A 109,433-nucleotide genomic window follows, 5' to 3' on the forward strand; every position below is an offset into this window, starting at 1 on the left:
TAAGGTTTAACCCTTGTTTTCTTCCACCAGCTTCAGGAAGACCTCTTCTAGGCTTGGAACGCGAACCATCAGCTGGAGTATCTTGGCTCCCTGGCTCCACACTATTTCATTTATCTCCGGCCTTATGTCGCCGGGGGCCTTTATTTTGTACTTCGTCTCGCTGACTTTCTCGATCTCCCAGTCAACGTTGTCAAAGCTTACCGGCTTGTCGGTCTCAAGGAGAATGAGGTAGCCGGCCTTCTTAAGGAAGCTCATCTTTATGTTGTCTATACTATCCTCGACGCGGAGTTTTCCTTTAACAATAACCCCAACGGTGTCGCAGACCTCTTCAACGTGGGCCAGTATGTGGCTGGAGAAGAACACCGTCTTTCCTTCCTTTTTCTGCCTCCGTATTATGTCCTTGAACTCCGCTATACCAGTTGGGTCGAGGCCCGTCATTGGTTCGTCGAGGATGAGAAGGTCTGGGTCGTTTATGAGCGCCTGTGCCAGGAGGAGTCTCTGCCTCATCCCCTTGGAGAACTTTCCGACCTTCTTGTCCCTCACTTCCCAGAGGTTGACGAGCTCCAGCAGCTCTCTGGCGCGCTTCATCCTTTCTTCCTTTGAGAGCCCGAAGGACTCCCCCACTATGTCCAGCGTCTGCATTGGCGTGAGGAATTCCCAGAGGGTGGCGTGCTCGGGCATATATCCTATCCTCTTCTTGACCTCGACGAGTTGTTTCTCGTTGTATTTCCCGTCCCTGAACACCTCTTCCCCGAAGAGCTTTATCCTTCCCTTCTGCGGATAGATAAGGCCGAGGGTGCTGAGTATGGTAGTACTTTTTCCGGCCCCGTTGGGCCCCAGAAAGCCATAAATCTGCCCCTTCTTCACTGTGAGATTGAGACCATCGAGAGCTTTGATGTCACCATACTTCTTCACGAGGTTCTCAATTTCGATCATTTCCATCACCTCAGGTCCATGCGGAGGAAGCGGTAGAAGCCTATGCCAAGGTAAAGGAGGAGGACCGCTATCATGACCCCAAGTCTGTCGAGGTTTTTCTTGATCGAGTAGCCAACTCCCTGGTAGCTCTCAATGGTATAGCAACGTTTCGTGTACTCAACTTTAACGTGCGTCCCGTTTACGAACTCCGATCTACTGCCACCTTCAAAGTCTGCCCCCTGGCAGGGCCCTTCACCGGTAACGTTGGTTACCTCACTCTTGATTGGATGATCATAGTCGGCGACAATGGCTAGCCCCTCCTTTTTCATGGGGTAATAGGTCTCGTTGATTACAATCATGTGGGTCTTTTTGGTTAAGTTGCCCAGGAGGAAGTTGAGCTGAGTTATTGGATCGAAGAGTAAGTATTTCCTCTTGTATTCCCTGACCAGTCTGTCGTACTGCATGTTCATGTATTCATATGGTGATTCCCCGTTTCCGTAGCTGGAAAAGCTTTCTCTCTCCCAGTCAGGACCAAACTTTTCCTTGGTCAGTTCTTCGGCCTTGGAATGGGCAAAGTATTCGACCAGTATTGGACTCATGAGAGATACCAGGAAGAGCAGGGTTATTGCAACGCCTATTGCGGTCGATGTCGACCTAACGAAAAGGGACACTATGTAGCCCAACGCCAGGAACTCCATCATGGCCAGTAGGATGGCTAGATTCAGAAGAACGACGTCCGAAATAAGAGCAGAGGTTATGTCAATCCCCATCAGAGCTATTCCAGCCAAAGTAACTACTATTGCAGCCAGGATGGCTATGAAAAGCGCCACAACGTGTCCCATAAATTTTCCCACTATGTACCCCAGCCTGCTGATCGGTTTGCTCATGGCTATTCTAAGCGTCCCCTCGGTTATCTCAGCGTTGATGGCAGTTGCGCCGAGCATTATGGCCAGTATGGTTATGAAGAACTTCACCAGCGATAGAGTTACTGATATCAACCCCGCTATTATCTCAGACGCTTCAAGTTCCCTCCCATAAGGCTGCACGGTCTTTATTGCATACAGAACTGGTATGTAGAGCAGGAGCATTATAAGCAGAATCGCCCAGAACTTCTTTGTCCTGAGGCTCTTTTTAAACTCCAGTTTGAAACCCCACATCAAATTTGACACCCCCCGCTATTCCATCCCGAACTATCATCTGTAGTATAAAAATCTTTGCCTTCTCAGGTGGCTGTTTGAAATCAGCACCGTGAGTTAAAAGAGACGAAGCGCTTGGCTTCAGAAAACGTGAAGGTTGCAAGAATAAGGCAGAGATCTGAGGATCGTAGGATTGTGCAATGTTGATATGGTGTTCAGGGGATTGATGTTTCCAGTAGAATTGGGTTTGAGGCCGCAGAGAAGCCAGAGAGGACACAGGTCTAATCACTGGGGTCGAGATAAACTATTTGGAATATCTTCACTCCAGAGGGGTCGAATTCCAAAAGGTGCAGAGAGAGCTTGAGGGTGTATAGATGGGTTCAACTTGTTTGATCCGGTGCCTGGTCTGCGGTGTGCAGATTGCTTGCGTTCTCCTTTACGCTTTGAACGTACTTGAGGTAGCGGTCGAGACTTCTAATCGTGAGCAGAGCCGTGATGGCGGTTAGGAGCAGGATTATTGTGGGGACTGCTAAGACCAGGATTCCCCGGTAGAAGTAGATTCTGTGGACCCAGCTGAACGATACCTCTGTACTGTTCAGGCAGAGCCTCCCTGCCTGCGTCTCTATGCAGCTCCCCAAAGGTATTGCCGGGAGTATGTCACCGACCGTAACCCTCACCAAAGCTATTAGGAGGGTGAAGGACAACACCGCCGCTGCCGATGCCAGAACAAGGGTCTCGACGTGTCTGAGGTAGTCGTAGACTGGATTCCCGTGGAATGCACCCTTCACTTCCCTTGGCCTTGCTCTCAGAAACCCGATTGCGGCTCTAATACTGAGGATTACTGAGGCGAGGGAGAGGGCTATGAGGGGTACCGAAACCATCCGTAAGCTCTCCAACGGCCTGAGGATTGCTGGAGCACTGTAGACTTTGAGGCTGCTCCGGACAAGCGAGACGGTGCCGTCAGCTACATACCCCCTGTACACGGCAATCGGGGTGAAGACCGCCGCCACTACGAGTAGTGAGAGTGCGGCAGACACCAGAGATGCAACTATGAAAAGGGCTTTAAGCTTCCTGCTCACCGGGCGTATAGGTTTGAGCTCAGCCGATCCTGACATCCGTTCCCCACCCCCTCCTAGCACCAAGGAAGTCGTAGTACACCCTCAACCTGTAGACACCGGCCTTGGGCGCGAGCTGGGATAGGTCTACCACCTGCACCGTCGCTGGGGGCGCCTCCACAGTTCTGGAGATGATCCCTGTGCCTGGGGAGTAAAGCTCGACCAGGAGGCTGAGGGGCAGAGGGTTACTGTTGTTCACCACGAGCTTCGACCCGTTTACTTCGAAGGAGGGGTCGGCCCACGTGAATGAAGCCACGTGGCTACCGATGAGCTGACCTCTGTCGTACTGCAGAGTGCATTTGACCACGAAGTGCTCTTCGATTCTGGCCGGGAACGACGTGAAGAGCGCGCGGCCATAGGATCTGTTCCAGAGGGTCTCGAAGAGGCCCCGGGGCAACTTAGCCTCGACAGCAATCCTGGAGCTGCTCAAGGATACAACGGACGTTTCAAGGGTGAAGCCTTCGGATACGCAGCTGGCGTTCAGGGGCCGGAATCCAGGTGTCTCGACTACAAATGCGTACACGCCCCTCTCCAGGTCTAGACGCGATTCGGATAGGGCCGCCCGGGGCGTTGCATAAAACGGCCTTGTGTTGTCGATGTACATGGCCCCCGTGGCCAGGAAGTTCACGACGAGGAGCATGGCGAAGACGGCGTACAGGCGTTGATTAGCTTTCATCCCGTTCTTAGAGCTGTTTATATTGTTCACTCTGTTATTGTTATTATTGTTATCCCCATTTCGGTTGCGGAGAGAGAAATAAGCCAGAACACCCAGAGCAACAATAAACACCGGGATCCAGATGCGGGGGCTCACGGCGGCAACGGCTACATATGATACCTTAGAACCATCGAGAGGGGTTGTTGGGACCGGATTGGAGTCGCCTTTCAGAGTTACGAAGTTTTGCACCACGGTCTGGACTCTCCCGAGGATGCAGGCACTTCTCAGAGGATCCCAGCACCACAGAACAACGTCCCCCGCTCCAAAACTCTTGACGTAGGTTGCGACGCCGAGCACTATGCTCCCGGTCTCGGCCCAGGGCTCCATGGAGCCGCTCGAAGCCACGAAGAGCGCCACTGGGAGCCTCAATGTCTTTCCGAGAAAGAGCACCACAATAAGAACCAGCACCGCTAAAGAGATGCGACGCATCTTCGAATTTCCACTCTTACTCATTATTGTTACCCCCTGAATAAAAGCTTGGCCTTTAGGGACCCGTAGGTAGCCCAGCCGCTGAAGCTGTACCTCAGTTCCACATCTACTTCGCAGACATAGCCCGAAGGTACCAATGCGCGCCCGTAGACGTATCCAGCAACTCCGTCGCTTCCAGGGGTCATCACCACAACACTCGTCTCACCGCTGTAGATCTGGCCTTTGGTTATATTTATCGGTGTGGAGTAGTGGTTCGACGCATTGACGAGGTAGAGGTAAAGCCACCAAGGAACCGACGAGCAGTTCGTATTAACCAGCACGAGCCTGGCCTCGAAGCTGTCTCCAGCAAGGGTTGAGTCTACGCGCAGCAGGTTGCCGCTGAAGCCTATGCGGTACACGTCGCCCCCGACAACTTCGTTGAAGGTTTTGCTCCGCACGAGGTTGCCCAGCTCGTCGTAAACCTCGATCGTCGCGTTTGGGAATATGAAGCCGTCCCTGAAGTTCGGGTTCCCTGTATTCAGGTCAACATCCACATAGGGTGGCGGGTAAGCGTCGAGAACCGCCACACCACTGGAGTCGGCCACAGCCCGGGAGACCTCTCCGCCAGTACTGTTCTTCAAAACAACTTCCCAGCCAGCCGGAAGCCCGGTCACATATATCTCCCATGGAGGCGCGTCAACGGTTACGACGAGGTTATCGAAGTAGACGTTGCCTTTCCAATCGCCCTTACTTATCCAGTAGCCTATGCCAACTCTATCTATATAAATTCTATAGGTAGGCGGTATCGTTACCGAGGTTTGGATGCTCCCGTTGAACCAGTGGATGGCCCTCCAAGAAGAGAAATTGACCTCCGAAGCTACGTAAGTCAGGTAGTTTTCCTCGGTGACATAACTTGTCCCGAGAGAGGTGGTATTCAGCTGTGTGGATGCGGAGTACTGTATAATCGAGTTTACGGTTTCACCGTTTCTACCAGATTGTAGGGTGCCTTCCCACCCAATGTTATAATATGTTCTTCGAGTAGTGTTAAAATATACGGAGTCAAATCTGTTGGTCTGGCTTCCCGGACCATTAAGGGTGCCCCTCCACACAAGGAACGCCACATACACGGTTCTCCCTTCTTTAGCGTACTGGGATACGTCTATGTTTGCGTAGGCTATGCATTCAGCCTTAATTCCATTTACTTTGATACTGACCGCTCCAGCGTTGGTGTCATAGCCCCACTTATCACGACATTCTTTCGGCTCCCTGGGAACGATTAGCCTTGTACCTATGGGACTCGTGTCGAAGGTGTCGAAGAATATTGCACTCCTCTTCTCGAGAACCAGGTCTATGGTGGCGTTTGCGTAGACGTCTCCAGCTGTTCCGTAGTTGTAGAGGCTAACGGTTACATTAGGGCTCCCCGGATCAGCGAGTCTGACCACCGGCGGTGAGACAGTTGCTGTTGAATCCATCCACCTGTATGTGAATACCGAGCCCAAGACTACCTGGAGTAACATAGGTAAGACGAGCAGAAGAACAAGCACGGCGTACAATAGCGTTTCCCTTGCCATCGCTTTATTCATTCCACAGACCTCCGCTGAGCTGGCAACAATCAATGCGCTTTTTCATAATAATAAAAATAAAAGATGGGTTCAAAACTCGTTCAGATCGGCTCACTCTGACTGGGGTCACCTCGGTGGCTCGCTGGACTGCTGGTTGGCGTAGAATCCGACCTGGAATGGGTATGTACCAGTGGTGTTAGTGTCGAAGAGCAGGTCTATCTGCAGTGCTTCGCCCGGGTTGAGGGTTACCGATGTATTTGATGAAGTCGTCAGATCCAATTTACCAACCTGGGTGCCATCCGTAGCATTGTATAGTATGAGAGTCGCGTTCTGCACTCCGCTCACGGGCGTCTCAACCTTTATCCACACGGTGACTGGACCGCCGCTAGTAGCATTGGAGTATCCAAAGCCATAGAAGTCCTTGATGTACCAGCTGCCAACCGTCAAGTTGAATTCCGCGGATATGCTCTCGTAGAGATTGTACGTGTTGACTCCGTCAGTCCACTGGCACACCGAGTCACCGGTTGTAACGCTGATGTTATTGTTTCCATACGTATTTGCATCGAAGTTGGTGCCCGCCTCTGGCAGATATGTTGGACTTATACCGTCCTGGGCCTTTGAGCTGTAGAAGCCCACGCACGCAGCTCCAGCCGCCTGATCAGCTGGGGCTACGGTAACCGTGCCCTGCATCCACCTGTAGGCGAATGCAGCGGCGTTCACCATGGCTGCTAGAGCCACCAACACCAGTACTGAGGCTATCACTGCGTTCCTCTTCTCCATCTCTTACCACCTCCTGTCTGCACCCGTTTGGGCATCTTATACTAACAATTTCACCTTAAAACTTTTTTGCCGAAACAGGCTACTCTTGGGGGGGGCCATTTAGGGGTTCTTAGTTCACTGATAGTCTTTCGAGGACGCCTAGTAGCTTCAATGTGGGTAGAGTGGTGACGTGAAGCCCCTTGTTTCATTGGCCTGTTCTTGAGCGACCCCCTCGAGATCTTATTATGTCTTAACAGTTTAAAGGTGTTTCGACGACTTAGGGGCTGTTGGGTGGTTTAATAACTTATATGGTTTGAATCTAGGAACACCATTAGCGAGAGAGGGATCACCTTTCTCCTGATGCCCTTCCCGAATCGCTGTGGAACAGGACCACCTCTCAGAGCTCCCTCAGCTTTAGTACTTTCCCGGCCTTTTCTCCGCAGTGCTTTTTCAGTCTCTCAACAACTTCCCTCTTCCCGCCGAGAACGGGCCACAGGATCGAGTCTATGTGGAGGGGAGGAATTCCGGTTTTCTCCGCTATCTTCTTCCAAAAGCTTACTGGAGGCTCGTTTGTAAACCGCTCTGTATAGGCCTTTATTCGGACGTCCTCAGGGATCTCTATCTCCATTGGATAGGGAATGAACTCGCCGAACGCTATTCTTCCGGCGTAGCCAAACATCTTGATGGCAAAGACTATCGTTTTAGCGTCCCTCTTTGCGTTCATGGCCTTAGCCAGATCATCTCTGAGCCCTTTCATGTCCCTGAAGTAGTACCGGAGGTCTTCCAGGGTTAGCCGATCCAAGAAGGGCTCAAGCTTTTGGAGCCTCTTCACCTTCCCGGCGGTGAGCCTTCTGTTGGTCTGAGAGTTGGGAAGAAAGAGGGCATAAGCTTTGGCTATTTCTTCTCCCGGCGGGTTCTCTGAGAAGTACCTAGAGAACTCCCACCACCAGTCTTCGCCCTTTCCGCTCAGCTGGTAGCTCACTATGGAGTTTGCCACAACGAGCTTCAAAAAGAGCTCGTCGTCTCCAAGGTTCTCGTGGAGGTTTTTCAGGGCGTCGAACTGGAGGTCAACTTTCTCTTCCACGGTTCTTGCACACCCAACTCCGAGCTTCCTTAGGGTACCCTCAAGCTTCTTAATTTTCTCCCTGTCTTCGCGATAGCTTACCTTCAGAAACCTGTCCAAGGTCATTTCCCGGCCTCCTTTATGATCCGCTCTATGAACGAGCTCTCCTGGATGATCTCTGCTCCCCTGTTCCTCGGGACTCCGATCTCAACTGTGCCCTCAATTCCGTGCTCCTTCAGGTAGTCCCTGGCCCTGGAAGCGAGCTCCTCACCATCTTCCCTGTGGATCAACCCGTAGACGGTCGGTCCCCAGCTGCTCTGGCCATAACCGTAGGTTTCCCTGGAGAGGAAGTCCAGTATCAGCTTTACATCCTCCCGGAATTCCCCACCCTGGTGTTCGCTGAAGTGCCTGCCAACGAGCCTCTGTATTGCCGTCAGATGCTTTCCAAACTCCGCTATGTTCCTTTCCACCAGTGCGGGCAACAGGCCCATGATCAGCGTTCTGCTTATTTCCATTGCGGCTTTGGGATCGCCTTTCGTTGATTCCATTATCGGCTCTTCCTCCCTCTCATCAAAGCCGGGCCGGAGATGGGGTGTTATCAGGAGAAGGGCCCACTCCTCCGGGAACTCATGCCTCACTATAAGCGGCGGAAGCCCGTTCTTCACGCCGCCGTCAACAACGAAGCCGCCCACCTTGAAGGCGTAAATGCCAACCCCGCTGTTCTTTCCCCTGCCCAATGCTTCCGCTATTTCTTCAACGCTCAGCTTTAGTCCCGTCAGCCTTGAGATGGCCACTCCCACGGCCAGGGACAATTGAGTCGTTGAGCCAAGGCCGCGGTGTCGTGGAATTGATCTGAGAACCTCTATACGGTAAGACGTCCCCGTTTCAAATTTGGAGTTCATCTTTTTGATAGCCCATTCTATTGTCTCCCGATCCTCATTACCGGCCTCTATTCTGAGAGAACTCGACGGAGTCACCCTTATCCTGTAGCCGCCTTCAACGGCTACGCCCATTCCTCCAAACTTTCTTCCCAGTTCCCCCGTTGGGTCGATTATACCCATGTGGATTCTCTTGGGGGTCTCAATCAGCATCCGATGACACACCCCTGGTGGAGTTGTCTTTTTCAACCATGCTCCTCCACTCCTCCAAAAGGGTCACTAAAAGTCCCAGGGAGACTGGCCCGAGAATAACCCCGACTAGGCCGAACGCCCAGAGACCGCCGAAGATACCGACTAGGGAGATCAAAGCGTTGAGACCCCTCCTTCTCATGGTTATCTTTGGCGCAAGAACCATGTCCGGAACGGGGGAGATGAAGAGTGCCCCATAGATCGCGAAGATAATTCCAAGCCCCAGGGATTCTCTGCCTACGTAGATCGCCCCCGGGAGCCAGACCATCCATCCTCCCAGGAAGGGTAAGAGCTCCAGGAGAACGACGAGGATTCCCAGGGCAATGGCGCCGCTCACTGGAGCTATTCCAAACCCCCAGAAGCCCAGGGCTGTGAGGGAACCTTTGATAACGCTGAGGGTAAGCCAGCTTTTAAGGAGTGTGTCCAGGGTGCTTTTTGTCGCATCTATGAGGCGCATTATGAACTCTTCGTTCTCAGAGGGGATAAGCGAGTATATTCCCTCCGCTATAGCGTGGGCGTTTATTAGACTGCCGTAGTAGACGAATACAAGGACGAACACCTCGAGAGAAAGCTTTGGGATTGAGTAGGTGTAGCTGGCAATGTAGGTCTCCAGTCTGGCTTCAATCCCCTTTGTTATTTCAGTCAGAGCTTCGTTCACCGTTTGGGATGATACGGTAACGGACTGAAGCCAGTTGAAAAACATCCCCAGGTAGTTTACGAGCTGCTGTTTAACGTCCGACACCCACAGAACAAAGCCAAGAATGAAGAGAAAGGACAGCACAGTTAAAAATCCCGTCAGGATCATGGCGGATTTTTTCTCTCCGATTTTTTTGGACATCTTGCTGTGGAGGGGATAGGTAACGTAAACTAGGGCGAGGGCTATTATTATCGGCGAAACGAGGGGCTGGACTACTTTCCAAACAAGGTAGAGGATCACTATCGAAATACCTGCCCAAACAGCCGTTTCAGTCCTCATCGAGCATCCCCAGGTATTTTAGTATCAGCCCTCTGGCCGAAGGCTTGTTAAAGACGAACAGGACTTTTCTGCCCTCGTCAAGCACAAAATTCTTCCCAAGTGCAAGCAGGCCCCTTTTGAGCCTGTGAACTTCGGCCTCTTTAATGTTGGCCTCCACCGGCGCCCCGATGTCATTCACAGCTTTTTCCAGCCTGTCCATTATGCTCTGCGTTATGAACTTGACAGGATTCGGTTTAAACTCCTCCTCCGTGATCTCCTCGGGTTCGAGCGGGATTCCCCAGAACTCCTTGGCGCACTCGAATGGATAGACGTATTCCGATCCGTAGTCTGGAAGGTAGAGCTCCCTGATTATTGCCAGGAGAATCTTTCTTGCGTCCCTCCCATAAAACTCCACCCTGAGGTTGGACTTTCCGTCATCGAAACCGTTTTCGAACACCTCAAGTTTTTCCTCGCACAGCATGCCCATCACCCGAGCAGGGGCTTTAGGTAGCGGGGATCAAGGTAGAGGGCGGTACTCCCAATTGGGCCGATGGAATAGCTTCCTGTGGGCGAGTCGTACACTCTTATTTCTGCCTCTCTAACGCCCATAAGCTTTTCGAGTTCTTCAACTGCCGTCTGAAAGTTTCCGGTTGAATCGACGAGGCTTCCTGTGACGTTGACGGCAAACCACGTTCTTCCGCTGGCGAATTTTTTAACTTCTTCCTCTGTCATGTTCCTCCCGAAGCTTACCGCGTCCAGAAAGCTTCTAAAGTAGGACTGAATTTGGTTCCATATCATCTCCTTTTCCTCGGGTGTTAGGCCTCTCCACTCCCCGCCCATATCTTTGTGGGGGCCGGTTTTGAAAACTTCAACGTCAATTCCGTTTTGGGCATAGTTCTTCTCCAGATTGTAGTGGACGTATATGACCCCTATGCTGCCCACTTCTGCCAGGGGGTCTGCTACGATCTCATCGCTGGCCACGGCTATATAGTACCCTCCAGACGCCGCTATTCCGCCGGTGTAAGCCACAACGGGTTTTCTTGCCTTGAGGATGAGAACTTCGTTGTATATCTCCCTTACCGCCCCCACGTCTCCACCAGGGCTCTCTATCCACAGGAGAATTCCGCCTATTGAGTCGTCTTTGGCCAGCTTTTCAAGCGTTGGAACGACTTCTAGGGCAGTTTCCTCGGTAATGATGCCGAATATAGGAACAACCGCTATGCTGACGTTCTCGCCTGTAACATTTCTCTTGAGCTCGATTGCTTTCAGCTGCGCCTCAAGTTCCGCTATCCTGGCCTTGTACCATTCCTCGTGTGTCTGATTCATAATGGTGACCGTGCGGTTACATTGAGGTGGTGTGTAACTTCCGATGCTCTGGTTTTGGAGGTAAAGAAGGGCAGTGGAAGTTACGAAAACACCGAGGATCAAGACGAGCATTAGGCTGATGTACTTCCACACTTCACTCTTCATCTCTCAACCCCGGTTCAAGTTGACCTTTGGGCTTTTAATCCTTCGGGCAGCCAACCGGGAAGTTTAAATTGAGTTCCACCCAATATTTCTGGGGATCAACATGCAGGTCTGGTACCGCTCTCGCGCCCTTTATGATGCCGTGATGAAGCTGATCTCTTCTGGAAAGTACGAGGACGCAATAAAAATGGCCGATGAAATACCCAACGATAAAGTGAGGACGATGGCCTATGCCAGAATAGCCCTTAAACTTGCCGAAAACAATGGGAACTATCGGGAAGTTCTTGAAAAGGCTATTAACTCGGCAACTGATCTGCCGGGGGATGACTCCACCAAGGTTCTGATGGGGATGGCCTTTGACTTCCTCAACATCGGGAAAGTTGAAGACGCCCTCAGGATAGCCGAGTACATAACGGATCTGGCAAGCAGGTCAAAGATACAGGCCGAGGTGGCGCTTAAGTTGGCCAGAGAAGGGAGGATAAGCGAGGCAATGGAGATAATCAACGACATCCTGGACGAGGACGTTAAAACATGGGCAATGTCCAGAATTGCTGGCGTGCTCCAGTGACTTGGGCTCGATAGGGATAGAGTTAAAAAGACCCCAGGATGAACTTAACTTAGGTGAGAACATGGGAAGTTTTGACGAAGTAAAGGGTGGGGAAGTTAATTACGATGACTACGTCACCTTCCTGAAGAGGAGGATTAGACAGCTTGAGCTCCAAGTGAGAACCCTCGAGGCAGATAAGGAGAGACTTGAAAGAGAACTCTCAAGGCTCAGGATGGAGATGTCGAGGCTCAGACAGCCACCGGCTTTTGCGGGCAACGTGATAGAGGTCCTTGACGACGAGAGGGCAATAGTCCAGAACTACAACGGACCGCGCTTTGTGGTGAGAATAGCCCCCTGGATAGAGAGGGACAAGCTCAAACCCGGCTCAAGGGTTGCCCTGGACCAGAGGACCATGGCAATAGTTGAGCTCCTACCGAGCGAGAAGGACCCGAGCGTTCTCGGCTTCGAGGTAATAGAGAGACCCAAGGTTACCTACAATGACATAGGCGGCCTGGAAAAGCAGCTCCAAGAACTCAGAGAGGCCATTGAACTTCCCCTCAAGCACCCAGAGCTCTTTGAGAAGGTCGGAATAGAGCCGCCGAAAGGAGTCCTCCTCTACGGCCCGCCAGGCTGTGGAAAGACCCTGATGGCAAAGGCAGTGGCAAACCACGTCAACGCCACCTTCATCCGCGTCGTCGGCAGCGAGCTCGTCAGGAAGTTCATAGGCGAGGGTGCCCGCTTGGTTCACGAGCTCTTTGAGCTGGCGAAGGAGAAGGCACCGACGATAATCTTCATAGACGAGATTGACGCGATAGGCGCGAAGAGGATGGACGAAACCACCGGCGGCGAGAGGGAAGTAAACAGGACGCTAATGCAACTCTTAGCGGAGATGGACGGCTTTGACCCGCGCGGAAACGTCAAGGTCATAGCGGCAACCAACAGGCCGGACATACTTGACCCTGCTCTGCTGAGGCCGGGAAGGTTTGACAGACTGATAGAGGTTCCACTCCCAGACTTCCGCGGAAGGCTTGAGATACTCAAGGTCCACACGAGGAAGATGAACCTCAAGGACGTAGACCTGCACATTATAGCGGAGCTTACTGAGGGGGCGAGCGGTGCCGACCTGAAGGCAATAGCGACGGAGGCGGGAATGTTCGCAATCAGGGACAGGAGGACGTACGTAACCCAGGACGACTTCCTTAAGGCCGTGGAAAAGGTTCTCGGCTCTGAGAAGAGGCTCGCGCAGGCAATAGCGATGCACGAGGTCATGTACGGCTGATGCCTTCCTTCTCTTTCCTCCCTTCTGCTAAGTCTTCCAGCTTTATGAGAATCCACGCGAGCAGATACATCGCTGGAACAGCTAGAAACGCCCTCTCATAGCCGAATCTGTCGATAAGCAGGCCGAGGAGGTACGGCCCCACCGTCGCTCCAAAGAAGCCCACCATATTGACGAAGCCCATCACGGAGCCAAGGTTCTCCGGGGTGGCCTTCTCCGAGGTGTAAGCGGTCACTATGGCGCCGACGGAGTAGAACGTCAGGCCCAGGGGAATAACAACCCATGGAGATGCAGTTATTGCAAGAATGAACGTGAGAACGGCGTTGAGGCCAAAGACCGCCGGGATGCTCCCTTTCCCTATCCTGTCGTAGAGGCCACCGCCGACCAGAGAGCCAGCTACGCCTATCGCTGAAAGCAGGGAGAAGAGGGCGGAAGCACTCTCGATCGAGACTCCGGAATCCACGAGGAATGACACCAGAAACGTCAGCAGGCCGAAAAAAGCGGCGAGAACAACGAAATTAGCCGCGCTGAGAAGGAAAACATTCCCGGGTATTGAGAAGGAAGCCCTCTGCGGCTTTGAGACTTCACCGCGCACGGTGAAGATGAGGGCGAGGCCGACGAGAAGACTCATAGCTGAGAGAACTGCGAAGGCGTAACGCCACTGAAGGGATAGGGCTATTGGGACGACGATGAGGGGCGCTATCCCGGTTCCGACCGGTGGGCCAATCATAAAGACTCCGAGAGCGGGGCCCTTCCTCTCGCGGTAGACCTCGATTATTAAGGCTGTTGCAGGGGCGTAGTAGAAGCCGGAGAAGAGCCCATAGAGGGCTCTGACGGCGAGGAACTCCCAGTACTGCCTTGCAAATACGATGAGGGCCGAAGAAAGTGAGTAGCCTATGATACTCATCACGAGGAGGCGCTTCCTTCCAAGCCTGTCTCCGAGGTAGCCAGCCGGAACCTGGACAAGGGCATAGGGCAAGAGGAGTGCAGTCATCAGCAGGCCGGCTTCTGCGTTGTTTATTCCGAGCTCTGCCCTTATCATGGGTATCAGCGGTGGAATGGCCATCCTGTGAGCGTAGTTGAATATCCAGCCCAGGCTGAGCAGTGCAAGGAGCCTTTTTCGCATGGTTTCGATTGATAACTGAGCGTTTAAAAATCTGTTGCAAGTAACTACTTTTATAAATCCTGGTGAGTAGGACACTCCGGGAGAGAGATGGTCAGCAAACTGTTGGCTCTTGACGCTTACCCAAACCTCCGCGACCTCGACTTCAGGATACTGAGGGGAGTAGAGCTCAACATGCGCCACCACCGCTGGGTGCCCCTGGAGGATATAGCGCGCTTCGCTAGGGTTGACGTTGAGACGGCATCTTTCCGCCTTGGAAAGCTCGACAACTGGGGCCTCGTTGTAAGGAGGAGCGACATAGGTTACATAGGCTACCAGCTGACGATACACGGCTACGACGCCCTGGCAATAAGAGCCTTGGCAAAGAAAGGGGTCATAGAGGCCATAAGCACAACCCAAATCGGAGTCGGTAAGGATGCGGACGTCTACGTCGGTATAACCCCATCCGGGGAGAAGGTCGCGGTAAAGTTCAACAGGATTGGGGGCAGGACGGCTTCCAGAAAGGCAGCGTACCACAGGCACATCTTCTACGATAAACATCACACGAGCTGGCTCTACGTTTCAAGGCTCATAGCAAAAAAGGAGCACGAGGCATTGGTTCTGCTGAGCCCGATAGCCAAGGTCCCGAGGCCAATAGCATGGAACCGGCATGTGGTTGTTATGGAGTTCGTTGAGGGAAAGGAACTCGCCGAGCTGAGGGATACAGACTTGACAAAGGAAGAGGCGGCGGAAATACTCGATAAAGTGCTTGATGAGTACTTGAAGATAGTCCGCTTTGGGATAGTCCACTCCGACATGAGCGAGTTCAACATAGTCCTGACAAAGGAAGGAGATATACTCATAATTGACTGGGCCCAGTACATCAGCACCGCCTATCCGGAGAGCTACGAGCTGTTGAAAAGAGACGTAAGCGTTCTGCTGAATGCGTTTGGGAGAAGATGGGGTGTTAGAAGGGAATTCAGTGAGGTGTGGCCCGAGTTCGAATCAGCCTGGAGGGAAAGCAGGGGGGAGGAGAATGGTAATTAAGTACGAACCCCTCAACAGGAGGGAGAGAATAGCAAAGCTATTCCGTGAGGCCATAGAGGCTGAGAACAGGAACGACCTGGAAACGGCCAAGAAGAAGCTTGATGAGATCCTCCACGAGAGCATGGAGGAAGAACCAGAGCTCTACTTTGAGGCCTGCTTTAGGCTGGCTGAAATATTCCTTCAGGAAGACAACTACCGCGGAGCGGTTAAGTGTGCCTTTAGGGCCATATATTACGCTTCCAACAACGACCTCTTCCGCCTCGGCTTTAAGCGACTCGGAAACATTCTCTTCATAACAAAGGAAGCCGGGAGAAAAGAAGACCTGGCAGAGAACATGGAGAGCGTAAGGGCCCTAGTTAAGGACGACGAACTCTTGAGCTCCTTCCTGGAGGCCATGGTTAGGGTCGCCAGGGGAGAGCCCGTTGAGACCAGTTTTCCAGTCAAAGAAATGAACGAAGCTCTGGATCTGTTCAAAGACTGAGCTTTAGGGCTTCTTTGAATCTTTCTCCCTCTGGGGGGAAGGGGTAGTTGTAGGGTTCTTTCCCCGGTCTCTCGTTGTAGTAGGGCCTATTGCATCCGGGACAGCCACGGGTCATAAAGACCGCTGGGGGAATCTTTTTTAGGTCTTCTCTGGAAAGGTCGAAGCCTTTGATCCATTCACCGTCAAACACTATGGCGTCTTCCATACCTTTTTCGACAAGATATTGGGCCAGCTGTATTCTTCTGTACCTTGTCAGACTTGGAGGGCTGAGGTTTTCGAGTTTGGTTCCCTTTATCGGCGTAAACGCAAAAAGAGAAACGTTCCCCCCGATTTCTTTCACGCGCAAAAAAGTTTCAACTAACTCTTTATCGGTTTCGCCGAGGCCCACTATAACGTGAACAAATGCCCGTCCACGGCCGAGGACTTCCACAACTCTCTCAGCGAAGTCCCATACCTCTCTCCATGAAAGGCCGGGTTTTACCGCTTTAAAAACCCTCTCGCTTGCCGCATCAAGCCCAACACCAACGTAATCAACTCCCATCGATTTGAACTCCTCAAGGGTTTCGTGATCCACAGGGGTTATTGATATCGAGATCGGCATGCTGAGGACAGAAAACCTCCCAAGGATTTCCTTTACATCCCCTATCATCCCTGGATAATCTACGGTTTGGAGGCAGATCCTTGCGAATTTTTCTCTTTGAAGGCCTTCGACGACATCATCAAGCTTAAAAACAGGCCAAAGGACTCGAGAAAGCTTTTCCAGGGGGGCTTTACTTGATCGGGCCTGGGCACAGAAAGAGCAGTCGTTGATGCACCTTCCAGGCCAGTACGTCATGAGGTAAGCCGTAGTCGGTCTGGCGAGCGTCTTTCCCCTTCTTAGACCCATCGCGACTGCCGTTCCGTATGAAACCCTGATCATCTCAACCATTTTTATCCCCCTCGAAGTACGTCACGGCCAGTATTAAAAGGGCTACCCCCGTCAAAGCGGGTAGGAACCTAAGGATTCCATCATAGCCGAGACTTTCCGCGGCATAGCCGAGGGCGAACTGACCACCCATGGTTCCAAGGTCAAAGAACATCGTGTAGACGCTCGAACCCATCGTTCTTATCCTTTGGGGCAGGTTTCCGAGGGCCATGAGCTGCATCGCCGGAACTGCCAGGCCGAAGCCAGCACCTATGAGAACCGCGCTCGCGTAGGAAGCCGGGGGAGTTGTGAACCTGATGAGGAGCATGTAGCCGGTTATAACCGTGAGGAGGCCCGCCGCGGAGACGGGTATCGGCCCCATCCTGTCGGCGCTCCTGCCCCCAATCAACCTGGTGACAAAGCTCGCTACCCCGATGACCATCATGTACGTCCCGAAGACCCTCTGGGGGTAGGAGAGCTCCTTGTAGAGGGCGGGGAGAAAGGTGGTCACGCCAGAATAGGAGGCCGCAAAGAAGAGAAGGGCCACCGACGCCGCCACAAAGTATGGCCTGAGAAGTTCGGAGTAGTTGGCTTCCTCGCTCTTCTCCACAGGTACGAGAGTTCTCCCAACGTCTTTTCTCACTGGAACCACAAAGAGCGCCCCAACCGCCGAGAAAATGACCACAAGGAAGAACGCACCGGCGAAGCCGAGGTAGTCGGAGGCATAGCCGCCGAGGGCGGGGCCGATGATGTTGCCAAGGGAGAACATCATGCCGCGCCACCCGAGGGTCTCACCGACCCTTCCGACCGGGGCGAGGTCAACTGCCGTCGAGAGGCTTGAAGGAAAAAATATTCCCATCGAGAAGCCGTGGAGTGCACGGCTGAATGCAAAGAGCCAGATGCTGCCCGTTAAAGCTGAAACAACGTAGAGGACACCGGAAACAAGGCTGAGGAGGTTTCCAAGGATCATGGCCTCAAGACGATAACCTCTGTCCCCAACTAGACCTCCAACCGGCTTTGAGATCAGGGAGACCACCGAGGTTACGCCCGCAAGCGTTCCGACAAGGAAGGGGCTTGCGCCGAGAGTCATCGAGAATGGAGATACTATGGGATTGACTGAGCTTATGCCCAGGAAGAAAAAGAAGGTCGACAGGTTGAGGAGCCAGATGTTTCTAAAGCTGTTATCCACTAAACCCCAGCCTCCGGCTCGTTCATACCGTCTTTCATGAATGCGTAGCTCATGTGCTTCGTGTTCTTGGCGAAGCCGACGTTGCCCTTTGAATCAACCATGATGATGCCCATCGTGTCCGGGCCAAAGTATCTGGTGGCGAGGCTTATCGCCGCTTCGCTCGCGGCCTGGGCGTCCATCCCGAGCCTGACAAAGTCGGTTGCGCTCTTTGCCAAGGCGAGCTTTATTGCCACTTCACCGAGACCTGTGCAGGAGGCTCCGGCCACTTCGTTGGCGTAGGTTCCGCCGCCGATTATTGGCGTGTCTCCGACCCTGCCGAACATCTTGAGGAAGACGCCGCCCGTTGAGGTTCCGGCAACCACTTCTTCACCGTCGAAGGCCACCGCACCGACAGTGCTCCTCAGAACCTCTGGGTACTCCTTTATCAGCTCGTTGAGCTTCTTCCAGTGCTTGGTTTCTCCCTTCTCAAGGAGCTTTTTCCTGAGCTCTTCCCACTGCTTTAGTCTCTCTTCTGTTACTGGGTCGTACTCCTCAAAGCCGAGAAGACGGGCGAACTTTACGGCACCTTCACCGATTAAGAGCACATGGTCGGTCTTCTCCATGACCTTTCTGGCGACGCTTATCGGGTTTTTAACACCCCAGATTCCGGCAACGGCGCCGGCTTCCAGCGTTTTCCCGCGCATTATGGCAGCGTCCATCTCCACCTTTCCGTCGAGGGTTAGAACGCTCCCGGTTCCGGCGTTGAAGAGGGGGTTGTCTTCGAGGGCTTTCACCGCTTCCTCGACGGCATCTAAGGCAGAACCGCGCTTCAGCTCGCGCCAGCCGGCAAGAACGGCCTCTCTAACACCCTCAATGACTTTCGGAATCCTCTCCTCTTTTCTTATTGTGCCGGCACCGCCGTGGACTATGATAGCGACCATGATGACCACCGCTTGAAAGAGCGCTCGAAAGGTTAAAAGAGTTATGGAAATGGATCAGCCCATCGAAACCAGGAGGATTCCAACGATTGCCAGTGCAAGCCCTTCGAATATTCTCCTGTTTGGCGTTTCCTTCAGGAAGATCACTGCCATGAGGGACGTTAGAAGGGGGTTTATTGCCGAAACCGGGGCCGAGACCTGGGAGCCAACACTCTGAGTTGAATAGACGAAGAGAAACTGACCGAGGAAGAGGCCGCTGAAGGCTGCTCCCGCAAGTACCGCAAGTTCTCTCAGGTTTGTGTTGAGAATCTCATCTTTGTAGGCAGGGAGAAAGACCGAAACACCTATGGCCCCGGAAAACATCCTGAGGCCGGCCAGCGTCAGGGAGTTGAAGTGTCCGGTAAGCCAGTCCATCATAGTTATGGCTATGCTCCAGGAAACAGGGGCGAGTAAAGCGTAAATAAAACCTCTGGGATCCGCATGTTCTTCTTCCTCGGCCTTCCGAACTATGATAATAGCCAGGACTATCAGTAGAGCTCCCAGATAGACCTCAAGGCCTATCCTCCTCCCCAGGAAAATCGATGCCCACAGGACTGTCCACAGGGGGTAAGTGGAGGTAATGGGAACAGTCCTTGAAACGCCCATCCTGTGAAGGGCATTGAAGTAAAAGTAATCGCCTATAACAAAGCCGAACTGAGCCGAGATAAAAGCAACGGCAAGATAGAGGAGGCTTGAATTGATTATTTCCATTACTCTTCCCGTCGGAATGAGAACGGTCAGATACATCAGGGAAACTAGGTAGAGACGGATTACGTTGACAGCTACAGGGCTTTTGGATCTCATCCCGACCTTTACCAATATTGTAGCCGTTGCCCAGCAGAACGCAGATGCAAGAGCGGCAACCACTCCAAGCACTGTCCCGTTCATGGACGAAAAAGGAGAGGGTTAGTTTAAAAGTTTAACGTTTCGATGAGTCTCAAAAGAGAGAATTTAAGCCTTCGCCACGAGTTGAGATTGGTATGATGAGCTCGGCGATGCTGACGAAAGGATGATGACGATCTTGAGTGCTGAATCAAAATGAAAAAAGAATCTAACTGTGGAACACGGTATGAGGTGGATAAACGAATACCGATATTTTTATGTCCTTGGGGGCCGTCACCAGGTAGGGTGGGAAGGTTACGGGCATACCGAGGAGCCAAGTGTTTATCACATAAAACTCGGCGCTTGCGTCGTAGTTAAAGATGCCGAAGTAGCAGGCGTTGTTGGTGGGGGATTTGACCTTCATTGTTACGGCGCTCTCAAAGAAGAAAGGCATACCAAACGCTGGGGGATCTGGCAGCCAGGGCACGTCCTTCTTAAAATCGTATGCATGAAAGTCCACGTAGTTGTTTGGATCCAGTGTATGTGTATCCATCCTAAAGTAGTATCCATCGTTTGTATTCACTGAGTAGCCTGCACTTGCACTTATCTGGGCGGTCTTCTCTGAATCCAGTTCCACCGTTATGGCCTCGGAATAGCTGGTCATTGGACCCATATGCCCATCAGGGAGAAAATCTTCGAGTGCCTCGTATGTTCCCCCTGTGCTCACGCGTAAACGTAGATCCTTGAGGGCAACATCTGAGGATGAAACATCCCCACGAACCCTTGTTTTGGCGTAGTACTCGATTGTATTAGAATCTATAGGGTAGTAATAATAAAAACCCTTGAGCTCGAGGACACCTTTTTGACCGAATAAAGATGATGTTGAAGTCACCCAGTCTATTGAGCCAGCATAGTTCCAGTTTACATTGGGTTCAATAGCTGAGGCAATCTTAATATTTGAAACCTGGGTCCTAAAATGAGTCTCTGCAAATTCTTCAAACTTTCTCTGAAGACGAGGATAGTCATTGGGCTCAGCCCCCTGGACTACATAGTAGGCAGGAGCGTACGCCCCATTGCCTATTGGCCTCAAGGCTATTCCAATAAAAGTTGCATCTTTTATGGCGCTGAAGTTTATAGCGAGAGTAACTTCTTTTCCCTTAACGAAAGAATGGGCATGGAGTGATGCATCGGGGCCTGTGAAGACTTTTGTCAATGCCCCCTGGGGTGGGGCAGGATAAATAGGTTTTTGAACCGGGATATAAGAACTCCCAGTGGCCATCCCACCCACAAGCAGTCCTAACAGGACTGCCAACAATAGCCTCCACTTCACGAGGTTCACCTCCGGAACAGTTGTGTAATACTGGTTGTGCGATTTTTCCTTATAAGTTTTTCCTTCTCTGTATTAGTAATATACTTCCCTTTTCTTCAGGTGTTGATTTATTTTTAATCACAAGTTTTTCAAATGAGAACAAGCCAAAAGAAAGAAGAGTAATTGAATAATCCAGTAAATAAATCTAAACAAAAAGCGAAAGATCATCCTTTTAAAAACGCCTCAACGAGGTTCCTCGTCTCGACGAAGGCCTCAAGCGGAACCCCCTTTGGAAGTCCGCCGATTTCTCCCTTAACGTCCTTTAAAACTCCCTCTCCGGCGCCGAGGAACATGCCCTCGCTGACTATCCCCCTGAAGTTTGCCGGCGGTAGCAGGGCCACTGCCACACGGTTTCCTTCCTTAACCGTTAGGTCGTTGGTGACAACTGTTATGGCCCTATCGCCGATGTTTACGTTTGTGACAAGCAAGCGGTCTGCATTTGGATGTTTGGCGACGCTCATGACCTCACCAACTTTTATGTCGACCGCTATGACGGGATCGTTTATCTTACCGAGGGCAAGGCGTTTATCCAGGTTGAGAATAGTGTTGAGGAAGAACTTTATCTTGGCCACCTGCTCCTCTACCTTCTCCCTTTCTTCCTTGGAGGCGTTGCTGAGGAACTTGTGGTGCCAGTCCTCTCCGCCTAAGGCTTCGATTATTGCCATGGCCTTCTCCTTCAGAGCCTTCATCTGAGGCGTCTCGATGAGATCTTTCGGCTCGACGTAGCTGTACCTCATGGCCTGTATCTCGGGAATCATCTCCCTGGCAAGCTTTATAGCCTTCTTTTTGTCCCACTTGCCCTTAAACTTCGCCCCTTCAATCGTCTTTAGAAACAGTTCAACGCTTTTCTCCGCCACTAACAACCGGTAGTCCTTGCTCGTATCCCACATGAGCTTCACCGCCAATCAGCTGGAGGGTCTTCCTCTTAATGCTTTCGTCGGGTATATTGTGGGCTATGGCCCTGGCCAGGAACTCGTCACCTGACCGATAATGGGCCACGGCTACCCTGCTGAGAACCTCCGAGAGAAAGTCTTCCCTATCTATGAGACCAGCCAATTTAGAGGCCAGCTCAGGTTTTCCTAGCTTTACGAAGTCGATTGCTATGCTGGATATCCCCAGTTCATTTATGGTGCCCTTCTCGCTCTTTATCCTGCGGAGTGTCTCGTAGGCCTCATCAAAGAGGGGTTTAGCGAGTTCTGGATGATCCGTTGAGTATAGCCAGAATGCTACCTCGAGAAGGCCAAGAGGCCGGTATTCCAGGGGGAGATACCTTGTTAGAAGTATCGCATCATCGATCCTGTCCTCGGCAAGGAGCCTTCTGAGATAAACAAGATCCCCGTCAATCGCACGCTCAATTATCCTCTCCTTTGCCCGGATCAATGTCGCGGGGAACCTTAAACCTATAAAATCGTATATCTCAGCCGCAAGTCTGAAGAAGAGAATCGCCCAATGACCATCGTCGACAAAATCAACGGCTCCCACGATAGATCTCGCTATCCTTGAGGCGAGGGGTATTGCTTCCTTGGTTCCGCTCTCTCTTGCAATGATAAGCGCCTCAAAGGCCTTGGTAAACAGGTCGTATGCATCCTCATAAAAGCCAGCCTTCGCCAGATTAATCCCCACCCCTGTTAGGGCCTCGGCTCGCCACAGGGGGATTGGGACCCTTTGGGCTGTTTTTATTGCCTCTTTTAGAAACTTTACTCCTTCTGTTTCTTCACCTGTCGAAATTAAGGTCTCGCCTATTATGGACAGAAGTATGGCCCTCTCTTTTCTATCGTTTGCATAGTCTACGGTTTTAATCAACTCTCTTTTTACAACGAGATAATCTTCAATTCTCTCGACAGATTTTAGCATCTCCGATAGAAGCTCGGCCTTTATGATTGGGTCTTCTTCCTCTCGCAGGTATTTCAGGGCTACGTCAACCCTCCCTCGTCTCGCATACTCTACTAGGCTCTCCACTATCATGCTCGTTCCTCCTAGACATCATTCTTACTCAGGCTTACCATCAATTTATAAGCTTTATCTCCAAGCTTATTAAAGGGCTCTTTAAAAGAAAACCTTTAATGAGATTGGGATTCAGTCCGCGAGATTTTCTTTTGATATTACCCTCTCAATTTCACTAATGACTTTGTCCTTAATAAGTATATCGCCTATTCTTCTGGCCAGCTCCATCGCTCTTTCAACATCTCCCCGTCTCGCGTGATAAAGAGCTATCTCCCCTATCAGTTCTGAAAACCGCCTGCTGTCGGATATTAAGCCCGCCAGTGTAAGGGCTTCCTTTGTTTTTCCAAGCCTCAGGAACTTGTAAGCCAGGGCCTCTACCTCCTTTTCGTTGATGGGGAACTTTCCAACCAGGAGTGTTTCGACAGCATCTTCAAAAACAACCTTTGCCAGATCGTTCATATCATGGACGAAGAGCCAGTAGGAAACGTTCAGCATGGCCAATGCCCTTTGTCCGGGAGGGAGAAAACGGGCCATCTGGAGAGCCTTATCGGCTTCACCTTTCTCGAGAAGTTCCATGACCTCTGCTGAGCCCCTTCTGAACACTTCCTTCGCGATTTTCATTTTTTCTTTGATCTCTTTTGATTGAAGCTTAAAGCCCAGAGAATCATATATGGTTACGGCGAATAAATAGAAGTCCAAAGCCATCTCGTTGGGTATTTCCTCGGCGCTCTCTTCTACGGCTTTAGCCAGGAAAATTAAGTTGGAGACTATCTCTGAATACAGGGCTCGTGATGACTGAAAGCGGTCGTACGCGTCCATGAATGCTCTGAGACCATCGCTGTATCTCCCAGAGAGAACTAGATTCTTTCCGATCTCTATCAAAGCTTCACCCTGGCTCACGGGAGAGGAAATCCTGCGTAGATATTCGAAGGCTTTTTCAAAGCTTTTTTCACCCTCCTTCTCAAGTTCAAGGGAGTAGAATGCTTTCCCGACGTAAGATTCTGCAATGGCCCTCTCTTTCGGTGAGGTTATTGCCGACAGGGAATCCAGAAGAGCCGGAAGAAACTCCTCTCTGTAAGAGCGTGATATGATCTCCGATATCATCTTCACTCTCTTCAGAGGATCCTTCTCCTTTATCGCCTCGGCAAAGGCACCTCTGTAGTTCCCGAGGCGGAGATGCTCACGAAATCTGTTCACAGCTACCCACCGTTTAATATCCACCCTCCACCCTAAAAAGGCTTTCGAAACCCGGAAAAATTATAAAAACGGCTTATGGGAGGTAGTACCTCTCGGCGTTGACTATCACTTCGTTTACAACAGTCCAGGCCATGAGGGATCCATCGTACAGGCTTATTCTCTTACCAAAGTCAACCTTCCTGAAGTCCCCGTGTGGAAAGCCGCCTACTATTACAGCTGGATCTCTGAACTCGGCCAAGGTTTTTCCAAACTCCCAAGGTTTAATCTTTTCTCCCTTTTCGTGCATGACAAAGATTGCGTCGGGGTTTATCTCCTTTATCAGTTGGTCTATTGTCTTTTTCTTCATCCTGAGCAGGCCGAGGTCTTTAGGAACTATCTTCTCCTTGAAGAGGCTCTCCATGAGGCCAAGAAACCTGTTGTAGTTCCTTGGAAGCCGGGTCTCGGGTTTTACGTAAATTACATCGTCGTTTCGGGTGTGGACGTAGACCCTAAGTTTCCCTTCCTTATTGAGAATGCTCTCAAGGGCATTAAGAAGGCACAGGTGGACTATATCCGGCCTTCCCCTTCTCTCGCCGTCCTCAAGCTTCCTGAGAGCGGCGTGATGATAGGTGCTGTCGAGTATTATCTCGTTTGGCTTCTTTCCCCGTCTCTTCGCGTAGTTGACTATAGCCGGGTGATCCAGAATCGACTCGGGAGGAAGTTCGAGTTCTGACTCAGCTATTATCAGGTGAAGCATTTTCGATCCCTCCCTCGATCATTACGCCTCTATCCTTGAGGTCTTCCAGTATTCTGTTAAAAGTGTCTATCCTCATTCCGAGCATCTCTGGAGGAATAACTCCGTAGATGCAGCTACTCTCGGAAACTATTCTGGCAACTGAAGAGGCCGTGAAGCCGGTTAAACGGCTCATTGAACTTAGGCCGTCTTTCTCTTCATCATAAACGAGGTATCTTCCGGTTGTCATCTTTCCGTTAAGGATTCCCCTCGCGAGAACCTCCATTATCGAGAAGTCAGGGCTCTCGTAGGTCATGAGCGGGGCTATGACGTTGAGAGTGAAGTCCAGGTTTTTCTCCTCGAAAAATCCCAACTCCCTGAGAACTTTTATCTTCTCCAAATGTCCGGGCCACCTTAGAGTCCACTCTTCTAGCTTTTTAGCCCTAACACTCCACAATAAGCTCCTTAATCCATCGCTCGGGAATGCCTCGAATTCCATGTTTTTAATCCGAACTTTTCTTACCTCGCTCAGGGGATCTATTTCCAGAATTTCACCGTTCCGTGTCACCCTTGCCTTTCTAACGTATTCTTCAATTAAATCTTTAGGTGACCATGTAATTCTGTAATAAAGTGGTGGCCTGGGATGCTTGGGAAGACCACCAACGTATATCAGGCCCTCTTCCAAGGTATCAAGTTCGGCCCAAAGTCTCCCCATCAGTATATGACTCAAGCCCGGTGCGAAGCCTGCATCGAATATCACAGTAACCCGAGCTTCTTCCGCCTTGTCTCTAAGTTCAAGGGGGTTCTCGGGCATGAAGGAGACGTCCACAAGGTCAGTTCCAGCCTTTAGTGCAGCCTTGACAACAGAGTAACCCAGATTGCCTGGAAGGGTTCCCACTGCAAGCTCAAACTTTCTGAGTGCCTCAACCAGATCATCGAACCTCGAAGCGTCTAGCTTAATCGGCGTGGCAAATTCTTTAACAGCATCAAGCCTCTCTTTACTTATGTCAGCAACGTAAACGTCAAACTCATCCCTCAGATCGTAGGCCACGGCCTTCCCTATGTTTCCAGCACCCAGTACCAAAACTTTCACGGAAATCACCTCAGGAACTCCTCCAACCTTTCGTCTATCTCAAGCAACTCCCTGAGGTTCTTGATCTTGACGAAATTGTCCCTTTCGAAGAGTATGGCTACATCGTGCTTGTAGGGGGACGCTTTCTGAACGAGGAGGGTATTTTCGTCGGTTATGTACGTGAACCTGCTTGGGCTGTCGTCAACCCAAACTATTGGTTCATCTGGATACAGTTCCCTTATTCCCTCAAACTTCTGGAGCATATCCCTGGTGCTCTTAAAAGTGATTATTGAGTCGAATTCATCGTACCAGTTCGTCTTTTTGAGAAAGATCACCTTTCCACCGGGATATGTGTGCTCTCCCGAAAAGCTTATGACCGTTCTTCCCCTCCTCTTCAGCGTTCTAACGGTTCTCCTCGCGTTGGGTAGATCCTGTATAAACTTCGGCATAAGCCTGTAGTATTCGTGAATTGTGCCCTGGGCCACCAGTTCATGGATAACGCCAAGGTGGCGGTAGGTAAGCTTTCCCTTTATGAAAAGAAAGAGCGCCTGGTAGTACTCATCATAGAGATCGCTCTCGATGACTGCAGGTATAGTTCTCTCGATGGCGAGCTGAAGGGCCTTCTCGACTGCCTGATGGCTGTTCACAAGGGTTCCATCAAAATCAAAGAGATACACGGTCATAGTGAACACTCTCCCCTATCTATTCCGGAAGGTATTTAACCGTTTCCCGTGCAAAAAATTTAAAAGTACGAATGTGTACAGCAAGTGAAGAATTTTTGCATGCGCAGGTTTATAAAGGATGAAATGGATGGGAGGGAGGTGGTTATCATGGCACCACACAACAAGAATAAGAACCAGACAGAAGGAGAGGAGATAATTCGTGTTCCGCTCCCTGACAGGAGTAAAGGACAGCTCTTCGGCGTGATCGAGCAGGCCCTCGGAGCCGGCTGGATGGACGTCCGCTGCGAGGACGGAAAGGTGAGGAGATGCAGGATTCCGGGTAAGCTCAAGAGAAGGATGTGGATGCGCGTTGGGGATGTTGTCATAGTCCAGCCCTGGCCAGTTCAGAGTGACCAGAGAGGGGATATAGTTTACCGGTACACAAAAACCCAGGTTGACTGGCTCCTCAGGAAGGGCAAGATAAGTCAGGACTTTATCACCGGTGGCGAGCTCCTGTTCTGAGCCAGTATCAAACTCCCTAGTGATGCAAGATGCGCGGGGATGCATTGGAGCGGGAGATCGAGGAAATACTGGGCCTGAGGGAGAGAAGAGAAAAGGACAGTGAGCTCTACAAAATAGCCAACGAAGTCTTTGACAGAACTACCAAAGAAACCCTGGCCTATCTCCACAGGCGGGGGAAGATAGAGGAGCTCTACGGTGTCATAAGCACAGGAAAAGAGGCCAACGTGTTTGCTGGCGTTGACTCAGAGGGGAACAGAATAGCCGTGAAAATTTACCGCACGTACACCACCGAGTTCAGAAGGATATGGGAATACCTTGCGGCTGACCCCAGGATAGGCTACCTGCCAAAAGACATGAGGAAGCTCGTCTTTGTCTGGACGAGGAGAGAGTTTAAAAACCTCCAGAGGGCGATAAAGTACGCCGTTAGGGTACCTGAACCACTGGCTTTTCGCAACAACGTACTAGTCATGGAGTTCATTGGCGATGAGCTGCCCGCTCCAAGGCTCAAAGACGTTGAAAAAGACCTCACGAAGACCGACTTCGAGGAGCTCTACGATTTCACAATGGGAGTAATCGAGAGGCTCTGGAAGAGGGGAGACATGGTTCACGGTGATTTAAGCGAATACAACATCCTGATCCACGAGGGGCCCGTGGTGATAGACTGGTCACAGGCTACAGTCAAAAGAAACCGCATGAGCCTTGAACTGCTGAGAAGGGATCTAACCAACGTCTCCAACTACTTCAGAAAGAGAGGTGTCGATGTCGTAGATCCCGAAGAAAAGTTTCGCGAGCTCGTTGAGAGGTGAGAGAATGGACGAGTTTGAGAGGCTCCTGAAGAAGTATGAGAGAGTTGACAAGGATGGAAGGGTTGAGAGAGAAAAAGAGGAAGAAGAAATTACGTTTACCTCCCTGGGTGAGCAGGAGGAGTTCGTTAAAATCCCAAAGGAAAGAATAGCAGTCCTCATTGGGAAGAAGGGGCAGACCAAAAGAGAGATCGAGAGAAGAACGAAAACCAAGATAGACGTCGACAGCGAGACTGGGGAAGTTTTCATAACCGCAACAGAAAAAACTGACGATCCCCTTGCAGTTTGGAAGGCCAGGGACGTTGTTCTGGCCATAGGGAGGGGCTTTTCACCCGAGAGGGCCTTCAGGCTCTTCAACGAGGGCGAAACCCTGGAGGTCATCAACCTCACTGACATCGTCGTCGGTAACGAGAAAAACGCACTTCCGAGGGTTAGGGGCAGGATAATAGGCAGAAAGGGCAGGACAAGGGAGATAATAGAGGAGATGAGCGGTGCAGACATAAGCGTCTACGGCAAAACCGTTGCAATAATTGGAAACCCGATCCAAGTTGAAGTTGCCAAAACCGCCGTGGAAAAGCTTGCCCGTGGTTCACCCCACGGCGTGGTTTACCGCTATCTGGAGCGGAGGAAGAAGGATCTTGAGCTTGAGGTTGCCAACTACTACGAGGCCCTCGAAGGCAACGCTCCTGATTACTTTGAGGACTTTGAAGAAGAGGAGGAGTGAAAATGGCCGAGGCGAATCAGCTGTTTAGGGAGTTTAAGATTCAAAGCGTCAGCGAGTTCTTCAGACGAAACGCCGCAATGCTTGGATACACCGGTAAGGTTCGCTCCCTCACAACGCTTGTTCATGAGGCGGTGACCAACTCCCTCGATGCCTGCGAAGAGGCCGGAATACCACCTTACGTCAGGGTTGAAATCGAGGAACTCGGGGACGAGCACTACAAGGTCGTCGTTGAGGACAACGGCCCGGGAATCCCGGAGAAGTACATAACGCACGTCTTCGGTAAGATGCTCGCCGGAACCAAGGCCCACAGGAACATACAGAGCAGGGGCCAGCAGGGTATCGGTATAAGCGGTGCCGTCATGTTCGCCCAGATAACGAGCGGAAAGGCCACACGCGTGATCACCTCAACGGGCGGCGATGAAATCATCGAGGCGTGGGTTAAGATAGACGTGGACAAGAATGAGGGTAAGATAGTCAAAAAGGAGAAGCATCCAAACCTCAAGGGCTGGCGCGGGACGAGGATAGAGCTGGAAGTGAAGAACGTCAAGTACATGCGCTCCAAGCAGGGCGTTTACTGGTACCTCAAGCTAACGGCAATAGCCAATCCTCACGCTCACATCGAACTCATCGAGCCGGATGGAAAGCTCATAGTCTTCCCCAGGTCGAGCGACTACATCCCGGAACCGCCGGTTGAGATGAAGCCCCATCCGAAGGGTGTAATGACGGACGACGTTTACAGGCTGGCAAAGAAAACCAGGAAAAACACAGTGAGAAGGTTCCTCATCGGGGAGTTCTCAAGGATAAGCGACAAGAAAGTAGATGAGTTAATCGAATACATAGCCGCTCTCAGGCTCATAAAGACAGTTAAAGACAAGAAACTCCAGGAGCAGTACTACCAGAGGCTCATGGAAGGCGACGTTAAATCCGTTTTGAGGGCTTTCAAGGGCTACACAAAGGTCGTCAAGCAGGTGGCAAAGCTCATGGAGAAACCGCCCGAAAAGCTCACATGGCACGAAGCGGAGGAAATCGTTGAGGCGTTCAAGTACATGAAGTTCCTCGCTCCCCCGACGCACGGTCTGAGGCCAATAGGCGAGGAGAACATCGAAAAGGGTCTGAAAGGAATCCTCAAGCCCGAGTTCGTCACCGCTGTAACGAGGCCACCCAAGGTCTATTCCGGGGGTATTCCCTTCCAGGTGGAGGTCGGAATAGCATACGGCGGTGAGATTCCTGCTGGGTTTGACCTCTACCGCTACGCCAACCGCGTCCCGCTCCTCTTCGATGCTGGTTCGTGTGTAACAACCCAAGCGGCGCGCTCGATAGACTGGAAGCGCTACAAGATAGATGACCTCGACAGGGCACCGTTGGTTCTAATGATAAACGTCGTCAGCGTTCACGTACCCTACACGGGAACCGGAAAGCAGAGCATAGCAAGCGTTGATGAGATCTACAACGAGATCCGCCTCGCCATAATGGATGCCGCCAGAAGGCTCCAAACTTATCTCAGCGGCAAGCACAGAAGATTAGCCCAGGTCAAGAGAAGGAAGACCTTCGAGAAGTACGTGCCCGAGATAGCGAGAGCCTTGAGCATACTCACCGGCGAGCCCGAGGAAAAGATTAGGGAGTACTTCATCAGGTTCATCGAGAGCCGCTTTACCGCTGTCGAGGCTGAAGACGTTCCAGTTGAGGAGGTGGCTGAGAATGCCTAAAGTTAAAATCCACCGCGAGAAGCCCAAGGAGAAGTTCTCATACGATCCGAAGAAAGTCCTTAAAATGCTCGACGAGCACGCCAGGAGGATACTCGAGGATATAAAGCAGGGGAAGAACCCGCACTTTGACATCCCGACCCGCGGTCTGAGCAACGTTTACTTCGACGAGAAATCGCGGCTTATCAGAATGGGGGACAAGCTCTCAAGGCGTTACTTCCTCAACGTTGCCCACGCGAGAAAGTTCATGCAGACGCTCCTGATAATGGCCTACGTGAAGAGGCTCGTCAGCGAGGGCAAACACGCGAGCCTTCGTGAAGCCTACTACGCCAACAAGCACACCATTCCCGGAACGAGGGAGAACACCTTTGAGGACCAGAGTGAGAGCGATCCAATTATTGAGGACCTTGAGAGAATGTTTGGAGTGCTGAGAGAAGAGATGCACATAACCGCGGACAGGCGCGGTTACATCTACGGCGACATAGTCATCCGCGATGGCGAGGACGAGTTCAACGCGAGCAAGCTCGGAAGCGGTGGATGGGCTGTCCCAGGAACGGTGGAGCACATTCAGTTTCCTGAGATAAACGTTGACTACGCTCTGGTAGTTGAGACGGCAGCTATGGCCGACCGTCTGATTGAGGAAAAGTATCCCAAGAAGGAGAACGCCCTGATCATAGCAACGCAGGGACAGGCTTCCCGTGGCGTCAGGCGTTTAATCCACAGGCTCCACTACGAAGAGGGATTGCCTATCATAGTCTTCACTGACGGTGACCCCTACGGTTGGTACATCTACTCGACAATAAAGCAGGGTTCGATTAACCTCGCTTACCTCAGCGATAAACTGGCAACGCCCGAGGCCAAGTTCGTGGGAATGACCATGGACGACATAAAGCGCTATGGCCTGGAGAACGTCACTGAAAAGCTCAAGGGCATTCCGCCCAACAAGAAGGGCGGTCCGACAGGAGACTACAAGAGAATCCTTGAGGAGATGAACTACCCCTGGTTCCAGAACAAGGAGTGGCAGAGACAGCTCCAGCTTGCCCTAAAATGGGGGGTCAGGATAGAACAGCAGGCTTTGGCCAATAAGTCCCTTGAGTTCGTTGCTAAGGAATACCTTCCGGAAAAGATCAATAACGGTGATCTGCTGCCATGACGACAACGGAGGAGCTAGTATCTCAGGTCAACAAGATACTCGACGACATAGGCATAGACATGGCAGGGTTATTTGAGGATTTCGACGTTGTTGAGCTGGCCTATACTCTGAAGAAAAACCTCTCTCTCCTGAGCGAGCTGGAAGAGGAACTGGAAAGGAGGGTCGGTGAGTCAATTCCGACCCTCCACAGCATGGATAAGAAAAGTCGTGATCCGCACATACAGTGGCTCTATCGGAAAAAAAGAAACAGGGTTCTGGCCCTTGAGAGGCTTCGCGCTGCTATAACTGCACACAAGATGGCCTTAGCCCACATCTCAGCCAACTACGAGTTCTACCTTGGAAAATCTCCAATAAAGGTCGATTCCATCAAGAAAGATGAGCTTGGTAAGATAAAGGCCAAAGAAAAGCCGGTCAAGTTGGGCAGGATTGAAGTTCTCCCCTATTTGCCCTATTCCGGCGATGTCTTAAGGCTGCTTTCTAGGGAGGGCATCGAGGTCAGGGAGACCTTCAAGTTCATAAAGGGAAAGTTGAGGGAAAAGGGAACGGTCAGAACCAGAGGATTGAGGATAGAGGTTGAGTACTGGAGCGACAAGAGGCTGAAGAGGGACAGGATCGACCTTCCGGCGGACGCTGATATAGAGGCGGAACTCAGGAAGAGGTACGGGCGCAGGTTTAGATGGCGGGTCCTGAGCTTTGTTAAGACTAAGGGAGTTCTGATCAACAACCACTACACTGTGGACAATCTTTCCCTTGCATACGCTCTCTTGGATCCCAAGGATGGTCCAGAAAAGCTTGCCCTCGACATATTCAGGTACTACTTCCTCACGTCCCCCACTGAGAGGGAAACCCTCGGCCTTTATCCGGGCATTAAACAGTGCGTTGACTGCCACTACTCCCTGCTGGATTTGCCGTTTAAACGTGAACCTGACTTTAAGGTTGGTTACGGAAGCATGCTCCTGATAAGGAAGTGCGAGATCGAGAATATGCTCTCGGGAAAGAGAACGGACATAAGTTCGATTCCAAACTACCTCCTGGGGGGAATTGTACTCTATGGCATCACCTCATGGAACGAAGGGAAGGTAAGCGAACTGCTTGGAATAAACTTGGAAGACCTGACCGAGGCCATAAGGAAGTTCGTGCTTTCTGGCCTCCACACGACGCTCTTCTCCAGCGTTGACAAATTCGAAAAATTCATGCCGAAGAGCGACAAGGCGAAGAAGTTCCTCTCCCTTCTCCAGGGGTGAGAGGATGAGGGTGGAGGTTAAGGCCAGAAACAACGGTGAACTCCTGAGGAAGCTCGATAAAAGCCTTAACGAGAACGTTACCGAGGTCTACATAAACCTCCGCCCGACGAAGGAGATAGTGGTTCACATCCTTGAGAGGGCTCCCAACGTTAGAAGGATCAGCTGTCCGCCGAGTCTCTACCCAAAGGTCTCTAAAAGGATAATAAACGCCCTTTCCCAGCTCGGCGTGGAGCTCGTACCCGAAAGTTTTCCCAGAGGAAGACCCAAGAAGTACGACGAGGAGACTCTGAGAAAGGTTGTTGAGATGATAGAATCCGGCAAAGGGGCCAAAGAAGTAAGCGAGAGCCTTAACATTCCGCTCAGAACGGTCTACTATATCGTCAAGAACTTTAAAGGGCATTCCTTCGAAAGGAGAATCCTGTCCAGAATGAAGGAATAGCTGGTTGTTCTCAGCGGGGTAGGTTTAAAAACCAATTGGATTAGATTTCCCTAATTAGAAGGGGGGAGCGGCATGATTTTTGAGACACAGGAAGAGACTCCTGAGATCAGAGAACCCCTGAGAAGGGTCGGTATAACCAACCTGAGAACCGTGGCCAAGATAAACTGGAAGGGGAGAGAGTACACATTCCTCCCGCTGATAGAGGCCACCATTGACCTACCTGCTGAAAAAAAGGGTATACACATGAGTAGGCTCATTGAAAGCGTTACCGATGCAATGAGCGAGGCTGTGGAAGAGGAAGTCAAAACCGCTCATGAGTCCCTTGAAGAACTTGGAAAGAGCGTAATCGAACGAATCGAAAGAAAGCATCCGCATAAACGAGCTGAGATCTGGATCAAAACTCATCTAATCATTCCAAAGAAAACTCCTGCAAGCGGAAAAACCAGCTACGAGCCCTACGACGTTGAGGTAGGTGTTATAAAGAACGAAAACGGTACCTTTGAGAAAGTACTCCGGGTCAGGGTTATCGGAAACACCGTCTGTCCACATGCCATGGCCAACAACAACGGAAAGACCCACATCCAGAGGGCCGTTGGGGAGCTGGAGGTAAAGGCCGACTTCAATGAGGAAATAGCACTTGAGGACATGATAGAAGTCGTTGAGAGTTCTTTCAGCAGTCCAACGTATACGTTGCTCAAAACTCCGGACGAGAACGCAGTCGTTCAGAGGATGTTTGAAAACCCGAAGTTCGTTGAGGATGTTGCTAGAGAAATATTCGCCAAGGCCAAGGAGCGCTTTAAAGGGAAAATCCACGTCCGCGTCATCAGCAACGAGAGTATACACAAGCACGACGTCATAGCGGAGACGTGGAGCTAGTCATGGAGGTCACCCTCCATGAAGCTCGTCCATGATCCGATTCACGGCTACATAGAGCTTGATGAATTCGCAATCAAAATCGTGGACACCCCAGAGTTTCAGAGGCTCAGGAGGATAACCCAGCTCGGCTTTGCCTTCCTTGCTTATCCATCCGCCAGACACACCCGCTTTGAGCACTCGCTTGGGACTTTCCACCTCGCCAAGGAGATAAGGCACTATAACCCAGAGATCGAGGAGGAAGCCGTCTACGCGGCCCTGCTTCACGACATCGGCCACTACCCCTTTTCACACACCCTTGAGGGCCTGTTCCCGAGACACGAAGAGAACACCGTCTGGCTGATAAAGCACGGAGAGATCAGGGACGCTATCGAGGAGAACTACTCGGTCTCAAAACTCATCAAGTTCCTCAAGCATCCGGTCGTCAGCGGCGACATCGACTCGGACAGAATGGACTACCTCGTCAGGGACGCCTACTATACGGGAGCCGCATACGGCGTCGTTGACCTTGAGAGGCTCGTTAGGAACCTGATTTTCACCAAGGGTATGCTCGTCGTTGGAGCGAAGGGAATCATGGCGGCTCAGAACCTTCTACTGGCGAGGGCAATGATGTACCCGACGGTTTACTTCCACCACACCGCAAAGATAGCCGAGGTCATGCTTCGAAAGGCCGTTGAGCTTGAGGGGATAAGCACTGAGGAGATACGCCTCATGGACGAGGTAGACCTCGTTTCGAGGCTGAGAAACAGTGAAAAGCCTGAAGTAAGGGAACTCATGAAGGCCATAGACAACAGGAAGCTTTACAAGAGGGTTCTCTGTTCAAACAGTGAGCTTTCCCCTGAAACGGTGGAATACATCAAGCGGGCTCTGGAAGAGGAGTTCGCCCACCTTGCCCTCATTGATTACCCACCCAAGCCAAAATACGAGGAGAGGAACGCCTTTGTGCTGGTAGACGGTGAGCTGAAGAGGCTCAGCGAGGTTTCACCTCTTGTTAAGTCGCTGGTTGAGCTCAAAAATGTGTACTGGAGATGGTGTGTTTACGCCAGGAAGGACGTTAAGGAGGACGTCGAAGGCGCGCTAAAAAAAGCTTTTGTAATTTGCCGAAGTAGTTGAAAAATCTTTAAGGAAGGGCTGGAAGATACCCCGTTGGCCGTCCTTACTTAAAATATCTCCTCTCCAGAGCCTTGAGTATTTTTCCATGTTCACATCGACTCGAAATTTCACCAGGAAAAGCTTTATAACTGCACCTTTTAAGTTAAGCCGACAAGCTCATCAGAGGATGGTGGTGTTGTATGGGAAGAAGGGAAGAGATGATTGCGAAGATTAAGGAACTTATGACCCAGCCCGAGAGGATCAGGAACATGGGTATCGCCGCTCACATTGACCACGGTAAGACTACCCTTAGCGACAACCTGCTCGCGGGCGCTGGTATGATAAGCGAAGAACTCGCCGGAAAGCAGCTCGTCCTTGATTTCGACGAGCAGGAGCAGGCGAGGGGTATTACTATCAACGCGGCCAACGTTTCGATGGTCCACAACTACGAGGGCAACGACTACCTCATCAACCTGATTGATACTCCGGGTCACGTTGACTTCGGTGGTGACGTTACCAGGGCCATGCGTGCCATAGACGGTGCGATTATCGTTGTCGACGCCGTTGAGGGTGTCATGCCCCAGACCGAGACCGTTCTCAGGCAGGCTCTGAGGGAGTACGTCAAGCCCGTCCTCTTCATCAACAAGGTTGACAGGCTCATCAAGGAGCTCAAGCTCACCCCCCAGCAGATGCAGGAGCGCTTCGTCAAGGTCATTACCGACGTCAACAGGCTCATCAAGCGCTACGCCCCCGAGGAGTTCAAGAAGGAGTGGCTCGTCAACGTTAACGACGGTAGCGTCGCCTTTGGTTCGGCCTATTACAACTGGGCCCTCAGCGTGCCCTTCATGAAGAAGACCGGGGTTTCATTCAAGGACGTCATTGACCTCACCAACGCCGGTGATTTAAAGACCCTCAGGAAGAAGGCCCCGCTCCACGTTGTGGTTCTTGATATGGTCGTCAGGCACCTCCCGAACCCGCTCCAGGCCCAGAAGTACAGGATTCCGCACCTCTGGAGGGGAGACATAAACAGCGACGTCGGTCAGGCCATGCTCAAGTGCGACCCGAAGGGACCGATGACTATGGTTGTCACCAAGATCATCCTCGACAAGCACGCCGGTGAGGTAGCCACCGGCCGCGTCTGGAGCGGTACCGTCAAGACCGGCCAGGAGGTTTACCTGATCAACAGCAAGAGGAAGTCCAGAATCCAGCAGGTCGGCATCTACATGGGGCCAGAGAGGATCAACATGGAGGCCGTCCCCGCTGGAAACATCGTCGCTGTAACTGGTCTCCGCGATGCCATGGCCGGCGAGACCGTTTCAACCGAGCAGATCGAGCCGTTTGAAGCACTCCACTACGCGAGCGAGCCTGTCGTCACCGTTGCCATTGAGGCCAAGAACGTTAAGGATCTTCCAAAGCTCGTTGAGGCCTTGAGACAGCTTGCCAAGGAGGACCCAACGCTCCACGTCAAGATCGACGAGGAGACCGGCCAGCACCTCCTCAGCGGTATGGGTGAGCTCCACCTCGAGGTCAAGCTCTACCGCCTTAAGACAGAGTGGAAGCTCGACGTCGATGTTTCACCGCCTATAGTAGTTTACCGCGAGAGCGTCACCAAGCAGAGCCCGATCGTCGAAGGAAAGTCACCGAACAAGCACAACAGGTTCTACATCACTGTCGAGCCAATGCCTGATGAGATCTACCAGGCAATCAAGGAGGGAATCATCCCAGAAGGAAGGCCGAAGGATCCGAAGGAAGTCGCCAAGAAGCTGGCTGAGCTCGGTATGGACTACGAGATGGCCAAGGGAATCGTTGACGTTTACAACGGCAACATGTTCTTCGACAACACCAAGGGTATCCAGTACCTGAACGAGGTTATGGACCTACTCGTTGACGGTTTCCACCAGGCAATGGACGAGGGGCCACTCGCCAAAGAGCCAGTCATGAAGGTCATCGTCCGCCTGCACGACGCTAAGATACACGAGGACAACGTCCACCGCGGTCCGGCCCAGATCTACCCGGCTATAAGGACCGCAATCCACTGTGCCATGATGAAGGCCGGGCCGGTTCTCTACGAGCCGTACCAGAAGGTCATCATCAACATACCCTACGAGTACATGGGCGCCGTCAGCAGGGAGCTCAACCAGAGGCGCGGCCAGCTCATCGACATGAGGCAGGAAGGCGAGGTCATGATCATCATCGGCGAGGCACCCGTCGCCGAGATGTTCGGATTTGCTGGAGCAATACGTGGAGCGACCAGCGGTAAGGCCCTCTGGACAACAGAACATGCTGGCTTCAAGCGCGTTCCGAACGAGCTGGCACAGCAGATCATCAGGCAGATACGCCAGAGGAAGGGCCTCGACCCGAACCCGCCGACCGAGAAGGACGTCTGCCCGCAGCAGTGAGATCCTTCTCTTTTCTTCTCAAAAATTTCAAAATTTAAACAAGAAAAACTCCGACAAATTTGTTTTTGTCATGTCTTAGGTTTTAGCCACGCCCCCAAGCCAACCTGCCGCGTTTTCTGATACCTTAAATCTTCTTTACGGTAACCAAAGGCCCTCAGAATCCTCTCCACAGCTGGAAGAACCTGGTTCTCGATGTAGTATTCTGCATCGTACTTGTGCTTTGCCGGGTCAAATTCGTCAAAGGGTATAGCCCTGTCCCCAATCCTTCCCGAGCCTTTGAGCACGATGTAGCTTATGACCGTTCCGGGCCGGATTTTTATCCCCCTTGCGGCGAGGCGTTTTGCAACAGCCACATGCGGCCCGGTGGCCTTGTAGTCCTTCAGGTCGCGGGTTATCTGCTCGTAGATGACCAGCTTCTCCGGTGGAACCTCGTACTTGCTCAGCTTCTCCGTAACCTCTTTGACAATCCTTACCGCTTCTTCAACGTCACCGTGCTTTAGTATCGCCTCAAGAACCCTCGCCTGCGTCTCCTTCGCTATCTCGCTCCAGTCACGCCTAACTATTTCAAGCCCGCGCGTCGTTATCTTGTCCTCCTCGTCTATAACCGCGTACTTCTTCTTCGTCACGAAGAAGCCGCGCTTGTAGAAGCCCTCGTATTCGAGTTCGAGCAGGCCGGGCAGTTTGGCGTTGATGTAGTCCAGGAACTCCTTTGCCTTCTTTTTGACGGTTTCGGCGTCCGCTCCAGGTATTGTTGCGAAAAATCCATCTGTGTCCGCGTAGAGGACTTTAAAGCCAAATTTCTCCTCTATTTCCCTTATCGTGGTCTCGATGTACTGCCTGCCCCAAGCGGTAACGCTCTCGGCGCACTCCTTGCAGTACCAGCGGGCCTTTGCATAGCCGTAGTAACCGTAGAAGCTATTAGCAAGGATTTTGATTGCTCGTTGCCTGTAATCGAGGAGTTTCTTCTCGATTGGGTCTATAGTGGCCTTCATCTTCTTCTTTACCTTCTGTCTCTCCTCCAAGAGGTCTCCGAGGAGGCTTGGGATGAAGCCGGGGAAGTCCTTGCAGAACTTATGGCCTACCTGAGGAGCCACGTCGTACTCCTCACAACCCTCCCTGTTGAGTGTATCAGGGGAGACGTTATGGGTGATTATTATCGAAGGATACAGGGAGCGGAAGTCCAGATACACGATGTTCTCCCACAGTCCCCTTTCGGGCTCCTTGACGTATCCACCCGCGTAGCTCTCCCTTCTTCTTGCCAGCTCCCTCTCGTCCGGCTTGTTTGGTGCAAGTTCATTCCTCTCGTAGGCCTTCCTCAGCAAAAACCACTCGACGAGGTTTCCGGTACTCGAGCGAGATACATCCCAGAGGCTCTGGCCTACGAGGCGCGAGAGCTGGGCTTCCATAGGGAAGAACTCTTTTCCGAGTTCATAGGTTACCTTTGCGTCCTCCATCGAGTAGCGGGCCACCCTTTCTAATCCCTCGCCCGTTTCCCAGGCCTGCGCTATCTCCTCAGCGTAGACCTTCTCCTTCGGCTGTCCAAAGATGGCTTCATATACTGCCTCAAGGGTGTAAGTGGGGAGGTTAATCGTTCTCCTAATGACGGGGTAGAGGTCGAAGTGAATCCTTCCCTTGACCTCCACCGCAAAGCGATCGCCCATGCGCTGGATTTTCGGCTCGCTCCCTTCCCTTCCGAGGATGAACTTGACTCCGAGCTTCTCGGAGCGCTTCTTGAGGTAGGCGAAGTCGAAGTTGTCGCCGTTGTAGGTTATGAGGACGTCGGGATCCTTTTCCTTGACGACCTTGAGGAAGCGCTTTATCATCTCCTTCTCGGTGGAAACGACGTCGACATAGGGAAGGTCGATATTCTTCCAGGTAATAACGCGCGCCCCTTCCTCGTCGGCGTAGCTTATCATCAGGATAGGCCCTTCGGCGAACTCCTCGCCCTCGTGATAGAGCGTCTCGATGTCGAAGGCGAGCATCTTAAGTTCCTCGTCGCCCTCCATCGGGATTAAGCCTTTGTCTATGAGGTAGCGCTTCGCGAAGGGGATGTCGTACTCGTAGATGTCCACAACGGCAGGATGCTCCTTTATCTTGTCCCTGATTGCGGGAACGTCCTGGGGGTGAGTGAAGTAGAGCTTCCAGACCTCTATCGGCCTGCCTAGGAACTTCTTCTTCACTTTCTCGGCCCTGACAACCCTAACGGTAGTGCCGTGCCTCTCGGCAGTTATCTTCTTGACGTCCTCAATCGCAGAGTCGTCCTTCAAGAGCGCGTAGATGTATGGCTCAAAGTTTCTGTCGTAGTCTATTTTGAACTCGCCGTTCTCCTTCTTGAAGATCCTGATGACGGGCTTTCCATCCTCAGTTATGTAGTCTGTATCGAGGATCATAACTCACCACCCATAATCCTGTAAAACAATTCTGGGCGTATCCTAAACCCGACCGAACGCAGAGCATTAAATAGCTCGTCGTCAGTCTCCTTCAAAAGACCGGCATCCTTAAGAAGCCTCAGAACTGCCACCGTGCCAATGACACTGAGTCCCTCCAATCTTGCCGCTTTGCGGGCCTTTAAATCGTCCAGTATGACAAAAGCTCCGAGTTCCTTGGCGAGTGCTATTGCCTCCAGTTCTCCACGGTGGAGCCCTGAATAGCCGGGCAGAGCCTCTCTGGAGGGAGAAGCTATCTTAACCTCCCCTGACTTCAGCAATTTTGAGAGAACCGAACTAACTTCGTCTTCTTTGGCGTTGATCTCTTCAACAACAGCCTCTGGAACAAAAACTTCGCCGAAGAGTCTAACCGCGTGCTTTAGGTATCCGAGCTTTGCGAGGGCTATGACGGGAGAAGAGTTAAAGACGACCTTCACGTTTCAACTCCTCCCTAATCTCCTTCAGCTTTGAGAGTTCAAGCTCGGCTTCTTCTTCGTCAAGGAGCGAATATTCAACGCCCAGCTTGTCAAGGAGAAATGAAAGCTCTTCGAGTTTCATGTCCAAGAGTTCTGCGGCCTTCTCAAGAGTTATTTGGTGACTTACGAGCAGGCCTATCACTTTTAAGAACCGCTCCTTTTCCTCGTAATCTTTGAAGAGGGGAAAGTTGAACACCAGCCGGTTAACTTCTTCCATGCCCTTCACCAGTGGGTATTAGGCAAAGGGGCTAATAAACCTCACCACCACCTTTTTAAACCTCCTCCCTAATTCCCGCCCATGGAGCTGTTTTACCGAGTGAGCTTTCAGGAAGTGGTGGCGGACGCGCTGATGCTCGTTGAGGAGCGCGAGCTGTCTTCCAAGCACGCGCTTGAGAGGGTCTTTAAGCGAGTGGCCGGAAAGGACCGTGAGAAGGCGAGGGGTTTGGCACATGCATACGTCTTCGAGATAGAGAAGTGGCGGGCAAAGATAGACTTCATAATCAACTCGGTTTTGAAAGGCTCAACCGTTGAAGACCTCGATCCCTATCTGGCAAACCTCCTCCGCATAGGGACTTTTGAGATACACTTCCGGAAGGTTCCTCCCGCGATAGCTACCGACTCAATAATCCGCGTGGTTAAAGAAAAGTTCGATTTCTCCCGCGCCAAATTCGTCAACGCGCTGATGCACTCGATAGAGAAGTTCGACGTCGAAAAGGCCCTAAAGAGGCTCAAGGAGAAGGACAGGATAGAGTGGTTGAGCGTTCGCTTCTCCCACCCGCGCTGGTACGTGGAGTATGTTATCGACCTTTTTGGCTACGACGAAGCGGTAAGGCTTCTCCTCAGCAACAACAAACCTCAGCGCTACTACGTAAGGGCTAACACGTTGAAGACAGATGTTGACTCGCTGAGGGACTACCTTGAGGAAAACGGCGTTAGGACTGCCTTAACTCCGGTTCCTGACGTGTTGAAAGTCCTCGAGTATAAAACGCCGGTCACGAGGCTCGACTGGTACAAACAAGGGAAGTTCGTAATTCAGGATTTGGCCTCAGCATATGTCGCCCACGTCCTAAATCCGGAGCCGGGCGAGAGGGTTCTCGATTTGGCAGCGGCCCCCGGCTCGAAGACATTCCACGCGGCGGCTCTGATGGAGAACAGGGGCGAAATCGTCGCGGTTGACTACTCCTACGACAGACTGATGAGAATGAAGGAGAAGATGAAGCTTTTGGGTATTAAAAACGTCAAACTGGTTCACGCCGACGGCCAGAGCTTCAGGGACAAAGACAAGTTCGACAAAATAATCCTCGACGCGCCGTGTTCAAGCTCCGGGACCTACCGCCAGTTCCCCGAGGTGAAGTGGCGCTTCGACGGGGAGAAGATTAAGCGCATAATCAGTGTGCAGAGGAACATGCTCCGCAACGCCTACGAGAACCTCCGCGACGGCGGCAAGATGACCTACTCGACCTGCTCAATTAGAATCGATGAGGACGAGGAGAACGTGCTCTTCGCGGTAAACCGGGTTGGGCTGGAGCTTATCCCCTATGACTTCAGCTGGGGAGACAGGGGCTCCCTTGAGATTGGAGACAAGGTCTTCCGCGCCTGGACTCACAGGCACGACTGCAACAGCTTCTTCATTGCAAAATTGGGGAGGGGTTAAACCAGCGGCTTCCTCCTCACCGGCCCCCTTGGGTATTCTTCCTCGAATATCTCTGCGGTAAAGCGGTAGACCTTCGTGTCCTCATCGAGCCAGCAGTCTGGCGGCAAGCCGGCTTTCCAGCAGGTCTGCGCCAAAAACTCCTCCTCGTCCCAGCCCCACTCTATCGGAACCTGCGGGAGCAGTAAGCCCGAGTAGATGCCCTTCTCGATGAGCAACCCATCCCTGCCGACCTTTATCTTCTTTGGCCTCTCCTCGGGCGGGCCTTCAACGGGTTCTGGCGGTGTGAGGACGCTTACCTCAACGACAAGGTCATCAAGCTCGCTCTCCCTCACCGGCGGGAAGCGCGGGTCGTCAACGGCGGCATAGATGGCCGCCTTTATCGTCGCCTCAACCAACGGGTAAATCGGGAGCGGGAAGCCTATGCAGCCACGAAGGGCGGCCTGAGGCGGAACGTTATGCCTGTTGAGGGTGACGAAGACGCCCATCTTCTCCCACAGCTCGGGCGGTGTGTCCTTGGGAGGTTGTATAACCTTCCCGTGTCTCACGTACTCCTCGACGGCCTTCCTCGCGAGCCTGACGAGGAACTCACCCCATTCATCCTTTATCCTGTACACCAGTACCACCTGGGGGAAGTAGGTTTGCCATGCTTATTAGGTTAACCTGCCGCAAGGTTTAAAATGTGCCGAAAGTAGTTAAGTCGGGTGTCGAAATTGGTCATCGTTGAGTTCGCGATTGTTCCTTTGGGCGAGAGGAGTCTGAGCCGGTACGTTGCAGAAGTAGTAAAGCTTTTAGAGAGGAAGGGTGTTAAATATCAACTGACACCCATGTCAACGATAATTGAGGTTCCAACGGTTGGGGATGCATTCGAGATAATAAAAGAGGCGCACGAGCTGATGTTTACGCTGGGAGCACAGAGGGTATCAACAACTATACGGATTGACGACAGGCGGGACAGACCAGTCCGGATGGAGGACAAAGTTAGGTCGGTAATGGAGAAGGTTCACGGGGGGTAGTGATGAAGGTTCTTGTGCTGGCCATCGATAGGGATGATGACTTCGGTAAGAAGGCCGGTGTTAAGGGACCGGTTATTGGAAAGGGTAAATGTATAGACGCCGCCCTAAAGCTGAGCCTTGCTGACCCCGAAGACAGCGATGCGAACGTTGTCTATGCCGCCGTCAAGCTCTACGATGAGCTCAAGAAGAGCGGTGAGTTCGAAGACGTTGAGGTTGCCCTGATAACTGGTCATCCAGAAGTTGGGGTTAAAAGTGATCTAGAGCTTGCCAGGCAGCTTGACGAGGTTTTGAAAAAGTTTCCGGCCGATGGTGTCATACCCGTGACCGACGGAGCCGAGGACGAGCAGGTGTTCCCGATTTTATCCTCCCGGTTACCCATTGTGAGCTCCAAGAGGGTGGTTGTCAAACAGAACGAGACGATTGAGACTACCTATTACGTTATCTACCGCTACATCAAGGAGATTCTAAGCGACCCCGAGGCTTCAAAGGTCTTCCTTGGAATTCCCGGCCTGATCTTCCTCCTCTACGGTGTGGGGAAGCTCCTTTCTGTCAGCTATCCCCAGAGCATGAACATAATATCAAACATCGTTGCTGGCGTCATCCTCCTCTTCATAGGAGGCTACGCCTTTACCAAGGGCTTTAGGATTCAGATCTTCAGGGCCCTAGTCAATGAGTTTATTCAGGTAATCTTTGGTGTTTCAGGCCTCTTAATAATCATAGCCGGAATGATAAACGCCTACGTGAATATAGACTCCTACGCAATCGAGTTGCTCGGCAAAGTTCCCGAACCGGGCCTCATAAAGCTGATCCTGTACATCCACTCGATCAATACCACCATCATCATTGGCATAGCCGTTGTCCTTGTTGGCCGTATTGTTCAGGCCTACTTGAAAAAAGACCCCCACATATGGTACAACATTGCCGGGCTGCTGATATTGCCAACGTTCTGGATAATAGTGGACGTTACGAGCCGCTACGCTCTCTCCGTGATAAACTTCCACTCCCTCGCAACTGTCATTGAGATCTCGGCGGCGTTTGTGGACGTTATCTTCAGCGTGATGATCTCAACGTTTATTAGGAGGTATTCTATCCGCTGGGCGAATGGTGATGAGATTGAAACTGGAGCAGGCGATCAAGAGGTACGAATTGCTCAGGAAGCAACGTGAAGCCGAGCTTGAGAGGTTGAGAAGTGAATACCTTGACCGGGTGCGTGAAATAATCGGTGAGATCCTACGCATCCTGGATGGGCTTGAGAAAAAAGAGCCGCCAAAGGACGTTGACTCCCACCTGCTCAGGGTGGCCCTCAGGGAGAGGGACGCCTACGTATCAACCCTTAGGCGGATCCTTGGCGGCATTACAGCTATGGACGAGCTTGAACGAAAGCTGGGGGAGATCTCCAAACTCCATGTTGGGCACGGGAGATACCTGATAGTCCTCTTCAAGAAGGACGTCTACCGCGTTAACGGTCTCTTAAAGGAGCTCGGGGAAATCTATGGAGAATACTCCCTGAAAATCCGGGAGAAAGGGCTTCCGGATCTTGACGTTGCCAGGCTCATCGCGGAAATGGAGGAGGTCAGGAAGGAGATCTCCAGTATGGAACAGAGACTCGACGAGCTCTCTCGGTTGAGGGAAGAGCTTGAGGGTGGGAGATCCTCTGAATCTCCAGAACTGGAAGGGCTAGTTGGGGAAAAGAACGCCCTTGAGGTGAGGCTGAGAACCCTCCAGACCGAGGTACGATCAAAGGCCTCAAAGCTTCAGAAACCCCTGAAAAGGATGCGCATTCCGGAAGCTGCCCCATTCATCAAGGACACCTCCCACGTCCTCCAGAAGCCGGAGGAGTTCCTGGAACTGGTCAGAAGGGTTTATCTCTCTCTTGATAAGAAGGCGAAGAAAGCCGCGGACTGGCTGCTCCAGAACCTTCTCAGCAAGGTTCAAGAGATAACGGAAATCGAAAAACAGATCGGCCTCATTACCTCCCAGGTCGAATCGGCTAGGGGATCTATGAAAGCCAGTGAGGAATCACTCAAGACGACTGAGGAGGAGATTAAAAGGATTGAGTATGAGCTCCGGAAACTCCGCAACCGCCTTTCCTCGATCGAGGATGAACTGGAAAGGGAAGTTCTGGTTCTTGAGAGGATCTTAGGTGAGAAAATCGAGCGGTAGGCTTATAAGTTAGGCCTCCCTAATTCTTTTGGGTGGTGAGCATGTTTAAGGTTGATAGACTGCGCTTCGGAACGGCCGGGATCCCGCTCTCAACGCCGAAGCGCTCAACCATAGACGGTATAATCCACGTTAGAAACCTCGGTTTAGATGCCATGGAGCTCGAGTTCGTCCGCGGAGTCAACCTCAGTCCGGAATTGGCTAAGAAGATAAAGTACGTTGCCAAGAAGCACGATGTCCTTCTAACCGCTCACGCCCCCTACTACATCAACCTCAACGCGAGCGAGAAGGCAAAGGTCGAGGCCAGCAAGAGGAGGATTATCCAGAGTGCCGAAAGACTTCATCAAGCCGGTGGTTGGAGCGTTGTCTTCCACGCTGGCTACTACCTCAAACAACCCCCCGAGAGCGTCTACCAGAGGATCTTAGAGGCCCTGAAGGACGTTCAGAAAGAGCTCATGGACAAAGGCATTAAGGTCTGGATAAGGCCCGAGCTGACGGGAAAGCCGACCCAGTTCGGCGACCTGAAGGAGATTGTCAAGCTGAGCGAGGAGCTTGAGATGGTTCTCCCGACGATAGACTTCGCACATGCACACGCGAGGAACAGGGGGGAGTGCAACTCGACCGAAGAATGGCGCGAGATGCTGGCCTTCATTGAGGAGAGGCTCGGCAGGGAAGCCCTCGACAATATGCACATACACATGTCGGGCATAGAGTACACCGACAAGGGCGAGAGGAGACACCTCAACCTCCAGGAGAGCGACATGAAGTGGGAAGACCTGCTCCGCGTTCTCAAGGAGTTCAAGGTCAAGGGAGTTGTCATAAGCGAGAGTCCAAACATAGAGGGCGATGCACTCCTGATGAAGAAGAAATACGAGGAGATAGAGGCCTGAACCTTTAGTAGGCCTCCGCGAGGGCAGGCTTGGAATACCACCTGTGTTCATCAACCTCGATCCTCAGGCCTTCCAGCGGCTCCAGCCTCTTGACCTCGTAGCCTTTGCTTTTGCCCCACTTCTCGATCTGCCTTATGACGATCCTCGTCCCCAGTCTGGCCAGGGGGTAGAACGGTATCAGGAACGGGTTGTTCTTCATAACCGCCGGCAGTCCCCCCGTAACTTCCCGCATCATGTGCTTCCAGGCGTAGTACAGGTGGAGGAACTGGCCGTAGGTGATCATGTCGTCGATTTTGTAGAACTCCTGGTCCTTGAGGAGGCCCATGGGCACGAACGCCAGGGGCGTGACCGTGAAGTGCGCCCTGTTGCCGAGCTTTTCCTCGAGTTCCTTCTCCATCGTAATTATGAGGCGGGCCGTCATTATCTCGTATTCATCGGTATCACCGGGGAGGCCGAGGATTGTGGTGTAAGCCGGGAACCAGTAGTTCTTGTTGAAGACGTAGGTTCCGTTGAGCAGAACCCAGGGCCACTCTTCGGGCGAGAAGGGCTTCATCTTGTTGTTCATGTATTTGCCTATCAGCTCGGGCGAGGCTGTCTCGAAGCCCACCTGTATGCCCACCCAGTGGTCCGGCCCGGCATCGACTATCTCGGATATCCGCTCTATCATTCCCGGAACCGCCAGGGCCCCTGCCACCGCGCCGTGGGTCGGGTTCACGTTCCCCGTGTACCTCCTCGCGACCTCAAAGAGCTCCACAACGGCCTCTGCGTTGGGGTAGAAGTTCTTCCTGTCCTCCACCCGGTAGAGGAATATGTCCTCGCTGTGTAGCCAGGCGTGGTCTATTCCAGCGTTGACATTGAACCTTATTTCCTCCTCAATCTTCTCGATGGGTATATAGCGGGCCACCCTCAGGTTGGGCTCGCAGAAGCGGCACCCCCTGCCGCAGCCCCTCATTACCTCGACAAGCCCCTTGTAGGACGGGGCTACTATCGTTGGTATCTGCTCCACCCTCGGCCATCCCCTCACGAATACCGTCTCGTCGGCACTTCCGCTCTCTATGTCCCTGAAGATTTCGCCCGCTACGTGGTCAACTTCGCCCATCACAACGTGGTCTATTCTGAGTTTCTCCCGCTCTTCCCTTCTAAATTCGAGCTGCCATGCACCGGGTCCGCCAACGACAAACTTGAACTTCAGCCCCTTCGACTCTCGAACCCGGTTTATCCTGTTGATCAGCTCCCTGAACTTGACGCTCGTGTAGTTCCTCCACTGGCCGCCCTTCGTGAACATCATGCTGACAGGCCCGAGGCCGAGGGGGTCCATCTCGTAAAGGGCAACTATAGTGGTTTTCTCGTCAATAAACCGCTCCACAGCCCGCGGGTGGGCTACCACGACTTCATTCCGGTTGAATCCGTCTCTCAGTAGTGCCGCTTCAACTTTCCTCAGTCCGTAAGGGGCCTGACTGAGAACGCCGTTCTCATCCGGCAGCTGGGTGTCGAAGAAGCGAAAGACCCACTTTGGCAGTTTATCGTAGGGCGCACAGCCCAGAAAATCGAGCAACGGCACGTCATGGTACGTGCTCGTCAGGGTCTCGTCCGTCGTCAGGACGATGCGGGCCATTTTATCACCTCATGGGTATGAAGAAAATCTTGCATATATATGCGTTTCGGATTTCTCTAAAGTGGATTGATAAAACTAAAAACATTCCAAGTTAACACTAAAAACCATGGTAAAAAAGAGTCGAACGAGCCTACGCACGCTCAATCATCCCGTGCTTCTCCAGAATTTCAAGAACCTTCTCCATGGGCAGCGCATATCTTACGTGTCCGTTGCCTTCAACTGTTTTCGCCTGCAGGAGAGCGTTGATTATCGCCTCTTCCGTTGCCTCGGCGGTAGCTCTGAAGAGCCTGCTGAGGGAGTTATCGGGCAGGAAACTCACGAATTCGGGTTCCTTCCCCATTGGAACCGTCTGGGCTGTAGAGAAAGCTAGAACAACGTCGCCGCTTCCGTGGTAGGCGTAGCCTCCTGTTCTCGCCAACCCCACAACGGCCCTCTTTGCGAGTCTCTTCAACTGCCTCGCCGTAAGAGGAGCGTCTGTGGCAACTACCATAGAAATGCTGCCCTTTCCAGATGTACCTCTCCCGGGGTAGTCCTTCAGGTAGAGCCCAACCGGGACGCCGGCGATAGTCAAGTCCTCTCTCCTCCCGAAGTTCGCCAGGACGAGGGAAGCTACCGTGTATTCTTCGCCACCGATTTCAACGACCCTTGATGATGAGCCGATTCCACCCTTGAACTCGAAGGCGCTCATTCCGGTTCCTGCTCCAACGGAACCCTCCTCGAAGTCGAGTTTGGCGCTCTTAACGGCCTCGAAGTAGTGCTCCTCACGAACGGCCATCCTCCGAATGTCGTTCAGGTAGGAGTCGTTGCACTCCATGACAACGGGCGAGACGCTCCTTAAATCGGAATTTAGCTCGATCATGTGTCTAACCATCGCGCTCGCAACAGTATAGACACTCAGCGTATTGGTTAGGGCAATGGGCGTCTCGATGTAGCCGAGCTCATCGACCTGAACGAAGCCTATCGGTTTGGAAAAGCCGTTCATGACGAAGGTGGAGGCAAAAAGCCTCTCTCGATAGGGGTTTTTCACGGGTGGTAAAAGAACTGTAACGCCGGTTCTGATGTTCTCGCCTTCGATGAGGGTTGTGTGACCGACCCTGATGCCCAGGTCCGCTATGGAGTTCCTCTTTCCGTGCTCGTGGAGGCCAATTCTTATTCCCAGCTCTGGGGCCTTCATGGTGATCCCCAGCCTTCGTTGAAAAAGGAACCTTTTAAGACTAGCTTTAAAAATCAAGCCGGAAAAATAGGATGGGCAATGAGGACTAGCAAGCAAACTGAGAGCTCACGGATGATGACGTGAACACCCTCCGAGCCCATCAATACATTCTTCTGAGCGATCTGACCGAGAGGAGCATGAAGAGCAGCGTCATGAAGAGGAGCAACGGCAGCGAATAGAGTGGGGCTATAACGTCATAGTAGCCGAGGAGCGAATACCTAAGGGCATCGACGGAGTACGTCATCGGCGTTATCAAACCTATCGCCATGAACCACTTCGGAAAGAGCGTAAGCGAGGCTATGGCACCGCTTGTGAACATCATCGGCAGCCTTATCACGTTGAGCCAGGTCATCACGTTTATCGGGTTCTCGACGACGAGCGAGATGTAGACACCGAGGGCAGAGAAGGCGAGGTTGGCCAGGAGGATTCCGAGCAACGTCAGCGGCCAGTTCCAGACGGAGTAGACCATGAAGTACCTGACGAGGGTCAGAGTTATCGCGCTCACCATGAGGCCGAAGAGGGCTCCGACTAAAACCTTGGCAAGGATTATTTCACCGTAGCTTATTGGGGCCAGCAGAAGCCTCTCAAAGGTCTTTAACCTCCTCTCGAAGATGAGTGAGGATGCCACGAACGACGTCGTTGCGAAGAGGGCCGAGATGCTGACGAGACCCGGGGCAAGGTGGTCGATGTCGCCGAAGCGGACTATGAAAGCTAAGCTGAACACTATCGGGAACACTAGGCCCCAGCTTATCGAGCCGGGCTTGAACATGTACTCCTTGAGCTCCTTGGCGATTATTGGGACTACCTTCACAGCGGACACCCCCCACAGGCGCAGGGCTTCTCGCGATCTTCATTGTTGTCTGTAAGCTGGAGGAAGACTTCCTCTATGCTCGGAAGCTCGGTAGAGAGGTGCAGGATCCTGAAGCCGAGCTCCCTCTTGAGTTCCCAGAACTCCTCCAGAAAAGCGTCCGGGTCTTCAACGGTCACCACGAGCGTCTCTCCGTCGGGCTTCGGCGAGTATGGCTCGAGGAAGCGGAGAAACCGGTTGCTCAGAGGTTCAACGCGGAAGCGCACCTTAATGCCCTTTCCGACGAGCTTCCTCAGCTCGCTGCGCTTCCCAACAGCCACGATTTTTCCCCTGTTTATTATGGCTATCCTATGAGGCAGCGTTTCCGCCTCGGTCATGTTGTGGGTTGTGAGGAATATCGTTTTTCCTTCCTTGTTGAGGAGTTGGATCATATTTCTGACGAGGTTAGCCGACTGGACGTCTAAAGCCACCGTCGGCTCATCGAGGAAGAGAACCGGCGGCTCGTGGATTAATGCCGCCACAATGGTGGCCCTCCGCTTGTAGCCCGAGCTGAGCTTTCCGAACTTCCTCTTCGCCGGGAGGTTGAAGTCCTTTATCAGCCTTGAAACGTTCTCCATAGGAGCGTCGTAGAGTTTGGCCAAGAAGCGGAGGTTCTCCTCGACGGTCAGCTCGTCGTAGAGGTTCGAGACATCCTGGACGACGCCGATGGTTTTCTTAACGGCCTTCTTCTCCTTCTTCACGTCGTATCCGTTGACGTAGGCCTCCCCGCTGGTTATCGATGTGAGTGTTGAGAGCATCCTGACGGTTGTCGTCTTCCCGGCGCCGTTCGGCCCGAGAAAGCCGAATATCTCCCCCTGCTTTACTTCGAAGCTTATCCCATCGACTGCCGTGAAGTCCCCGTAGCGCTTGGTGAGGTTCTTTGCTTCTATTACAACATTCACTCTCTCATCTCCCTCCAGGCGAAGAGACCCGCTATCAGGACGGCGAGTATTATTCCTCCAGCAACGAGCGGGTTTCCAAGGCCCCTCTTGCCGGTTTTTTCCGTCGTGGTTTCAACCGGGTTGGAAGTTCCACCGAGAATCGCAAAGTCGACCGTGCCTTCACACATCTCCTTTCCGTGAACCCTATGAGTCACAGCTAAATAGCGGGCGTCCTTTGAAATGGCCACCCGCTCAACGGTCTCGTTGGGATAATAGTCCCAGAGGACGTTCCCGTCGGGCCCTATGAAGAGGGCATCGTCACCACCGGCCACGATGGTGTAGCCCCTCGCCGTGTCCACATCAAAGGCCTCTAGGAAGAAGGGGACGGAGTAAACCTCGTTCCCGTTTTTGTCGAGGAGCACTATCCTATCGAGCGCACCTGCAACGGCAACGTTCTCACCGTCGAAGCCGATCTTCATAACCTTTCCGTCGAAGTGCTTTCCCCAGAGCTCGTTCCCGCTCCAGTCGAGGGCCACAACCTCGCTCCACGACTCGTCGCTGGAGAGTATGAGGGCAACTATCATGTCCTTTGATCCGTAGACATTCCTTACCTGGCCATCGAAGTGCTTTGAGAACAGCTCGGAGCCATCGAGACCAAGGGCCACGAGGTCGCCGTTATCGTTGCCCGCGAGGACCTTATCTCCAAAGAGATCGACGGTCCACACAAAAGCCCCCGTATCGTGCTTCCACTTCAGCTTCTGGTTCTCAAAGAAGTAAACGTTCCCATCGCCGCTTCCGGCAACGGCGTATCTGCCATCGGGCGAGATGTCAACGGCCCACACGACGTCGCCGGTTTTGTACTCCGCGGTTAGTCCCTTTCCAGGCTCAAAGAACTGCACCCAGTTTCCGTCGGTTCCTATGATCAAGGTATCGCTGTCACTCAGTGCCGCGGAGTAGGCGAACCCCCTAACGGGGGCACGGAGGAGTCTCTCGCCGTTTTTGTTCAGGATTATGGCATAGTAGCCGAAGCCCAAGCCAAGATCTCCGTTGTTATTGAAGGCAACGGAAAACACTATGCAGTCGTCGTGGTAGTGCCACGCCCAAGTGGGCTGAGCAGAAACGGGGATGAGTACAGTGGCAAAGAGAAGCGCGAGTACAGCCGTGACTAACTTTTTCATTCTATTACACCAGGAAGGTACTACGTGGTGTCTCTTAAATTATTATCGGTTTGTGTGGGTTCTTGGGGGATAGTGTCCTGAAACAGTTTTTTAAGATAACATCGAACTTAGATATCGGTGTTCGATATGATAAGGCGCGTAATCTTGGGCTTTATGGGGATTCACGTCCTCCACCACGCCAGCAGGGAGGGAGTGACTGGGAAGTTTATGATGGAAGAGCTCAGAAAACACAGCTACAACGTCAGTCCCGGAACGATCTACCCCCTCCTCCACAGAATGGAGGCGATGGGCCTCCTGGAGAGCAGGTTTGAGGTCAGAAACGGGAAGCGTGTACGGGTGTACACTATCACCCCCGAAGGTAGTAGGCTTCTCGGCGAGGCCAGGAAGATGGTTAAAGAGCTCTGCAACGAGGTGTTGGGGGAGTGAAAATGGGTCAAAGAGATAAGAAGGTCTTCGGAATCAGCTGGAACGTCTTCGTCCTCGGCCTTGTAAGCTTCCTCAACGACATGAGCAGCGAGATGATAAACCCGGTGATCCCGAAGTACCTGACCGACGTTCTGGGAACTGGTGAACTCTTGGGCGGAACCCTGATGGGTGCCATAGAGAGCCTCAGCTCACTGTTCAAGGTGGCCTTTGGGTACATCAGCGACCGGTTCAGGCGGAGAAAGGTCTTCATCTTTGCCGGCTACACCCTCTCGACCTTCTCAAAGGGTGCCCTGGCGTTTACAAAGCACTGGTGGGACTTCTTAAGCTTGAGGGTTCTCGACCGCGTCGGGAAGGGGATTAGAACGGCCCCTAGGGATGCCCTCATAGCGGAATCTTCCGAGAAGGGGAAGACTGGGAAGTCGTTTGGCTTCCACAGGATGATGGACACCATGGGGGCAGTAGCTGGCCCGCTGGTTGGCATAGGACTGCTCTACCTCATGCGCGGGATTGAAATCGAGAGGGCCTACCGCTACCTCTTCTTGGCTGCTGCGGTTCCGGGTCTCCTTTCCCTCCTGATAATCGTTCTCCTCGTTAAGGACAGGGGAAGAGAGGTCAGAAAGAAGATAGCCGGGGTCTCAGCGCTGAAAAGCCGGAACCTTCGCCTGTTCCTCCTAGTGATAGCGGTGGGTGCCCTCGGCAGGTACAGCTACGCCTTCACCCTCTGGAAGGCTGGAGAGCTGGGCTACTCCCTCAAAGGTGAGATGGCCTTCTACGCGCTCTTCAACCTCATGTACGCCCTCTCGGCTTACCCGATAGGGGTTTACTCTGACAGGGTGGGCAAGAAGAGGCTCATTACGGCCGGCTTTCTGATTTCGGCGTTGGCATCGCTGGCGTTTGCCTACGCCCGGGGATTTGGAACCCTTGTCTTAGCGTTCCTCCTCTACGGGATCTACATAGCGATTGAAGACACCATTCCAAGGGCGTACATGGCTGACCTCGCAAAGGACTTCGAGAAGGGCACTGTGATAGGGGCCTACCACACGGTCTTCGGGATCTTCGTCTTTCCTGCCTCTGTGATAGCGGGCTGGCTCTGGCAGAGCTATTCCCTGACTTACTCCTTCCTCTACGCGGCGTTGATGAACCTTCTCGCTTTTGTCATGATGTTCTTGATCAGGGATAAAAACTGACGTATGTTCAAAAATTCTTCCCTTTTCTCCAATTTTTTCGTCGGAAAGACTAAAAAGGTTCCCGGCTATTTTTCGCCGGGTGAGGGATTTGAAAATTCTCATACTCGGGACAGGGGGCACGATAGCGAGCGCAAAAACTGAGAGGGGATACAAAGCCTCACTGAGCGTAGACGAGATTCTCAAAATTGCCGGGATCAAAAAAAGAGATGGAGTCAAGCTAGAAAGTAGGGACATCCTTAACCTGGACAGTACCTTACTTCAGCCCGAGGACTGGAAAACAATAGGTAAAGCCGTCTTCGAGGCCTTTGGTGAGTACGACGGGGTGGTAATAACCCACGGAACCGACACTCTCGCTTATACCTCCTCGGCTCTGAGCTTCATGATAAGGAACCCACCGGTTCCGGTGGTTCTCACGGGTTCTATGCTCCCGATAACCGAGCCGGAAAGCGACGCGCCGAGAAACCTCAGAACGGCCTTAACCTTTGCCGAAAAGGGCTTTCCGGGCATATACGTGGCCTTTATGGATAAAATCATGCTTGGAACGAGGGTTTCGAAGGTTCATTCCACTGGCCTAAACGCCTTCCAGAGTGTGAACTATCCCGATATAGCCTACGTCAAGGAGGGAAAACTTCTCGTAAGGCACAGGCCTCCGCTCCCCACGGGTGAGCCTGAGTTCGATCCCGACATCGACCCCAACGTCGCCCACCTTCGACTCACCCCAGGTCTCTCTCCGGAAGTTTTTCTGGCGGTAGCGAATAATGTCCACGGAATAATTCTTGAGGGCTATGGTGCCGGAGGGATTCCTTACAGGGGAAGGGATCTCCTTTCTGCGGTAGAAAATGTTAGCGGGAAAAAGCCTGTGGTCATGACTACTCAGGCACTCTACGGCGGTGTGGATCTCACGAGGTATGAGGTTGGAAGACGGGCTTTAGAAGCCGGTGTAATTCCTGCCGGGGACATGACAAAGGAGGCAACGCTTGTGAAGCTCATGTGGGCCCTTGGGCACACGAGAGACGTTGCCGAGATAAGGGAAATAATGGGGAAAAACCTAGCGGGAGAAGTGAGGGAGGTTTAGCTGCCTTCAAGCTTTTTAATTTCCTCGTCCCCTATGAGGAGTGGCCTGCTTGACTCGATCACGTAGCTCAGCTCCCAGACCACTTCGCCCCTGTTCATGAGCCTGGCGTATTTTCTGGCCTTTTCTTCGGCCTCCTCCAGGGAAGAGGCCTCGACGATCCTCCTCACGTACCACTTTCTGTCGCCGTAACGGAGCTTGAACTCGGCCATGTACATTTCCATCACCCTCTAAACCCTCGATCCAGGTCTTAAAAACCGTTCTGCTTTTTTGTTAAACACAAACGTTTGACTGGACAAAGGTTATTAGGCAAAGAATGAAAACTCAAACGGTGATTGCAATGGGCGTTAAGGATCACAAGGAAACGGCTCCCAAAAAGTTCAGGTTTGCAGTTATAACCATCAGCGATACGGCCAGCAGAGGGGAAAAGGAAGACGCAAGCGGAAAGTTTCTGGTTGAAGAGCTCGAGAGGGCCGGTCATGAGAAGGTGCTCTACAAAATCGTTCCGGACGAGAAAATGGAAATAGTAGGAGCCATCGTGGATGCCTTCCACGCTGGAGCTGACGTGGTGGTAACGTCGGGGGGCACGGGGATAACAAGCAGAGATATAACTATAGAGAGCGTTAGACCGCTCTTCGATAAGGAGCTGTCCTTTGGGGAGATCTTCCGGCTGGCCAGCTACGAGGAAATAGGTACGGCGGCGATAATGACAAGGGCAACAGGGGGAATAATAAGGAGTTCCGGAAAGGTTATGGCGGTGTTCTGCCTTCCAGGTAGCCTCGGAGCGGCTAAGACGGGGATAAAGATTATCCTCAACGAGGCCGGCCACGTTCTGAAGCACGGGAGGGAGTGAGATGAGGGAATTTAAGCGCCTCACGCCATACCGGGAAGCCCTTAGAATGATGCTTGAGGACATAGAGGAAATACCGGACGTTGAAGAAGTACCTCTGGATCGGGCTTTGGGGAGGGTTCTTGCCGAAGACGTGGTTTCCCCGATCGACAGCCCGCCCTTCAACAGGGCGGCGGTTGATGGGTACGCGGTTAGGGCAGAGGACACCTTTCCGGCCAGAGAATACAACCCGGTAGAGCTCAGAGTTATAGATGAGGTACCGGCTGGGGGAGAGAGCAAAACCAAAGTCGAACCGGGAACAGCGGTGAAGCTTCTAACCGGAGCGAAGATCCCGGAGGGTGCAAACGCAGTCCTCATGCAGGAAATGGCCGAAAGGGAAGGAAACATCATAAAGGTTCTCAGACCTGTCGCTCCCGGCCAGAACGTGGCCATGAAAGGGGAGGACGTCCGGAAGGGTCAGGCCGTTCTGAAGAAGGGGCAAGTTCTGAGGCCTCAGGACCTGGCGATTCTAAAGAGCATTGGTTTTAAGTCGGTGATGGCAAAGAGAAAGCCCCGCGTTGGGATAATCGTTACTGGAAGCGAGCTCATCGAAGAGTATGACGAAGAAGCCCTGAACCACGGAAAAATCCTTGAGAGCAACTCAATAATGCTCAAAGGGCTTGTAAAGCAATATTTTGGCGAGCCCGTGTTCTATGGAGTGTTCCCCGATGACCCTGAGGAGATTGGAGCGATCATCGAGAGAGCAAAGAAGGAAAACGATCTCGTTCTCGTGACTGGGGGTTCCGCGTTCGGGGACATGGACTTTGCCCACCGCTTCGTTAAGCTGCTCTTCCACGGGACGACGATAAGACCGGGAAGGCCCATAGGCTACGGTGAGAGAACTTTTGTCATGAGCGGCTATCCTGTTGCGGTCTTCGCCCAGTTCCACCTCTACGTCAAGCATGCTCTGGCAAAGCTTGTAGGGGCTAGAAACTACGAGGTCAGAGTGAAGGCAAGGCTTACCGATAGGGTACCCAGCCAGCTTGGAAGGGCAGAGTTCGTTAAGGTCTGGTACGAGGACGGAAAGGCGAGGCCGATAAAGAAAAAGGGGAGCGGCATAATAAGCTCGCTCGTTGAGAGCAACGGCTACATCCTAATCCCAGAGGACAGTGAAGGTTACCTTGAGGGAGAAGAGGTCGAGGTTGTGCTTTATTAACTTACTCCACAAGAAAAGTCTCCCATCTCGGCCTCTTCACGATTCCCTTTACTTCGTCAGGAATTTCGGAAAGTGTCAATGAGTCGATGATCCCGAGAACCTCCACGATCTCTCTTTTTCTCTCAGAGATAGCCTTCTCAAGATAATCTGAAGAGGCCCAGGGGAGGATGCTTTTTATCATATCTTCACTTTTTGCCGTGGCTCTCATGTTTCACCGTACTGTTACAAGGCCATTATATATTTAAGCTTTTTCCGCCCAATTTTGCGGAATTAACGGTTTAAAGTGCAAAACTTGTGGAACTATCGGGTAAATATTGGCTTGCACAGGCGTACTAACTAAAACACGTGTATTGCGCTCGCTTTAAAACTTGCGTAGACTCTTTTCCCGGGCTTTATGCCCATTTCAATCATCGAGGAACGTGTGATAAAAGCCTTCAAAATGAGGCCACCAACGGACAGGTGCACGCGAACCAGTGGACCGAGCTCTTCAATTGACTCCACCGTTGCCTCAAACTCGTTTCTGGCGGAGGTCTTGATTGGTTGTGTGGAGAGCACTATGTCCTCCGGCCTTACTCCAATGCGAACCCTTCCCTCCACCTTCAGGGGGAGTTCTATTTTCATGCCGTTTGCAGTGAGAATTCCCCCGCGTGCTTCACCCTCAATAATGTTCTCAAAACCCAGAAACTTTGCCACATCTTCGTTTTCTGGCCTTGAGAACACCTCCTTAACCGAGCCAACCTGGACTAACCTTCCGTTGAGCATTACACCAACCCGATCGCCAAGGCTTACTGCCTCTTCAAACGAATGCGTGACCTGAATGGCCGTGAAATTCAGCTCTCTCTTCCAGCGTTTCATTTCTCTGATAAGGTTTCCCCTTGTCTGGACGTCGAGGTTGGCAAAGGGCTCGTCCAGGAGGATAAGGGGCGGTTCAACGGCCAGAGCCCGGGCTATGGCTACTCTCTGCCTTTCTCCACCGCTTAGGGTTTGGGGGTTCCTGTGGAGCAGGTGTTCGATTCCCAAGACCTCAGCCAACTCCCGCACTTTCCTTTCCCTCTCATCTTTGGGAACCCCTCTGAGCTTTAATCCAAAGGCGATGTTATCGAAGACGCTCATGTTGGGAAAAAGGGCATAATCCTGTGGGACATAGGCGAGACCCCTCTTCTCCGGCGGCAGTGTTGTTACATCTTTCTCGTTGAGTATAACCCTGCCCGAGTCGGGTTCCAGTATACCTGCTATGATCTCCAGCAGGACTGTCTTTCCTGCCCCGCTGGGACCTAGAAGCACAAAGTACTCCCCCCGCTTAACCGAGAAAGTTATATCCCTCAGATGGAACTCCTTGTAATCCTTTGAAATTCCCTCAACTCTGAGCATTTTTGGCCCTCCACACCAGCCAGCGAAGGATTACAAAGATCATCAGGCTCAAACCCACCATTATCACCGCTATCGGTCTCGAAGCCCTGAGGCCATAGTTGTTGAAGTACTCCAGGATAAGAACCTGGGCGGTTTTTGGATAATAGGCAACTATCAGAATAGCACCAACCTCGCTTATCGCCCTAGCCCACGTCATTATAAGGCCGCTCGCTATCGAGGGGAGGGCTATTGGCAGGGTGATCGAGAAGAAGGCCCTTAAAGGCGATGCTCCGAGTGTCCTGGCAACGGCCTCAAGCTTTTCATCGACTGCCAGAAAGCCGTCTCTGGCGGCGTTCACAGTAAAAGGCGCCGAAACGAAGAGCATGGCCGCTATTATCCCGGTATAACTATCCAGAATGGCCTTTGAGAACGTAACCAGAAGCATTATTCCAACCACGGAGTGCGGTATGACGATTGGCACATCAACAAGGGCCTGGACTACACTCTTCCCCGGAAAGTCAGCTCTAGCCAGAACGTATCCGAGGGGGACACCGAGGAGCAGTGCTATAAGTGTCGCCGCGGTGGCTGTTAAGAGAGAGTTCTTAATCGCAGAAACTACGAGGGGATCGTGCATAATTCTGGAGAGCATTTCCAAATCGGCAGACTGTTTAATGAAAATTACCGCTATCGGAAGGGATATGTAGACCACCAGGAAGCTCCCCAGTGCTGCAAAAAGGTAAAAGGTGTAGCCCCTCCTCATTTTTCCACCCTGACAAGATCTTTTATCCCATCGGGAACGTTTCCAAAGGCCACAGGCGGGTTGAGGAAATCCTGGTGGTTCTCCTTGAAAACCCTCTGACCGTTCTCCCCGAGGAGGAACTTGAGGAACTCTATCGCCAGGTCTCTGTGAGGGGCGTCCTTGAGCACTGTGACGCCGTAGACGATGGGTTTGGCCTCTATTGTTTTCCCGGTAGAGCCAAGGGTTATGGTGACTTGACCGTAGTAGTTGGCCTTGTTGAAATCCTTCAGGTTTATCTCGTCCGGCAGGGCGATGTAGCTCAGGTTGTGCTGTTCGGCAACGCTTTTGTAAATGAAAAAGTAGTCGAGGCTTCCACTTTCGACGAGGCCAGTTAAATCGGTCTCCTTCGGCCTTATGACGACCTTATTGGTTTTTAGCTCGATCTCTTTGGGTGTGTAGATATGGGTGCCGTTGGCGTATATGTTGGTGTTCTTCTCAACCAGAGTCTCGAAGATCGGCTTTTCGTAGTAGAGATCCGCCAGCTTCATTACCATTACCGAACGGTAGCCGCAGGGGTCCTGGTTCGGATCGGAAAAGCCAAAGGTAACCCCCGGCCTGGCGAGGATCTCGTACCATTTTTCTGGATGGGCCTTCATCTCGTCGGCGTACTTGCTTTTGTCGGTGAACGCTATAACTATCTCGTTGGTGGCGAAGAGCACGTAGAAGTCCGTGTAGTTCGAGACGAGCATCTGCGGAATAAGGGTGTAGTCCGCGGTCGCGACGATATCTGCTTCCCTGTGGAGATCGGTGACCTTTCTAACGGCCTTAACGCTCCCACTGGCCTCGTCCTGGAAGACAACCTCAACGTTGAGGTTCTCTTTGGCGTAATTCTGGAACTCCTTTTCCAGCTGCTGGAATGGAATGCTGAGCGAACCCGCGTGGAAAATTATCAAGGTCTCCTTATTTCCTGCAGAATTCGAGTTTATACATCCGGCTGAGAGAACGGTCAGCAGAAGAACGGTCGTTAGCAGTAGTCCTGCCTTTCTCATTTAAACCACCATAAAAGGGACAAAGATGGATAATTTAAACATTTTGGGCAAACAAAGTAGTTAAAGAAAACAGAAATGTTTCTCACTCTATCGGAACGCCGTCCTTGGTTCTGGGAGCGAGCCACTTCATGAGCCTTTTGGGGTCTTTTGTCCTTATGATTATCGTTATTGGGCCCAACGGAGACTCCTCGTTGAAGTTTACAACTCCAGCGTAGGCCGCCTGCTTGTTAACCTTAATTATTATTTCCTCTCCGAAGTATCCCTCCTCCAAAAAGGAGCGGGCCGTGTCAAGTATGGCCTGCCCCCTGAATAGCTCATAGAGCCGGTTTAGGGCCTTTTTACTCTTCGTCTTTCCGGTTAAGATTATATAATCATCTCCTTTATCAAACGCCTCGAACTCCAGATCCGGAATCAGGTTGAGCATGGCCCTCTTTACCTTCTCGATGTCCTCTGTTGGATAAACGTAAGCTTCCACCTCAACTTCCTCGAACAGCTCCATCTTTATCGCCTCCATTAGGAATTGTATTGAGAACTTATAAAGCTCTTAAATCCCGTTTAAAATCATGTCAACCAGTTCCCGTACCTTCTTCTCGTACTCCTCGTGAGTCCCATCGTTTATTATCATGTAGTCAGCCATCGCTATAACGCCACCAATTCCGAAGCGCAGCTCTTTCCAATCCCTCTCCTCGAAGTCTTCCCAGGTTTTTGGATCGTCGTGTCTTCCCCTGGCTTTCAGCCTCTCGAAGCGCTGTTTTGGTGGAGTGTGAACCGCTACAATCATTATTCGCTCATCAGGGAAGGCTCCCCTGAAAGTCCCCACCTCGTCGAGCGATCGGACGCCGTCTATGACTACCACACCGCTGTTTTTTAGGAAAGCTCTAACTTTCTCCACGGCCAGCTTTGCAACGGCATTTTGGCCGAGCTCCTGTCTCAGGCGAATGCTCACCTTGGCCACGTTCTCTTTGGTGAGCTCAAGACCTCGCTTTACGGTTTCTTCCCTTACAATGTCACCGAGAGAAACGCTGGGAATACCTCTTTTCTCAAACTCCTTTACAATTTTGCTCTTTCCAGAACCGGGCATTCCGGTAACTATCACTATCATTGTGCCCACCTTGAGTAGAAAGGGAGGGCTTTAAAAAAGTTGAGCTTTGTTAGGGAGGCAAAATTTTTTAAGGTCTGGCCTACTTCCTCGGGCAGAGGGTCGGTGGAAAATTCTGCTGGAAGGCCCACAACAGCGGCCTGAATCCTGGAAGGAGTATATTGGTATTGTGGAGGACCAGAGGGGAGGCTATTTAAGGTAGTCGTAGAGATTGCCTTTTTTCTTGGGCTTTTCTTTCACTTCGAGGGTATGTTCAACTCCCAAATGTTTGTAGATGTCTTCAAGTATTTTCAAGCCGATGCCTTCGACCTGGAGCAAGTCCCGCGGTTTGGCTGTGAGTATCGCTTCAACGTTCCTGAAGCCGGCATTGTAGAGTGCCCTTGCCCTCTTTCTTCCAATGTTCGGGAGTTTAACGAGCTCAAGGAGCTCCTCGCGAACTCCGTGTCTGAGCCTCAGGTGAAGGTCACGGAGATACTGGAGAACATCTCCCTTCGGTTCAAAGAGCTTGTAGAGCTCTATCAAAGAGTACATCAGCCAGTCCGCCAGCTCCAGGATCCGGTAGAGGTCACCGGGGTCTACGTTGTAGGTCTCGTATATCCTAACCTCTGGAACCTCGTTTATCCAGTCGAGAAGAACTTTGGCCGTTTTAACCTGACTTAGGAAACCCTGGAAGCGGGAATCCTCATAGTAGGGTATGCCCGTGTAGAGTTTCTCCTCAAGTTCATAGGCAAGGTCGAGGTAATCCTCCATTTCGCCCCTTCTGACAGTCAGAGTGGCCATGTCGGGGGTAGCGGCTATAAGCTGAAATATCCCGAACGGATTTGGATTCTTTTCGAGCTTGGGGAACGCGTCCTTGAACTTTTTGGCGGTCAACGGATCGATGTAAAGGTGGGAAGTTCTTTTTCCCAGGGGGAGGGGAATGAAGTTGTTCTCGAGATCAATGTCTATGAACTCGTTCTCGATCAGGAAATAGACTATGTCCTTGGCCTTGTACTCGAGCGAGAGCGTATCCCCTCTCTGATGGGCGTAGAACGTCTTCGAGAGAAAATTCACGAGTTCCTGGAAGTTTCTAACGCCAAAGTTTGTTATCAACGCCAGAACCTGGCTCCTGAATGCCTGTTCATTGGCCAGCATGGAGAAAAGCTTCTCCGGCTTCCCGTGAACGTAGCGCTCCATGAGCTTCTTCGGGTTCTCGGTTCTGGCAACTATAATGGCCTCGCCAACTTTATCGTACTTCGGCCTCCCAGCGCGACCCATCATCTGCTGTATCTCAAGGACGGGAATATCTACCCAGCCGAAGTTGGAATAGCGTTTGGTGTCGCGGATTACAACGCGAAAGGCGGGGAGGTTTAGTCCGGCCGAAAGTGTCGGCGTCGCCGTTATTACCTTGACGAGGCCCTCTCTGAAGGCGTCCTCTATTAGAGTCCTTTCAACCCTGCTTAAACCGGCGTGATGAAAGGCAACGCCACCTTTCAGGGCTTTCTTCAGCTTTTCACTGGTGGGGTTCCTTTCCAGCTGGGACGCCAGATTTTCAAGGGCTCTCTTCTCGGGTTTGGTCAGATAACCAGAGACGAGCTTTGATAGGGCAATCGCCTCTTTCTCCGCACTTCTTCGGGTGTTCACAAAGACGAGCGCACCTTTACCCCTCTTCACAGCATCCACAACCAGGGAATACCAGTTCTCGGGATAGCGGTCTATTTTTCCGTCCTCCCAGAAGAGGGTTCCGAGGTGGAAGATTCCTTTCCTCAGCTCAACCGGGCGCCAGTCGCTCACTATGAGCTCCGCGTTGAGCCACTCGGCAAGTTCTTCAGCGTTTCCAACGGTCGCGCTTAGAGCCAGAATCTGTGCTTTGTCCATGAGATGCGTTAAAATCATCTCGAGGGTTGCCCCCCTGTCGTAGGAACCCAGGAGATGAACTTCATCGGCAACGACGAGCTTTACCTTATCAATCCATCTGGCACCGTGCCTCAGGAGTGAGTCAAACTTTTCGGCGGTGGCAACGATTATGTCGTACTTCCCGAGCCACTCATCCGTTGAGTCGTAATCTCCGGTAGTTGCCGCCACTCTAATTCCGAGCCTCTCCCACTCCTTGAACTCGCGGTATTTTTCTTCGGCAAGGGCTTTGAGCGGAACCAGATAAACAGCCTTACCTCCCTCTTTCAAAAGCTTGTTTAGCATAACTATCTCGCTCACGAGAGTCTTTCCGCTCGCCGTAGGGATGGCCAAAACGAGGTTTTTCCCTTCCAAAACGCCGCTTTTAAGGGCTTCTGCCTGCGGCGGATAGAGCTCTTCGATCCCCCTCTCCAGGATTACCTTCTTTATTCTCCCGTCAACGGGTAGTTCACTGATTTTCATGTCGTCTCACTGCAGGCAGTACGTGCTACCCTTTAGAAATTTTTGGGTGCCGTTCCGGTTTAGGGCTGTTGAGTGTTTAGTGTCGCCTTTCAAAACTCAGAGGACTCCGGCAATACGAAAAGCTTAAATTAAAGCCCGCTTAAATATGAACGTAAAACTGCGGGGTGGTTCCCATGGTTAAGTCCTACGTGTTGCTGACGATAGAGATTGGAAAGGTTGAAAGCGTTATAGAGGCTCTGAAGCAGATACCCGGAGTAATCAGGGCAGATGCAGTTACCGGGCCCTACGATGCAATAGTCTACATAGAGGCCAACGACCTCGGCGAGCTGACAAAGAAGATACTCCACGACATCCACAACATCGACGGCGTCATTGACACCACAACGGCAATAGTAGTTGAAATGGAAGAGAAGTGATCAGCGCTTCCTCCTCTTGGACTTCCTTCTATCTTCCGAGCGCTTTCTTAGTTCGCGTATCTTTTGAGTGACCATTTTAAGTGTTTTAGCTTTTCCGTGCGGTGATTCGACCACGAAGAAGCCCCTCGTCCTTAGCTCTTCGTCAAGTCCTGAAAGCCTGGGGTTGAGCTTGGTGTGATCTTTTTCTATAATCTTCACCCCGATGGCCAGCAAAGCATCCTCGACTTCAGAGAATGAGGGTGAATCCACCGCCATATTCTTTGGAACCAGTCTTCCATACTTCCTCGAAAGCCTGCCGTCTAGTTCACTGGGCCATACTACGAACCTTGGCATTCTCCCACCCAAAGCTTTTAAATCGGCCGACTTTAAAAACCCTTGTGGTGGGAGTATGCAGAAGGAAGACAACATCAAGGTCTTACTCTCACTCCTTCAGCCGGGCGATCGGGTTCTAATCGAGTATAACTCCCTGGCCAGAATCGAGGATCTGGTCTGGGGGGAGATCATCCCCGAGCTTATTTCAGACGGCCCACTGATGGTTGTAGACATGTATGGAATAGGTGGAGTCCTATTCAGAAACTACCTTCGGAAGGCCAGCCCTTCTGAGTATCGGCCCCTGATAAAGGCAAAAAGAAAAATTTACGTCTTCAAGCTCGGGCCTGGAAATCCGGGCTACGGGAACGTAGTGGGGGAAGACAAAATACCCCAAAACGGTGACGAGTTCCTAAAGGTTCAGCACTGGACTATAAGAAAGGCCCTAAATCTTCCCGAAAAGCCCAGATTCGTGGTGACCTTCGGCCTCTCTGAGTTCCTGCTGTTCCGTGGCAAGGGTGGCGTTAAGGATATTCTCCAGGCAACTGTCGCCATTCCCGTTGAAGACTGGGTTATGATAGCTTTCCTAAATATTTCAGCCGTCGAGAGAGAGCTGGTGGCGGTTCTGGAAGAACTCTCAACCCACGTTCTTCTGCTCGATGGTGAGACCTTGAAAGTCCTGAAAGGAGGTAAGGGGAGTGAGGGAAGGAGAAAAGGTTCTTCTCGTTGATCCGAGGGGGAAAAGGTATCTGGTCACGATATCAAACAGGGAATTTCATACCGATCTGGGAATACTCAATCTGGGAGAGCTCCATGAGAAGGACTACGGCGACACCATAGAGAGCCATCGAGGGGAAAAGTTCAAGATACTAAAGCCTGACATCAACGACATAATAGCAAAGATGAGACGAGGACCTCAGATAGTTCACCCGAAGGATGCGGGCATAATAATAGCCTACGCAGGAATTTCCCCCGGCGACACGGTTATAGAAGCCGGAGCCGGAAGTGGTGCGCTCACAATTTTCCTGGCCAACATAGTGGGGCCGAGCGGGAGGGTGATCAGCTACGAAGTCAGAGAGGATCATGCCGAGATAGCCAGGAAAAACGTCGAACTGGCCGGCTTCTCAGACAGGGTCACGATAAAGCTTAAGGACATCTACGAGGGAATAGACGAGGACCGTGCAGACCACATCGTTCTTGATCTCCCCCAGCCGGAGAGGGTTCTTCCTCACGCGGTTGAGGTTCTTCGTCCTGGAGGATATTTCGTTGCTTACACTCCCTGCGCCAACCAGGTTCACCGCTTCTTCCAGGCGTTTCAGGAGTACAGGGAGCACTTCATGAAACCCAGGGTCGTCGAAGTTCTCGTCAGGGAACAGGAGGTAAAGAGGGACTGTATGAGACCAAAGACAACAATGCTGGCCCATACTGGCTATATAACCTTCCTCAGGAAGCTCTAGTTTTCTCAATTTCTTCTCCATATGTAGAATACGCCAGTACACCGAAGAGAACTATCATAATGAGAGCCTGAACGAGAGGATCCCCCGGAATTTTTCTCAACGCTGGCACGTTTCCATACAACACAGGCCAAAAGAGCCCCATGGCGGCTATGGATACAGATGTCCAGTATAGTACTCTTCCCATCGCGTTCCCTCCGATATCACTTTTTGCGAACTTTTTTTAACATTTTCTCGGTTTGCTTGATGATACTTTGTGCTTTTTAACCTTTGGTTAACAACAGATTTATAAGCACTCAATGTTGTGAACCTTTAGATGTCCAACTTTGGGCTCATGTACGGAGGTGTTCATCATGCCTTACAAGATACTTGACAAGAAGGAGCTCGCCATGAACGAGGTCTGGTACAAGATACATGCCCCTCACGTGGCGAAGAAGGTCCGGCCTGGGCAGTTCGTCATAGTCAGGGCATTCCCGAACGGCGAGAGGATTCCCCTAACTCCAGTCACCTGGGACAGGGAGGAGGGATGGATAACCCTCATAACCTTCGTCCGTGGAAAAACTACAATGAGAATGGCGAACGAGCTTAAGCCCGGCGATGAGATTCTCAACGTTGCCGGCCCGCTTGGAAACCCAGCCCCAATGAAAAAGTTTGGCAAGATACTCGCGATAGGCCTGATTACTGGTGCCGTTGAGGTCTTTCCTATAGCCAAGGCCTGGCAGGAGTTCGGAAACGAGGTTACAACGCTCCACGTCTCACCGAACCCGATGGTTATTCTAAAGGAGGAGTTCGAGCAGGCCGTTTCGAGGCACATAGTTGAGGGCTTTGACCTTCAGCCCGGATGGGGAATGAACGAGATTGCTCAAGAGCTTGTTAAGAGGGCGGTTGCCAAGGTTAAGGAGCTCCTTGAGAGCGAGCACTGGGACCTGGTCTTCATAGTCGGTCCTGCAGGTGGCCAGAAGGCAGTTTTCGATGTTGTAAAGGATTACGGCATACCCATGGAGGCTGACCTCCACCCGATTATGGTCGATGGAACGGGCATGTGCGGTTCCTGCCGTGTTACCGTCGGCGGTGAGGTTAAGTTCGCCTGTATAGACGGGCCCGGGTTTGACGCCTACAAGGTTGACTGGGACGAGCTGATCAAGAGGGTCGGCTTCTACACCGACATGGAGAGGCGGGCCCTCGAGGAGTACCTCAAGCAGCTCCAGGCCCAGGGAGGTGAGCAGTGATGGCGGTTAGAAGAAAGCTCATCAAGGAGCGCGTTCCCACCCCTGAAAGACCCCCTGAGGAGAGGATTAGGGATTTTGCCGAGGTCAACCTAGGTTACACCTTCGAGCTAGCGGTGAAGGAAGCTGAAAGGTGCCTCCAGTGCCCGGTCGAATATGCCCCCTGTATCAAGGGCTGTCCCGTTCACATTAACATACCGGGCTTTATAGGCAAGCTCGTTGAGCACCGCGATGACCCGGACAGGGCCGTAAAAGAGGCCCTCAACGTCATCTGGACCTGCAACTCGCTTCCAGCTACTACTGGCCGCGTCTGCCCGCAGGAGGACCAGTGTGAGATGAACTGTGTCATGGGCAGGGTAGGAGACAAGATAAACATCGGCAAGCTCGAGCGCTTTGTTGCCGACTACGCGAGGGAGCACGGCATAGACGAGGAGCTTCTCTTTGAGATGGTGCCAAAGATAGAGAAGAAGGGACAAAAGGTGGCTATCATCGGTGCCGGTCCGGCTGGACTTACCGCCGCTGGAGAACTGGCTAAGCTCGGCTACGACGTTACAATCTACGAGGCCCTCCACGAACCCGGAGGAGTCCTGATGTACGGCATTCCCGAGTTCAGACTGCCCAAGAGCATCGTCGAGAGCGAGATTGAAAAGCTAAAGAAGCTCGGCGTCAAAATACTCACGGACCACGTCGTTGGAAAGACGGTAACCATCGAGGAGCTCCTCCAGGAGTACGACGCAGTCTTCATAGGCTCTGGAGCAGGAACGCCGAGGCTCGTCGACGCTCCGGGAGTGAACCTCAACGGCATCTACACGGCCAACGAGTTTCTGACGAGGGTCAACCTCATGAAGGCCTACCTCTTCCCCGAGTACGACACTCCAGTTAAGGTTGGCAAGAAGGTCATCGTCATTGGGGCGGGCAATACCGCCATGGACGCCGCGAGGAGCGCGAGGCGCTTTGGGGCGGAGGTCACAATAGCCTACCGCCGTGGTCCGGAGGACGTTTCTGCCAGGGAAGAAGAGGTCGAGCACGCCAAAGAAGAGGGCATAAAGTTCGAGTTCTTCGTCAACCCGGTGGAGTTCATAGGCGACGAGAACGGCAACGTCAAGGCTGTGAAGTTCGAGAAGATGAAAGCCCTGGAAGAGAGGGACGCGAGAGGAAAGAGGAAGATTGTTGGCACAGGCGAGTACATCACCCTTGAGGCCGACACTGTCATCATAGCCATCGGAAAGCACCCGAACAGGCTCATCATTAACACCCCCGGCCTCAAGGTCGAGCGCGGTAGAATAGTCGTTGATGAGAACATGATGACGAGCATTCCTGGAGTTTTCGCCGGCGGAGACGCGATAAGAGGTGAAGCAACCGTTATCTTGGCTATGGGTGACGGAAGAAAAGCCGCCAAGGCCATCCACGAGTACCTCACGAAGAAGAGGGAAGGGCAGAACGCCTGAGCTTCATTTTTTTCTTTTCTACTTAAAGCACGCCTCTAATATCGGGTCAGGAATCACGTAGTAAACGTTCCTGCCCTCAGTTCTTTTTTCAAGGAAAGAGGAATCAACAAGTCCCTTAAGAAGCCTCGCTAAAACGCTGTCCGCTATTGTTTTTCCATCCTTTCGTTCCAGATGCTCTTTTATTCCGTCCCACGTTCTCTTTCCGCTCGCTACAGCCCTCATTATTTCGATGTACCGATCCTTAGCCGCTATTCTCTTCGCTAAAAAGTTCTCGAACTCACTCATCGCGAGCGCCTTTGCCTCCTCAAAGACTTCATCTATGAGTCCCTCAGAGGGGCCTTTTTCCACCGCTTTCCTCCCGAAGAGGACGAGCCAGCCGACTATTCCATCGAGCCTTTCAACTGCCGTCTCTATGAGACTTTCCGGCGGGCTTATGCCCACTTGCTCGAAGCCCTTAATCAGAAAATCCCTGCTCTGCTCTGGGGTAAAGCGGGAGAGGCTTACCTCGTGGAAGTACCGTCCGTACAGTGGTGCTTCTGGATCATCAACGCCCAGGTAGTCGTGGAGAAGGCCAACCTCCGACCCTGTCATCACCATTCTTAGCTCGGAGTAGTCGTAGAGATGGGCTATTAAACCAGCGAACTCACTTCCAACCGGCCCCCTGAGGTACTGAACCTCGTCAAAGGCCAAGACGACGTTGTATTTCTCCAGCTCTCTGAAGAGGGCTATTAGGTCGGTCTTTTCCTCCTTCCAAGAGAAGCTTACCCCGAATCCGAGAACTCTCAGGCCGGAGATGTTTTTGAGATTTTCTTTGACTTCCTCCCAGATACCCCTGTTCTCGCGGAAAAACGCGTTGATAGCGCTCTCTATTCTCTTGTAGACGTCCATACGGGAGTTCGGGTTTACCCCTCTAAAGTCAACGAGAATATGGGGAAGTTCAAGTTCGTTTAGGCCGACGAGGAGAAGGGAGGTCTTTCCGAGTCTTCTTATCCCTGTGATGACAGTTAGGGGATTTCCAGACTTCAGAGACCTTTCAAATTCGCTCAGTTCTTTTTCCCTGTCGTACAGATCCTCCTTTTTTCTCTTCGGGCGGGTATCGAAGTACATAACTACTACCTCAGTAGTTAACTACTGGAGCAGAAGTTATAAGGCTTCCGTTGAAAGCACTAGAACTTATCCTTTCAGATTCGTTTGAACCTCGTTCTCCAGCGCCTTTAGCGTGGACTCAATGCGGCTTAAAAGCTCCTTAAGGGCCTTCTGGGGAGCCTTGGCGTGGTAAACGTAGCCCAGCCACCCCCTGTTCACGAGCGTTCTCTCAATCAGACCCAGCTCGAGGAGGTGCTTCAGCTTCTCCCTGACGATTCTCTCCGACAGGCCTAAAGCTTTTGCAATCTGCCTTGGCGTCAGTGACTCCCGCTGAAGAAGGGAGTAAATCCTGATTTCCGTTTCTCCAAGTTCAAAGAATTTCAAACTTCTCGCGAGGATCCGGAGGGCGTCTTCCATTTCTCTCCCTCTGAAATTTTTCTTTCATACCTATTCACGGATTAGTGGAAAGGCTTATAACGTTTTCCTCAAGGGGGAGACGGTGAAAAAGATGGCATCGGTTTCAGCTGTAATTAAGAACCTCAGGCCTTTCGAGGGAAGGGCCTACGTTGCCCTAATAGGACTGGCCCTGCTGATGAATCTCCGGGAGACCGAGCAAGATGAATTGATAACGGCGCTTATAGCGGGTGTTCTCTTCGTGTGGTACGCGTTCTCGATAAACAACTGCTTTGACGTCGATACGGACTCTCTAAACCCTCTTAAGACCCGTAAGAACCCTGTAGCGTCCGGAGAGCTGACGTTGAAGGAGGGACTGGCACTGTCGGCTCTCCTCGCAATGGCTGGAATGGCTCTCGCATTTACCCTCAACCGCGAGGCCTTTGCGGTTTACACTGTCATGACGGCCCTGGCGACCATCTACTCCGCCCCGCCGAGGCTGAAGGCGAGGCCTGTTGTCGATGTCCTCTCCCACGGGCTTTTCTTCGGCGGACTGCCATTCCTGTACGGTGCGCTGGTCGATGGGAGCCTTTCGCAAACCGAAGTATGGATTGCAACTGCCATAACATTCTACTCGTTCGCACTTGAGCTGAGGAACCACCTTGGGGACTATGAGAGCGATCTAAAAGCCGGACTCAGGACAACGCCCGTGGTAATCGGTAAGGGAAAGAGCGAGGCTCTCGTGGATATCTTCTCGCTCATCGCCATTGGAATCGTCCTCTACACCCTCACCCCACCCATGGCCGTTGTCTCATCCCTAGTGATGGTCAAGAGGGGCCTGGGTATTGACTCCAGAACTGCACACCGTGCCTTTGATGCGGCAATGACCGTAGTGCTCCTTCTGGCGGGGGGAAGTTCATGAGGATAGCCCTCGTCAGCGACTGGTACTATCCAAAGGTGGGTGGAGTGGCCAGCCACATGCACCACCTCGCGGTTCACCTTCGAAAGAGGGGCCATGAGGTTGCCATAGTCACGAACAACCTCAAGACCGGAAAGGAGGAGGAGCTTGAGGAACTGGGAATTGAACTCGTTAAAGTTCCCGGAGCGGTAAGCCCGATAATCGGCATAAACATCACCTACAGCCTGAAGTCCAACCTTGAGCTTGGGGAGTTCCTCAGGGACTTTGAGGTAGTTCATGCCCATCACGCCTTCACCCCGCTGTCGCTGAAAGCTGTGAAGGCCGGACGGAACCTCGGAAAGGCTACCCTATTGACGACCCACAGCATCTCATTCTCCCACGAATCGTCCCTCTGGAAGGCCCTGGGCTTAACCTTTCCCCTGTTCAGCCATTACCTGAGCTTTCCCCACGAGATAATAGCGGTCAGCAACGCCGCCAAGGCCTTCATAGAACACTTTACCAGCGTCCCCGTCAGGGTAATCCCAAACGGTGTTGACGACGAGGTCTTCAGGCCACTCAGCCAAAAGGAAAAGGAGCGCGTGAAGGAAGAGCTCGGGATAGAAGGGCGCGTTGTTTTGTACGTCAGCAGGATGTCGTTCAGAAAGGGTCCCCACGTCCTCCTCAACGCCTTCCAGAACCTTGCCAAGGAGGTTGATGACGTAACCCTTGTAATGGTAGGCTCGGGCGAGATGCTGCCCTTCCTGAAGGCGCAGGCGAAGTTCTTAGGAATTGAAGACAGGGTCATCTTTACCGGCTACGTGCCCGGGAATACTCTTCCCAAGCTTTTCGGGATGGCGGACGTCTTTGTACTTCCTTCCACAACGGCAGAGGCCTTTGGCATAGTCATCCTCGAAGCCATGGCCTCGGGGATTCCAGTGGTGGCCACCAACGTTGGCGGGATTCCAGAGGTCGTTAAGGAGAGCGGAAGCGGTCTTTTGGTTCCGCCTGGTGACGAGCTGGCCCTTAAAGAGGCCATTCAGGCCATTCTGGATGATGAAAAGCTAGCAGAGGAACTCGGAAGGGCCGGGAGAAAGGCCGTCGAAAGGAAATACTCCTGGAAAGTCGTTGCCTCTGAGATAGAGAGTGCTTATAATAATGTCCTGGCAACTTTAGAGTGACGTACCTCAAGTCATGGCGATGAGGAGCCTCACGGTAGCTGAAACTGCATTTCGCGCGGCACCGTGATGAGGGGTATACTGACCGAGCCGCTACTCTTTTAACCTTTATTGGAGAGAATAGAACGAGCGATGACGACCTCTAGGGTATCTGACATAAGAATGATGAAAAAAGAGAACCGAGCTCACTCCTCAAGCTCTTCAATCTCCTCAAGTATTTCCTCGAACTTCTTGAAGTCCTCAGTCTGTGCCAACAGTGTTATAAAGTCGTCTATCTCCTTCTTTTCGAGGAAAGCCCCTGCTAGGAGCCTACCGGTGTAGCGGTTGTTCTTTATCTCCCAGAACATGTAGAACTCCGGGAAGTTCTCCTTTATCTTCCTGTAGGCAACCCCATACTTAGAATCCTTCAGAGGGTTCTGCTCGAGGTAGAAGTGCCCCGGCTCAAGCTCTATCATGTGGAGGATCGCTCCCCTCTTGGTCTTCACGAGCTTAACCTTAACGTCCCACTCCTTCAGAACCTTCATGAAAACCACCAAGAAGAATAGGAAAAAGGACTACTTAACCTTTCCTCAGAGGCTTTCGAGGTACTTGGCGTAAGTCTCGGCATCCATGAGCTCCTTTAGTTCTTCCTCGAGGTTGCTGGGTTTAATCTTGGCAATCCAGTTCTCGTAGGGGTCCTCGTTGAGAAGCTCGGGGCTGTCTTCAAGGGCTTCGTTTACCTCAATGACTTCACCGCTGACCGGGGCGTAGACCTCGCTGACGGCCTTAACGCTCTCGAGCTCGCAGAGGACGTCGCCCTTGCTTACCTCTTTCCCAACCTCCGGAAGCTCGACGTAGGCCAAATCGCCGAGCTCCTTCTGGGCGTAGTCGCTTATTCCGACGAGAACAGTTCCATCCTCAAGAACTTGGGCCCATTCGTGGTCCTTGGTGTAATAAAGGCCCTCCTTGACCTTGTATTCGCCAACCTCGATCATGAGCATCACCGGAGTCTCTTTGTTTCCGACAATTTAAACTTTTCCCTTTTTTTGGCTGCCTTTTTCATAGAGAAGGCCGTTTTCAAGGAGGTAGTCCTGAATATCTAGGACATCAAGCGGCGAAAGCTCGTAAACTCTCTTCTCAGAGTGGGGAACTTTTTGAATTATCTCCCTGTTCCTGCGGAAGGTCTCTTTGTCCAGACCGATCATGTGTCTCGAATCTCTTAGCGCAGCGTACACTTTCTTCCTTCTGTGCTGGAAAAGGGCTTTGGTCAGGTTTTCATTAAGTTCTACCCTCTCCGATCTGGGCTTTGGCTCGAGAACCACGACTGCAGAATCCACCTTCGGTTTTGGCCAGAAGGCACCCCTGCCGATTCTCTCGACTAGCTCCGCTCTGGCCTTTGCCCTGACCATGAGGGAAAGCCGGGAATAGTTTCTGGTTCCGGGTTTGGCAACCATTCTTTCGGCGAACTCAAGCTGATAAATCAGTACCGCCTTCTCAAACTCGTAGTTAAGGAGTTTGAACGTGACCGGCGAGGATATCTGGTAGGGCAGATTCGAGACCACTTTGTTAAATTCCGGCCACTCCACCTTCATTGCGTCTCCTTCAATAATCTCAACGTTGCTCCAGGAGTATTCCCTTTTGAGTATCTCGACGATCCTGGGGTCTTTCTCTATTGCAAAGACCTTACCGGCGCGCTTGCTGAGTTCGTCGGTAAGGATTCCCAAACCTGGCCCAATTTCCAGGACGGTGTCGCTCTCCGAGAGCTCCGCTCTATCAACGTTTCTCTCGATTATATCAGGGACTATCAAAAAATTCTGTCCCAGGTCACGGTTTGGCCTCAAGTTATATTTGGAAATTAGAAAGAAGAGGCGATCCCTCATTCTCTGAATAGCCTCCTGGGGCCGACGAAAAGATAGTATCTATCCTTTCCCTGGAGCTCTTCCACAACCCTCTTTGCTATCATCTCGCATGGATCGTGAAGGCCCTTTACCCTGTGCTTCAAGTCTTCAAAGCTCTTGAAGGGCTCTTTTTGTCTCTCCTCTAAGATCTCCCACATGAGCTTCTTTCCTATTCCGGGCAGGAGTTCAAGGCTGTGGAGCCTGTTCGTTATTGGAGGAGCGATGTTGAAGAACTTGACAAACCTTTCCTCGTTGTTCTTCACTATCTCCTTAACGACGTAGGGGAGCTCGGCCTTTGCGGTGGCGGTAAGATCATCGTATGATATCTTTTTGTTTATCATGAGTATCTTGTCCCGCTCTCCCTTTCCAATGAAGACCCTTTCGTAGAGCATGAGGTCGTCCTTTGGCGTGACTTCAAGTAATGTAAATGCCTTTTCCCCTATAACCTGAGCGACGGGTTTTCCGCTTCTTCTTCCCGTGCTTAAGTCAGTATAACCCTCTGGGAGGTAATCAAGTACGTAGGCGTACTCTTCATACTCCTTTGTATGCTTTTTTTTGTGAATACTCTCCCTGTAGGAGTGCCTCCTGTAGCTGTCCATCTTCTCTCCCCCAAGAAATAGTGATTTCCAGAGTTTTTATAGTTTGTGAAGGAAAATAGAAAAAGGGTCATTCAACCGGTCTGTACTCATCAACCAGTTTTACTATCTCCTCGGCCTCCTCCGGGCTGGGCATGTACTCTTCCTTGGCGAATATCACACGTACGTCGAAGTAATCCTCTGGAAGCAGATCGACTATCTTTGCAGCAAGCCTCTCGTCGATCCAGTCGAAGAGACCCATTAGCTTCTCCTTGAGCTCCCTGGCCTGCTCCGGATTAAGCTTTGCAAAGCGCTCTGCATGTTCGAGACTAACCCTGGATTCGTAGGGCATGGATTCCTCGGATCCTTTCTCCATCCCCTCAGCGTGTCGTCTTTCCAGTATCTCCTTGGCTTCTGCGAGCGTTATGTAGTGCTCTTCCAGCTTTTTCCTGCCTATCATCCCTCATCCCTTCTGGGGCCTGAGGTGGACCGGGTGAATGAAGAAGGTCTTGACCTTCCCGCCGTCGGTTATCTGGACGATATAGGCATCTCCGCGCTTTCCGACGACGGTCCCGGTCCTGCCGTGGAACCTCGGGTCGGGCATACCCTTGTGGTAGCTGGGCTCTATGACGATGTGAACCTTCTGCCCGACCTCAAACTCCTGGAGGAACCTGGTGAGCGGAGGAAGGCCCCTCCTCCGGGGGTGCTTGCTGAGCTTCCCCCTCGTCTTTTTCCTGAAGCTGTGTGCCTTCTTAACCATATCAACCACCTCGCAGGGGTTTTAGCACCCATTTAGAGCTCGAAACCGGATCGAGAATCCCGGGCAATCTCTTTTCGCCCAGTTTACCAACTAACCCTGCCCGGGATCAGTAAGTCCCTCCGGTATAGCGTTTATAAATTTTTCACCGAGGCCAAGACTAAGGGTGTAAACAGCGCAACTAGCACAACCACTCCGGGTCCGCAGATTTTCTCCTCGTGCTTATCCTTTAGGGTCTCAACGGCCAGAAATGGGGGCATCCCGGCTTTCTCCACCTTCAGAGGTAAGTCCGCCGTGGTAAAGGCAACAACTCTCGATTCAAACTCTCCATCATGGACAAGGGTAACACCAGCGAGGTTCGTGGTAACTTCGATTGGATAGGCTTTAAGACTTCCCTGGGGACTCTTCCCGAATTCAGAGATAAGGACAATGTCCCTAAACCTGACGAAACTCCCGTTCGTGTAGCTCAGACTCCAGAGCGCAATGAAGGAATCGCCATTAATGGCCAGCCCCTTGGGGTTCATGAACACTCCAAACTTGGTGGTGTTTTCAACGGCCGCAAACTTGGTCAGGACGTTTCCCATGCCGTCCGTCTTTATGACTGCATAAACCCTGTTGAGCCCATCGCAGGTTAGATTGAACTCCCTTGAGACTGCCGGCTGGAAAAACAGATAACCCCTGGAGAAGACGAGCGAGTCCGATGGCTCCGTTGAGTAAGTGGCGACGCTCACTAAAGACGCATTCTCTTCCCTTGGCCTGCGGCACGTCCCTTTCGGGGTGAGCGTGTAGAGCCTTGACCAGAGCACTTCCCCGTTGAGGATCATCCCCAGAACGGTACCGTTCGAGGAACCACCGAGGAAGTAGAGGGTTTTTCCAGCGCTTGTTGCGGATTTAACGAAGAAATTCTTTAGGCGGGAATTCTTTAGGCGGGTCTGGAATCGGAAGGCATCTTTTATCTCACCATTCTGCCCAAGGTTCAGGTAGTAGTATTCTCCATGATTATCGTGGAGTATCAGGTAGTAACCATCTTCGAGTTTTCCAGCAGCGGCGCTGTAGAGCTCCCTTGGACCGTGGATGAGCCAGTACTGCCTCGCCCATAGAACCCGTCCATTCCCATCGAGGACAATGAGCAGAGGCCTCGAGGAGTATGTTCCCGAGGAGTAATACTCCACGTGGGTCGCTATTATGGTCTCGTTTCCTGCCATGCTAACGTCATCGACGAACGTTATCCACCCCGAGCCGATGTCCAGGTTATAGTCCTTCGACCACAGCAGTTCTCCATCATGGTCAAGTCTAATCACCCACAGGTCAGTGGGGTTTCCGAAGTCGCTTCTTCCGACCAGTACAACCGAGCCGTTGGCGATCGCGTACTGTATCTCCGGAGACGGATAAAAGGAAGCCCCTCTAGCACTCTTTACCCAGCGGAGAGAGCCGTTTTCTCCGATGTCAAGAACCAGGGCCCCAGGGGACGGCGGCTTTCCATTGGAAGTGACGTTGAAGGGTGTCACGATGATAAATCCTTCTCTCCCATCTGTTCCAATGCCAGCGATAACCCAGGGATAAGTGACAGTCCCGTTGTCCGGCACTCGTAGAACGATTGATGCACCTGCAAGTTCCGAGAGCATTAAAACCACAAGGAAGGGCAGGAGTTTCCTCACTCACATCACCGTATTTTAAACGGTTAGAAATATTAAAAGCTTTTTGATGGTTAGTATTACTCATTTTGTCTGAAATTTTTCTTTACTCATCTAGTATGTTCAGAACATCAAGTCTCTCGCACCAGGCGGATTTTCCGAGCAGATCGCTCACGCTGGGCTTGGTTCTGCCTTTATCCCCTGAGATGAGTTCCTTGATGTAAAGGCCCCCATCGGTCACGAGGTGGAGTTCAAAGTGTGTATCGTCAATCCACCTGGCTTGAGCTTCGTAAACTTTTTTCACCCTTACTTTATCGGCTCTGGCCTTTCTAACGCGCCATGGTGTTCTCTGGTGAATTTCCAGGCCCCTAAGCTTTCTGGCAACTTCTTCTGCCTCCTCAGGGGTTACTCCGTCCTTTACAAAAACCAGCGCGAGATATTCCTTCCTGTGGTTCTTCGTGAGAACCTCCTCGGCCTCTTTTGCCGAGACGAAGCTGAGGTCTAAAACCTCCACTTTGCCGCTCGCGTTTATTTCCCCTGCTATTTTGTTCAGATCCACCTTTCTCCTCTTCGGCCTTTTGACTTCAACTATGAAAGGCCTGCCGTTGCCAAGCATGCGAACATCAACGTCCTCCCTTCCGGCCCCTTTAAAGATGCACTTTCCATCGAAAGCCCTTGATACCACGCGGCAGATTATCGAGGCAACGCTGTCCTCGAATTCCGGAAGGGGCGTCTGAGGAATACCGCGGACGAGCTTTCTGTAGCGGCCGTAGATGTAGATGGGATTTATCTGGAGTTCGATTGCTCCCGAGTATGGCTCAACTATAAAGACAACGTCCGGGTTTCTGGAGGTATCTTTGCCCGTCTCAACACCGAAGGCTTTTCCCAGTTCTCGGTTGAATTCGCGGTTTATAGGTTCTCCCGTCTCTATTCCAAACTCCTCCCAAAGGGCTTCCTCTTTTCTCCTTACCTCTTCCGGGAAACGGGAGCCGACGAGAAAGGTATCGAACTCAATTCCTTCGGAGGCTTTCTTCATTTTCTCAACGAGCTCGGGAATCCTGTCAAAGACGTTGCCACAGAGCTCGCATTCCTCTGGCTCACCGATGGGGGACAACCCTTTTCTGGAACGCTCCATGTTGAGAACGAACCTTATAGCTTTTCCCCGTTCCTCGTTGGTTCCCTTCCCGAGCTTTGCAAAGAGCCTTCCAAGGCAGTGGTTGCACAGTTTATGTTTCTCTAAGACCTCACTGGCCGTTTCAACGATCATGGTCTCACCCTAAGGTTTTTATCTTGCCCCTTGAACTTTCTCTGATGGCGACTCGGAGGCAGCGCATAATAAGTCTTTTGGAGGAGAGGGATTATTCCCCCAGCGAGCTTGCAAGGCTACTTGATCTCAGGGGAAAAGGGGCAACTAAGGCAGTCCTTGAAGATCTGAAGGCAATCCAAAGAATACTTAAGAGGGAAGGAAAGGTTCTCCTTATAAAGCCCGCAGAGTGCAAAAATTGCGGCTTCGTGTTCAAGCCCGAGATAAAGATACCCACCAAGTGCCCCAGGTGTAAGTCGGAATGGATAGAAGAGCCAAGGTTTAAGATAGAGAAAAAGTAATCACTCCTCCTTTGCTTTGACCAGTATTATATCTCCTATAGCGAGAACGCGTTCATAGGGGATTCCTACTTTCTCTCCGGGGAGCGCGAGAGCAATTACTCTGCCCCTTCCCTCGTCTATTTCGATTAGAACCTCATCGACGTATCCAACATAGTTCCCCCTTGTGTTGTATATCTGTTTTCCGTAAATCTTCGAGAGCCTCATGACCATTTTGATCACCTCCTAATTTTTCTCCTTGGATTATTTAAGGTTTAAGGTTAGGTTTAATGTTACTGACTTTAACGTGGAGCAGATACAAGACAACCGCAATAGTAAGGGCACTAAAAGCACCGATAAGCGCAATAAAGGGGATCATAAATCCTGCTTCGAGCGTGAGCATTCCAGAGGCACCTGCCAGCCCAAGTACTGTAATCATTCCGCCGGGGTAATCAACGACAACGAGTACCGCATCGAGTAGCGAGACCGGTTTGAACACATAGAGTGGAACAAGCGACACCGCCATGAAGGCAAAGGCCAGTGTAGTCACGCGATCTACCCCTAACAAACTGGTCAAAACGATTGCAAACGAAGTTCCGAGACCCGACAGATAGGAAATTGACGATGAGACGAAGTTTTTCTTAATTAAGATGAAAACCGCGCCACCGGCAACGCTCCCAGCTATAAGCACCGTCACTGAAAACCAGGGGGAAATGCTTATCGGAAAGAATGCTATCACGAATAAAAACGCCAGAAATCCTCCAACTCCCGCTCCTGTGAGGAACTTGAATCCCAACTCTCTCCCTTCCATTCTAATCCCCTCAGACTATGGTGATTTTAACTCGGTCTCCATCCTTTAAGCCTAGCTTTTCCCGGATTTTCACGGGCGCAATTATTTCTGCCACGTTTGCAGGATGAACCGTTCTTGACGGGATAACTATTGCACTCTCCAGTCCATCAATCCGAATGCGATAAGCCTTTACATCGCCAAAGGTTCTGCCGTTCTTAACAAAGCCGGGTATCAAGACGGGCTTTACTTTGTACAGGGCGTCGAAAACTGTCCTCGGAAACAGGAGCCTAACGTTCAGCGTCCCGGGATAGGGGTCAAAGCCCAGATACTCCCTGATTCTCTCCCTGTAGATTTGGACGTAGTAAGCCCCCTCCCCGAGGCCAGAGATAACTTCCCCAACGAGAAAACCCCCGTAGAGGGCTTTTCCCAGGGTATCGTAGAGCTCCTCGAGAAAACTTACGGCCTTCTCGGTTAGCTCAATGTAAGTTCTCCTGCCCCTGACTTTTCGTATTATCATTCCCTCATTTTCCAGCCTTTCTAAAACCCTGAAAATTGTCTGGGGTGAAGTGTCGAGTTTTCTGGCCAGTTCTCTGAGAGAGATCGGCTTTTCCTCACCTATTGCTCCTTCCTCAGCAAGTTTCACAAGCACTATTGTTTTGTCCATAGCAGGCACCCTTCGAGAGCTTGTCCGCAAGTTTGAGCGGTTGGGGATAACCCTCAGGGCTTAAAGCCTTAACTATTTCCACCGCCGAAGCCAGATCCACAAGGTGTCCAACGCTCACATAGGCCTTTCCGACCTTAACCCAGGAACCGGGTGGAGAACCCCTGAGGAGTTTTTTCGCGACGCCAATGGTTGGAATATTCAGGACGAGACCGATGTGAGAGGCCAGGCCGTAGCCCCTTGGATGCGCCTTCCCATGCCCCTCAACGAGGAGCACGCCGGGTTTTTCTCTGCCTATTGCCATTATGGCCGGTTTGGTTTCGCGGAGAAAGAAGAAAGTCGGCACATAGGGGAAGGTAACTTCAGTCTCAACTATCCTGAACTTCAAAAACCTGCATTCGGGAAAAGAGCATAGCACAAAGGCCGCCCTTGCCTTTCCCCCTTTGTATGAAACATCGACTCCACCAACGGTTTTCACGGTGCTGATATCAAGGGGCCTCTCAACAACCCTCTTAGCGAGCTTCATCTGGATCTGGGCTATTTTTTCAAAATCCATCTTTCAGCGCCGCCTCCAGCTTTTCTTCGAGCTCTTTGTTCAGTTTTGCCCTGGTCAAGTCCTCGAGAGTTCTTTCAAGGACGTGCCTTGCCTGATCCTGCTTCGTCCTTATGTTAACCAGCCCCTTGGGGTATTCAAGGGTCATCAGCTCCTCGTACAGCTCTTCCATGAAATGATACACCCCTTCGGCCTCACCGATTTCTCCCCTGAGGAGAAGCAGGAGAAAATGCCTCCTGAGTTCGCCTATGAAATCCCCGAGGCCGAGCAGATAGTCCGCCTCCGGAACGCCCAGATCCCAGGGCGATGGGAACTCCCTTCCTTCCCTATAAGCTAGCAAAAGGGTAGCCTCGACGAACTCCTGATGGGCGCTCTGCACGTAGCCGGAGTAGTAGAGCATTGGGTACGGTTTCAGGCTTTCCCTGAGCATTTCCACCAGCTTTTGGGCGTTTTCGAGCCTTTTCCTTGCCGTTTCAAGGTCATCCCTATGAATGGCCTTAACTGCGTCTCCGCTGAGCCTCACTACCTCCCGCGTGATCCTCAGCGCCTCTTCCCTGGCGGCATCTGCCTCGTCTAAAGCTCTTTTTATGCCCTCAACAATTTCTCTCAGCTCCATCAAACCCCCCTCGATAATTATGTCCAAACACCTTAAAAGTCAATTCACAAGCGTTTTATAGTTTACAACAAACTGGGGCAGGGGATGGGAATGAGTAGGAAAATCGAGGAGTTCATGAAAAAGCACGGTCTTGAGGTTGGAGACCTAATCAGGGTTATCAAGAGAGATGGAGACGAGCTTTTGACCTTTGAGGGCCTTGTAATGCCGCCCTACGAGCTCTCGCCGGGCGAAACGCTGACCATAAAGCTCGACAACGGCTACAACATCGGAATCCTTATAGATGCAATCGAGAGGGTCGAAGTTCTTGAGAATGCCGCTGAAAAGCCGAAGATGACTTTCCAGGAAGTCCTCCCGAGGAAGGAGGGCCTCCCGAACGTTACCATTCTTGGAACCGGTGGAACGATAGCGAGCAGGATAGACTACAAGACTGGGGCAGTTCACCCGGCCTTCACGGCCGAAGAGCTCGCCAAGGCCGTCCCGGAGATATTTGAGATGGCCAACGTGACGCCAAAGCTCATCATGAACATCCTCAGCGAGGACATGAAGCCCGAATACTGGAAGAGGATAGCCCACGAGGTGGCAAAGGCCCTCAACTCCGGCGAGGATGGTGTTATCATCGCACACGGAACGGATACAATGGGCTACACCGCCTCGGCCCTGAGCTTCATGCTCAGGAACCTTACCAAGCCCGTCGTTTTGGTCGGCGCCCAGAGGAGCTCAGACAGGCCGAGCAGTGATTCTGCCATGAACCTCACCTGCGCCGTCAAAATGGCCACCAGCGACGTTGCGGAAGTGATGGTGGTTATGCACGGAGAAACGAGCGACACCTACTGTTTAGCGCACCGCGGGACCAAGGTCAGGAAGATGCACACGAGCAGGAGAGATGCCTTCAGGAGCATAAACGACATCCCGATAGCCAAGGTCTGGAAGGACAGAATAGAGCTCCTCAGGGACGACTACAGGAGGAGAAGTGAAGGCGAGGTAGAGGTTGATGACAGGATAGAGGAGAAGGTCGCAATACTCAAGATTTACCCGGGAATAAGCGGCGAGATACTCGACTTCCTGGTCGACAAGGGCTACAGGGGGGTAGTCATAGAGGGAACTGGCCTCGGCCACGTTCCTCAGGATTTCATACCGCACGTGGAGAGGGCCGTTGAAGAGGGAGTCGCCGTATGTGTCACCAGCCAGTGCCTCTACGGGAGGGTGAACCTCAACGTCTACTCCAACGGCAGGAAGCTCCTCAAGGCCGGAGCGATACCCTGTGAGGACATGCTTCCGGAAACTGCCTACGTCAAGCTGATGTGGGTTCTCGGCCACACGGACGACCTCGAAGAGGTCAGGAAGATGATGCTGACCAACTACGCCGGCGAGATAACACCCTACACGAGGTTTGACACCTTCCTGAGGTGATGAGGATGACCGAAAAGTTCGATTACGAAAAGCTCGGCCTCAAGGTCGGCCTTGAGATTCACAGGCAGCTCGACACGAAAAAGCTGTTCTCACCCGTCCCGAGCGAGCTAACCGAGAGGGTTGACTTCACATTTGAGAGGCGCCTAAGGCCGACGATGAGCGAGATGGGAGAGATTGACCCTGCCGCTCTGGAGGAGTTCAAGAAGGGAAGGAAGTACATCTACGAGGGCAACTACGAGCTGACGGATCTGGTTTACATGGACGAGGAACCGCCAAGGGGGCCCGATAGGGAAGCCCTTGAGGTTTCCCTCCAGATAGCCTATCTCCTCAACGCGAAGCCCGTGGATGAAGTCCACTTCATGCGCAAAATCGTCATAGACGGCTCCAACGTTTCCGGTTTCCAGAGGACCGCCATAGTGGCCATGAACGGAAAGGTAGAAACTCCCTGGGGAAGCGTCGGCATTCCTACGGTGTGCCTTGAGGAAGATGCTTGCCGTATTGTTGAGAGGAAGGACAAGGAGGTAATCTACCGCGTTGACCGCCTCGGAATCCCGCTCGTTGAGATAAGCACTACTCCTGACATACACCATCCCGAGCAGGCCAAGGTCGTTGCCAAGTACATAGGCGACGCCCTGAGGGCAACGAGGAAAGTCAAGCGCGGGCTGGGAACCATAAGGCAGGACTTAAACGTCTCAATCAAGGGCGGTGCAAGGATAGAGATTAAGGGCGTCCAGGAGCTCGACATGATTCCCCTCATCATCGAGAGGGAAGTGGAGAGGCAGGTGAACCTCCTCAAAATCCGCGACGAGCTGAAGGAGAGGGGTGTTAAACCCGAGGACATCAAGGAGGAGTTCTACGACGTTACCGAGGTCTTCCAGAACACGGAGTCCAAGATAATAGCGAGGGCAATAAAGAATGGCGGTAAGGTTCTCGCCGTCAAGCTCCCTGGCTTTAGAGGTCTCATAGGCAGGGAAATCCAGCCGGGCAGGCGCTTGGGAACGGAGATGGCCGACAGGGCCAAGAAGTACGTAAAGGGAATCTTCCACATCGATGAATTACCGAACTATGGAATTACAGAAAGAGAGGTTAATGCAGTTATAGAAAAGCTCGGCCTCGGCGAAAAAGACGCCTTCGTCCTCGTAGCGGCAGAGGAGGAGACCGCCAAGAAGGCCTTAATTGAGGTCGTTAAGAGGGCTAGGGAGGCCATAGAGGGCGTTCCAGAGGAGACGAGAAGGGCCCTGCCAGATGGAAACACCCAGTACATGCGCCCGCTCCCGGGCAAGGCGAGGATGTATCCGGAGACCGACATTCCGCCCATCTTCCTGCCTGAGGAATACAAAGAGAGGATAAAGGCGAACCTGCCCGAGCTTCCGCAGGAGAGGGTCGAGCGCTTTATCGGGGAGTACAAGATAGACAGAAGCCTCGCCGAAACTTTGGTTAACGACGAGCGCGACGAGCTCTTCGAGGAGCTGGTAAAGAAGGGCCTCAAGCCCTCGCTGGTGGCTTCTATCCTTGTAGTCGTCCTCAAGGGCCTCAAGAAGGAGGTTCCGATAGAAAACATTACAGAGGAGCACATCAAAGAAGCTTTTGAGCTCTACCTCAACGGCAAGATCGCCAAGGAGGCCTTCGAGGAGATATTCAAAGAGCTGGCAAAGAACCCAGAGAAAACCGCCCAGCAGGTCGCAGAGGAGAAGGGATTAACCCTTCTCAGCGAAGAAGAGGTCGAGAAAATCATCGACGAGGTAATCCAGCAGAACATCGACGTCATCAAGGCCAAGGGAATGGGTGCGATGGGCATGATAATGGGTCGTGCTATGGCGAAGCTCCGCGGAAGGGCCGACGGAAAGCTCGTCAGCTCACTCGTCAGGAAGAAGATTCAGGAGCTGAGTAGCTGATTCCTCCCTACTTTTGTTCCATTTTTGATACAAATTTTTAAAAGATGTGGAACGAAATTGTCCCAGGGGAAGGAAAGATGAACTGGGACTCAATCAAAGAGAAGGTTCTTGAAGGGAAACCGGTCGTTCTCATCGACGACAGAAGGGAGTTTGAGGCCGATTTAGTTTATCCGGCCGAGATAGCATCGCCCGAGGTAGTTAACTTCATGCTCTCGATGAAGGGCCTCCTCTGCCTCACGATGGACATGGACGAGGCCCTAAGGAGGGGCTTCTTCCCGCTACCGAGCAAGGAGGGAGAGACGAACTTTTTGGTTCCAGTTGATTACAGGGAGAACTTCACGGGCATAACCGCAGAGGAGAGGGCTCTGACGGCCAGAAAGCTCGCAGAGGGCCTCTCGGTTGAGCACTTCAGGTATCCAGGTCATCTCCACCTCCTTGGGGGAATTGGCCTGAACAGGCGCCGCGGCCACACCGAAGGGTCGCTCGAGCTGATGGAGATACTCGGTTTCAAGCGCTACGCTCTCATCGTCGAGATACTCGACGAAAAAGGCGACTCCCACAACAGGGAATACGCGCTAAAGCTTGCCGAAGAGCACGATTTGCCGGTTGTAAACATCGACGACGTCTGGAAGGAGTTCGTAAAGAGGAAACAGCTGATTAGAGTCTACGCCAACGCCAGACTTCCAACTAAGTACGGCGAGTTCAGGATAATATCCTTTGACAACGAGCTGGACTTCAAGGAGCACGTTGCGATAGTTAAGGAACCCTACGGCGAGGTTCCGCTCGTCAGGGTTCACTCGAAGTGCCTCACCGGCGACACCCTCGCTTCGCTCAAGTGCGACTGCGGCAGTCAGCTGAGCAACGCGCTCAGGATGATAGCCCAGGAAGGTGGCATACTCCTCTACATGGATCAGGAAGGCAGAGGAATCGGCCTGAAGGAGAAGATAAAAGCCTACGAACTCCAGGACAGGGGTCTGGACACGGTTGAAGCCAACGAAGCTTTGGGGCATAAGGCCGACGAGAGGACCTACGAAGCCGCGTTCCAGATGCTCCGTGCCCTCGGTGTCTCAAAGGTCAGGCTCATAACAAACAACCCAGCGAAGGCTAAGGCCCTTGAGGAGTTCGGGATAGAAGTGGTCGAGATCGTTCCGGCTCCCCCCGAACTCACGGAGCACAACAGGCTTTATTTAAAGGTAAAGGAAGAAAAGCTCGGCCACAGGCTTCCCGTGAAGGTTTGAATAATTATGTAATTCGGTAATTGAACCGTTAGAGAATTACAGAACGGTGGTGGAGATGGAGGTTAGAACCTTTGAGGGTGGTTTCGACGGAAAAGGACTGAGAATAGCGATAGTGGTTGGCAGGTTCAACGACCTTTTAACCGGCGAAATGCTTGAAGGGGCTTTAGACTGCTTCAGGAGGCACAACGTCGATGCCGTTGACGTCGTTAAGGTCCCCGGTTCCTTCGAGATACCGCTAGTTGCCAAAAAGCTCGCCGAGAGCGGGAAGTACAACGCTGTCCTTGCCCTTGGGGCTGTGGTTAGGGGCGAGACCAAGCACTTCGACCTCGTAGCAAACGAAGTGGCGAAAGGCGTTGCAAACGTCTCCCTGCAGACGGGAGTTCCGGTCATCTTCGGCGTCATAACGGTCGAAGACGAGCTTCAGGGCCTCAACAGGGCCGGAGTGAAGAGCAACAAGGGCTTCGAGTATGCAATGGCCGCCCTCGAGATGGCCAACCTCATGAGGGAGCTGAAGAACTGACCCTTCTGGGGCTTTTCTTTTCCCTCTTCTCATACGCTCAGCCACACGGATTTGGTGGGGGATAGACCTAGATTAATGATTTTTTGAACAAAAGAGAGTTTAAGGCAATGGATTAAGACGAATTCTTTTTAATGCAGAGTTCTTCACTTTCTTCAAACTCAATAAGCCTCTCCAGGACGCACTCAAGGGTGGAGAGGTCTTCAAGAAGAGCCTGATAGAAGGCCTTTTTCTCCTCCCCGGCGCTTTCTATAATGCCCTCAACTATCTCCTTCATCGGCCGAATTTCACGCTCCAGTATCTCCTTGGGTTGCTGAAGGAACTTCTCAAGGAAGACCGGAACGGCCGAGAAGTACTTCGTTTTGCCTCTTTTCCTGTAGGTAACCATGTACTCTCTGACAAGACGGGAGAGGGCAATTGAAACAGAAGATCTGCTCGCGCCTGTTTCCTTGGCCAGTTCAGAGATCGTCATGGGTTTTGCGTTAATTAACAGGATGGCGTAAGTCTTTCCCTCCATTCTACTGTAACCCCACCTTTCGAAAAGCTTTTCCACTAGCTCAATGAACTTCCTGCGCTTCTGGTCACCTCTCGTCATTTACACCACCTAAATAATTAGGCAGAACTAAATAAAAAAATTCCGATAACGAAAATCGAAAAGGTCGGGAGCCTTCACTCTGATCCGGTAGCTATAAGGGCACCACCGATCAGTGTAATCCAAGCACCGATAGTCCAGAAGCCGCCATCAAAGGGCATCGTTATCAACGCTAGTATGGCAATCGTCCAGCCAATGGCGCTCTTGCTCTTCTTGTAGTAGAAGGCTAGGATCATTATAAGCAGGCTGAGGAGTATCTCAACCCAGCCAACGGTGGTTGCACTGCCGTAGTGCCAGCCGTAGAAGGTCTTGTTGGCCAGGACTAAGAGGCCGTCTATCAGGATTATTAGGGCACCCAATATGGCAGTCCACATTCCGGTTTTGGCTGAAGCCATTTTCGGTCACCTCCAAAGGTCTTCAGTATGGTCTTGGACAGAGACTATTTAAATTTTTCGGTTATTTTAAATGTGTTAGTTATGACTGACACAACGAAAGGTTTATACGTGATTCCCATCAACCTCTTACTGGTGATGAAAATGAGTGCTGGGGAAGGTGTTGAAGCCGAGATTAAGGAATCTGGAGGAAATCAGATCTCAACGGCTCTTACGGCCTTCAAACTCATCCTTGGAAACCCGCTGTCAAGGGCACTACTGAGGCCAATGCTCAAGCGCTACGAGATAAACGGCAGGGAGTTGCCTGCTTTGTACTGGGCGCTCAGCGTCTACGCCGGAGAAAGCCTCAACGAGCCCATGATGATACGCTTCCAGGCTGATATCCTGAAGGTTCTTCTAAAACTCGGCATAAAACTCGCTCACGGCGATGAGGAAGCAGTTAAGGAGGCACTCCTCCGCGACCCGCACATAAGGCGCGGCATCTGGGTAGTTCTTGAGGGCATAGCGAAGTACGGTGTAACCGTTCCTCAGAAGCTCGCCGGGCCCTTCCTCATAGTATGGAACTTCACCAACATGTGCAACTTCAGGTGCAAGCACTGCTACCAGAGGGCCGACAGGCCGCTCCCCAGTGAGCTCTCCCTTGAGGAGAAGCTGATGCTGGTTGACCAGCTCGACAAAGCTGGAGTCGCGGCAGTTGCCATAAGCGGCGGTGAGCCGACGATTCATCCCGATTTCCTCAGGATTGTTAAGGAGCTCTCAAGCAGGGGCATACATACTTCGGTTGCCACCAACGGCTGGACGTTCGCGGACATGGAGAAGCTCAAGAAGGCAGTCGAGGCAGGCATAAAGTACGTCGAGGTCAGCGTTGACTCCGCTAAGCCCGAGAAGCACGACGAGTTCCGCGGCATTCCTGGAGCCTGGGAGCATGCGGTAAAGGCCCTTGAGAACGCCGTGGAGCTTGGCATCAGTCATGGAATGGCAGTGGTAATGGACAAGGAAACGTACCAAGAAATAGACGATATCCTCGACTTGGCTGAGAACATAGGCGTGAAGCGCGTCATCTTCTTCAACCTCGTGCCTACGGGAAGGGCAGAGGACATGGTGAAGGTGGACCTTTCGCCGGAGGAGCGCGAGGAGTTCATGAAAGAGGTCTACCACCAGATGAAAAAGCGCAAGCTGGAAATTCTAACGACCGCTCCTCAGTATGCAAGGGTAACCCTGCTGGAGAGCGGAGGCAAGAATGTAACGCCAGCTCACTTCTACATCGGTGAGAACAACGCCGTTAGAACGCTTGCGGAATTCATAGGCGGTTGTGGTGCGGGAAGGATCTACGCTGGTATAGAGCCGGACGGAACCGTTGTACCCTGTGTCTTCCTGCCACTGCCAGTTGGCAACGTCCGCGTGAAGCCCTTCAAGGAGATATGGGAGAACAGCAGGATCTTCAACCTCCTCCGCGACAGAGACAACTTCACCGGCCAGTGCAGGAACTGTCCCTACAGAAACATCTGCGGAGGCTGCCGCGCGAGGGCCTACCACTACACACTTGATCTACTCGGCGATGACCCGGGATGCATAATTAACAAGCGCCTCTGGGAGGACATAGTTAAACGCGGAAAGCCTAAAGCGCTAACGGAGGTCAGTTGGGTCGATGAGAGCGTAATCCTGCGCGGGCCAACACTCTACGTGCCGGGCTACTACAGTGCAGTTGAAGTAACTACCCAGAAGTTGCTTGAGAAGGTAAGCGTCCCCGAAATGGCAAAGACCTAAGCTCCCCTATCTCTTCTGCCTCATTCCTTTCCGCAGATTACACCCTTCCCCTCGCACCTATTAACCTCAAGCTGAACCGTGACGTGCGTTATACCGTACTTCCTCAACCTTTTCTCGACCTCATCTATTATCCCCTGCGCCTCACTTACCAGCATGTCGTCAACTTCCACATGGCACTCGAAGTGAACTTCCTTCTCACCAATCCGCCAAGCGTGAAAGTGGTGGGCGTTCTTAACTCCCGGGATGGACTCGATTTCCCTTTTTATCGCCTCGAAGTCGAGCTCTGGAGAAGCCTCCATCAGAACCTCAACGCTCTCCTTCAGTATCTCGTAGCCCTCCCTCAGGATGTAGAGCGATATGAAGACCGTAACGAGCGGGTCAACCCAGGTGACGTTCCATTTGGTTATCAGAATCCCGCCGACGACGACCGCCACGGAAGAGAGGGTGTCGCTCATGAGGTGCAGATAAGCAGAGCGGACGTTCATGCTCTCGTGGGCGTGGCTGTGGAGGAGGAGAACGGAGATGAGGTTGGCGGTGAGTCCTATCAGAGCAATCCCAAGCATAAGCGGGCCGTCTATCGGCTCCGGGTTTTTGAAGCGCTTGTAAGCCTCAACAAGGAAGAAGAGGGAAACTCCAAGGAGAACGGCGGAGTTTATGAACGCCACGAGAATCTCTGCTCTTTTGTATCCAAAAGTGTACTTCTCGTTGGCTTTTCTCTCGCCGATTTTTATCGCGAAGTAGCTCGCGAGTAAACTCATCGAGTCACTGAAGTTATGGAGGGAATCGCTAAGGAGTGCCAGGCTGCCGGAGAGGATTCCACCTATTACCTCGGCAATAGTGATGACCAAGTTAAGAACTATCGAGAAGGCCATCCTCCCCTTAAGCTCGCTGTGGTGGTAATGGTGATGGCCCACTCTCCACTCACCATTTTTCGATGAATTCAGGGGCTTAAAAATATTTTGAACGTTAAGATTGGAATCTCAACGAAGCTTCCACAGGGCATCCCCCACCTTCATGGGAGTATCGAGGATGATCATCTTAACCCCCGCTGAATCTAAAATCATTTTGCCCTTGGGGCAGTCCGTTCTTGATATTATGGCGTTAACTCCGAGGTTAACAAGGAAGAGGGCAACTTTTGAGCCTGCCCCATAAGGCTCCCGCCTGTAGGGGTTCTCGATAACTTTAACTTCCTTTACAGCTCCGTCCTCAACTTCAACAAGCGTAAAGGTTTCAGCCCTCACCAAACTCTCGTGAACCTCATCATCGAGACCTCCTTTGGAAGTAGGAACCGCCACCAGCGTTTTCACCACCGGCCGAAAATGAGTGAAAGAATTTTTAAGTTTGCCCCCCAAGGACTTCCGGTGGTGTTATGGAGAGGCTTGAATACAAGGCCGAGCTTGAGTGGGACGGAAACGTGGGGAGCACCGCTAAGGTTAGAGAGTTCACTTTCAAAATTGACACCAACACCGACGGCCGCAACACTGGCCCGAACCCGACGGAATACCTCCTCTCGGCCATAGGTGGCTGTCTGGCGGTGAACTGGGGACGGCTCATCAAGAAGATGCGTCTAGACGTGGAGGGCTTCAAGGTCGAGGTCAGGGGCTGGCGCACGAGGGACGAGCCCCAGCTGAAAGAGATAACCTATAAGCTCACCGTTTTCACGAAGGAGCCGGAGAGAAAGATACTCCGCGTCAAAGAGCTCGCCGAGAAGTACGGGACGGTCTTCAACACAGTCGGAGCGGAGAAAATAAAAGGTGAGGTAGAGGTCCTCAGGCCGTAGTTGGGGTTGATATTTGTAACATTACCTCCGCTCTCCAGAAGCAACACCCCTTTAAAGCACTATGTTATAAGGTTCCCTATATTGTATAAATGGGCATAGATCTCATACTGTCAGGATAATTGGTTGGATTACGTGCACGTGACTTTCGGGCCGAGGAACAGTGTTGAACGCTGGTTCAGGACGTTGAAGGAGCGGACGAAGCGTTTCTGGAATAATTTCAGAGCTAAGGACTGGAAAGCTTACAGGTTTGTTTTTCTGTTTGCTTTCTGGTATAATTTTGTTAGAGTTCATTCCCGCTTCGGTGGGCCACCTGGTGACATTACTGAATGGGTTCAGGAGGTGATACCCCAGTTATTCTGACAGTATCGTCTTTACAATAGTAAAGTTTATAAAGTCCCTCCGCATAGTCCCTACGCCTCATTTGAGATACAACAAAGAAATCGGAGGTGCACTGATGAACTTAAATGAACTCTGGAAAAGGTACCAGATTACGATGCTGGTGGTCATAGGCCTTGTGTGGGGCACGCTGGCAGGATTGATTTTCAAAGAGAAAGCGATGGTTCTTAGACCCTTGGGAGTGATGTTCATATATCTGCTCTTCACAGTGATAGTGCCCGTTGTCATGATAACAATCACTTCAGCAGTCGCCAGTCTAGCGAACCTGAGAAAGCTGGGCAAGCTGTTTGGGGTAATGATGCTGGTCTTCATGTTAACCGGTGCGGTCGCTGGAATATACATGCTCCTCGTCACGAAAGCATTTCCAATTGTACCTCCGGGTCTTAAGCTAGAGTCATCCGCGGAACTTCACCAAGTTAACCTTGCAGATGCACTGGTAAACACATTCGTCGTTAACGAGTTCTACCTGATGCTTAGCTACAAACACATGTTGCCTCTGATCATATTCTCAATTCTGCTTGGAATTGCAATTGCGATGGCGGGAGATGAGGCAAAGCCGATAGTGGACCTGCTCCAGAGACTGAACAAAGTCGCACTAAACCTGATAAGACTTGTCATGTACTTTGCCCCCATTGGAATTGGAGCCTACTTCGCGTACGTTATAGGAAAGCTTGGTTCACAGTTCGTGGAGGTTTACGCCAGGATATTCATAGTGGCTTTCGTGTTCCAGCCAATCTACTGGGTGATAATGTACACGATAATCCCATACCTTGCCGCAGGCGTCGAAGGAGTTCGCAGGTGGTGGAGGAACATCTGGCCACAGGCTCTCACTGCCCTTGGTACCTCAAGCAGCGTTGCAACGCTCCCGGTTGGGCTTGAAGTTGCAAGGAGAATAGGAATACCTGAATACATAAGAAACATTGTGCTCCCGATTGGAGCCACGATTCACATGGACGGGGCCGCTATGGGAACCATCATGAGGATCACCGGAGGATTCGCCCTGATGGGAATGAGCATCCACGGTGTCGACAACTACATAAAGGCAATCGCCCTGGCAATCCTTGCGGGAGTGGCCATCTCAGGAGTTCCTGGAGGCGGCCATGTGGCAAACGCTTTGATAATCTCACTCTACGGATTCCCGCTTGACGTCCTGCCGCTGTTCATTGCAATCGCCACAATCGGTGACGCCATGGCTACCATGGTCAACTCAACTGGAGACACAGGCGCAGCAATGCTAATTGCCAGAATTCTGGAAGGACCCAAGTGGTATGAAAAAGCAGAGGCCGCGGGAGAATAAAGAGGGTTAAATTTAGTTTTTATCTCTCAATTTTCATTATCTCTGAGGTGTTTGAAATGTGCAGGATAGCCTTTCTATACGGGGAAAACGTTGATCTAATGAGGGAAGTCGTGAATGCAACTGTCAAGGCGAGCAAGAAGGACAGATACAAAGAAGCGCTTGGATACGGACCAGAGCACGGGGATGGCTGGGGAACAGTTTCATTTTCCCTGTCCGAGAGAAACCGGCCAAAAAGAGTTCACTACTACGCTTCGATAGACCCGATTTTTGAAGACTCTGACGGCATTAACGAACTAATGACGTTCATCGAGGGCTCCCAGAGAACTGTCACGATAATTCACTCAAGGTACACCTCTGCTGGAGCCTCAAACCTCTTCAACACGCACCCCTTTCACTTCAGCGGGAAAGACTTTGAGCTGTGGTTCGTCCACAACGGAACTATGAAAAAAGAATCCCTAGCGGAAGCTCTGGGTGTAAAACCTTCGGAAGAGATCTCAGACACATACCTGCTGGGGAAACTGCTTTCAAGTGGAATCGAGAAGTTGACTACGGACAGCATCATCAGACAGTTCAATGAAGCGAGTAAGCATACAAAATCGGCAATGAATACAATGAGTGTGTTCCAGACCGTTAAAGGAGAGCTGTACGGTGTGATTACATCCTACGTTGCCAAGGACATCCGTGAAAACAAAAAAGCTATCGACTACTACAAACTCTTTGTCCTCCAGTCCGGGGACCTCTTCGCGGTGGTTTCCTCCACAATTGCCAACATAGTGCACGAAAAGTTCCAGAGAACGGAGGAAGCGCTCAACATGATGTACCTCCTGAATTTCAACGAACCCGGGGGAGAAGTCCCCCTGGAGATATTTCCAATGGAGTGAATCAGCGACCTATTTTGGCCCACTTTAATTTCTTTCATCATGCCTACTCTATGTGTCATGATAAACACCCAAACGATTGAAGTTTATTTGCATTACAGTGCAACGACGCTTTAGGCTGAGAAGATAAAAGGGAATGTTAAGAGTGCTAAGCCATAGCCGAGGTTCCGCCCTTTCCGCACGTCTCAAAAACACACCTCACCCTCTCAGCGGCCTTCAGGTATAGGATGAGGAAGATTATCTGGAATATTGGGAGCGTAGCGGCTGGAATCGCCACCAGGGGCTGGAATGCAAGGGTTGCTATCGCTATTGCCGTTCCGTTGTTCTTGCCGACGCTGAGGAACGCTATGGCCATGTGCTCCCCATACTTCAGGCCAAGGGCCCTGTCGAGCCACGTAATGAGGCCAAGCATGATCACCATGTAGACCGTGTTCACGACGGCAAGCTCGACGAGGAGCGTCCACTTGCTCAGCAGGAGTTCGGCCTTCATGAAGAATATCAGGCCGACGAGGACGAGCATCGTGGACATCGTTATGGCCCCGAAGAGTGGCTTCAGCGACAGGAAGCGCTCCGGGCCGAGTCTCCTTATAAGCGCCCTCCTCGTCAGGTCCCCGAGGAGCATCGGCAGGATTAGCACGATGAAGACCGTCCTGAGCAGCAGTGAAAGTGGAACTGGGACGCTGTAGGCACTCCCCAGGAGTTTTATCCACAAGGGGAGCATCACAGGTATCAGAAGGAAGTTGACGCCGAGGGCAACGGTAGCAACTTCAAGGTCTCCACCGGCCAGTCCGGTATAGCCTATGCTCATAGATGAGCCGGGGACGAGCATGACCAGGAGAAAGCCCAGGGCAAGGTTCGGGTCGTGGATGAAGCCCTTAACGAGGAGGAACGCTACTATGGGCGTCAGGACGAAGTTGTACGCCAAGCTCAGGAGTACGGGCCTCGGTTCTTTCATAACTTGAGGGATACGCCCGAGGTTGAGGTTGATCATCATTGGATAGATCATGAGGAACACAAGGGCTGTTGTTAGAGTGCTTAGTTGGCTCTTGTGAACCTTGGCAAACCCGGGAAAGGCCAGCCCGAGGAACCAGCCCACGGCTATAGCAACTAGTGAGTACCAGAGGAGGTTCTTTTTCAGGTTGTTGGAGAGCTTCAGCCAGTTCATTATTCATACCTCCTCGTGGGTTTTTATCAGCAGAACAGGCCGTTTCGTCTTCTTCAGCACGCGCATTGTGGTCGAGCCAAGGAATTCGTGGGAGAATCCGAGCTTCCCGTGGCTCGGGAGGAGGATGAGTGAGACGTCCTCCTCTTCAGCGACCTTAACTATCTCCTCCCATGGGACGCCGAAGCGAACCATTGGGGTGACCTTCTCCGCATTGAAGGCCCTCTTGATCTCGTCCACCCTCTCAAGGAGCTTCTCCATGGCGGCCTCCTTCAGTCTCTCCTCGATGTCCTTGAGCTCCTTTTCCTCATTCCCGTAGAGGAGCGAGTAGCCGTCCATGAGCTCTTCAATGGTTCCCTCGTCGACCACGTGGAGGAGGATGACCTCCCCAACCCTCATCTCATTCATCCTCTCGAACTGGAGCACCGCCCTGCAGTACCCCTCGCTGAAATCCGTTGGGAGGAGTATTTTCCGGAACATCTTTATCACCTGATATATTTTTCACTTTAGTTCTTTTTCATATGATGGGCCAACTCGGCAGGTTTTAAGCTTTGCTGGCCAGAAGTGGGTAAAGGGGCATCAGAGCCCGAGAAGCTCTGGAAGCTGAAGGTCAGAAAAATCGGAATAGACCTCGTTACCGAGGAAATTTTCAAGGAATGAGCGTGCATATGCATAAGGTTTATATTTGAAAAGATATTCACTTATATGGTGGTGAAAATGAGGATCGCAATTCCGGCTGAGGATGATAGAGGGCTTGAGAGTAACGTTAGCGGCCACTTTGGAAGGGCAAAGTACTTCGTCTTCGTGGACGTGGAGGACAACGAGATTAAAGGCTATGAGGTCGTAGAGGTTCCCTTCGAGGAGCACGGGCCCGGGGACCTGCCGAACTTTGTGAAAGAGCACGGCGGTAAGGTCGTTCTCGCCTACGGTATGGGGCAGAGGGCGATAGGTTTTTTCAACCAGCTCGGGATAGAGGTCGTAACCGGCGCCTACGGCCCGATTAAGGACGTCGTTAAGGCCTTCATAGAGCAGGTTCTCGAAGTCGACCCGTACTGGAAGGAGAAAATAGAGCGGGAGAAAAAGCAGAGAGGAGAATGCGGGGAGCACTGAGCTCTCTTTTTTATTGGTTTTGAACACGCGGTTTAAGAAATATTTAAAAATTTTCATATGTGAGTTTTTTCTGGTGAAGTCAAATGAAAGTGAGCGTCAAGGACTTTGCACCGAGTTGGTTTGCGAGCGTTATGGGCACAGGGGCACTGGCACTGGTGAGCCTTGCTTACTCAGAAAGACTAGCCGTTCTAAAAAACGTCGCAGTCTGGCTGACATACTTCAACACTGCCCTGTTCTTCGTGCTCCTGATCCCCTGGTCCCTCAGGTGGCTAAAATACAGGGAAAATGCCACAAAAGACCTCTATCACCCGATGGTCTCTCACTTCTATGGGACCATAGCCATAGCAATGCTCGTCCTCTCTGCGGACTACCTGCTCATACTAAGGGAAACCGCCGTAGCTAAGGCCTTCTGGCTCATCGGAACACCCCTGACGATATTCTTCGCCCTCCTGATACCCTATCTGATGTTCATTCAGGAGAAGATAGACATAAAGAGCGTCACACCCGCGTGGTTTATCCCACCTGTGGGGCTTATAGTAATCCCCCTGAGCGGAGGCCCCCTCATCGGCACGTTCCACGGAATCTGGAAGGAGATTGCGATCTTGATCAACTACTTTGCATGGGGCTCAGGGTTCTTCCTGTACCTGGCCCTCTTCGCAGTGGTCATGCACCGTTTCATCACCCACGAGCCCCTGCCGTGCGGGATAGCCCCTGCAATTTGGATAAACCTCGGTCCAATAGGGGCGGGCACTTCAACACTCTACATGCTAGTCAGGAACTCGGACTTCATAACCGCAAAAGAGCCGTTCTTGGCGTTTGGAATTGTATTCTGGGGCTTTGGTGTCTGGTGGCTCGCAATGGCAGTAATAATGACGCTCCACTATATAAGAAGGCTAAGCCTCCCCTACAGCCTCGCCTGGTGGGCCTTCATCTTCCCGCTCGGGGCCTACGTGAGCGCCACCCACAACGTCGGCACGACCTTTGGAATTGGAGTCATAGACTCCTTCGGCTTTGCCCTCTACTGGTTGCTCCTTACGCTGTGGCTCCTAACTGGGGTGAAAACGCTGAAGCATACCCTGCTCGGCTGATTTTCCTTTTATTTTCCCTGTCGAAAACTCACTCCCCAAAAGGCCCTTTATAATCAGCTCCGCCGCTTCCTCCGCGGTTAAGCCCTTCACCATGAGCTGGACGAACTGGGCCTCGTTTATCCTGCCTATCGAGGCCTCGTGCGTGAGTTCCGCTTTATCGTTCTTTACCATAAGCAGGGGGACCGTCTGGACATCCTGCTCCGCCTGATCAGAATTCACCAAGGAAAGAATGAAATCAGAGGACGTTTGCAAGGGTTTTGAGGGCTATGAGATAAATTATCACCCCTATTACCTTTTTTACATCCTCCGAACTCATCTTGAAGTGCATCAGATGTGTTCCAATCCATCCGCCTGCTATCGCCGGAATCGAGACCCAGAGCAAAAGCATCCAGTCGAGGGTCCCCATGCCCCAGTAGGTCAGGAAACCGCTCAGAGAGGAGAAGAACACCACGAGGGCCGTTGTGGCGGCCACCTTCTTGGGCTCGTAGCCGAGCATTATCAGGGCGGGGCTTATTATCCCACCGCCCCCCACTCCAAGGAGACCGCCGAGGAAGCCCGCTATCCCGCCGATTATAGAGCCTTCAACGATGTGGTTCCCGTCCTTTGGCCTCCGCCTTGGCTTGAAGAAAATCATCATCGTCCCGGAGTAGAGCAGGAAGCCCACGAAGACCCAGAGGACGTAGACCTTCGGGATGAACTTACCGGCGTAGGCACCAACCGGAGCCATGGCGGTGGCAACGAGCAGGATTGGAAGGCCGAAGCGGTGGTCGAGCTTGCCGTGTTTGAGGTTCTTGAGCGTCGCGGAGAGCATCGAGAGCGTGTTTATAAATAATCCGGTGGGCTTGGCGGTCATCAGGGGCACGCCTAACCATGTCATCGTAGGAACTATCGCTATTGCACTCCCGACGCCTCCGATTGAAAAGACGATACTGAGGATGAAGGATATCAATGCGAGCTCCGGATAGTTCATTAGGCTCACCTCATTTTATTGTGGCACTCGAATGAAGAGATTATCATTTAAAAAGATTACCCTAAAGGATATCTCTGATGGGTCCGACATAAGAAGAAAGGGGTTTCAGAAGGGAAAGAGGTCAGCTAAGAGCCCAGATGTTCTTTTACTATTGTCTCTCTCAACTCTGGGCAGGGTACGGCGGACTACCACATCTTCCTCGGAAATGCTGGAATAATACTCTCTCTTTGTTATCCTCAACGTTCGCAGAGTTTATGCTCAATCACTCAGTTTTACCATTGAACTTTCCCTTAGCACTACCCGTTCGAAGAACTGGCTAATAATGCTTTAAGTTCCGAAAAGGATATAAGCGTTGATGAAGTATACAATAAAATGAAGGCATTACGGAGGTGATGACATGGTAGGGTTGGATGAGCCGCTCCCGTACGTCGGGATAACACTTGTTCAGATTGCAACGGCGATTGTAATCCTCGTCGTTGGCTGGATCGTTGCAAAGATAGTCGTTGCTTCCTTCAAGCGCGGGCTGAAGAAGACAAAGCTCCCAGACCTCGTCGTGGAGTTCCTGGGAAGGTTCCTCAGCGCGCTCCTCTACGTTGCAGTGATACTGCTCGCGGTCAGGGCACTTGGAATTGGAGTCGGCTCAGTAGTCCTGGGCCTGTCGGCAGTGATAGGCCTCATCCTGGGCTTTGGTATGCAGGACACGCTCACCAACCTGGCAGCTGGCGTGTGGATAGCTGCCTTAAGGCCAATAGACATGGGTGAGGTCGTTGAGGTGGCAGGAAAAACTGGAAAAGTCAACGCCGTCGGCATAATGAGCACCGAGCTCTTAACACCGGACAACGTTCTGATCACGATACCGAACAAGCTCGTCTGGGGAAACGTCATAACCAACTACACCAGGATGCCGACCAGAAGAGTGGACGTTGACGTTGGCGTTGCCTACGGCACAGACCTCGACAGGGCGATAAAGCTGGCAATGGACCTCATGAAGAACCACCCCAAGGTTCTCAAGGATCCGGAGCCGAGCGTTGTCATAACGGCTTTGGCCGACTCGTCCATCAACCTGCAGTTAAGGGCATGGGTAAAGACCGAAGACTACTGGGCGGTCAAGGGCGACCTCACGAAGGGCATATACGAGCTCTACATGAAGGAAGGCATCGAGATTCCGTTCCCGCAGCTGGACGTCCACATCAAAGAAATGCCAGCGTCATGACCTTAGTCGTAGTGACAGTTAATTAAGGGTTTTCTTTGCTTTTTTGTCATTTTTTCAAGGATTTTATGGAAAGATTTATATTCGCTTCCTTGTTCTGTCGGTGACACTCCGAGGTGTCGAAGATGGACGTGATATGGACGACGATAGCGGTTTACATGGGAGCGATGCTAGCAGTTTCAGCGTACGCGCGGAAGTACGTCAAGACCTCGGCCGACTTCCTCCTGGCAGGAAGGAGGCTGGGACTTGGACTTACCGTAGGTACTCTGGCAGCCACCCACTATGGTGGTGGCTTTCATCCTAGGCGGAGCTAGCTGGGGAGCAACCTACGGGTTAGGCGGTATTTGGTACGGCTTCGCCTGCGGTCTCGGGCTTCTGGTTCTCGGACTGACCCTCGCGCGGCCAATGCGCGTTCTGGCCCGCTATACTGTCCCTGAAGTCCTTGAGATGCGTTACAGGAGCAAGGCGATTCGCCTGCTTGCGGCCAGCCTGTCCCTGCTCGCGCTCGTGGGCATTCTTGGGGCACAGGTCTGGGCGGCCTCGGCGGTGTTCGAGGCGATAGGCCTTCCGGGGACTGCAGGAGCGGTCTTCGCGACGCTCGTCTTCATAGCATACACTGCCCTCTCGGGACTGTGGGCGGTCGCTCTGACGGACTTCATCCAGATCATAATAGGGAGCATCGGAATATTCGTGGCAGTAGTCCTCGGTCTGGTCAAGGTTGGGGGCATCTCCGGTCTCGAGACGGCCCTGGACGGCATGAGCGGACTCCCACAGCCTCCAAGCGAATACTTCAGCCTGACCTCGCTCGGCCCGTCGCTGCTGGCGCTGACCCTGATAGCGACGGTCATGTACACCCTCATCGGCCAGGACTTCTACCAGAGGCTCTTCGCGGCGAAGGACGAGAGGACTGCCAGGAAGGGAGCGGTGTACGCGGGAGTACTGCTGATGGTGCTCTCGGTACTGCCAGCCCTCGCGGGAATGCTGGCGGTGGCGCTGTCGGGCAATCCCGAGGCCGTGATAGACTCGCCGAAGACCGCGGTTCCGAGGCTGGTCATCTCGGTCTTCGGTGGCACAGTGGGGGCGATATTCGTGGCGGCAGTACTCGCGGCCATCATGAGCACCGCCGATTCCCTGCTCTCCGCTGCAACCTCGCACATCGTCAAAGACTTCTACGAGGGAATCTTAGGGGAGAAGAGCGACGAGAAAAAGCTATTGAGGCTCTCAGTGCTCACCACGGTAGCGGTGGGACTCCTCTCCCTCGGGGCGGCACTGGCGATCCAAGGCATAGTCGAGCTGCTCATATACTCCTACGACGTCTACACCTCCGGGGTCTTCGTCCCCCTGGTGCTGGGACTTTACTGGAAGAGGGCCACCAAGGAGGGAGCTTTGGCGGGGATGCTAGCTGGATCTCTGGTGGCGGTGCTCGGAGCCGCTGGAATTTTGAACTTCCCGTACTGGGAGTACATCTACGTGAGCGGTGCACTGGTCTCGGCAATAGTCATGGTAGTAGTCAGCGTCCTGACCGAGGTCGAGGAGATCGACGAAGAGCTTAAAGAGGCCTTCGGCTGATCAGGAGGCCGCTTCGATCTCCCATCCATCTTTCTTTTCTGAAATCCCTATCGAGAGTATCTTGTGCTCGAAGGGGAGCTTTAGGACCTCTGCGGCGAGTTCTCTGGCAGAGCTGAAGTTACTCAGGCCGATTTCGATGAAGCCATCCACGTTGTAGGTTGCCGTAACGAAGGCTTTGCCTTCCCTCAGCTCAAGCTCCCTGACCCAGAAGCCGTCCCTTCCGACGAAGCCGAGCCAGCCCCGCTCGCTCCCGTGCTCTATAACTCCAGCTATCCTCGGCGTGTTGTAGTCATCCCTCTCGTAGTCCATCGCGTCGAGAACGTGAACCAAAGCCTTCCTCGGCTTCTCCCACTCGAGGGCCTAGAAGATAAAGTCCGTGTGGAGGCCGTTGGTAACCCCCGCGCACCTCTCGTTTACCCTAACCACCGGGTAGCTCACGTAGGGGTTGTCCGTCTCGGTCTGGTTGATTATGTAAGCTGCATTTCCCCGAATCACGGCCCCTCCTGTTCGGGAAGGAGCGGGAGCAGAGGAAGTGAAGAGGGCCAAGAAAGGCACGATGGAGTGGGGCATCGAGAGCGCGGTGAAGAGGAGTGAGAAGAGGCCAGATTTAATCTACCACCTCGGTGACTGGGGCAAGGAGCCTATGGTTTTGATCTTCGGAAGGAGCGCGCTGGAGGTCGTTGAGCGGGTTGAACTCCTGTTGGGCTAACGTTTTAACTTCCTCCTCCCTATTCTTTTCGGTGGTCCCATGCTCGTAAGGGGAAAGGTTGCCGGTAGTGAAATCCCGCGCTTCAAGCACCGCTGGTTTGGAGTTCTTGACGTTCAAACCAATGACGGAACCTACAGGCTCTACATGACCGGAAACGTCGCCCAGTGGTTTCTAACCGGGGACGAAGTTGAGATAGAGGTCATCCACAAGCCTAAAAAGAAAGAAGGAGTTAAAGTCCTCGACTTCGACGATTACAAGCTCTGGAAGTTCTACGACGGGGAAAAGATACCCGTGTGGCCCCTCTGGGAGAAGGACGTCGAGGCGAAGCGCTACTCGCCCTTAACGGGTGAACTGCTCTACACCTACAAGATAAGGGCCAGGGAGGCAAAGTACGAGAGCGATTTCGAGGCGATAGCCGAGCTTGAGCAGTACCACTACGCCAGCCAGAAGGAGAAAGTGGCCCTGTGGCGCTGTGAGAACGGCCACATCTTCGAGGCCAACACCAGGGGAAAATGTCCCGTCTGCGGGAGCGAGGACGTGCACATCCTTGAGATCAAAGGCTCAACCCCCGCCTCCCGCTTCCTGATCCTCGAACTGGTGGAAAGAGAGGAATACGAGCCTAGGATTTTAAGCTATGCGAGAGTTGACCCGCCTATACCGCTGATGCACCGCCGCCTGCCGAACGGTGAAGTGGAGAAGAACATCCGCGAGAAGGTCTTTCCCGAGGACTGGTTCCACCCGGCATTCTGGCCCGAGAGGATAATGAGGGAACTCTACGAGGAGCTGAGGAAAAAGTACGGGAAGAAGGTTGCGCGCTCCTACCTCTGGGAGCAGGCCAAGTGGAAGGCTCTGGCCGAGACGAACACCGCTGGGGCGAGAATTGCCAGGGTAGTTGTCCACCCCGACTACCGCTCCGATGGGCTGGGACAGCTGAGCGTTAAGTCGGCCCTCGAGTGGATAGCCGAGAGGAGAATCCCGGAGATGAGGAAGAGGAAGCACATCGTCGAAACCATAGCCCAGATGGCGCGCTACAACCCGTTCTTTGAGAAGGTCGGCTTCAAGTTCCTCTGGGAGACTGCCAGCGGAAGGCCCGTCCTCTTCTATCCACTCACGGACGAAGCTAAGGAGTACATCGAGCGGTTTTTGAAGGAAGACCCCTACGCACCCAAAGATGGGAGGCTGTGGCGCCCGAGCTACGGGAAGGTTGAGCCGTTAAAGGGCCCGATAGTTTTCAGGAACGTCTCAAAGGTCTTCGAGAGCGAGCTGGACATCAAAGGCCTGCCCGAGGAGATACAGGAGCTTTTGATAGCCTTTGGTGTGAGGCATCGCGTCATCCAGAGGCCCGTTTTGAGGAACCTCAACTTCGAGATAAAGCCCGGCGAGCTGGTTGCGGTTGTTGGAGCAAGTGGGGCAGGAAAAACGACCCTGCTGAGGCTCATTCTCGGTTCGGCCAACGGTTGGTGGGAGGAGCGTTTCAGGCCCACGAGCGGGGAGATAGAGGTGCCCGACAACGCCAAGGTTTCGGTAATGATTCCCGGTGAATTTGAGCCGAGCTTTGGCTCGGAAAGCATACTAGAGCACGTTTACAGGAAGATTAAAGACCTGAACGCCGCTGTTGAAGTCCTCAACCGGGCGGGCTTAAGCGACGCTGTACTTTACAGAGCCAAATACGGCGAGCTGAGCACTGGGCAGAAGGAAAGGGCAAGGATAGCGTCGCTTTTGGCCGAGAAGCCAAACTTACTCCTCATAGACGAGTTCGCGGCACATCTTGACACCCTCACGGCCATGCGCGTCGCCAAGAAAGTTGCCGAGATAATCCGCGAGGCAGGAATAACCGCTCTGATAATCACCCACAGGCCGGAGGTCGTTAAGGCCCTTGATCCAGATAAACTGCTCTTCGTCGGCTATGGAACGGCAAGAGTGCAGAAAAGGGAGAAAAGTTAGCCCTCCATTATCTTTTCCAGCTTCCTGCAGAGGTTGAGATGGAAGAGGAACTCTTTTTCCAGCTCTTTATCGTTGAATATCAGCTTCAGCTCGTTTAACCTCTTCTTTCCCCCGAACTCGCCGTAAACCAGGGTGCAGTTAACATCGACAAGGCCAAAGACGGCCGCGAGGTTGAAGATGAGCGTCCTCAGCTGGTAGGCGGAGACTTCGTGGGTTCCGAGCCTGGTGGTGGGGTACTCGAAGTAGAAGTACTCAAGGCCCTCCATTCTGGCGACGTCGGTAATAGCTAGGTCGGCGGTAAGGAATACCAGCAGTGTGGGACTCATCTCGTCGTAGTGCTTGAGGGTCTTGACAATGAGCTCATCGTTGTTGTGGCCCTCACCGTAGCGTTCCGCTATTATTATCCTGTCTTTCAAAGCCTCGAACTCTTTGAGGGCAACGTAGGCCGCTTTTCTGGCCTTTTTCGTCCTTCTGTTGCTGAGCTCTCTGAGGAGGTGTCCGTTTCTGACTGTCTCCATGATCTCATGGAGGTACTGGGAGCGGTACTTGTAGTTCATTGCCCCCTCTATCTCGTTCTTGACGTCCTCCGCGACCACGATGGGGTAGCCGTCGAGGGGACGGTAGGAGGAGATAAAGCGGTGGTAGAAGAGGTTGGTGTCGGGGGCGAAGGCAATGCCGCGCCTGAGGACTTTGTAGACCTCGAGCATGTGCCCGAACTCCTCGATGTTGTCGTATGTTATGATCCCTGACGATATGAAGGCCTCGTAGAAGTCCGAGTACGAGGGGAGCTCCGGATGCCGGGATCTAAACTGATTCCTGTCTGCGGTAACTTTGATGAGATAGCCCCTCTCGGAAACTTCCACACGGAAAAGGGGGATACCGTAGAGGGGGTAGCCGACTTCGAGCTTCTCCCTCTCTTGGAGGAGATTTATCAAAATCTGGAGCTCCGGCTTCTCGATAACCACTTCCTCACTCCCCATTTTTCCCACCCAGGAAGTTCTTGATCCTCTGCATATGCTTCGGCAGCATCATGTACGGCCTGTTGGGGAACGCAACGTCGAGGAGGGCCATGTAGAGGATTTCCTTCACGTTGGCCACTCTGCTCTGGATTATGGCGGCCGCTACAAGGGCTTTTCTTCCCGAGGTCATGTTGAGCACTACCTCTTCGCCATTGAAGCTTGAGAAAAGCTCCCCGAGGACCCTATCGGCCATGATGAAATCGTCGTCGTTTATAAGCAGGGTTTCGACTTCAGGGGTTAAGCCGTACGCGGCAGAAATAGCTTTTATGGCCTCAACTACCTTTGGGACTGAGCCGGCGTAACGCTTCTCGGTCACGACGTAGACCTTTCTGGGCCTCGATCCCCTCATAAGCGAGGCGTAGTAAGTGTTCACGAGGGCCCAGGGGGTCCTGCCAAGCAGGGCGACGTGGATCATGCTACCACCTACTCCACCATTATCAACCCGTAGAGGACGCTCTCGGAGAAGTCAATATTGACGAGCGAACTTATTTCTATCCCCACCGCGTCTATGCTGGGTCTAACTTTGTCGGGCATCCTGCAGGGCTCGCCCCTCTCGAAAGGGCAGTCGTCGCAGAGGTTGCAGTTGCCGGGGAAGAGGGCCATCGCGTAGAGCTTGCCCTCCTTGAAGAGCTCTTTCTCCCTCTTCAGGAGCCAGAGGAGGACTTTTCGCTTTTCCTCCTCAAAGTTCTCCATGTCGATTTCGAATTTGATTAAAACGGCCTTTTTGAAGCTTTTAACCCACTCCCTGGCTTCCTTCCAATCCGGGGCATGGGGAGGACAGCCCGGCCTCTTCCCGTACATCGGGCAGGAGCGGCACTTCCACACCGGCCTCGGTGAAACCACTATGCTCGAAGCCTCAACCTCTTTCTCCCACAGCACTTTCATCGGTATCAAAGAGAATATTGGAAAAGGAGGTTAAAACGTTTCCTCAGTCCATCAGCCTGCCGCCGTTGACGTCTATGACCTCTCCGGTGATGTGGTCGTTTTCGAGGAGGAAGATCACGGCGTGGGCTATCTCCTCTGGCTTGGCTATCTCTCCCGTCAGGGAGAGCTTTCTGAGTTTTTCCTTTATCTCGGGGCTTATCAGGTCGGTGTCAACTGGGCCAGGAGCGACGGCGTTGACTAATATGTTCGGTGCCAGATGCCTCGCGAGGTTGAAGGTAAGCGCTATAAGGCCGCCCTTAGATGCCGCGTAGTGAGGCCCGACCGTTCCCCCGTCCTTCCCGGCTATGGAGGCTATGTTGGCTATTTTGCCCTTCTTCATGTACTTGAGAACCTCCTGCGTCACTATGAAGGCCCCCTTGAGGTTTACTCCGAGGACGGCGTCCCACTCCTCATCCGTCACCTCCATCGGCCTTAGGGCCTTTCCAAGAATGCCAGCGTTGTTGACCAGAATGTCTATTCTGCCGAAGTGGTCAACGACCTCCTTTACCATCCTCCTGACCTCTTCCCGGTTGCTTACATCGGCCTTCACAGGTATAGCATCGACTCCGTAGGATCTGCAGAGCTCCACGGTTTCTCTGGCTTTTTCCTCGCTGTGGGCGTAGTTTACAGCCACGTTAGCCCCTTTCTGAGCCAGCGCTATCGCTATAGCCCTTCCTATTCCCCTTCCGGCACCAGTGACAAGGGCAACCTTGCCGGATAAGTCCATACTACCACCCCTTTTTCAGGTTTTGTTGGATATGCTCTTTCATTTATTCCAAAAACCTTTTACGTATATCGCTATAGTATCTCTCATGAAGTTGAGATGGCTGGTTTCATCCCTGCTAGCTTTACTCGTCCTTTCGGCGGGGTGTCTAGGATCCAGCGGGGGTGATGAAAAAATGAACGCCCCTAAAACCCTCGAGGTTGGTTCCGTCTTCCACGACGGCCAGTTTATACCTAAGGAGTATACCTGTGAGGGCGACGACACAAACCCCCCGATATACATAGGGAACATTCCGGAGGGCACAAAGTCTCTGGTTATTATAGTGGACGACCCGGATGCCCCCGGAGGAACCTTTACCCACTGGATAGCCTGGAACGTTCCCCCTGTTGGAGAAATACCATCATGGATACCAAAGAAAGCAAAGACCGACGAACCGATTCATATTCTCCAGGGAAAGAACGATTTTGGCAGGATAGGCTACAACGGCCCCTGTCCGCCCAGGGGGCACGGTGTTCACCACTACCACTTCAAGGTCTACGCACTGGACACCGAGCTTGACCTCAAGCCCGGCTCCTCTAGAAAAGATCTGGAAAAGGCCATGGAGGGACACGTCCTGGCCTGGGGCGAAGTGGTCGGCCTCTACGAAAGGAAGTGAATACTTCCTGTTTCTTTCCCCTTTCGATTTCGATAGAGATTTAAGCAGTCTACTAACAACTTAACTGGTGGTAGCATGACCCGCAAGCTTTACTACGAGGATCCCTACATGAAGGAGGCCAGAGCAAAGGTTTTGGAAGTGAAGGACAACGCCCTTCTCCTGGATCAGACGATATTCTACCCCACTGGAGGTGGCCAGCCCCACGATACGGGGTGGATAAACGGAGTTGAAGTTCTGGACGTCTACAAGGACGAGGGCGGAAACGTCTGGCACGTCGTTGCCGAGCCAGAGAAGTTCAGGGCCGGTGACGAGGTCGAGCTGAAGATCGACTGGGAGAGAAGGTACAGGCTGATGAGGATACACAGCGCGATGCACCTGCTGGAGCACGTCCTCAACGAAGTTCTACCCGGAAAATGGGAACTCTACGGCAGTGGAATGAGCCCAGAAAAGGGCAGGTACGACATAGTCTACCCTGAGAACGTCAACCAGTACAAGGAGAAAATAATCGAGCTCTTCAACCGCTACGTTGACGAAGGAGGCGAGATGAAAATCTGGTGGGAGGGAGAGACGCGCTACACCCAGATAAGGGACTTCGAGGTCATTCCCTGCGGCGGGACCCACGTGAGGGATATAAGGGAGATAGGCCACATCAAAAAGCTCAAGCGCTCCAGCCTTGGTAGAGGCAAACAGAGACTTGAAATATGGCTCGAGTAGCTTTTTATTCTTTCATGTTTGTTTCGGCAAAACGGACGTCCAGCGAGTTTTTAACCCTGAAAAAGCTCAGCGTTACCTTCGGGTTTCTCTTGGCAAGTTCTTCGATAGATACCGGCTCGTAGTCGAGGAACTCTACAACCCTCGAAAAGCTGGTGTAGCCTTCTGCAGTTGCTGAGCCTATCGCGTTCTCAAGTGCATCGGGCTCGTAGACCGCGTGGAAGACCTCGGCACTCCCGTCCCTCCAGACGGGGATTACCGCCTCGGGTTCGTTTTCGTAATAGATCCCGATCAGGTAGTTCACGAGGAACGGCATCACGAGCGGCATGTTGCCTTCAACGAGGAAGAACGGCTCATCGGGGAGAGCCTTAAGGAGGGCCTCCATCTTGCTCCTCGCAGAGACGGGAACTGGGTTCGAGACGTGGAGGGAGTAAGTCTTAAGTTTGTCCTTTCTGACGATGGTGAGAACCTCATCAATCCTCTTGCTCATCAGCAGCCTTCTCTCGGTGAGCTTTACCACTGGCTCATCATTTATGGGTATCGTGTAGTTCTCCCACCTCTTCTCTGGAAACGCCATGACCACTGCCCGCATGAGGACGGGTCTCCGTTCGTCCTTAAAAACCTTTTTTAACTTGGTTGTCATATGTCCAAGATTTTCCCGAAAACTTAAACTTTATTTTGGATTTCCTGAAAATAACAGTCTAAATGATACCAAGATTGATGAATAATCTGCATTTTGACAACGTTTTACACCCTTCTTTGCCAGTTCCCTTCGATGGGGGGGGAATTGACGATACCATCACAGTTGGGGCTGAGCATGGATTCCTAAGTTAACCTTTTATTATTCTCCTCCAAGAGTAAACGGGGTGGTACAATGCTCCCGGAGCTCGTCATGGGCTTTCTCTTCACTCTTGGATGGGCCGTGTCCTACGTCCTCGTTTTGAAGCAGAGAAGCGTTGCCAGGGCCCTACTTGGCGTCCTCATCCTCTTTGGGGTTATTGTTCTCTTCACCCCCTACCGCTTCGGGGGAGACATACTTGGATGGCTCATTGGCATTTCCGCGGGCTTCTTTGTAGGCCTCCAACTCGTCCAGAAGTATGGCCCTGAAAAGCCAACGGACGAGAGCGTCATAGCCGTTTTCCTCCTCGGCCCGCTGATTTTTGCCCTTCTTTTGATCCTCGTTTTGGTGTTCTGAGCGAAACTTTTATATACCTAAGGTTACTAAAAATATTCCGGAGGAAACACGGAGGTGGTGGCCATGGCGGAGATGATAATACCCTACCCGCAGCTCCAGAAGATACTTGAGAGAACCTGTGAACTTGCCGTGATAAAACCCAGGGCCGAGGAAATGATGGACATCGTTGAGAAGAAGCTCGCCGACCTCTTTGAGGTCGCCTACGAGAATGCGAAGGCCGAGAGGTCCGAGACGATAAAGCTCAGGCACATACCCATAACCAAGGGCTTCAGGAACAGCATGAACCTCTTCAGGGCGGTCATAGAGGGCGAGGGCGTTGAGATTGAGCCCATCAGAAAATACGTCCTCAAGAAGATACCCGGCGATATACCGCTTGAGGAAGAGGTCATAAACGAGCTCCCCACCATAGCCGGAACCCTCTTCGTGCTCGTCGGCAGGGTCATCAAGGCCCTCCACCCGGAGATTAGGAACGTCTATCCCGAGCACATCGAAGAGGCTAAGAAGGTGCTGGACTACACGCTTTGATGCAATATGACAAGTTTTATCTATGATGTTAATCAATTAATTTAAGTTTTTTACCGAATAAAAAATAAAAAAAGTCAATCGCTGGCAAAATATTCGGGATTTATTTTTAGATTTTTTATGTCTTCCTTAGTATACCCAAGGTCTTTGATTGCAATCTCTTGGAACTTCTTCCATGCTTCTACATTCTTCTTGAAGTAGTTCCTTAGAGATTTTGCAACTTCATATGGATGATTTTCTTTGGAAAAAACCTCTACTGCTTTTTTGACAAAATCTTGATCCATTCCGAATATTTTAATGATCCATACGCTCAACTCGGATCTATCATTGGCATATTGAAAAGATGTGGGGTAGTTTATCACTTCTGTAATGATTATATTTTTAAGATGTTCAAAAAATTTATATCTATTTAGTAATATGTACCTTATATCACTAGTATCAGAAACAATTCTGTTTAAGATTGAGAGAGTGTAATTCGATATATGCTTTGGAAATTCTCTGGACAACTCTTTTTTGGTCTCCTCTCCTAAATAAGGAGATTTTAGGAGGTACAAGAATACTTCCATCTCTTTTTCTCCAATTGGATATTCTTCTTTTAGCCTATTTATTATTCTGGGGAGTATCTCCCTATTATCATTTACTATTTCTTCGAAGGATTGTGGGCAATACATTATAAATCTTTCAGGGGTTATATTTGAGTTTTCATGGAGATATCTGAGTAAAGCCATATGATGCTCTTTGAATTCAGAGTTCCTAGTCAGGTTATATATAGTAGTTAGAAGCTCAAGAAATCTATATTCAGCGATTCTTTTTGGATAAACATTTTCAGATAACCATAACCAAAACATTTCAAGAAAATCTGATAGGTTATTTTGGGCAAGTTTATCTAAAACTTCTTGTAGGTATTTCTCAAAATCCGTTGAATTGACTCCAAATGCATTATATACTTCAATCACATCGGGGAGTATACTCTCTACTTCGCCGGATATCTTAAGACGATGTTCTACAAAATCAATCATAAATTGCCAAAAAGCCTCGACATGAAAATTGGAGATATTGTATCTTTTTCCATGGGCGCATATGTTTCTTATACCTTTCCAATACTTAATCATCTCCCTGTCTTCGTCGTAAATTATGAATGGGGTCTTTTGTTTCCTAATGAGCAGAGAGAATATAGTATC

General features: G+C 52.0%; 122 protein-coding genes and 3 pseudogenes (2 of these 125 running past the window's edge). 53 read left to right on the forward strand and 72 right to left on the reverse strand.

All coding sequences use genetic code 11. From position 1 onward, the window contains the following. Positions 1-10, forward strand: the end of a protein-coding gene (locus tag A3K92_RS04045; RefSeq protein ID WP_088885040.1) for a UbiD family decarboxylase. It extends 1,259 nt beyond the left edge of the window; 10 of the gene's 1,269 nt are visible here — the last part of the coding sequence; its start codon lies off the left edge, out of view; it ends in the stop codon at positions 8-10. Here A3K92_RS04045 and A3K92_RS04050 read toward each other — a convergent pair. From A3K92_RS04050 to sppA, 11 genes are all read right to left on the reverse strand, one after another. Then, a complete protein-coding gene (locus A3K92_RS04050; protein ID WP_088885041.1) occupies positions 7-936 on the reverse strand; it encodes an ABC transporter ATP-binding protein in 930 nt (309 codons plus the stop codon). The two genes, A3K92_RS04045 and A3K92_RS04050, sit on opposite strands and share 4 nt — an antisense overlap. A gap of 5 nt (positions 937-941) precedes the next feature. Further along, a complete protein-coding gene (locus A3K92_RS04055; protein ID WP_088885042.1) occupies positions 942-2,072 on the reverse strand; it encodes an ABC transporter permease subunit in 1,131 nt (376 codons plus the stop codon). 359 nt (positions 2,073-2,431) lie between these two features. Next, complete coding sequence (locus tag A3K92_RS04060) at positions 2,432-2,932, reverse strand: hypothetical protein (protein WP_157722423.1); 501 nt, start codon at positions 2,930-2,932, stop codon at positions 2,432-2,434. 217 nt (positions 2,933-3,149) lie between these two features. Then, a complete protein-coding gene (locus tag A3K92_RS04065) occupies positions 3,150-4,334 on the reverse strand; it encodes a S24/S26 family peptidase (protein WP_088885044.1) in 1,185 nt (394 codons plus the stop codon). Between the two features lie 5 nt (positions 4,335-4,339). After that, positions 4,340-5,872: a hypothetical protein gene (locus A3K92_RS04070; RefSeq protein WP_088885045.1), complete on the reverse strand. Its 1,533-nt coding sequence runs from the start codon at positions 5,870-5,872 to the stop codon at positions 4,340-4,342. 105 nt (positions 5,873-5,977) lie between these two features. Beyond that, positions 5,978-6,631, reverse strand: a complete 654-nt coding sequence (locus A3K92_RS04075) for a hypothetical protein (RefSeq protein WP_088885046.1) — start codon at positions 6,629-6,631, stop codon at positions 5,978-5,980. 376 nt (positions 6,632-7,007) lie between these two features. Continuing rightward, positions 7,008-7,799, reverse strand: coding sequence for an N-glycosylase/DNA lyase (locus A3K92_RS04080; RefSeq protein ID WP_088885047.1), 792 nt, complete (start codon positions 7,797-7,799; stop codon positions 7,008-7,010). Beyond that, the gene (locus A3K92_RS04085) at positions 7,796-8,764 is read right to left on the reverse strand and encodes a beta-ribofuranosylaminobenzene 5'-phosphate synthase family protein (protein WP_088885048.1); all 969 of its coding nucleotides are present in this window, start codon (positions 8,762-8,764) and stop codon (positions 7,796-7,798) included. Before A3K92_RS04085 ends, A3K92_RS04080 begins: the two co-directional genes overlap by 4 nt. Next, positions 8,754-9,776: an AI-2E family transporter gene (locus tag A3K92_RS04090; RefSeq protein WP_088885049.1), complete on the reverse strand. Its 1,023-nt coding sequence runs from the start codon at positions 9,774-9,776 to the stop codon at positions 8,754-8,756. The genes A3K92_RS04085 and A3K92_RS04090 overlap by 11 nt, the downstream gene beginning before the upstream one ends. Further along, positions 9,766-10,236: a PH1570 family protein gene (locus A3K92_RS04095; protein ID WP_088885050.1), complete on the reverse strand. Its 471-nt coding sequence runs from the start codon at positions 10,234-10,236 to the stop codon at positions 9,766-9,768. The genes A3K92_RS04090 and A3K92_RS04095 overlap by 11 nt, the downstream gene beginning before the upstream one ends. A gap of 5 nt (positions 10,237-10,241) precedes the next feature. Continuing rightward, positions 10,242-11,225, reverse strand: a complete 984-nt coding sequence (gene sppA, locus A3K92_RS04100; RefSeq protein ID WP_088885051.1) for a signal peptide peptidase SppA — start codon at positions 11,223-11,225, stop codon at positions 10,242-10,244. A 100-nt stretch (positions 11,226-11,325) separates the two neighbouring features. On the opposite strand from sppA, the gene A3K92_RS04105 reads away from it, so the two are divergent. Both A3K92_RS04105 and A3K92_RS04110 read left to right on the forward strand, forming a co-directional pair. After that, positions 11,326-11,790, forward strand: coding sequence for a hypothetical protein (locus tag A3K92_RS04105; RefSeq protein WP_088885052.1), 465 nt, complete (start codon positions 11,326-11,328; stop codon positions 11,788-11,790). 61 nt (positions 11,791-11,851) lie between these two features. Further along, complete coding sequence (locus A3K92_RS04110; RefSeq protein ID WP_088885053.1) at positions 11,852-13,048, forward strand: proteasome-activating nucleotidase; 1,197 nt, start codon at positions 11,852-11,854, stop codon at positions 13,046-13,048. Here A3K92_RS04110 and A3K92_RS04115 read toward each other — a convergent pair. Continuing rightward, positions 13,035-14,171, reverse strand: a complete 1,137-nt coding sequence (locus tag A3K92_RS04115) for an MFS transporter (RefSeq protein ID WP_088885054.1) — start codon at positions 14,169-14,171, stop codon at positions 13,035-13,037. The two genes, A3K92_RS04110 and A3K92_RS04115, sit on opposite strands and share 14 nt — an antisense overlap. A gap of 87 nt (positions 14,172-14,258) precedes the next feature. Here A3K92_RS04115 and A3K92_RS04120 point away from each other — a divergent pair, with 87 nt between their 5' ends. Both A3K92_RS04120 and A3K92_RS04125 read left to right on the forward strand, forming a co-directional pair. Continuing rightward, positions 14,259-15,194, forward strand: coding sequence for a serine/threonine-protein kinase RIO2 (locus A3K92_RS04120; RefSeq protein WP_088885055.1), 936 nt, complete (start codon positions 14,259-14,261; stop codon positions 15,192-15,194). Then, positions 15,184-15,675, forward strand: a complete 492-nt coding sequence (locus A3K92_RS04125; RefSeq protein WP_088885056.1) for a hypothetical protein — start codon at positions 15,184-15,186, stop codon at positions 15,673-15,675. Before A3K92_RS04120 ends, A3K92_RS04125 begins: the two co-directional genes overlap by 11 nt. Here A3K92_RS04125 and A3K92_RS04130 read toward each other — a convergent pair. From A3K92_RS04130 to A3K92_RS04180, 11 genes are all read right to left on the reverse strand, one after another. Beyond that, a complete protein-coding gene (locus A3K92_RS04130) occupies positions 15,665-16,603 on the reverse strand; it encodes a radical SAM protein (RefSeq protein WP_088885057.1) in 939 nt (312 codons plus the stop codon). The two genes, A3K92_RS04125 and A3K92_RS04130, sit on opposite strands and share 11 nt — an antisense overlap. Further along, on the reverse strand, positions 16,596-17,768 hold the full coding sequence (locus A3K92_RS04135) for an MFS transporter (RefSeq protein WP_088885058.1): 1,173 nt from the start codon (positions 17,766-17,768) through the stop codon (positions 16,596-16,598). The genes A3K92_RS04130 and A3K92_RS04135 overlap by 8 nt, the downstream gene beginning before the upstream one ends. After that, a complete protein-coding gene (locus A3K92_RS04140; RefSeq protein ID WP_088885059.1) occupies positions 17,768-18,688 on the reverse strand; it encodes an isoaspartyl peptidase/L-asparaginase family protein in 921 nt (306 codons plus the stop codon). The genes A3K92_RS04135 and A3K92_RS04140 overlap by 1 nt, the downstream gene beginning before the upstream one ends. 54 nt (positions 18,689-18,742) lie before the next feature. Beyond that, on the reverse strand, positions 18,743-19,612 hold the full coding sequence (locus tag A3K92_RS04145) for a DMT family transporter (protein ID WP_088885060.1): 870 nt from the start codon (positions 19,610-19,612) through the stop codon (positions 18,743-18,745). A 163-nt stretch (positions 19,613-19,775) separates the two neighbouring features. After that, on the reverse strand, positions 19,776-20,876 hold the full coding sequence (locus A3K92_RS04150) for a hypothetical protein (protein ID WP_088885061.1): 1,101 nt from the start codon (positions 20,874-20,876) through the stop codon (positions 19,776-19,778). A gap of 203 nt (positions 20,877-21,079) precedes the next feature. After that, complete coding sequence (locus A3K92_RS04155; RefSeq protein WP_088885062.1) at positions 21,080-21,805, reverse strand: tRNA-binding protein; 726 nt, start codon at positions 21,803-21,805, stop codon at positions 21,080-21,082. Beyond that, the gene (locus tag A3K92_RS04160) at positions 21,753-22,880 is read right to left on the reverse strand and encodes a hypothetical protein (protein ID WP_088885063.1); all 1,128 of its coding nucleotides are present in this window, start codon (positions 22,878-22,880) and stop codon (positions 21,753-21,755) included. Before A3K92_RS04160 ends, A3K92_RS04155 begins: the two co-directional genes overlap by 53 nt. A 111-nt stretch (positions 22,881-22,991) precedes the next feature. Next, on the reverse strand, positions 22,992-24,056 hold the full coding sequence (locus A3K92_RS04165; protein ID WP_088885064.1) for a hypothetical protein: 1,065 nt from the start codon (positions 24,054-24,056) through the stop codon (positions 22,992-22,994). Between the two features lie 73 nt (positions 24,057-24,129). Next, on the reverse strand, positions 24,130-24,792 hold the full coding sequence (locus tag A3K92_RS04170) for a 16S rRNA methyltransferase (RefSeq protein WP_088885065.1): 663 nt from the start codon (positions 24,790-24,792) through the stop codon (positions 24,130-24,132). After that, on the reverse strand, positions 24,770-25,861 hold the full coding sequence (locus tag A3K92_RS04175) for a saccharopine dehydrogenase family protein (protein WP_088885066.1): 1,092 nt from the start codon (positions 25,859-25,861) through the stop codon (positions 24,770-24,772). The genes A3K92_RS04170 and A3K92_RS04175 overlap by 23 nt, the downstream gene beginning before the upstream one ends. A 5-nt stretch (positions 25,862-25,866) precedes the next feature. Continuing rightward, positions 25,867-26,523, reverse strand: a complete 657-nt coding sequence (locus tag A3K92_RS04180; protein ID WP_088885067.1) for an HAD family hydrolase — start codon at positions 26,521-26,523, stop codon at positions 25,867-25,869. Between the two features lie 147 nt (positions 26,524-26,670). Here A3K92_RS04180 and eif1A point away from each other — a divergent pair, with 147 nt between their 5' ends. From eif1A to A3K92_RS04230, 10 genes are all read left to right on the forward strand, one after another. Continuing rightward, the gene (eif1A, locus tag A3K92_RS04185; RefSeq protein WP_088885068.1) at positions 26,671-27,024 is read left to right on the forward strand and encodes a translation initiation factor eIF-1A; all 354 of its coding nucleotides are present in this window, start codon (positions 26,671-26,673) and stop codon (positions 27,022-27,024) included. 29 nt (positions 27,025-27,053) lie between these two features. Further along, positions 27,054-27,830 carry a serine protein kinase RIO gene (locus A3K92_RS04190; protein ID WP_088885069.1) on the forward strand — a complete coding sequence of 259 codons (777 nt, stop codon included), beginning with the start codon at positions 27,054-27,056 and terminating at the stop codon, positions 27,828-27,830. Between the two features lie 4 nt (positions 27,831-27,834). Continuing rightward, positions 27,835-28,551, forward strand: a complete 717-nt coding sequence (locus A3K92_RS04195) for a KH domain-containing protein (protein ID WP_088885070.1) — start codon at positions 27,835-27,837, stop codon at positions 28,549-28,551. 2 nt (positions 28,552-28,553) lie between these two features. After that, entirely contained in the window at positions 28,554-30,257 is a 1,704-nt protein-coding gene (gene top6B, locus A3K92_RS04200) for a DNA topoisomerase VI subunit B (protein WP_088885071.1), read from the forward strand. Next, positions 30,250-31,407, forward strand: a complete 1,158-nt coding sequence (locus tag A3K92_RS04205) for a DNA topoisomerase IV subunit A (protein WP_088885072.1) — start codon at positions 30,250-30,252, stop codon at positions 31,405-31,407. The genes top6B and A3K92_RS04205 overlap by 8 nt, the downstream gene beginning before the upstream one ends. Next, positions 31,404-32,651: a DUF530 family protein gene (locus tag A3K92_RS04210; RefSeq protein WP_088885073.1), complete on the forward strand. Its 1,248-nt coding sequence runs from the start codon at positions 31,404-31,406 to the stop codon at positions 32,649-32,651. The genes A3K92_RS04205 and A3K92_RS04210 overlap by 4 nt, the downstream gene beginning before the upstream one ends. Before the next feature lie 4 nt (positions 32,652-32,655). After that, positions 32,656-33,090 carry a DUF1699 family protein gene (locus tag A3K92_RS04215; protein WP_088885074.1) on the forward strand — a complete coding sequence of 145 codons (435 nt, stop codon included), beginning with the start codon at positions 32,656-32,658 and terminating at the stop codon, positions 33,088-33,090. Between the two features lie 72 nt (positions 33,091-33,162). Next, complete coding sequence (locus A3K92_RS04220) at positions 33,163-33,966, forward strand: GTP cyclohydrolase IV (protein ID WP_088885075.1); 804 nt, start codon at positions 33,163-33,165, stop codon at positions 33,964-33,966. 18 nt (positions 33,967-33,984) lie between these two features. After that, positions 33,985-35,076: an HD domain-containing protein gene (locus A3K92_RS04225; protein ID WP_088885076.1), complete on the forward strand. Its 1,092-nt coding sequence runs from the start codon at positions 33,985-33,987 to the stop codon at positions 35,074-35,076. Positions 35,077-35,255: 179 nt separating this feature from the next. Further along, positions 35,256-37,454, forward strand: a complete 2,199-nt coding sequence (locus tag A3K92_RS04230) for an elongation factor EF-2 (RefSeq protein WP_088885077.1) — start codon at positions 35,256-35,258, stop codon at positions 37,452-37,454. Between the two features lie 68 nt (positions 37,455-37,522). On the opposite strand, the gene A3K92_RS04235 is transcribed toward A3K92_RS04230, so the two are convergent. The 3 genes from A3K92_RS04235 to A3K92_RS04245 are packed head-to-tail and all read right to left on the reverse strand — an operon-like array spanning position 37,523 to position 40,573. Beyond that, positions 37,523-39,844, reverse strand: coding sequence for a DNA polymerase (locus A3K92_RS04235; protein ID WP_088885078.1), 2,322 nt, complete (start codon positions 39,842-39,844; stop codon positions 37,523-37,525). Then, the gene (locus A3K92_RS04240) at positions 39,841-40,317 is read right to left on the reverse strand and encodes a DUF3368 domain-containing protein (RefSeq protein WP_088885079.1); all 477 of its coding nucleotides are present in this window, start codon (positions 40,315-40,317) and stop codon (positions 39,841-39,843) included. The genes A3K92_RS04235 and A3K92_RS04240 overlap by 4 nt, the downstream gene beginning before the upstream one ends. Further along, the gene (locus tag A3K92_RS04245) at positions 40,301-40,573 is read right to left on the reverse strand and encodes a hypothetical protein (protein ID WP_088885080.1); all 273 of its coding nucleotides are present in this window, start codon (positions 40,571-40,573) and stop codon (positions 40,301-40,303) included. The genes A3K92_RS04240 and A3K92_RS04245 overlap by 17 nt, the downstream gene beginning before the upstream one ends. An 81-nt stretch (positions 40,574-40,654) precedes the next feature. Between A3K92_RS04245 and A3K92_RS04250 the strand changes: the two genes are divergently transcribed. After that, positions 40,655-42,010, forward strand: a complete 1,356-nt coding sequence (locus A3K92_RS04250) for an RsmB/NOP family class I SAM-dependent RNA methyltransferase (protein ID WP_088885081.1) — start codon at positions 40,655-40,657, stop codon at positions 42,008-42,010. On the opposite strand, the gene A3K92_RS04255 is transcribed toward A3K92_RS04250, so the two are convergent. Then, positions 42,007-42,624, reverse strand: a complete 618-nt coding sequence (locus tag A3K92_RS04255; protein WP_088885082.1) for a TIGR00296 family protein — start codon at positions 42,622-42,624, stop codon at positions 42,007-42,009. The genes A3K92_RS04250 and A3K92_RS04255 overlap by 4 nt on opposite strands. A gap of 96 nt (positions 42,625-42,720) precedes the next feature. Between A3K92_RS04255 and A3K92_RS04260 the strand changes: the two genes are divergently transcribed. The 4 genes from A3K92_RS04260 to A3K92_RS04275 are packed head-to-tail and all read left to right on the forward strand — an operon-like array spanning position 42,721 to position 46,073. Beyond that, positions 42,721-43,023: an MTH1187 family thiamine-binding protein gene (locus A3K92_RS04260; protein WP_088885083.1), complete on the forward strand. Its 303-nt coding sequence runs from the start codon at positions 42,721-42,723 to the stop codon at positions 43,021-43,023. Between the two features lie 2 nt (positions 43,024-43,025). After that, entirely contained in the window at positions 43,026-44,189 is a 1,164-nt protein-coding gene (locus tag A3K92_RS04265; RefSeq protein ID WP_088885084.1) for a DUF373 family protein, read from the forward strand. Continuing rightward, positions 44,125-45,186 (forward strand): V-type ATP synthase subunit I domain-containing protein, encoded by a 1,062-nt coding sequence (locus tag A3K92_RS04270; protein ID WP_232460918.1) that lies wholly within the window; start codon positions 44,125-44,127, stop codon positions 45,184-45,186. The genes A3K92_RS04265 and A3K92_RS04270 overlap by 65 nt, the downstream gene beginning before the upstream one ends. 41 nt (positions 45,187-45,227) lie before the next feature. Continuing rightward, positions 45,228-46,073 carry a deoxyribonuclease IV gene (locus A3K92_RS04275; RefSeq protein ID WP_088885086.1) on the forward strand — a complete coding sequence of 282 codons (846 nt, stop codon included), beginning with the start codon at positions 45,228-45,230 and terminating at the stop codon, positions 46,071-46,073. 4 nt (positions 46,074-46,077) lie between these two features. On the opposite strand, the gene A3K92_RS04280 is transcribed toward A3K92_RS04275, so the two are convergent. The 5 genes from A3K92_RS04280 to A3K92_RS04300 form a co-directional block, all read right to left on the reverse strand. Then, the gene (locus A3K92_RS04280; RefSeq protein WP_088885087.1) at positions 46,078-47,688 is read right to left on the reverse strand and encodes a B12-binding domain-containing radical SAM protein; all 1,611 of its coding nucleotides are present in this window, start codon (positions 47,686-47,688) and stop codon (positions 46,078-46,080) included. A 130-nt stretch (positions 47,689-47,818) separates the two neighbouring features. Beyond that, complete coding sequence (locus A3K92_RS04285) at positions 47,819-48,862, reverse strand: DmpA family aminopeptidase (protein ID WP_088885088.1); 1,044 nt, start codon at positions 48,860-48,862, stop codon at positions 47,819-47,821. A 139-nt stretch (positions 48,863-49,001) separates the two neighbouring features. Then, positions 49,002-49,712 (reverse strand): ABC transporter permease, encoded by a 711-nt coding sequence (locus A3K92_RS04290; RefSeq protein ID WP_232460919.1) that lies wholly within the window; start codon positions 49,710-49,712, stop codon positions 49,002-49,004. Continuing rightward, on the reverse strand, positions 49,709-50,650 hold the full coding sequence (locus A3K92_RS04295) for an ABC transporter ATP-binding protein (protein ID WP_088885090.1): 942 nt from the start codon (positions 50,648-50,650) through the stop codon (positions 49,709-49,711). Before A3K92_RS04295 ends, A3K92_RS04290 begins: the two co-directional genes overlap by 4 nt. Beyond that, on the reverse strand, positions 50,647-51,807 hold the full coding sequence (locus A3K92_RS04300) for a WD40 repeat domain-containing protein (RefSeq protein WP_088885091.1): 1,161 nt from the start codon (positions 51,805-51,807) through the stop codon (positions 50,647-50,649). Before A3K92_RS04300 ends, A3K92_RS04295 begins: the two co-directional genes overlap by 4 nt. Before the next feature lie 126 nt (positions 51,808-51,933). Here A3K92_RS04300 and A3K92_RS04305 point away from each other — a divergent pair, with 126 nt between their 5' ends. The 3 genes from A3K92_RS04305 to A3K92_RS04315 all read left to right on the forward strand — a co-directional run bounded on the left by A3K92_RS04305 (position 51,934) and on the right by A3K92_RS04315 (position 54,495). Further along, a complete protein-coding gene (locus A3K92_RS04305; RefSeq protein WP_088885092.1) occupies positions 51,934-52,233 on the forward strand; it encodes a PadR family transcriptional regulator in 300 nt (99 codons plus the stop codon). A 2-nt stretch (positions 52,234-52,235) separates the two neighbouring features. Then, on the forward strand, positions 52,236-53,420 hold the full coding sequence (locus tag A3K92_RS04310) for an MFS transporter (RefSeq protein WP_088885093.1): 1,185 nt from the start codon (positions 52,236-52,238) through the stop codon (positions 53,418-53,420). An 88-nt stretch (positions 53,421-53,508) separates the two neighbouring features. After that, positions 53,509-54,495, forward strand: a complete 987-nt coding sequence (locus A3K92_RS04315; protein WP_088885094.1) for an asparaginase — start codon at positions 53,509-53,511, stop codon at positions 54,493-54,495. Here A3K92_RS04315 and A3K92_RS04320 read toward each other — a convergent pair. After that, positions 54,492-54,710, reverse strand: coding sequence for a hypothetical protein (locus tag A3K92_RS04320; protein WP_088885095.1), 219 nt, complete (start codon positions 54,708-54,710; stop codon positions 54,492-54,494). The two genes, A3K92_RS04315 and A3K92_RS04320, sit on opposite strands and share 4 nt — an antisense overlap. 122 nt (positions 54,711-54,832) lie before the next feature. Here A3K92_RS04320 and A3K92_RS04325 point away from each other — a divergent pair, with 122 nt between their 5' ends. Further along, positions 54,833-55,345 carry a MogA/MoaB family molybdenum cofactor biosynthesis protein gene (locus A3K92_RS04325; RefSeq protein WP_088885096.1) on the forward strand — a complete coding sequence of 171 codons (513 nt, stop codon included), beginning with the start codon at positions 54,833-54,835 and terminating at the stop codon, positions 55,343-55,345. A 1-nt stretch (position 55,346) separates the two neighbouring features. Next, on the forward strand, positions 55,347-56,537 hold the full coding sequence (locus A3K92_RS04330) for a molybdopterin molybdotransferase MoeA (protein ID WP_088885097.1): 1,191 nt from the start codon (positions 55,347-55,349) through the stop codon (positions 56,535-56,537). Between the two features lies 1 nt (position 56,538). On the opposite strand, the gene A3K92_RS04335 is transcribed toward A3K92_RS04330, so the two are convergent. From A3K92_RS04335 to A3K92_RS04365, 7 genes are all read right to left on the reverse strand, one after another. Beyond that, entirely contained in the window at positions 56,539-56,745 is a 207-nt protein-coding gene (locus A3K92_RS04335) for a hypothetical protein (protein ID WP_088885098.1), read from the reverse strand. 128 nt (positions 56,746-56,873) lie between these two features. Further along, positions 56,874-57,908 carry a tungstate ABC transporter ATP-binding protein WtpC gene (gene wtpC, locus A3K92_RS04340; RefSeq protein WP_088885099.1) on the reverse strand — a complete coding sequence of 345 codons (1,035 nt, stop codon included), beginning with the start codon at positions 57,906-57,908 and terminating at the stop codon, positions 56,874-56,876. Beyond that, positions 57,895-58,647: a tungstate ABC transporter permease WtpB gene (gene wtpB, locus A3K92_RS04345; RefSeq protein WP_088885100.1), complete on the reverse strand. Its 753-nt coding sequence runs from the start codon at positions 58,645-58,647 to the stop codon at positions 57,895-57,897. Before wtpB ends, wtpC begins: the two co-directional genes overlap by 14 nt. Next, on the reverse strand, positions 58,644-59,675 hold the full coding sequence (wtpA, locus tag A3K92_RS04350; protein WP_088885101.1) for a tungstate ABC transporter substrate-binding protein WtpA: 1,032 nt from the start codon (positions 59,673-59,675) through the stop codon (positions 58,644-58,646). Before wtpA ends, wtpB begins: the two co-directional genes overlap by 4 nt. Before the next feature lie 82 nt (positions 59,676-59,757). Beyond that, on the reverse strand, positions 59,758-60,174 hold the full coding sequence (locus A3K92_RS04355; protein ID WP_088885102.1) for an RNA-binding domain-containing protein: 417 nt from the start codon (positions 60,172-60,174) through the stop codon (positions 59,758-59,760). A gap of 45 nt (positions 60,175-60,219) precedes the next feature. After that, positions 60,220-60,777 (reverse strand): dephospho-CoA kinase, encoded by a 558-nt coding sequence (locus A3K92_RS04360; RefSeq protein ID WP_088885103.1) that lies wholly within the window; start codon positions 60,775-60,777, stop codon positions 60,220-60,222. A gap of 186 nt (positions 60,778-60,963) precedes the next feature. Beyond that, complete coding sequence (locus tag A3K92_RS04365) at positions 60,964-63,129, reverse strand: ATP-dependent DNA helicase (RefSeq protein WP_088885104.1); 2,166 nt, start codon at positions 63,127-63,129, stop codon at positions 60,964-60,966. 173 nt (positions 63,130-63,302) lie between these two features. Here A3K92_RS04365 and A3K92_RS04370 point away from each other — a divergent pair, with 173 nt between their 5' ends. Further along, entirely contained in the window at positions 63,303-63,545 is a 243-nt protein-coding gene (locus A3K92_RS04370; RefSeq protein WP_088885105.1) for an Lrp/AsnC family transcriptional regulator, read from the forward strand. On the opposite strand, the gene A3K92_RS04375 is transcribed toward A3K92_RS04370, so the two are convergent. Continuing rightward, complete coding sequence (locus tag A3K92_RS04375; protein WP_088885106.1) at positions 63,546-63,878, reverse strand: signal recognition particle protein Srp19; 333 nt, start codon at positions 63,876-63,878, stop codon at positions 63,546-63,548. It lies immediately after the preceding gene. A 55-nt stretch (positions 63,879-63,933) separates the two neighbouring features. Between A3K92_RS04375 and A3K92_RS04380 the strand changes: the two genes are divergently transcribed. Together A3K92_RS04380 and A3K92_RS04385 are read left to right on the forward strand one after the other, a co-directional pair. Then, positions 63,934-64,584 (forward strand): hypothetical protein, encoded by a 651-nt coding sequence (locus A3K92_RS04380; RefSeq protein ID WP_088885107.1) that lies wholly within the window; start codon positions 63,934-63,936, stop codon positions 64,582-64,584. Beyond that, the gene (locus tag A3K92_RS04385; RefSeq protein ID WP_088885108.1) at positions 64,553-65,311 is read left to right on the forward strand and encodes a tRNA (adenine-N1)-methyltransferase; all 759 of its coding nucleotides are present in this window, start codon (positions 64,553-64,555) and stop codon (positions 65,309-65,311) included. Before A3K92_RS04380 ends, A3K92_RS04385 begins: the two co-directional genes overlap by 32 nt. Here A3K92_RS04385 and A3K92_RS04390 read toward each other — a convergent pair. Beyond that, the gene (locus A3K92_RS04390) at positions 65,298-65,495 is read right to left on the reverse strand and encodes a hypothetical protein (protein WP_088885109.1); all 198 of its coding nucleotides are present in this window, start codon (positions 65,493-65,495) and stop codon (positions 65,298-65,300) included. The two genes, A3K92_RS04385 and A3K92_RS04390, sit on opposite strands and share 14 nt — an antisense overlap. A 166-nt stretch (positions 65,496-65,661) precedes the next feature. Between A3K92_RS04390 and A3K92_RS04395 the strand changes: the two genes are divergently transcribed. Together A3K92_RS04395 and gltA are read left to right on the forward strand one after the other, a co-directional pair. Then, positions 65,662-66,537: a sulfide/dihydroorotate dehydrogenase-like FAD/NAD-binding protein gene (locus A3K92_RS04395; RefSeq protein ID WP_088885110.1), complete on the forward strand. Its 876-nt coding sequence runs from the start codon at positions 65,662-65,664 to the stop codon at positions 66,535-66,537. Continuing rightward, a complete protein-coding gene (gltA, locus tag A3K92_RS04400; RefSeq protein WP_088885111.1) occupies positions 66,537-67,982 on the forward strand; it encodes an NADPH-dependent glutamate synthase in 1,446 nt (481 codons plus the stop codon). The genes A3K92_RS04395 and gltA overlap by 1 nt, the downstream gene beginning before the upstream one ends. 18 nt (positions 67,983-68,000) lie before the next feature. Here gltA and A3K92_RS04405 read toward each other — a convergent pair whose 3' ends face one another. Both A3K92_RS04405 and A3K92_RS04410 read right to left on the reverse strand, forming a co-directional pair. After that, complete coding sequence (locus A3K92_RS04405) at positions 68,001-69,089, reverse strand: AAA family ATPase (RefSeq protein WP_088885112.1); 1,089 nt, start codon at positions 69,087-69,089, stop codon at positions 68,001-68,003. A 66-nt stretch (positions 69,090-69,155) separates the two neighbouring features. Then, on the reverse strand, positions 69,156-69,485 hold the full coding sequence (locus A3K92_RS04410; protein WP_088885113.1) for a helix-turn-helix domain-containing protein: 330 nt from the start codon (positions 69,483-69,485) through the stop codon (positions 69,156-69,158). A gap of 91 nt (positions 69,486-69,576) precedes the next feature. On the opposite strand from A3K92_RS04410, the gene A3K92_RS04415 reads away from it, so the two are divergent. Next, positions 69,577-70,383 (forward strand): UbiA prenyltransferase family protein, encoded by an 807-nt coding sequence (locus tag A3K92_RS04415; RefSeq protein ID WP_088885114.1) that lies wholly within the window; start codon positions 69,577-69,579, stop codon positions 70,381-70,383. Further along, positions 70,380-71,537, forward strand: a complete 1,158-nt coding sequence (locus tag A3K92_RS04420) for a glycosyltransferase family 4 protein (protein ID WP_088885115.1) — start codon at positions 70,380-70,382, stop codon at positions 71,535-71,537. The genes A3K92_RS04415 and A3K92_RS04420 overlap by 4 nt, the downstream gene beginning before the upstream one ends. Positions 71,538-71,719: 182 nt before the next feature. Here the strand turns inward: A3K92_RS04420 and A3K92_RS04425 are convergent, their stop codons facing one another. The 8 genes from A3K92_RS04425 to A3K92_RS04460 form a co-directional block, all read right to left on the reverse strand. After that, positions 71,720-72,058 carry a DUF7132 family protein gene (locus A3K92_RS04425; protein ID WP_088885116.1) on the reverse strand — a complete coding sequence of 113 codons (339 nt, stop codon included), beginning with the start codon at positions 72,056-72,058 and terminating at the stop codon, positions 71,720-71,722. 45 nt (positions 72,059-72,103) lie between these two features. Then, positions 72,104-72,508 carry a glycine cleavage system protein GcvH gene (gene gcvH / locus A3K92_RS04430; RefSeq protein WP_088885117.1) on the reverse strand — a complete coding sequence of 135 codons (405 nt, stop codon included), beginning with the start codon at positions 72,506-72,508 and terminating at the stop codon, positions 72,104-72,106. 33 nt (positions 72,509-72,541) lie between these two features. Then, complete coding sequence (gene rsmA, locus A3K92_RS04435; RefSeq protein WP_088885118.1) at positions 72,542-73,393, reverse strand: 16S rRNA (adenine(1518)-N(6)/adenine(1519)-N(6))-dimethyltransferase RsmA; 852 nt, start codon at positions 73,391-73,393, stop codon at positions 72,542-72,544. Continuing rightward, positions 73,390-74,010 (reverse strand): DUF655 domain-containing protein, encoded by a 621-nt coding sequence (locus tag A3K92_RS04440; protein ID WP_088885119.1) that lies wholly within the window; start codon positions 74,008-74,010, stop codon positions 73,390-73,392. Before A3K92_RS04440 ends, rsmA begins: the two co-directional genes overlap by 4 nt. A gap of 67 nt (positions 74,011-74,077) precedes the next feature. Then, a complete protein-coding gene (locus tag A3K92_RS04445; RefSeq protein ID WP_088885120.1) occupies positions 74,078-74,446 on the reverse strand; it encodes an RNA polymerase Rpb4 family protein in 369 nt (122 codons plus the stop codon). A gap of 3 nt (positions 74,447-74,449) precedes the next feature. After that, entirely contained in the window at positions 74,450-74,746 is a 297-nt protein-coding gene (locus tag A3K92_RS04450; RefSeq protein WP_088885121.1) for a 50S ribosomal protein L21e, read from the reverse strand. Between the two features lie 131 nt (positions 74,747-74,877). Then, the gene (locus A3K92_RS04455) at positions 74,878-76,401 is read right to left on the reverse strand and encodes a hypothetical protein (protein WP_088885122.1); all 1,524 of its coding nucleotides are present in this window, start codon (positions 76,399-76,401) and stop codon (positions 74,878-74,880) included. A gap of 82 nt (positions 76,402-76,483) precedes the next feature. Beyond that, positions 76,484-77,644: a tRNA pseudouridine(54/55) synthase Pus10 gene (locus A3K92_RS04460; RefSeq protein WP_088885123.1), complete on the reverse strand. Its 1,161-nt coding sequence runs from the start codon at positions 77,642-77,644 to the stop codon at positions 76,484-76,486. A gap of 44 nt (positions 77,645-77,688) precedes the next feature. On the opposite strand from A3K92_RS04460, the gene A3K92_RS04465 reads away from it, so the two are divergent. Further along, complete coding sequence (locus tag A3K92_RS04465) at positions 77,689-77,982, forward strand: transcriptional regulator (protein ID WP_088886035.1); 294 nt, start codon at positions 77,689-77,691, stop codon at positions 77,980-77,982. On the opposite strand, the gene A3K92_RS04470 is transcribed toward A3K92_RS04465, so the two are convergent. Genes A3K92_RS04470 through A3K92_RS04490 form a run of 5 tightly spaced genes read right to left on the reverse strand, consistent with a single transcriptional unit; the run spans position 77,983 to position 80,578 of the window. Continuing rightward, a complete protein-coding gene (locus tag A3K92_RS04470) occupies positions 77,983-78,192 on the reverse strand; it encodes a PRC-barrel domain-containing protein (RefSeq protein WP_088885124.1) in 210 nt (69 codons plus the stop codon). It lies immediately after the preceding gene. Between the two features lie 34 nt (positions 78,193-78,226). Next, complete coding sequence (locus A3K92_RS04475; protein WP_088885125.1) at positions 78,227-78,769, reverse strand: hypothetical protein; 543 nt, start codon at positions 78,767-78,769, stop codon at positions 78,227-78,229. A gap of 10 nt (positions 78,770-78,779) precedes the next feature. Then, on the reverse strand, positions 78,780-79,412 hold the full coding sequence (locus tag A3K92_RS04480) for a DUF120 domain-containing protein (RefSeq protein WP_088885126.1): 633 nt from the start codon (positions 79,410-79,412) through the stop codon (positions 78,780-78,782). Further along, on the reverse strand, positions 79,378-79,965 hold the full coding sequence (locus A3K92_RS04485; protein ID WP_088885127.1) for an endonuclease V: 588 nt from the start codon (positions 79,963-79,965) through the stop codon (positions 79,378-79,380). Before A3K92_RS04485 ends, A3K92_RS04480 begins: the two co-directional genes overlap by 35 nt. Continuing rightward, a complete protein-coding gene (locus A3K92_RS04490; RefSeq protein WP_088885128.1) occupies positions 79,955-80,578 on the reverse strand; it encodes a translin family protein in 624 nt (207 codons plus the stop codon). Before A3K92_RS04490 ends, A3K92_RS04485 begins: the two co-directional genes overlap by 11 nt. A 90-nt stretch (positions 80,579-80,668) precedes the next feature. On the opposite strand from A3K92_RS04490, the gene gatD reads away from it, so the two are divergent. The 4 genes from gatD (at position 80,669) to ribH (ending at position 85,641) form a co-directional block, all read left to right on the forward strand. Beyond that, the gene (gene gatD, locus A3K92_RS04495; protein WP_088885129.1) at positions 80,669-81,988 is read left to right on the forward strand and encodes a Glu-tRNA(Gln) amidotransferase subunit GatD; all 1,320 of its coding nucleotides are present in this window, start codon (positions 80,669-80,671) and stop codon (positions 81,986-81,988) included. Positions 81,989-81,993: 5 nt separating this feature from the next. Then, positions 81,994-83,883 (forward strand): Glu-tRNA(Gln) amidotransferase subunit GatE, encoded by a 1,890-nt coding sequence (gene gatE, locus A3K92_RS04500; protein ID WP_088885130.1) that lies wholly within the window; start codon positions 81,994-81,996, stop codon positions 83,881-83,883. A gap of 77 nt (positions 83,884-83,960) precedes the next feature. Continuing rightward, on the forward strand, positions 83,961-85,121 hold the full coding sequence (locus A3K92_RS04505) for a bifunctional 3,4-dihydroxy-2-butanone-4-phosphate synthase/GTP cyclohydrolase II (protein ID WP_088885131.1): 1,161 nt from the start codon (positions 83,961-83,963) through the stop codon (positions 85,119-85,121). 55 nt (positions 85,122-85,176) lie between these two features. Continuing rightward, positions 85,177-85,641, forward strand: coding sequence for a 6,7-dimethyl-8-ribityllumazine synthase (gene ribH, locus A3K92_RS04510; protein ID WP_088885132.1), 465 nt, complete (start codon positions 85,177-85,179; stop codon positions 85,639-85,641). 112 nt (positions 85,642-85,753) lie between these two features. Here the strand turns inward: ribH and A3K92_RS04515 are convergent, their stop codons facing one another. Both A3K92_RS04515 and A3K92_RS04520 read right to left on the reverse strand, forming a co-directional pair. After that, positions 85,754-86,233, reverse strand: coding sequence for a GbsR/MarR family transcriptional regulator (locus A3K92_RS04515; protein WP_088885133.1), 480 nt, complete (start codon positions 86,231-86,233; stop codon positions 85,754-85,756). Positions 86,234-86,307: 74 nt separating this feature from the next. Beyond that, positions 86,308-86,625 (reverse strand): hypothetical protein, encoded by a 318-nt coding sequence (locus tag A3K92_RS04520; RefSeq protein WP_157722425.1) that lies wholly within the window; start codon positions 86,623-86,625, stop codon positions 86,308-86,310. A 135-nt stretch (positions 86,626-86,760) separates the two neighbouring features. Here A3K92_RS04520 and A3K92_RS04525 point away from each other — a divergent pair, with 135 nt between their 5' ends. Further along, positions 86,761-88,389, forward strand: coding sequence for a radical SAM/SPASM domain-containing protein (locus A3K92_RS04525; protein ID WP_088886036.1), 1,629 nt, complete (start codon positions 86,761-86,763; stop codon positions 88,387-88,389). 20 nt (positions 88,390-88,409) lie between these two features. Here A3K92_RS04525 and A3K92_RS04530 read toward each other — a convergent pair whose 3' ends face one another. Beyond that, on the reverse strand, positions 88,410-89,303 hold the full coding sequence (locus A3K92_RS04530) for a cation diffusion facilitator family transporter (RefSeq protein ID WP_232460920.1): 894 nt from the start codon (positions 89,301-89,303) through the stop codon (positions 88,410-88,412). 66 nt (positions 89,304-89,369) lie between these two features. Continuing rightward, positions 89,370-89,699, reverse strand: a complete 330-nt coding sequence (locus A3K92_RS04535) for a NifB/NifX family molybdenum-iron cluster-binding protein (RefSeq protein WP_088885134.1) — start codon at positions 89,697-89,699, stop codon at positions 89,370-89,372. A gap of 59 nt (positions 89,700-89,758) precedes the next feature. Between A3K92_RS04535 and A3K92_RS04540 the strand changes: the two genes are divergently transcribed. The 4 genes and pseudogenes from A3K92_RS04540 to A3K92_RS04555 all read left to right on the forward strand — a co-directional run bounded on the left by A3K92_RS04540 (position 89,759) and on the right by A3K92_RS04555 (position 92,743). Then, entirely contained in the window at positions 89,759-90,169 is a 411-nt protein-coding gene (locus tag A3K92_RS04540; RefSeq protein ID WP_088885135.1) for an OsmC family protein, read from the forward strand. A 123-nt stretch (positions 90,170-90,292) separates the two neighbouring features. Beyond that, positions 90,293-90,529 (forward strand): annotated as a pseudogene (locus A3K92_RS04545) (IS6 family transposase); the annotation flags it as partial. Positions 90,530-90,623: 94 nt separating this feature from the next. Continuing rightward, positions 90,624-91,862 (forward strand): dicarboxylate/amino acid:cation symporter, encoded by a 1,239-nt coding sequence (locus tag A3K92_RS04550; protein ID WP_088885136.1) that lies wholly within the window; start codon positions 90,624-90,626, stop codon positions 91,860-91,862. A gap of 56 nt (positions 91,863-91,918) precedes the next feature. Continuing rightward, complete coding sequence (locus A3K92_RS04555; protein ID WP_088885137.1) at positions 91,919-92,743, forward strand: class II glutamine amidotransferase; 825 nt, start codon at positions 91,919-91,921, stop codon at positions 92,741-92,743. Positions 92,744-92,888: 145 nt separating this feature from the next. Here the strand turns inward: A3K92_RS04555 and A3K92_RS04560 are convergent, their stop codons facing one another. Together A3K92_RS04560 and A3K92_RS04565 are read right to left on the reverse strand one after the other, a co-directional pair. Then, positions 92,889-93,905, reverse strand: coding sequence for an arsenic resistance protein (locus tag A3K92_RS04560; RefSeq protein ID WP_088885138.1), 1,017 nt, complete (start codon positions 93,903-93,905; stop codon positions 92,889-92,891). Positions 93,906-93,908: 3 nt separating this feature from the next. Further along, positions 93,909-94,382 (reverse strand): universal stress protein, encoded by a 474-nt coding sequence (locus tag A3K92_RS04565; RefSeq protein ID WP_088885139.1) that lies wholly within the window; start codon positions 94,380-94,382, stop codon positions 93,909-93,911. A 237-nt stretch (positions 94,383-94,619) separates the two neighbouring features. Between A3K92_RS04565 and A3K92_RS04570 the strand changes: the two genes are divergently transcribed. Further along, on the forward strand, positions 94,620-95,012 hold the full coding sequence (locus A3K92_RS04570; protein ID WP_088885140.1) for a NifB/NifX family molybdenum-iron cluster-binding protein: 393 nt from the start codon (positions 94,620-94,622) through the stop codon (positions 95,010-95,012). An 83-nt stretch (positions 95,013-95,095) separates the two neighbouring features. Next, positions 95,096-96,100, forward strand: coding sequence for a TDT family transporter (gene tdt, locus A3K92_RS04575; RefSeq protein ID WP_088885141.1), 1,005 nt, complete (start codon positions 95,096-95,098; stop codon positions 96,098-96,100). Positions 96,101-96,133: 33 nt separating this feature from the next. On the opposite strand, the pseudogene A3K92_RS09585 reads toward tdt, so the two are convergent. Both A3K92_RS09585 and A3K92_RS04585 read right to left on the reverse strand, forming a co-directional pair. Then, positions 96,134-96,352 (reverse strand): annotated as a pseudogene (locus A3K92_RS09585) (SufD family Fe-S cluster assembly protein); the annotation flags it as partial. Then, positions 96,336-97,070: a sulfite exporter TauE/SafE family protein gene (locus A3K92_RS04585; protein WP_088885142.1), complete on the reverse strand. Its 735-nt coding sequence runs from the start codon at positions 97,068-97,070 to the stop codon at positions 96,336-96,338. The pseudogene A3K92_RS09585 and the gene A3K92_RS04585, both read right to left, overlap by 17 nt. A 397-nt stretch (positions 97,071-97,467) precedes the next feature. On the opposite strand from A3K92_RS04585, the gene A3K92_RS04590 reads away from it, so the two are divergent. The 3 genes from A3K92_RS04590 (at position 97,468) to A3K92_RS04600 (ending at position 99,849) form a co-directional block, all read left to right on the forward strand. Then, entirely contained in the window at positions 97,468-98,283 is an 816-nt protein-coding gene (locus A3K92_RS04590; protein ID WP_088885143.1) for a mechanosensitive ion channel family protein, read from the forward strand. Between the two features lie 122 nt (positions 98,284-98,405). After that, positions 98,406-98,594, forward strand: a complete 189-nt coding sequence (locus A3K92_RS04595; RefSeq protein ID WP_088886038.1) for a hypothetical protein — start codon at positions 98,406-98,408, stop codon at positions 98,592-98,594. Then, on the forward strand, positions 98,563-99,849 hold the full coding sequence (locus A3K92_RS04600; RefSeq protein ID WP_088885144.1) for a sodium:solute symporter family protein: 1,287 nt from the start codon (positions 98,563-98,565) through the stop codon (positions 99,847-99,849). The genes A3K92_RS04595 and A3K92_RS04600 overlap by 32 nt, the downstream gene beginning before the upstream one ends. Here A3K92_RS04600 and A3K92_RS04605 read toward each other — a convergent pair. Then, a pseudogene (locus A3K92_RS04605) lies at positions 99,850-100,419 on the reverse strand (IMP cyclohydrolase). Between A3K92_RS04605 and A3K92_RS04610 the strand changes: the two are divergent. Beyond that, positions 100,382-100,558 (forward strand): thiamine-phosphate synthase family protein, encoded by a 177-nt coding sequence (locus A3K92_RS04610; protein WP_335755193.1) that lies wholly within the window; start codon positions 100,382-100,384, stop codon positions 100,556-100,558. The pseudogene A3K92_RS04605 and the gene A3K92_RS04610 overlap by 38 nt on opposite strands. Before the next feature lie 39 nt (positions 100,559-100,597). Continuing rightward, positions 100,598-102,502, forward strand: a complete 1,905-nt coding sequence (locus A3K92_RS04615; protein ID WP_088885145.1) for an ATP-binding cassette domain-containing protein — start codon at positions 100,598-100,600, stop codon at positions 102,500-102,502. Here A3K92_RS04615 and A3K92_RS04620 read toward each other — a convergent pair. From A3K92_RS04620 to A3K92_RS04635, 4 genes are read right to left on the reverse strand one after another with little or no spacing between them, the layout of a single operon-like run. Next, on the reverse strand, positions 102,499-103,482 hold the full coding sequence (locus A3K92_RS04620) for a PIN domain-containing protein (RefSeq protein WP_088885146.1): 984 nt from the start codon (positions 103,480-103,482) through the stop codon (positions 102,499-102,501). The genes A3K92_RS04615 and A3K92_RS04620 overlap by 4 nt on opposite strands. Beyond that, on the reverse strand, positions 103,472-103,936 hold the full coding sequence (locus A3K92_RS04625) for a hypothetical protein (RefSeq protein WP_088885147.1): 465 nt from the start codon (positions 103,934-103,936) through the stop codon (positions 103,472-103,474). Before A3K92_RS04625 ends, A3K92_RS04620 begins: the two co-directional genes overlap by 11 nt. An 8-nt stretch (positions 103,937-103,944) precedes the next feature. Then, positions 103,945-104,406 carry a DUF2284 domain-containing protein gene (locus A3K92_RS04630; RefSeq protein WP_088885148.1) on the reverse strand — a complete coding sequence of 154 codons (462 nt, stop codon included), beginning with the start codon at positions 104,404-104,406 and terminating at the stop codon, positions 103,945-103,947. 43 nt (positions 104,407-104,449) lie between these two features. Next, the gene (locus A3K92_RS04635; protein ID WP_088885149.1) at positions 104,450-105,172 is read right to left on the reverse strand and encodes an SDR family NAD(P)-dependent oxidoreductase; all 723 of its coding nucleotides are present in this window, start codon (positions 105,170-105,172) and stop codon (positions 104,450-104,452) included. A gap of 172 nt (positions 105,173-105,344) precedes the next feature. Here A3K92_RS04635 and A3K92_RS04640 point away from each other — a divergent pair, with 172 nt between their 5' ends. After that, a complete protein-coding gene (locus tag A3K92_RS04640) occupies positions 105,345-105,824 on the forward strand; it encodes a YbhB/YbcL family Raf kinase inhibitor-like protein (RefSeq protein ID WP_232460922.1) in 480 nt (159 codons plus the stop codon). A gap of 75 nt (positions 105,825-105,899) precedes the next feature. Further along, complete coding sequence (locus A3K92_RS04645) at positions 105,900-106,538, forward strand: alanyl-tRNA editing protein (RefSeq protein ID WP_088885151.1); 639 nt, start codon at positions 105,900-105,902, stop codon at positions 106,536-106,538. Between the two features lie 4 nt (positions 106,539-106,542). On the opposite strand, the gene A3K92_RS04650 is transcribed toward A3K92_RS04645, so the two are convergent. Further along, entirely contained in the window at positions 106,543-107,127 is a 585-nt protein-coding gene (locus tag A3K92_RS04650) for a molybdenum cofactor guanylyltransferase (protein ID WP_088886039.1), read from the reverse strand. A 282-nt stretch (positions 107,128-107,409) separates the two neighbouring features. Here A3K92_RS04650 and A3K92_RS04655 point away from each other — a divergent pair, with 282 nt between their 5' ends. Both A3K92_RS04655 and A3K92_RS04660 read left to right on the forward strand, forming a co-directional pair. Beyond that, complete coding sequence (locus A3K92_RS04655) at positions 107,410-107,730, forward strand: hypothetical protein (protein ID WP_088885152.1); 321 nt, start codon at positions 107,410-107,412, stop codon at positions 107,728-107,730. Positions 107,731-107,793: 63 nt separating this feature from the next. Then, positions 107,794-108,255 (forward strand): DUF1931 family protein, encoded by a 462-nt coding sequence (locus A3K92_RS04660; protein WP_088885153.1) that lies wholly within the window; start codon positions 107,794-107,796, stop codon positions 108,253-108,255. A 74-nt stretch (positions 108,256-108,329) separates the two neighbouring features. On the opposite strand, the gene A3K92_RS04665 is transcribed toward A3K92_RS04660, so the two are convergent. Further along, positions 108,330-109,433, reverse strand: partial view of a hypothetical protein gene (locus tag A3K92_RS04665; RefSeq protein ID WP_088885154.1) — the 3' portion only. The gene runs 261 nt beyond the window's last position; only the last 1,104 of its 1,365 coding nucleotides appear in the window; the start codon falls outside the window, past its right edge; the stop codon is at positions 108,330-108,332.

This window comes from Thermococcus gorgonarius, from assembly GCF_002214385.1.
In the GTDB taxonomy this organism is placed as follows: Archaea; Methanobacteriota_B; Thermococci; order Thermococcales; family Thermococcaceae; genus Thermococcus; species Thermococcus gorgonarius.

What these genes read in the sequence shown, in the direction of transcription:
- A3K92_RS04565 (WP_088885139.1), bottom strand. Translation starts at nt 94,382, where the DNA reads ATGTTCCGGAAAATACTCCTCCCAACGGATTTCAGCGAGGGGTACTGC.
- A3K92_RS04050 (WP_088885041.1), bottom strand. Translation starts at nt 936, where the DNA reads ATGATCGAAATTGAGAACCTCGTGAAGAAGTATGGTGACATCAAAGCT.
- A3K92_RS04475 (WP_088885125.1), bottom strand. Translation starts at nt 78,769, where the DNA reads ATGGAAGGGAGAGAGTTGGGATTCAAGTTCCTCACAGGAGCGGGAGTT.
- A3K92_RS04190 (WP_088885069.1), top strand. Translation starts at nt 27,054, where the DNA reads ATGCGCGGGGATGCATTGGAGCGGGAGATCGAGGAAATACTGGGCCTG.
- A3K92_RS04070 (WP_088885045.1), bottom strand. Translation starts at nt 5,872, where the DNA reads ATGAATAAAGCGATGGCAAGGGAAACGCTATTGTACGCCGTGCTTGTT.
- A3K92_RS04320 (WP_088885095.1), bottom strand. Translation starts at nt 54,710, where the DNA reads ATGTACATGGCCGAGTTCAAGCTCCGTTACGGCGACAGAAAGTGGTAC.
- wtpB (WP_088885100.1), bottom strand. Translation starts at nt 58,647, where the DNA reads ATGAGGAGGGGCTACACCTTTTACCTTTTTGCAGCACTGGGGAGCTTC.
- tdt (WP_088885141.1), top strand. Translation starts at nt 95,096, where the DNA reads ATGAAAGTGAGCGTCAAGGACTTTGCACCGAGTTGGTTTGCGAGCGTT.
- A3K92_RS04505 (WP_088885131.1), top strand. Translation starts at nt 83,961, where the DNA reads ATGAACTGGGACTCAATCAAAGAGAAGGTTCTTGAAGGGAAACCGGTC.
- sppA (WP_088885051.1), bottom strand. Translation starts at nt 11,225, where the DNA reads ATGAAGAGTGAAGTGTGGAAGTACATCAGCCTAATGCTCGTCTTGATC.
- A3K92_RS04195 (WP_088885070.1), top strand. Translation starts at nt 27,835, where the DNA reads ATGGACGAGTTTGAGAGGCTCCTGAAGAAGTATGAGAGAGTTGACAAG.
- A3K92_RS04060 (WP_157722423.1), bottom strand. Translation starts at nt 2,932, where the DNA reads ATGGTTTCGGTACCCCTCATAGCCCTCTCCCTCGCCTCAGTAATCCTC.
- A3K92_RS04515 (WP_088885133.1), bottom strand. Translation starts at nt 86,233, where the DNA reads ATGACGAGAGGTGACCAGAAGCGCAGGAAGTTCATTGAGCTAGTGGAA.
- A3K92_RS04170 (WP_088885065.1), bottom strand. Translation starts at nt 24,792, where the DNA reads ATGCTTCACCTGATAATAGCTGAGTCAGAACTCGAACTTCCTCCCGAG.
- A3K92_RS04595 (WP_088886038.1), top strand. Translation starts at nt 98,406, where the DNA reads ATGGACGTGATATGGACGACGATAGCGGTTTACATGGGAGCGATGCTA.
- A3K92_RS04130 (WP_088885057.1), bottom strand. Translation starts at nt 16,603, where the DNA reads ATGGTTGAGATGATCAGGGTTTCATACGGAACGGCAGTCGCGATGGGT.
- A3K92_RS04650 (WP_088886039.1), bottom strand. Translation starts at nt 107,127, where the DNA reads ATGCGGGCAGTGGTCATGGCGTTTCCAGAGAAGAGGTGGGAGAACTAC.
- A3K92_RS04615 (WP_088885145.1), top strand. Translation starts at nt 100,598, where the DNA reads ATGCTCGTAAGGGGAAAGGTTGCCGGTAGTGAAATCCCGCGCTTCAAG.
- eif1A (WP_088885068.1), top strand. Translation starts at nt 26,671, where the DNA reads ATGGCACCACACAACAAGAATAAGAACCAGACAGAAGGAGAGGAGATA.
- A3K92_RS04300 (WP_088885091.1), bottom strand. Translation starts at nt 51,807, where the DNA reads ATGAAAAAGTTAGTCACGGCTGTACTCGCGCTTCTCTTTGCCACTGTA.
- A3K92_RS04355 (WP_088885102.1), bottom strand. Translation starts at nt 60,174, where the DNA reads ATGGAGCTGTTCGAGGAAGTTGAGGTGGAAGCTTACGTTTATCCAACA.
- A3K92_RS04450 (WP_088885121.1), bottom strand. Translation starts at nt 74,746, where the DNA reads ATGGTTAAGAAGGCACACAGCTTCAGGAAAAAGACGAGGGGGAAGCTC.
- A3K92_RS04420 (WP_088885115.1), top strand. Translation starts at nt 70,380, where the DNA reads ATGAGGATAGCCCTCGTCAGCGACTGGTACTATCCAAAGGTGGGTGGA.
- A3K92_RS04155 (WP_088885062.1), bottom strand. Translation starts at nt 21,805, where the DNA reads ATGTGGGATACGAGCAAGGACTACCGGTTGTTAGTGGCGGAGAAAAGC.
- A3K92_RS04660 (WP_088885153.1), top strand. Translation starts at nt 107,794, where the DNA reads ATGGCGGAGATGATAATACCCTACCCGCAGCTCCAGAAGATACTTGAG.
- A3K92_RS04440 (WP_088885119.1), bottom strand. Translation starts at nt 74,010, where the DNA reads ATGGACAGCTACAGGAGGCACTCCTACAGGGAGAGTATTCACAAAAAA.
- A3K92_RS04145 (WP_088885060.1), bottom strand. Translation starts at nt 19,612, where the DNA reads ATGAACGGGACAGTGCTTGGAGTGGTTGCCGCTCTTGCATCTGCGTTC.
- gcvH (WP_088885117.1), bottom strand. Translation starts at nt 72,508, where the DNA reads ATGATCGAGGTTGGCGAATACAAGGTCAAGGAGGGCCTTTATTACACC.
- A3K92_RS04110 (WP_088885053.1), top strand. Translation starts at nt 11,852, where the DNA reads ATGGGAAGTTTTGACGAAGTAAAGGGTGGGGAAGTTAATTACGATGAC.
- A3K92_RS04525 (WP_088886036.1), top strand. Translation starts at nt 86,761, where the DNA reads ATGAAAATGAGTGCTGGGGAAGGTGTTGAAGCCGAGATTAAGGAATCT.
- A3K92_RS04095 (WP_088885050.1), bottom strand. Translation starts at nt 10,236, where the DNA reads ATGCTGTGCGAGGAAAAACTTGAGGTGTTCGAAAACGGTTTCGATGAC.
- A3K92_RS04055 (WP_088885042.1), bottom strand. Translation starts at nt 2,072, where the DNA reads ATGTGGGGTTTCAAACTGGAGTTTAAAAAGAGCCTCAGGACAAAGAAG.
- A3K92_RS04325 (WP_088885096.1), top strand. Translation starts at nt 54,833, where the DNA reads ATGGGCGTTAAGGATCACAAGGAAACGGCTCCCAAAAAGTTCAGGTTT.
- A3K92_RS04585 (WP_088885142.1), bottom strand. Translation starts at nt 97,070, where the DNA reads ATGAACTATCCGGAGCTCGCATTGATATCCTTCATCCTCAGTATCGTC.
- A3K92_RS04375 (WP_088885106.1), bottom strand. Translation starts at nt 63,878, where the DNA reads ATGCCAAGGTTCGTAGTATGGCCCAGTGAACTAGACGGCAGGCTTTCG.
- A3K92_RS04275 (WP_088885086.1), top strand. Translation starts at nt 45,228, where the DNA reads ATGTTTAAGGTTGATAGACTGCGCTTCGGAACGGCCGGGATCCCGCTC.
- A3K92_RS04560 (WP_088885138.1), bottom strand. Translation starts at nt 93,905, where the DNA reads ATGAACTGGCTGAAGCTCTCCAACAACCTGAAAAAGAACCTCCTCTGG.
- A3K92_RS04120 (WP_088885055.1), top strand. Translation starts at nt 14,259, where the DNA reads ATGGTCAGCAAACTGTTGGCTCTTGACGCTTACCCAAACCTCCGCGAC.
- A3K92_RS04630 (WP_088885148.1), bottom strand. Translation starts at nt 104,406, where the DNA reads ATGAAAGTGCTGTGGGAGAAAGAGGTTGAGGCTTCGAGCATAGTGGTT.
- A3K92_RS04075 (WP_088885046.1), bottom strand. Translation starts at nt 6,631, where the DNA reads ATGGAGAAGAGGAACGCAGTGATAGCCTCAGTACTGGTGTTGGTGGCT.
- A3K92_RS04205 (WP_088885072.1), top strand. Translation starts at nt 30,250, where the DNA reads ATGCCTAAAGTTAAAATCCACCGCGAGAAGCCCAAGGAGAAGTTCTCA.
- A3K92_RS04305 (WP_088885092.1), top strand. Translation starts at nt 51,934, where the DNA reads ATGATAAGGCGCGTAATCTTGGGCTTTATGGGGATTCACGTCCTCCAC.
- A3K92_RS04655 (WP_088885152.1), top strand. Translation starts at nt 107,410, where the DNA reads ATGCTCCCGGAGCTCGTCATGGGCTTTCTCTTCACTCTTGGATGGGCC.
- A3K92_RS04210 (WP_088885073.1), top strand. Translation starts at nt 31,404, where the DNA reads ATGACGACAACGGAGGAGCTAGTATCTCAGGTCAACAAGATACTCGAC.
- A3K92_RS04280 (WP_088885087.1), bottom strand. Translation starts at nt 47,688, where the DNA reads ATGGCCCGCATCGTCCTGACGACGGACGAGACCCTGACGAGCACGTAC.
- A3K92_RS04570 (WP_088885140.1), top strand. Translation starts at nt 94,620, where the DNA reads ATGAGGATCGCAATTCCGGCTGAGGATGATAGAGGGCTTGAGAGTAAC.
- ribH (WP_088885132.1), top strand. Translation starts at nt 85,177, where the DNA reads ATGGAGGTTAGAACCTTTGAGGGTGGTTTCGACGGAAAAGGACTGAGA.
- A3K92_RS04620 (WP_088885146.1), bottom strand. Translation starts at nt 103,482, where the DNA reads ATGGGGAGTGAGGAAGTGGTTATCGAGAAGCCGGAGCTCCAGATTTTG.
- A3K92_RS04640 (WP_232460922.1), top strand. Translation starts at nt 105,345, where the DNA reads ATGAACGCCCCTAAAACCCTCGAGGTTGGTTCCGTCTTCCACGACGGC.
- A3K92_RS04410 (WP_088885113.1), bottom strand. Translation starts at nt 69,485, where the DNA reads ATGGAAGACGCCCTCCGGATCCTCGCGAGAAGTTTGAAATTCTTTGAA.
- A3K92_RS04215 (WP_088885074.1), top strand. Translation starts at nt 32,656, where the DNA reads ATGAGGGTGGAGGTTAAGGCCAGAAACAACGGTGAACTCCTGAGGAAG.
- A3K92_RS04160 (WP_088885063.1), bottom strand. Translation starts at nt 22,880, where the DNA reads ATGATAGTGGAGAGCCTAGTAGAGTATGCGAGACGAGGGAGGGTTGAC.
- A3K92_RS04370 (WP_088885105.1), top strand. Translation starts at nt 63,303, where the DNA reads ATGGTTAAGTCCTACGTGTTGCTGACGATAGAGATTGGAAAGGTTGAA.
- A3K92_RS04140 (WP_088885059.1), bottom strand. Translation starts at nt 18,688, where the DNA reads ATGGTCGCTATCATAGTCCACGGCGGTGCCGGCACAATAAGAAAAGAG.
- A3K92_RS04380 (WP_088885107.1), top strand. Translation starts at nt 63,934, where the DNA reads ATGCAGAAGGAAGACAACATCAAGGTCTTACTCTCACTCCTTCAGCCG.
- A3K92_RS04555 (WP_088885137.1), top strand. Translation starts at nt 91,919, where the DNA reads ATGTGCAGGATAGCCTTTCTATACGGGGAAAACGTTGATCTAATGAGG.
- A3K92_RS04540 (WP_088885135.1), top strand. Translation starts at nt 89,759, where the DNA reads ATGGAGAGGCTTGAATACAAGGCCGAGCTTGAGTGGGACGGAAACGTG.
- A3K92_RS04090 (WP_088885049.1), bottom strand. Translation starts at nt 9,776, where the DNA reads ATGAGGACTGAAACGGCTGTTTGGGCAGGTATTTCGATAGTGATCCTC.
- A3K92_RS04105 (WP_088885052.1), top strand. Translation starts at nt 11,326, where the DNA reads ATGCAGGTCTGGTACCGCTCTCGCGCCCTTTATGATGCCGTGATGAAG.
- A3K92_RS04485 (WP_088885127.1), bottom strand. Translation starts at nt 79,965, where the DNA reads ATGGATTTTGAAAAAATAGCCCAGATCCAGATGAAGCTCGCTAAGAGG.
- A3K92_RS04080 (WP_088885047.1), bottom strand. Translation starts at nt 7,799, where the DNA reads ATGACCTTGGACAGGTTTCTGAAGGTAAGCTATCGCGAAGACAGGGAG.
- A3K92_RS04250 (WP_088885081.1), top strand. Translation starts at nt 40,655, where the DNA reads ATGGAGCTGTTTTACCGAGTGAGCTTTCAGGAAGTGGTGGCGGACGCG.
- wtpC (WP_088885099.1), bottom strand. Translation starts at nt 57,908, where the DNA reads ATGCTCAGAGTTGAGGGAATTTCAAAGGATTACAAGGAGTTCCATCTG.
- rsmA (WP_088885118.1), bottom strand. Translation starts at nt 73,393, where the DNA reads ATGAGGGATCGCCTCTTCTTTCTAATTTCCAAATATAACTTGAGGCCA.
- A3K92_RS04645 (WP_088885151.1), top strand. Translation starts at nt 105,900, where the DNA reads ATGACCCGCAAGCTTTACTACGAGGATCCCTACATGAAGGAGGCCAGA.
- A3K92_RS04490 (WP_088885128.1), bottom strand. Translation starts at nt 80,578, where the DNA reads ATGGAGCTGAGAGAAATTGTTGAGGGCATAAAAAGAGCTTTAGACGAG.
- A3K92_RS04550 (WP_088885136.1), top strand. Translation starts at nt 90,624, where the DNA reads ATGAACTTAAATGAACTCTGGAAAAGGTACCAGATTACGATGCTGGTG.
- A3K92_RS04365 (WP_088885104.1), bottom strand. Translation starts at nt 63,129, where the DNA reads ATGAAAATCAGTGAACTACCCGTTGACGGGAGAATAAAGAAGGTAATC.
- A3K92_RS04465 (WP_088886035.1), top strand. Translation starts at nt 77,689, where the DNA reads ATGGCGACTCGGAGGCAGCGCATAATAAGTCTTTTGGAGGAGAGGGAT.
- A3K92_RS04415 (WP_088885114.1), top strand. Translation starts at nt 69,577, where the DNA reads ATGGCATCGGTTTCAGCTGTAATTAAGAACCTCAGGCCTTTCGAGGGA.
- A3K92_RS04635 (WP_088885149.1), bottom strand. Translation starts at nt 105,172, where the DNA reads ATGGACTTATCCGGCAAGGTTGCCCTTGTCACTGGTGCCGGAAGGGGA.
- A3K92_RS04390 (WP_088885109.1), bottom strand. Translation starts at nt 65,495, where the DNA reads ATGGGAAGAGTACTATACTGGACATCTGTATCCATAGCCGCCATGGGG.
- A3K92_RS04425 (WP_088885116.1), bottom strand. Translation starts at nt 72,058, where the DNA reads ATGAAGGTTCTGAAGGAGTGGGACGTTAAGGTTAAGCTCGTGAAGACC.
- A3K92_RS04335 (WP_088885098.1), bottom strand. Translation starts at nt 56,745, where the DNA reads ATGAGAGCCACGGCAAAAAGTGAAGATATGATAAAAAGCATCCTCCCC.
- A3K92_RS04445 (WP_088885120.1), bottom strand. Translation starts at nt 74,446, where the DNA reads ATGATAGGCAGGAAAAAGCTGGAAGAGCACTACATAACGCTCGCAGAA.
- wtpA (WP_088885101.1), bottom strand. Translation starts at nt 59,675, where the DNA reads ATGAGAAAGGCAGGACTACTGCTAACGACCGTTCTTCTGCTGACCGTT.
- A3K92_RS04230 (WP_088885077.1), top strand. Translation starts at nt 35,256, where the DNA reads ATGGGAAGAAGGGAAGAGATGATTGCGAAGATTAAGGAACTTATGACC.
- A3K92_RS04405 (WP_088885112.1), bottom strand. Translation starts at nt 69,089, where the DNA reads ATGTACTTCGATACCCGCCCGAAGAGAAAAAAGGAGGATCTGTACGAC.
- A3K92_RS04460 (WP_088885123.1), bottom strand. Translation starts at nt 77,644, where the DNA reads ATGATCGTTGAAACGGCCAGTGAGGTCTTAGAGAAACATAAACTGTGC.
- A3K92_RS04065 (WP_088885044.1), bottom strand. Translation starts at nt 4,334, where the DNA reads ATGAGTAAGAGTGGAAATTCGAAGATGCGTCGCATCTCTTTAGCGGTG.
- A3K92_RS04520 (WP_157722425.1), bottom strand. Translation starts at nt 86,625, where the DNA reads ATGGCTTCAGCCAAAACCGGAATGTGGACTGCCATATTGGGTGCCCTA.
- A3K92_RS04245 (WP_088885080.1), bottom strand. Translation starts at nt 40,573, where the DNA reads ATGGAAGAAGTTAACCGGCTGGTGTTCAACTTTCCCCTCTTCAAAGAT.
- A3K92_RS04085 (WP_088885048.1), bottom strand. Translation starts at nt 8,764, where the DNA reads ATGCTGATTGAGACCCCCAAGAGAATCCACATGGGTATAATCGACCCA.
- gatD (WP_088885129.1), top strand. Translation starts at nt 80,669, where the DNA reads ATGAGTAGGAAAATCGAGGAGTTCATGAAAAAGCACGGTCTTGAGGTT.
- A3K92_RS04600 (WP_088885144.1), top strand. Translation starts at nt 98,563, where the DNA reads ATGGTGGTGGCTTTCATCCTAGGCGGAGCTAGCTGGGGAGCAACCTAC.
- A3K92_RS04235 (WP_088885078.1), bottom strand. Translation starts at nt 39,844, where the DNA reads ATGATCCTCGATACAGACTACATAACTGAGGATGGAAAGCCCGTCATC.
- A3K92_RS04125 (WP_088885056.1), top strand. Translation starts at nt 15,184, where the DNA reads ATGGTAATTAAGTACGAACCCCTCAACAGGAGGGAGAGAATAGCAAAG.
- A3K92_RS04480 (WP_088885126.1), bottom strand. Translation starts at nt 79,412, where the DNA reads ATGGACAAAACAATAGTGCTTGTGAAACTTGCTGAGGAAGGAGCAATA.
- A3K92_RS04360 (WP_088885103.1), bottom strand. Translation starts at nt 60,777, where the DNA reads ATGATAGTGATAGTTACCGGAATGCCCGGTTCTGGAAAGAGCAAAATT.
- gltA (WP_088885111.1), top strand. Translation starts at nt 66,537, where the DNA reads ATGGCGGTTAGAAGAAAGCTCATCAAGGAGCGCGTTCCCACCCCTGAA.
- A3K92_RS04330 (WP_088885097.1), top strand. Translation starts at nt 55,347, where the DNA reads ATGAGGGAATTTAAGCGCCTCACGCCATACCGGGAAGCCCTTAGAATG.
- A3K92_RS04220 (WP_088885075.1), top strand. Translation starts at nt 33,163, where the DNA reads ATGATTTTTGAGACACAGGAAGAGACTCCTGAGATCAGAGAACCCCTG.
- A3K92_RS04395 (WP_088885110.1), top strand. Translation starts at nt 65,662, where the DNA reads ATGCCTTACAAGATACTTGACAAGAAGGAGCTCGCCATGAACGAGGTC.
- top6B (WP_088885071.1), top strand. Translation starts at nt 28,554, where the DNA reads ATGGCCGAGGCGAATCAGCTGTTTAGGGAGTTTAAGATTCAAAGCGTC.
- A3K92_RS04225 (WP_088885076.1), top strand. Translation starts at nt 33,985, where the DNA reads ATGAAGCTCGTCCATGATCCGATTCACGGCTACATAGAGCTTGATGAA.
- A3K92_RS04270 (WP_232460918.1), top strand. Translation starts at nt 44,125, where the DNA reads ATGGTGATGAGATTGAAACTGGAGCAGGCGATCAAGAGGTACGAATTG.
- A3K92_RS04265 (WP_088885084.1), top strand. Translation starts at nt 43,026, where the DNA reads ATGAAGGTTCTTGTGCTGGCCATCGATAGGGATGATGACTTCGGTAAG.
- A3K92_RS04310 (WP_088885093.1), top strand. Translation starts at nt 52,236, where the DNA reads ATGGGTCAAAGAGATAAGAAGGTCTTCGGAATCAGCTGGAACGTCTTC.
- A3K92_RS04470 (WP_088885124.1), bottom strand. Translation starts at nt 78,192, where the DNA reads ATGGTCATGAGGCTCTCGAAGATTTACGGAAAACAGATATACAACACA.
- A3K92_RS04625 (WP_088885147.1), bottom strand. Translation starts at nt 103,936, where the DNA reads ATGATCCACGTCGCCCTGCTTGGCAGGACCCCCTGGGCCCTCGTGAAC.
- A3K92_RS04285 (WP_088885088.1), bottom strand. Translation starts at nt 48,862, where the DNA reads ATGAAGGCCCCAGAGCTGGGAATAAGAATTGGCCTCCACGAGCACGGA.
- A3K92_RS04590 (WP_088885143.1), top strand. Translation starts at nt 97,468, where the DNA reads ATGGTAGGGTTGGATGAGCCGCTCCCGTACGTCGGGATAACACTTGTT.
- A3K92_RS04180 (WP_088885067.1), bottom strand. Translation starts at nt 26,523, where the DNA reads ATGACCGTGTATCTCTTTGATTTTGATGGAACCCTTGTGAACAGCCAT.
- A3K92_RS04115 (WP_088885054.1), bottom strand. Translation starts at nt 14,171, where the DNA reads ATGCGAAAAAGGCTCCTTGCACTGCTCAGCCTGGGCTGGATATTCAAC.
- gatE (WP_088885130.1), top strand. Translation starts at nt 81,994, where the DNA reads ATGACCGAAAAGTTCGATTACGAAAAGCTCGGCCTCAAGGTCGGCCTT.